110 protein-coding genes, 2 tRNA genes and 3 pseudogenes (2 of these 115 running past the window's edge) are annotated in these 110,518 nt (G+C 70.1%); 63 read left to right on the forward strand and 52 right to left on the reverse strand.

What is annotated here, in order from left to right; translation table 11 throughout:
* Both mmsA and chvE read right to left on the reverse strand, forming a co-directional pair.
* Positions 1–1,133: the 5' portion of a multiple monosaccharide ABC transporter ATP-binding protein gene (gene mmsA / locus QM699_RS06075; RefSeq protein WP_415010277.1), read on the reverse strand. 388 nt of this gene lie to the left of the window's left edge; 1,133 of the gene's 1,521 nt are visible here — the first part of the coding sequence; its start codon is at positions 1,131–1,133; its stop codon lies off the left edge, out of view.
* 56 nt (positions 1,134–1,189) lie between these two features.
* Positions 1,190–2,257: a multiple monosaccharide ABC transporter substrate-binding protein gene (chvE, locus tag QM699_RS06080; RefSeq protein WP_415010278.1), complete on the reverse strand. Its 1,068-nt coding sequence runs from the start codon at positions 2,255–2,257 to the stop codon at positions 1,190–1,192.
* A gap of 179 nt (positions 2,258–2,436) precedes the next feature.
* On the opposite strand from chvE, the gene QM699_RS06085 reads away from it, so the two are divergent.
* Both QM699_RS06085 and QM699_RS06090 read left to right on the forward strand, forming a co-directional pair.
* Positions 2,437–3,411: a LysR family transcriptional regulator gene (locus QM699_RS06085; protein ID WP_415010279.1), complete on the forward strand. Its 975-nt coding sequence runs from the start codon at positions 2,437–2,439 to the stop codon at positions 3,409–3,411.
* Positions 3,412–3,471: 60 nt separating this feature from the next.
* The gene (locus QM699_RS06090) at positions 3,472–3,963 is read left to right on the forward strand and encodes a VOC family protein (protein WP_415010280.1); all 492 of its coding nucleotides are present in this window, start codon (positions 3,472–3,474) and stop codon (positions 3,961–3,963) included.
* Between the two features lie 121 nt (positions 3,964–4,084).
* Here QM699_RS06090 and efeO (QM699_RS06095) read toward each other — a convergent pair whose 3' ends face one another.
* The 4 genes from efeO (QM699_RS06095) to efeU are packed head-to-tail and all read right to left on the reverse strand — an operon-like array spanning position 4,085 to position 8,307.
* Positions 4,085–4,894, reverse strand: a complete 810-nt coding sequence (gene efeO, locus QM699_RS06095) for an iron uptake system protein EfeO (protein WP_415010281.1) — start codon at positions 4,892–4,894, stop codon at positions 4,085–4,087.
* Positions 4,895–4,904: 10 nt separating this feature from the next.
* A complete protein-coding gene (gene efeB / locus QM699_RS06100; protein WP_415010282.1) occupies positions 4,905–6,299 on the reverse strand; it encodes an iron uptake transporter deferrochelatase/peroxidase subunit in 1,395 nt (464 codons plus the stop codon).
* 4 nt (positions 6,300–6,303) lie between these two features.
* Entirely contained in the window at positions 6,304–7,473 is a 1,170-nt protein-coding gene (gene efeO, locus QM699_RS06105) for an iron uptake system protein EfeO (RefSeq protein ID WP_415010283.1), read from the reverse strand.
* 3 nt (positions 7,474–7,476) lie between these two features.
* Positions 7,477–8,307 (reverse strand): iron uptake transporter permease EfeU, encoded by an 831-nt coding sequence (gene efeU / locus QM699_RS06110; RefSeq protein ID WP_415010284.1) that lies wholly within the window; start codon positions 8,305–8,307, stop codon positions 7,477–7,479.
* 211 nt (positions 8,308–8,518) lie between these two features.
* Between efeU and QM699_RS06115 the strand changes: the two genes are divergently transcribed.
* The 3 genes from QM699_RS06115 (at position 8,519) to QM699_RS06125 (ending at position 11,277) form a co-directional block, all read left to right on the forward strand.
* Positions 8,519–9,232: an SURF1 family protein gene (locus tag QM699_RS06115; RefSeq protein ID WP_415010285.1), complete on the forward strand. Its 714-nt coding sequence runs from the start codon at positions 8,519–8,521 to the stop codon at positions 9,230–9,232.
* Between the two features lie 159 nt (positions 9,233–9,391).
* Positions 9,392–10,198: a PfkB family carbohydrate kinase gene (locus QM699_RS06120; RefSeq protein ID WP_415010286.1), complete on the forward strand. Its 807-nt coding sequence runs from the start codon at positions 9,392–9,394 to the stop codon at positions 10,196–10,198.
* Between the two features lie 5 nt (positions 10,199–10,203).
* Positions 10,204–11,277, forward strand: coding sequence for a methylglyoxal synthase (locus QM699_RS06125; protein WP_415010287.1), 1,074 nt, complete (start codon positions 10,204–10,206; stop codon positions 11,275–11,277).
* Between the two features lie 6 nt (positions 11,278–11,283).
* On the opposite strand, the gene QM699_RS06130 is transcribed toward QM699_RS06125, so the two are convergent.
* The 4 genes from QM699_RS06130 to QM699_RS06145 form a co-directional block, all read right to left on the reverse strand.
* Complete coding sequence (locus QM699_RS06130) at positions 11,284–11,622, reverse strand: hypothetical protein (protein WP_415010288.1); 339 nt, start codon at positions 11,620–11,622, stop codon at positions 11,284–11,286.
* Positions 11,623–11,778: 156 nt separating this feature from the next.
* Complete coding sequence (locus tag QM699_RS06135) at positions 11,779–12,108, reverse strand: TIGR01244 family sulfur transferase (RefSeq protein WP_415010289.1); 330 nt, start codon at positions 12,106–12,108, stop codon at positions 11,779–11,781.
* Between the two features lie 86 nt (positions 12,109–12,194).
* Positions 12,195–12,596: a hypothetical protein gene (locus tag QM699_RS06140; RefSeq protein WP_415010290.1), complete on the reverse strand. Its 402-nt coding sequence runs from the start codon at positions 12,594–12,596 to the stop codon at positions 12,195–12,197.
* 57 nt (positions 12,597–12,653) lie between these two features.
* The gene (locus tag QM699_RS06145) at positions 12,654–13,130 is read right to left on the reverse strand and encodes an Lrp/AsnC family transcriptional regulator (protein WP_415010291.1); all 477 of its coding nucleotides are present in this window, start codon (positions 13,128–13,130) and stop codon (positions 12,654–12,656) included.
* 140 nt (positions 13,131–13,270) lie between these two features.
* Here QM699_RS06145 and cysG point away from each other — a divergent pair, with 140 nt between their 5' ends.
* From cysG to arfB, 7 genes are all read left to right on the forward strand, one after another.
* Complete coding sequence (gene cysG, locus QM699_RS06150) at positions 13,271–14,650, forward strand: siroheme synthase CysG (RefSeq protein ID WP_415010292.1); 1,380 nt, start codon at positions 13,271–13,273, stop codon at positions 14,648–14,650.
* Positions 14,650–16,614, forward strand: a complete 1,965-nt coding sequence (locus QM699_RS06155; RefSeq protein WP_415010293.1) for a DUF2849 domain-containing protein — start codon at positions 14,650–14,652, stop codon at positions 16,612–16,614. Before cysG ends, QM699_RS06155 begins: the two co-directional genes overlap by 1 nt.
* 272 nt (positions 16,615–16,886) lie before the next feature.
* Positions 16,887–17,348: a phosphoadenylyl-sulfate reductase gene (locus QM699_RS06160; RefSeq protein WP_415012708.1), complete on the forward strand. Its 462-nt coding sequence runs from the start codon at positions 16,887–16,889 to the stop codon at positions 17,346–17,348.
* Between the two features lie 11 nt (positions 17,349–17,359).
* Positions 17,360–17,776 (forward strand): DUF934 domain-containing protein, encoded by a 417-nt coding sequence (locus QM699_RS06165; protein WP_415010294.1) that lies wholly within the window; start codon positions 17,360–17,362, stop codon positions 17,774–17,776.
* Between the two features lie 90 nt (positions 17,777–17,866).
* Positions 17,867–18,514 carry a hypothetical protein gene (locus tag QM699_RS06170; protein WP_415010295.1) on the forward strand — a complete coding sequence of 216 codons (648 nt, stop codon included), beginning with the start codon at positions 17,867–17,869 and terminating at the stop codon, positions 18,512–18,514.
* A gap of 145 nt (positions 18,515–18,659) precedes the next feature.
* On the forward strand, positions 18,660–19,280 hold the full coding sequence (locus QM699_RS06175; RefSeq protein WP_415010296.1) for a queuosine precursor transporter: 621 nt from the start codon (positions 18,660–18,662) through the stop codon (positions 19,278–19,280).
* 271 nt (positions 19,281–19,551) lie between these two features.
* The gene (arfB, locus tag QM699_RS06180; RefSeq protein ID WP_415010297.1) at positions 19,552–19,974 is read left to right on the forward strand and encodes an alternative ribosome rescue aminoacyl-tRNA hydrolase ArfB; all 423 of its coding nucleotides are present in this window, start codon (positions 19,552–19,554) and stop codon (positions 19,972–19,974) included.
* A gap of 62 nt (positions 19,975–20,036) precedes the next feature.
* Here arfB and QM699_RS06185 read toward each other — a convergent pair whose 3' ends face one another.
* Positions 20,037–20,426 (reverse strand): response regulator, encoded by a 390-nt coding sequence (locus tag QM699_RS06185; RefSeq protein ID WP_415010298.1) that lies wholly within the window; start codon positions 20,424–20,426, stop codon positions 20,037–20,039.
* Positions 20,427–20,703: 277 nt separating this feature from the next.
* Between QM699_RS06185 and QM699_RS06190 the strand changes: the two genes are divergently transcribed.
* Positions 20,704–20,910 carry a hypothetical protein gene (locus QM699_RS06190; RefSeq protein ID WP_415010299.1) on the forward strand — a complete coding sequence of 69 codons (207 nt, stop codon included), beginning with the start codon at positions 20,704–20,706 and terminating at the stop codon, positions 20,908–20,910.
* An 8-nt stretch (positions 20,911–20,918) separates the two neighbouring features.
* On the opposite strand, the gene QM699_RS06195 is transcribed toward QM699_RS06190, so the two are convergent.
* From QM699_RS06195 to QM699_RS06210, 4 genes are all read right to left on the reverse strand, one after another.
* Positions 20,919–22,568 (reverse strand): sensor histidine kinase, encoded by a 1,650-nt coding sequence (locus tag QM699_RS06195; RefSeq protein WP_415010300.1) that lies wholly within the window; start codon positions 22,566–22,568, stop codon positions 20,919–20,921.
* A 186-nt stretch (positions 22,569–22,754) separates the two neighbouring features.
* Positions 22,755–23,240, reverse strand: coding sequence for a copper chaperone PCu(A)C (locus tag QM699_RS06200; RefSeq protein ID WP_415010301.1), 486 nt, complete (start codon positions 23,238–23,240; stop codon positions 22,755–22,757).
* A 4-nt stretch (positions 23,241–23,244) separates the two neighbouring features.
* Complete coding sequence (locus QM699_RS06205; RefSeq protein ID WP_415010302.1) at positions 23,245–23,616, reverse strand: hypothetical protein; 372 nt, start codon at positions 23,614–23,616, stop codon at positions 23,245–23,247.
* 60 nt (positions 23,617–23,676) lie between these two features.
* A complete protein-coding gene (locus QM699_RS06210) occupies positions 23,677–24,477 on the reverse strand; it encodes a response regulator (RefSeq protein WP_415010303.1) in 801 nt (266 codons plus the stop codon).
* Positions 24,478–24,749: 272 nt separating this feature from the next.
* Here QM699_RS06210 and QM699_RS06215 point away from each other — a divergent pair, with 272 nt between their 5' ends.
* Together QM699_RS06215 and QM699_RS06220 are read left to right on the forward strand one after the other, a co-directional pair.
* The gene (locus QM699_RS06215) at positions 24,750–24,887 is read left to right on the forward strand and encodes a NepR family anti-sigma factor (protein WP_415010304.1); all 138 of its coding nucleotides are present in this window, start codon (positions 24,750–24,752) and stop codon (positions 24,885–24,887) included.
* A complete protein-coding gene (locus QM699_RS06220) occupies positions 24,884–25,438 on the forward strand; it encodes a sigma-70 family RNA polymerase sigma factor (protein WP_415010305.1) in 555 nt (184 codons plus the stop codon). The genes QM699_RS06215 and QM699_RS06220 overlap by 4 nt, the downstream gene beginning before the upstream one ends.
* A 14-nt stretch (positions 25,439–25,452) precedes the next feature.
* Here the strand turns inward: QM699_RS06220 and QM699_RS06225 are convergent, their stop codons facing one another.
* The gene (locus tag QM699_RS06225; RefSeq protein WP_415010306.1) at positions 25,453–26,106 is read right to left on the reverse strand and encodes a PAS domain-containing protein; all 654 of its coding nucleotides are present in this window, start codon (positions 26,104–26,106) and stop codon (positions 25,453–25,455) included.
* A gap of 185 nt (positions 26,107–26,291) precedes the next feature.
* Between QM699_RS06225 and QM699_RS06230 the strand changes: the two genes are divergently transcribed.
* From QM699_RS06230 to QM699_RS06240, 3 genes are read left to right on the forward strand one after another with little or no spacing between them, the layout of a single operon-like run.
* On the forward strand, positions 26,292–27,206 hold the full coding sequence (locus QM699_RS06230; RefSeq protein WP_415010307.1) for a YicC/YloC family endoribonuclease: 915 nt from the start codon (positions 26,292–26,294) through the stop codon (positions 27,204–27,206).
* Positions 27,207–27,209: 3 nt separating this feature from the next.
* Positions 27,210–27,860 (forward strand): guanylate kinase, encoded by a 651-nt coding sequence (gmk, locus tag QM699_RS06235; RefSeq protein ID WP_415010308.1) that lies wholly within the window; start codon positions 27,210–27,212, stop codon positions 27,858–27,860.
* Positions 27,857–28,387, forward strand: coding sequence for a gamma carbonic anhydrase family protein (locus QM699_RS06240; RefSeq protein WP_415010309.1), 531 nt, complete (start codon positions 27,857–27,859; stop codon positions 28,385–28,387). The genes gmk and QM699_RS06240 overlap by 4 nt, the downstream gene beginning before the upstream one ends.
* Here the strand turns inward: QM699_RS06240 and QM699_RS06245 are convergent.
* On the reverse strand, positions 28,368–29,000 hold the full coding sequence (locus QM699_RS06245) for a histidine phosphotransferase family protein (RefSeq protein WP_415010310.1): 633 nt from the start codon (positions 28,998–29,000) through the stop codon (positions 28,368–28,370). The genes QM699_RS06240 and QM699_RS06245 overlap by 20 nt on opposite strands.
* A gap of 30 nt (positions 29,001–29,030) precedes the next feature.
* On the opposite strand from QM699_RS06245, the gene QM699_RS06250 reads away from it, so the two are divergent.
* The gene (locus tag QM699_RS06250; protein ID WP_415010311.1) at positions 29,031–29,219 is read left to right on the forward strand and encodes a DUF3553 domain-containing protein; all 189 of its coding nucleotides are present in this window, start codon (positions 29,031–29,033) and stop codon (positions 29,217–29,219) included.
* Positions 29,220–29,247: 28 nt separating this feature from the next.
* Here QM699_RS06250 and QM699_RS06255 read toward each other — a convergent pair whose 3' ends face one another.
* The 13 genes and pseudogenes from QM699_RS06255 to ppa all read right to left on the reverse strand — a co-directional run bounded on the left by QM699_RS06255 (position 29,248) and on the right by ppa (position 42,861).
* Positions 29,248–30,825: an FGGY-family carbohydrate kinase gene (locus QM699_RS06255; protein WP_415010312.1), complete on the reverse strand. Its 1,578-nt coding sequence runs from the start codon at positions 30,823–30,825 to the stop codon at positions 29,248–29,250.
* A 28-nt stretch (positions 30,826–30,853) separates the two neighbouring features.
* Positions 30,854–32,104, reverse strand: a complete 1,251-nt coding sequence (locus QM699_RS06260; RefSeq protein ID WP_415010313.1) for a sugar ABC transporter permease — start codon at positions 32,102–32,104, stop codon at positions 30,854–30,856.
* Positions 32,101–32,898 (reverse strand): ATP-binding cassette domain-containing protein, encoded by a 798-nt coding sequence (locus QM699_RS06265; RefSeq protein WP_415010314.1) that lies wholly within the window; start codon positions 32,896–32,898, stop codon positions 32,101–32,103. Before QM699_RS06265 ends, QM699_RS06260 begins: the two co-directional genes overlap by 4 nt.
* 58 nt (positions 32,899–32,956) lie before the next feature.
* Positions 32,957–33,673 carry a substrate-binding domain-containing protein gene (locus QM699_RS06270; protein ID WP_415010315.1) on the reverse strand — a complete coding sequence of 239 codons (717 nt, stop codon included), beginning with the start codon at positions 33,671–33,673 and terminating at the stop codon, positions 32,957–32,959.
* A 106-nt stretch (positions 33,674–33,779) separates the two neighbouring features.
* A pseudogene (locus tag QM699_RS06275) lies at positions 33,780–34,022 on the reverse strand (ABC transporter substrate-binding protein); the annotation flags it as partial.
* 288 nt (positions 34,023–34,310) lie between these two features.
* The gene (mnhG, locus tag QM699_RS06280) at positions 34,311–34,622 is read right to left on the reverse strand and encodes a monovalent cation/H(+) antiporter subunit G (protein WP_415010316.1); all 312 of its coding nucleotides are present in this window, start codon (positions 34,620–34,622) and stop codon (positions 34,311–34,313) included.
* Positions 34,619–34,900 (reverse strand): K+/H+ antiporter subunit F, encoded by a 282-nt coding sequence (locus QM699_RS06285; protein WP_415010317.1) that lies wholly within the window; start codon positions 34,898–34,900, stop codon positions 34,619–34,621. The genes mnhG and QM699_RS06285 overlap by 4 nt, the downstream gene beginning before the upstream one ends.
* On the reverse strand, positions 34,897–35,379 hold the full coding sequence (locus QM699_RS06290; RefSeq protein ID WP_415010318.1) for a Na+/H+ antiporter subunit E: 483 nt from the start codon (positions 35,377–35,379) through the stop codon (positions 34,897–34,899). The genes QM699_RS06285 and QM699_RS06290 overlap by 4 nt, the downstream gene beginning before the upstream one ends.
* A complete protein-coding gene (locus tag QM699_RS06295; RefSeq protein WP_415010319.1) occupies positions 35,376–37,007 on the reverse strand; it encodes a monovalent cation/H+ antiporter subunit D in 1,632 nt (543 codons plus the stop codon). Before QM699_RS06295 ends, QM699_RS06290 begins: the two co-directional genes overlap by 4 nt.
* Entirely contained in the window at positions 37,004–37,348 is a 345-nt protein-coding gene (locus QM699_RS06300) for a Na+/H+ antiporter subunit C (RefSeq protein WP_415010320.1), read from the reverse strand. The genes QM699_RS06295 and QM699_RS06300 overlap by 4 nt, the downstream gene beginning before the upstream one ends.
* Entirely contained in the window at positions 37,348–40,242 is a 2,895-nt protein-coding gene (locus tag QM699_RS06305; protein WP_415010321.1) for a monovalent cation/H+ antiporter subunit A, read from the reverse strand. Before QM699_RS06305 ends, QM699_RS06300 begins: the two co-directional genes overlap by 1 nt.
* 266 nt (positions 40,243–40,508) lie before the next feature.
* Positions 40,509–41,672 carry an OmpP1/FadL family transporter gene (locus QM699_RS06310; protein WP_415010322.1) on the reverse strand — a complete coding sequence of 388 codons (1,164 nt, stop codon included), beginning with the start codon at positions 41,670–41,672 and terminating at the stop codon, positions 40,509–40,511.
* A 649-nt stretch (positions 41,673–42,321) separates the two neighbouring features.
* A complete protein-coding gene (ppa, locus tag QM699_RS06315) occupies positions 42,322–42,861 on the reverse strand; it encodes an inorganic diphosphatase (protein ID WP_415010323.1) in 540 nt (179 codons plus the stop codon).
* 178 nt (positions 42,862–43,039) lie between these two features.
* Here ppa and fabD point away from each other — a divergent pair, with 178 nt between their 5' ends.
* From fabD to QM699_RS06330, 3 genes are all read left to right on the forward strand, one after another.
* Positions 43,040–43,990, forward strand: a complete 951-nt coding sequence (fabD, locus tag QM699_RS06320) for an ACP S-malonyltransferase (RefSeq protein ID WP_415010324.1) — start codon at positions 43,040–43,042, stop codon at positions 43,988–43,990.
* A gap of 14 nt (positions 43,991–44,004) precedes the next feature.
* On the forward strand, positions 44,005–44,742 hold the full coding sequence (fabG, locus tag QM699_RS06325) for a 3-oxoacyl-[acyl-carrier-protein] reductase (protein ID WP_415010325.1): 738 nt from the start codon (positions 44,005–44,007) through the stop codon (positions 44,740–44,742).
* A 199-nt stretch (positions 44,743–44,941) separates the two neighbouring features.
* Positions 44,942–45,181 carry an acyl carrier protein gene (locus QM699_RS06330; protein WP_415010326.1) on the forward strand — a complete coding sequence of 80 codons (240 nt, stop codon included), beginning with the start codon at positions 44,942–44,944 and terminating at the stop codon, positions 45,179–45,181.
* A gap of 301 nt (positions 45,182–45,482) precedes the next feature.
* Here the strand turns inward: QM699_RS06330 and QM699_RS06335 are convergent, their stop codons facing one another.
* Entirely contained in the window at positions 45,483–46,070 is a 588-nt protein-coding gene (locus tag QM699_RS06335) for a TlpA family protein disulfide reductase (protein WP_415010327.1), read from the reverse strand.
* Here QM699_RS06335 and argH point away from each other — a divergent pair.
* The 7 genes from argH to QM699_RS06370 all read left to right on the forward strand — a co-directional run bounded on the left by argH (position 46,069) and on the right by QM699_RS06370 (position 52,853).
* Positions 46,069–47,463, forward strand: a complete 1,395-nt coding sequence (gene argH / locus QM699_RS06340; RefSeq protein ID WP_415010328.1) for an argininosuccinate lyase — start codon at positions 46,069–46,071, stop codon at positions 47,461–47,463. The two genes, QM699_RS06335 and argH, sit on opposite strands and share 2 nt — an antisense overlap.
* Before the next feature lie 5 nt (positions 47,464–47,468).
* The gene (locus QM699_RS06345; RefSeq protein ID WP_415010329.1) at positions 47,469–47,594 is read left to right on the forward strand and encodes a hypothetical protein; all 126 of its coding nucleotides are present in this window, start codon (positions 47,469–47,471) and stop codon (positions 47,592–47,594) included.
* 16 nt (positions 47,595–47,610) lie between these two features.
* On the forward strand, positions 47,611–48,150 hold the full coding sequence (locus QM699_RS06350) for a molybdopterin-dependent oxidoreductase (protein ID WP_415010330.1): 540 nt from the start codon (positions 47,611–47,613) through the stop codon (positions 48,148–48,150).
* Positions 48,151–48,312: 162 nt separating this feature from the next.
* Positions 48,313–49,209 (forward strand): prolipoprotein diacylglyceryl transferase, encoded by an 897-nt coding sequence (gene lgt, locus QM699_RS06355; protein ID WP_415010331.1) that lies wholly within the window; start codon positions 48,313–48,315, stop codon positions 49,207–49,209.
* Positions 49,206–50,255, forward strand: a complete 1,050-nt coding sequence (locus QM699_RS06360; protein WP_415010332.1) for a class I SAM-dependent methyltransferase — start codon at positions 49,206–49,208, stop codon at positions 50,253–50,255. The genes lgt and QM699_RS06360 overlap by 4 nt, the downstream gene beginning before the upstream one ends.
* The gene (gene pgeF / locus QM699_RS06365; protein ID WP_415010333.1) at positions 50,252–51,010 is read left to right on the forward strand and encodes a peptidoglycan editing factor PgeF; all 759 of its coding nucleotides are present in this window, start codon (positions 50,252–50,254) and stop codon (positions 51,008–51,010) included. The genes QM699_RS06360 and pgeF overlap by 4 nt, the downstream gene beginning before the upstream one ends.
* A gap of 127 nt (positions 51,011–51,137) precedes the next feature.
* On the forward strand, positions 51,138–52,853 hold the full coding sequence (locus QM699_RS06370) for an ATP-binding protein (RefSeq protein ID WP_415010334.1): 1,716 nt from the start codon (positions 51,138–51,140) through the stop codon (positions 52,851–52,853).
* A 101-nt stretch (positions 52,854–52,954) separates the two neighbouring features.
* Here QM699_RS06370 and QM699_RS06375 read toward each other — a convergent pair whose 3' ends face one another.
* Positions 52,955–53,455 carry an Lrp/AsnC family transcriptional regulator gene (locus tag QM699_RS06375; protein WP_415010335.1) on the reverse strand — a complete coding sequence of 167 codons (501 nt, stop codon included), beginning with the start codon at positions 53,453–53,455 and terminating at the stop codon, positions 52,955–52,957.
* 177 nt (positions 53,456–53,632) lie between these two features.
* Between QM699_RS06375 and QM699_RS06380 the strand changes: the two genes are divergently transcribed.
* Both QM699_RS06380 and ndk read left to right on the forward strand, forming a co-directional pair.
* Positions 53,633–54,874 carry a multidrug effflux MFS transporter gene (locus QM699_RS06380; RefSeq protein ID WP_415010336.1) on the forward strand — a complete coding sequence of 414 codons (1,242 nt, stop codon included), beginning with the start codon at positions 53,633–53,635 and terminating at the stop codon, positions 54,872–54,874.
* Positions 54,875–54,953: 79 nt separating this feature from the next.
* Positions 54,954–55,376: a nucleoside-diphosphate kinase gene (gene ndk / locus QM699_RS06385; RefSeq protein WP_415010337.1), complete on the forward strand. Its 423-nt coding sequence runs from the start codon at positions 54,954–54,956 to the stop codon at positions 55,374–55,376.
* 146 nt (positions 55,377–55,522) lie between these two features.
* On the opposite strand, the gene QM699_RS06390 is transcribed toward ndk, so the two are convergent.
* Positions 55,523–56,182, reverse strand: coding sequence for a TorF family putative porin (locus QM699_RS06390; protein ID WP_415010338.1), 660 nt, complete (start codon positions 56,180–56,182; stop codon positions 55,523–55,525).
* A 196-nt stretch (positions 56,183–56,378) separates the two neighbouring features.
* On the opposite strand from QM699_RS06390, the pseudogene QM699_RS06395 reads away from it, so the two are divergent.
* A pseudogene (locus tag QM699_RS06395) lies at positions 56,379–56,549 on the forward strand (DUF1801 domain-containing protein); the annotation flags it as partial.
* Positions 56,550–56,643: 94 nt separating this feature from the next.
* Here QM699_RS06395 and QM699_RS06400 read toward each other — a convergent pair.
* Genes QM699_RS06400 through cysS form a run of 3 tightly spaced genes read right to left on the reverse strand, consistent with a single transcriptional unit; the run spans position 56,644 to position 60,565 of the window.
* Positions 56,644–57,435 (reverse strand): squalene/phytoene synthase family protein, encoded by a 792-nt coding sequence (locus tag QM699_RS06400; protein WP_415010339.1) that lies wholly within the window; start codon positions 57,433–57,435, stop codon positions 56,644–56,646.
* A complete protein-coding gene (gene cimA / locus QM699_RS06405) occupies positions 57,432–59,120 on the reverse strand; it encodes a citramalate synthase (RefSeq protein ID WP_415010340.1) in 1,689 nt (562 codons plus the stop codon). The genes QM699_RS06400 and cimA overlap by 4 nt, the downstream gene beginning before the upstream one ends.
* The gene (gene cysS / locus QM699_RS06410; RefSeq protein WP_415010341.1) at positions 59,117–60,565 is read right to left on the reverse strand and encodes a cysteine--tRNA ligase; all 1,449 of its coding nucleotides are present in this window, start codon (positions 60,563–60,565) and stop codon (positions 59,117–59,119) included. The genes cimA and cysS overlap by 4 nt, the downstream gene beginning before the upstream one ends.
* A 262-nt stretch (positions 60,566–60,827) precedes the next feature.
* Between cysS and QM699_RS06415 the strand changes: the two genes are divergently transcribed.
* The 4 genes from QM699_RS06415 to QM699_RS06430 all read left to right on the forward strand — a co-directional run bounded on the left by QM699_RS06415 (position 60,828) and on the right by QM699_RS06430 (position 63,161).
* Positions 60,828–62,042 carry a pyridoxal-phosphate-dependent aminotransferase family protein gene (locus tag QM699_RS06415; RefSeq protein ID WP_415010342.1) on the forward strand — a complete coding sequence of 405 codons (1,215 nt, stop codon included), beginning with the start codon at positions 60,828–60,830 and terminating at the stop codon, positions 62,040–62,042.
* Positions 62,043–62,057: 15 nt separating this feature from the next.
* Positions 62,058–62,186 (forward strand): hypothetical protein, encoded by a 129-nt coding sequence (locus QM699_RS06420; protein WP_415012709.1) that lies wholly within the window; start codon positions 62,058–62,060, stop codon positions 62,184–62,186.
* 110 nt (positions 62,187–62,296) lie between these two features.
* Positions 62,297–62,524, forward strand: coding sequence for a glycine zipper 2TM domain-containing protein (locus QM699_RS06425; RefSeq protein ID WP_415010343.1), 228 nt, complete (start codon positions 62,297–62,299; stop codon positions 62,522–62,524).
* A gap of 130 nt (positions 62,525–62,654) precedes the next feature.
* Complete coding sequence (locus QM699_RS06430; protein ID WP_415010344.1) at positions 62,655–63,161, forward strand: DUF1269 domain-containing protein; 507 nt, start codon at positions 62,655–62,657, stop codon at positions 63,159–63,161.
* An 86-nt stretch (positions 63,162–63,247) separates the two neighbouring features.
* Here the strand turns inward: QM699_RS06430 and rpmG are convergent, their stop codons facing one another.
* The gene (rpmG, locus tag QM699_RS06435; RefSeq protein WP_184152437.1) at positions 63,248–63,415 is read right to left on the reverse strand and encodes a 50S ribosomal protein L33; all 168 of its coding nucleotides are present in this window, start codon (positions 63,413–63,415) and stop codon (positions 63,248–63,250) included.
* Positions 63,416–63,702: 287 nt separating this feature from the next.
* On the opposite strand from rpmG, the gene QM699_RS06440 reads away from it, so the two are divergent.
* Positions 63,703–64,179, forward strand: coding sequence for a hypothetical protein (locus tag QM699_RS06440; RefSeq protein WP_415010345.1), 477 nt, complete (start codon positions 63,703–63,705; stop codon positions 64,177–64,179).
* 40 nt (positions 64,180–64,219) lie between these two features.
* On the opposite strand, the gene clpX is transcribed toward QM699_RS06440, so the two are convergent.
* The 4 genes from clpX to QM699_RS06460 all read right to left on the reverse strand — a co-directional run bounded on the left by clpX (position 64,220) and on the right by QM699_RS06460 (position 67,856).
* Positions 64,220–65,488 carry an ATP-dependent Clp protease ATP-binding subunit ClpX gene (clpX, locus tag QM699_RS06445; RefSeq protein ID WP_415010346.1) on the reverse strand — a complete coding sequence of 423 codons (1,269 nt, stop codon included), beginning with the start codon at positions 65,486–65,488 and terminating at the stop codon, positions 64,220–64,222.
* Positions 65,489–65,632: 144 nt separating this feature from the next.
* On the reverse strand, positions 65,633–66,259 hold the full coding sequence (locus QM699_RS06450) for an ATP-dependent Clp protease proteolytic subunit (RefSeq protein ID WP_415010347.1): 627 nt from the start codon (positions 66,257–66,259) through the stop codon (positions 65,633–65,635).
* A 128-nt stretch (positions 66,260–66,387) separates the two neighbouring features.
* Positions 66,388–67,749: a trigger factor gene (gene tig / locus QM699_RS06455; protein ID WP_415010348.1), complete on the reverse strand. Its 1,362-nt coding sequence runs from the start codon at positions 67,747–67,749 to the stop codon at positions 66,388–66,390.
* A gap of 22 nt (positions 67,750–67,771) precedes the next feature.
* Positions 67,772–67,856 (reverse strand) — tRNA-Leu (locus tag QM699_RS06460).
* A gap of 294 nt (positions 67,857–68,150) precedes the next feature.
* Between QM699_RS06460 and QM699_RS06465 the strand changes: the two genes are divergently transcribed.
* The 6 genes from QM699_RS06465 to QM699_RS06490 all read left to right on the forward strand — a co-directional run bounded on the left by QM699_RS06465 (position 68,151) and on the right by QM699_RS06490 (position 74,055).
* Complete coding sequence (locus QM699_RS06465) at positions 68,151–68,489, forward strand: P-II family nitrogen regulator (RefSeq protein WP_415010349.1); 339 nt, start codon at positions 68,151–68,153, stop codon at positions 68,487–68,489.
* A 47-nt stretch (positions 68,490–68,536) separates the two neighbouring features.
* The gene (glnA, locus tag QM699_RS06470) at positions 68,537–69,946 is read left to right on the forward strand and encodes a type I glutamate--ammonia ligase (protein WP_415010350.1); all 1,410 of its coding nucleotides are present in this window, start codon (positions 68,537–68,539) and stop codon (positions 69,944–69,946) included.
* A 216-nt stretch (positions 69,947–70,162) separates the two neighbouring features.
* On the forward strand, positions 70,163–71,083 hold the full coding sequence (ltnD, locus tag QM699_RS06475) for an L-threonate dehydrogenase (protein WP_415010351.1): 921 nt from the start codon (positions 70,163–70,165) through the stop codon (positions 71,081–71,083).
* Positions 71,083–71,859 (forward strand): 2-oxo-tetronate isomerase, encoded by a 777-nt coding sequence (gene otnI / locus QM699_RS06480; protein ID WP_415010352.1) that lies wholly within the window; start codon positions 71,083–71,085, stop codon positions 71,857–71,859. Before ltnD ends, otnI begins: the two co-directional genes overlap by 1 nt.
* Entirely contained in the window at positions 71,856–73,118 is a 1,263-nt protein-coding gene (otnK, locus tag QM699_RS06485) for a 3-oxo-tetronate kinase (RefSeq protein WP_415010353.1), read from the forward strand. The genes otnI and otnK overlap by 4 nt, the downstream gene beginning before the upstream one ends.
* Before the next feature lie 28 nt (positions 73,119–73,146).
* On the forward strand, positions 73,147–74,055 hold the full coding sequence (locus tag QM699_RS06490) for an SMP-30/gluconolactonase/LRE family protein (protein ID WP_415010354.1): 909 nt from the start codon (positions 73,147–73,149) through the stop codon (positions 74,053–74,055).
* A gap of 72 nt (positions 74,056–74,127) precedes the next feature.
* On the opposite strand, the gene QM699_RS06495 is transcribed toward QM699_RS06490, so the two are convergent.
* On the reverse strand, positions 74,128–75,879 hold the full coding sequence (locus QM699_RS06495) for a PHA/PHB synthase family protein (protein ID WP_415010355.1): 1,752 nt from the start codon (positions 75,877–75,879) through the stop codon (positions 74,128–74,130).
* A 344-nt stretch (positions 75,880–76,223) separates the two neighbouring features.
* Between QM699_RS06495 and accD the strand changes: the two genes are divergently transcribed.
* The 13 genes and pseudogenes from accD (at position 76,224) to clpS (ending at position 90,076) form a co-directional block, all read left to right on the forward strand.
* Positions 76,224–77,144: an acetyl-CoA carboxylase, carboxyltransferase subunit beta gene (gene accD, locus QM699_RS06500; RefSeq protein ID WP_415010356.1), complete on the forward strand. Its 921-nt coding sequence runs from the start codon at positions 76,224–76,226 to the stop codon at positions 77,142–77,144.
* Positions 77,145–77,151: 7 nt separating this feature from the next.
* Positions 77,152–78,439, forward strand: a pseudogene (locus QM699_RS06505) (bifunctional folylpolyglutamate synthase/dihydrofolate synthase).
* A 116-nt stretch (positions 78,440–78,555) separates the two neighbouring features.
* Complete coding sequence (gene uppS, locus QM699_RS06510) at positions 78,556–79,293, forward strand: polyprenyl diphosphate synthase (RefSeq protein ID WP_415010357.1); 738 nt, start codon at positions 78,556–78,558, stop codon at positions 79,291–79,293.
* Between the two features lie 90 nt (positions 79,294–79,383).
* Positions 79,384–81,039: an alpha-amylase family glycosyl hydrolase gene (locus QM699_RS06515; RefSeq protein ID WP_415010358.1), complete on the forward strand. Its 1,656-nt coding sequence runs from the start codon at positions 79,384–79,386 to the stop codon at positions 81,037–81,039.
* Between the two features lie 167 nt (positions 81,040–81,206).
* On the forward strand, positions 81,207–81,350 hold the full coding sequence (locus QM699_RS06520) for a hypothetical protein (protein WP_415010359.1): 144 nt from the start codon (positions 81,207–81,209) through the stop codon (positions 81,348–81,350).
* Between the two features lie 208 nt (positions 81,351–81,558).
* On the forward strand, positions 81,559–82,485 hold the full coding sequence (locus QM699_RS06525; protein WP_415010360.1) for a carbohydrate kinase family protein: 927 nt from the start codon (positions 81,559–81,561) through the stop codon (positions 82,483–82,485).
* Positions 82,486–82,495: 10 nt separating this feature from the next.
* Positions 82,496–83,953 carry a glucose-6-phosphate dehydrogenase gene (gene zwf, locus QM699_RS06530; protein WP_415010361.1) on the forward strand — a complete coding sequence of 486 codons (1,458 nt, stop codon included), beginning with the start codon at positions 82,496–82,498 and terminating at the stop codon, positions 83,951–83,953.
* A gap of 13 nt (positions 83,954–83,966) precedes the next feature.
* Complete coding sequence (pgl, locus tag QM699_RS06535) at positions 83,967–84,641, forward strand: 6-phosphogluconolactonase (protein WP_415010362.1); 675 nt, start codon at positions 83,967–83,969, stop codon at positions 84,639–84,641.
* 13 nt (positions 84,642–84,654) lie between these two features.
* A complete protein-coding gene (gene edd, locus QM699_RS06540) occupies positions 84,655–86,466 on the forward strand; it encodes a phosphogluconate dehydratase (RefSeq protein WP_415010363.1) in 1,812 nt (603 codons plus the stop codon).
* Positions 86,467–86,483: 17 nt separating this feature from the next.
* Positions 86,484–87,125: a bifunctional 4-hydroxy-2-oxoglutarate aldolase/2-dehydro-3-deoxy-phosphogluconate aldolase gene (gene eda / locus QM699_RS06545; protein WP_415010364.1), complete on the forward strand. Its 642-nt coding sequence runs from the start codon at positions 86,484–86,486 to the stop codon at positions 87,123–87,125.
* A gap of 290 nt (positions 87,126–87,415) precedes the next feature.
* Complete coding sequence (pgi, locus tag QM699_RS06550; RefSeq protein WP_415010365.1) at positions 87,416–89,011, forward strand: glucose-6-phosphate isomerase; 1,596 nt, start codon at positions 87,416–87,418, stop codon at positions 89,009–89,011.
* Positions 89,011–89,676: an RluA family pseudouridine synthase gene (locus QM699_RS06555; protein WP_415010366.1), complete on the forward strand. Its 666-nt coding sequence runs from the start codon at positions 89,011–89,013 to the stop codon at positions 89,674–89,676. The genes pgi and QM699_RS06555 overlap by 1 nt, the downstream gene beginning before the upstream one ends.
* 94 nt (positions 89,677–89,770) lie before the next feature.
* Positions 89,771–90,076, forward strand: a complete 306-nt coding sequence (clpS, locus tag QM699_RS06560) for an ATP-dependent Clp protease adapter ClpS (protein ID WP_415010367.1) — start codon at positions 89,771–89,773, stop codon at positions 90,074–90,076.
* 13 nt (positions 90,077–90,089) lie between these two features.
* On the opposite strand, the gene QM699_RS06565 is transcribed toward clpS, so the two are convergent.
* Positions 90,090–90,944: a protein-disulfide reductase DsbD domain-containing protein gene (locus QM699_RS06565; RefSeq protein WP_415010368.1), complete on the reverse strand. Its 855-nt coding sequence runs from the start codon at positions 90,942–90,944 to the stop codon at positions 90,090–90,092.
* A 243-nt stretch (positions 90,945–91,187) separates the two neighbouring features.
* Between QM699_RS06565 and ispH the strand changes: the two genes are divergently transcribed.
* Together ispH and rnhA are read left to right on the forward strand one after the other, a co-directional pair.
* Positions 91,188–92,138, forward strand: a complete 951-nt coding sequence (ispH, locus tag QM699_RS06570) for a 4-hydroxy-3-methylbut-2-enyl diphosphate reductase (RefSeq protein WP_415010369.1) — start codon at positions 91,188–91,190, stop codon at positions 92,136–92,138.
* A 59-nt stretch (positions 92,139–92,197) separates the two neighbouring features.
* Complete coding sequence (gene rnhA / locus QM699_RS06575; protein WP_415012710.1) at positions 92,198–92,647, forward strand: ribonuclease HI; 450 nt, start codon at positions 92,198–92,200, stop codon at positions 92,645–92,647.
* 58 nt (positions 92,648–92,705) lie between these two features.
* On the opposite strand, the gene QM699_RS06580 is transcribed toward rnhA, so the two are convergent.
* Positions 92,706–92,780, reverse strand: a tRNA-Asn gene (locus QM699_RS06580).
* Positions 92,781–93,070: 290 nt separating this feature from the next.
* On the opposite strand from QM699_RS06580, the gene QM699_RS06585 reads away from it, so the two are divergent.
* Positions 93,071–93,757, forward strand: coding sequence for a cysteine hydrolase family protein (locus tag QM699_RS06585; protein WP_415010370.1), 687 nt, complete (start codon positions 93,071–93,073; stop codon positions 93,755–93,757).
* A gap of 98 nt (positions 93,758–93,855) precedes the next feature.
* Positions 93,856–95,937, forward strand: coding sequence for a glycogen debranching protein GlgX (glgX, locus tag QM699_RS06590; RefSeq protein WP_415010371.1), 2,082 nt, complete (start codon positions 93,856–93,858; stop codon positions 95,935–95,937).
* A gap of 25 nt (positions 95,938–95,962) precedes the next feature.
* On the opposite strand, the gene QM699_RS06595 is transcribed toward glgX, so the two are convergent.
* The 7 genes from QM699_RS06595 to QM699_RS06625 all read right to left on the reverse strand — a co-directional run bounded on the left by QM699_RS06595 (position 95,963) and on the right by QM699_RS06625 (position 104,731).
* A complete protein-coding gene (locus QM699_RS06595; protein ID WP_415010372.1) occupies positions 95,963–97,414 on the reverse strand; it encodes a lipopolysaccharide biosynthesis protein in 1,452 nt (483 codons plus the stop codon).
* 55 nt (positions 97,415–97,469) lie between these two features.
* Entirely contained in the window at positions 97,470–98,960 is a 1,491-nt protein-coding gene (locus QM699_RS06600) for a hypothetical protein (protein WP_415010373.1), read from the reverse strand.
* Between the two features lie 257 nt (positions 98,961–99,217).
* A complete protein-coding gene (locus tag QM699_RS06605) occupies positions 99,218–100,063 on the reverse strand; it encodes a glycosyltransferase (RefSeq protein ID WP_415010374.1) in 846 nt (281 codons plus the stop codon).
* A gap of 46 nt (positions 100,064–100,109) precedes the next feature.
* Positions 100,110–101,006 (reverse strand): WecB/TagA/CpsF family glycosyltransferase, encoded by an 897-nt coding sequence (locus QM699_RS06610; RefSeq protein WP_415010375.1) that lies wholly within the window; start codon positions 101,004–101,006, stop codon positions 100,110–100,112.
* A gap of 249 nt (positions 101,007–101,255) precedes the next feature.
* Entirely contained in the window at positions 101,256–101,954 is a 699-nt protein-coding gene (locus QM699_RS06615; RefSeq protein ID WP_415010376.1) for a hypothetical protein, read from the reverse strand.
* Positions 101,845–103,464, reverse strand: coding sequence for a right-handed parallel beta-helix repeat-containing protein (locus QM699_RS06620; protein ID WP_415010377.1), 1,620 nt, complete (start codon positions 103,462–103,464; stop codon positions 101,845–101,847). The genes QM699_RS06615 and QM699_RS06620 overlap by 110 nt, the downstream gene beginning before the upstream one ends.
* On the reverse strand, positions 103,457–104,731 hold the full coding sequence (locus QM699_RS06625; RefSeq protein ID WP_415010378.1) for an O-antigen ligase family protein: 1,275 nt from the start codon (positions 104,729–104,731) through the stop codon (positions 103,457–103,459). The genes QM699_RS06620 and QM699_RS06625 overlap by 8 nt, the downstream gene beginning before the upstream one ends.
* Positions 104,732–105,041: 310 nt before the next feature.
* Between QM699_RS06625 and QM699_RS06630 the strand changes: the two genes are divergently transcribed.
* Genes QM699_RS06630 through QM699_RS06640 form a run of 3 tightly spaced genes read left to right on the forward strand, consistent with a single transcriptional unit; the run spans position 105,042 to position 109,413 of the window.
* Positions 105,042–107,210, forward strand: a complete 2,169-nt coding sequence (locus tag QM699_RS06630; protein WP_415010379.1) for a glycosyltransferase — start codon at positions 105,042–105,044, stop codon at positions 107,208–107,210.
* Between the two features lie 5 nt (positions 107,211–107,215).
* A complete protein-coding gene (locus tag QM699_RS06635; RefSeq protein WP_415010380.1) occupies positions 107,216–108,319 on the forward strand; it encodes a glycosyltransferase family 4 protein in 1,104 nt (367 codons plus the stop codon).
* On the forward strand, positions 108,316–109,413 hold the full coding sequence (locus tag QM699_RS06640; protein ID WP_415010381.1) for a glycosyltransferase family 4 protein: 1,098 nt from the start codon (positions 108,316–108,318) through the stop codon (positions 109,411–109,413). Before QM699_RS06635 ends, QM699_RS06640 begins: the two co-directional genes overlap by 4 nt.
* Here the strand turns inward: QM699_RS06640 and QM699_RS06645 are convergent.
* Positions 109,368–110,518, reverse strand: the 3' portion of a protein-coding gene (locus tag QM699_RS06645) for a hypothetical protein (protein WP_415010382.1). Its footprint extends 388 nt past the window's final position; 1,151 of the gene's 1,539 nt are visible here — the last part of the coding sequence; the start codon falls outside the window, past its right edge; it ends in the stop codon at positions 109,368–109,370. The genes QM699_RS06640 and QM699_RS06645 overlap by 46 nt on opposite strands.

The raw sequence follows: 110,518 nt of genomic DNA on the forward strand, positions 1-110,518 counted from the left end.
ATCACCCCGTACCGCGACACGCCGGCGAGGTTGGCGAGCGTGATGTTGTGGACGATGTGGTCCTCGAGGATGAGGCCGAGGCTCTTGCGGTCCTCGGTCACGTAGGCGAGGCCGGCGTCGACCGCGCGGCCGACGGTCGAGACGTCGATCTCGCGTCCGCGCAACCGGGCGGTGCCGGTGATGCCGTGGCCCCACGACCGGCCGAACAGGCTCATGGCAAGCTCCGTCCGGCCGGAGCCCATCAGGCCGGCGATGCCGACGATCTCGCCCGCGCGCACGTCGAGGCTGGCGTCGCGGATCGCCTGCCGGTCGGGGTGGATCTGGTCGAACACCGACCAGCCCTCCAGCTCGAAGAGCATCTCGCCGATCTTGGGCTCGCGCGGGGGATAGCGGTCGGACATCGGCCGGCCGACCATGTCGCGGATGATGCGGTCCTCGCTCACCTCGCCGGCGCGGGCGTCGAGCGTCGAGACGGTGGCGCCGTCGCGCAGCACGGTGATGCGGTCGGCGACGCGGCCGATCTCGTTCAGCTTGTGGCTGATGAGGATCGAGGTGATGCCCTGCGCCTTGAACTCGAGCAGCAGGTCGAGGAGCTTGGCGCTGTCGGTTTCCTGCAGGCTCGCGGTCGGCTCGTCGAGGATGAGCAGCTTCACCTTCTTCGCCAGCGCCTTGGCGATCTCGACGAGCTGCTGCTTGCCGACGCCGAGGTTGGTGACGAGGGTCGTGGGCCGCTCGGTGAGGCCGACCTTCTTCAAGAGGCCGTCGGTCCGGGAGAAGGTCTCCTCCCAGTCGATGACGCCCCCGCGCGCCACCTCGTTGCCGAGAAAGATGTTCTCGGCGATCGAGAGCAGCGGCACCAGCGCCAGCTCCTGGTGGATGATGACGATCCCCGCCGCCTCGCTGTCGCCGAGGTCGCGGAACGCGCGGACCTCGCCCTCGAACAGGATGTCGCCCTCGTAGCTGCCCGCCGGGTAGACGCCGGACAGCACCTTCATCAGCGTCGACTTGCCCGCGCCGTTCTCGCCGACGAGCGCATGGATCTCGCCGGGCAGCACCGTGAGATTGACGTCCGAGAGCGCGCGCACGCCCGGGAACGTCTTCACGATGCCCCGCATCTCGAGGATGGGTTGCATGGAGTCCCCCCGTTGGCCCTGGCGGGGCGTGTGTGACGCCCCGCCGGCCGGACCGATCAGTTGGTGATCTGGTCTTTCTTGTAGTAGCCGGAGCCGATGAGGATGTTCTCCCAGTTCGACTTGTCGACCTCGACCGGCTTCAGCAGGTAGGAGGGCACGACCTTGACGCCGTTGTCGTAGGTCTTGGTGTCGTTCACCTCGGGCTTGCCGCCGGAGAGCACCGCGTCGACCATCTTCACCGTGACGCCGGCCAGCTCGCGGGTGTCCTTGAAAATCGTCGAATACTGTTCGTCCGCGAGGATCGACTTCACGGACGGGACTTCGGCGTCCTGGCCGGTGACGATCGGCATCGGCAGGTCCGCCGAGCCGTAGCCCACGCCCTTCAGCGACGACAGGATGCCGATGGAGAGGCCGTCGTAGGGCGACAGCACGCCGTTGACGTGCGCGTCGGTGTAGTTGGCGGAGAGCAGGTTATCCATGCGCGCCTGTGCCACCGCGCCGTCCCAGCGCAGGGTGCCGACCACGTCCATGCCGGTCTGGCCGGACGGGATCTTGATCTCGCCCGCGTCGATCATCGGCTGCAGCACCGACATGGCGCCGTTGTAGAAGAAGAAGGCGTTGTTGTCGTCCGGGCTGCCGCCGAACAGCTCGACGTTCCACGGCTTCACGTCCGGGAAGCGGGCCTTCAGGCCCTTCACCAGGCTTTCGGCCTGCAGCACGCCGACCTGGAAGTTGTCGAAGGTGGCGTAGTAGTCGACGTTCTCGCTGTCGCGGATCAGCCGGTCGTAGGCGATGACCGGGATGCCGGCCGCGTGGGCGTTCTCCAGCGCGTTCGACAGGGTGGTGCCGTCGATGGCGGCGATGACCAGCGCCTTGACGCCCTTCGTCACCATGTTCTCGATCTGCGCGAGCTGGTTCGGGATGTCGTCCTCGGCATACTGCAGGTCGGTGGCGTAGCCGGCGGCCTTGAACTGGTCGACCATGCTGTGGCCGTCCGAGATCCAGCGGGCGGAGGACTGCGTCGGCATGGCGATGCCGATCGTCCCCTTGTCCTGCGCCAGTGCAGGAATCGCCAGCGCCGCGGCGAGCGTCGCCCCCGCCAGGATGCGCGTCAGAAGCTTCATTGCGGTCTCCCCGTTGCGGGGGTGCCTGCCGGCCGTCCCGGAAGCCCCCCGTCGTTTCCTCCGGCCAACGGTGGTGCCGGCGTCTCCGGCATCTCGGTCCCGCGACCGGCTTGCACCTTAGGCCGGCTTTGACATATCAATCAATTCGGTTTCCGGGTGCTTCACATGACGAAATTCGCATGAGGTTAACCACGCTGTCCGATCAGGAGGTGGCCCGCGGCGCCGAGCGGCTGATCGGCCGCGGCCTGAAGCTCGCGCATCTCCGGCTGATCGCCGCGCTCGACGACGCGGGACAGCTCACCGCCGCGGGGCGCAGCCTGCGGCTGACCCAGCCGGCGGCCTCGCGGCTGCTGGCCGAGGCCGAGGCGATCGCCGGGCACCGCCTGTGCGAGCGCCAGCCCAAGGGCATCGCGCTCACCCCCGCGGGCGAGGCGCTGGCGCGGCGGGCCCGGCGCATCCTCGCCGAGATCGCCGAGGCTGGCCGCGAGATCGGCGACGTGGCGGAGGGCCGGCTCGGCATGGTGCGGGTCGGTGCCGTCACCGCGCCGGCGATCGACCTGGTGGTGCCGAGCCTGCAGCGGCTGCAACGGCAGCACCCGGGCCTGACCGCGCAGGTGGACGTGACCACGAGCGACGTGCTGGTCCCCGACCTGCTGCGCAGCCGGCATGACTTCGTCATCGGCCGGGTGCCGGTGGGCTTCGACCCGCGGCCGCTCGACATCCGCTGGCTGGCGGCGGAGCGGGTGGCGCTGCTGGTGCGGGCGAACCACCCGCTGGCCCAGCGGCCGCGGGTCGGCGTGGCCGATCTCGCCCCCTACGACTGGGTGATGCAGCCGCCGGGTTCGCTGCTGCGGAGCACGGTGGAGGAGGTGCTGCTGGCGCTCGGCGCCGAGGCGCCGAACTGCCGGCTCAGCACCGCCTCGCTCATCGTCACGCTGACCCGGCTGACCCGATCCAACACCATCGCCCCGGTGTCGACTCAGGTGGCGCGGTTGCTGGCCGGGGACGGTGGCATCGCCCGCGCCGTGACCCCGCTCGCGATCGACTTCTCGGTCGAAGTGAAGCCGTTCGGGCTGATCCGCCTGCGCGGCCTGAAGCTGCCGCGTTCTGCGGGATTGCTGTATGATGCGATCGTCGAAGCCGCGGGAAGCTGAACCGGCCGGCTGGAACGCCACGGCGGGCGCGCGCATTCCGCAGGGAGGGAGGAAACTGCCATGACGCGGATGAGCCTGACCCCGAAGAACACCATCTGCATCTGGTACGACAGAGACGCCGACGCCGCGGCGCGCTTCTACGCCGAGACCTTTCCGGACAGCACGGTCGGCGAGATCTTCCGCGCGCCGACCGACTTCCCCTCCGGCAAGGCCGGCGATGTCCTGACCGTGCTTTTCACCGTCGCAGGCATCCCGTGCCTCGGGCTGAACGGCGGCCCGATATTCAAGCACAGCGAGGCGTTCTCGTTCCAGATCGCGACCGACGATCAGTCGGAGACCGATCGCTACTGGAACGCGATCGTCGGGAACGGCGGCCAGGAGAGCGAATGCGGCTGGTGCAAGGACCGCTGGGGCGTATCGTGGCAGATCACCCCGCGTGTCCTGACCGAAGCGCTTGTCGCCGGCGGCGACGAGGCGCGCCGGGCGTTTGCCGCCATGATGACGATGAAGAAGATCGACGTGGCCGCGATCGAGGCGGCGCGCCGAGGATAGACGGACCCAGCGTCATCGCGGGCTGAGCGGCTGATGCGGACGGGCCTGGCGCGTGACAGCCCGTCCGATCCGGCCCGACAGGGCGGCCACGTCTCCGCGGCCGCCCCGAACGAGCCTTTCGTCAGTCGAGCCCGAGCTTGCCGCGCAGGGTCGAGAGGTCTTCCGCCAGCGTGTTGACCGCGCTCGCGAGCGTCACACGGTCGGCTTCGGTCAGCTTGTCGTAGGTGACGTAGCCGTCGCCCGCCTGATACTTCGACAGGATCGTGTCGATGGTGGCGAAGTTCTCGTCCACCGTCTTGATGAACGCCGGGTCCTGCTCGATCACCAGCGGCCGCACCAGCTCGACAATCTTCTGCGAGCCGTCGAAGTTGCCGCGGAAGTCCCACAGGTCGGTGTGGGAATAGCGGTCTTCCTCGCCGGAGATCTTCGTCGCGGCGACCTCTTCCATCAGCGCCGCGGCGCCGCCGACCACCACCTCGGGCGGGAAGGTCAGGCTCTCGATGCGGCCCTGCAGATCCTTCACGTCGGCGAGCAGCTTGTCGGCGATCGGGCCCAGACCCTCGGTCGAGTTCTTCTCCCACAGGCCGTATTCGATGCGGTGGAAGCCCGGGAACGCCGGATCGGCCTCGGCCTTCTCGTAGTCGTCGGCGCGGCTGTCGATCGAAACGTCGAGGTCGGAGAACAGCTCGGCGATCGGCTCCACCGCCTCGTAGTTGATGCGGGTCGGGGCGAAGAGCGACTTGGCCTTCTCCACGTCGCCGGCGTTGACCGCTGCGACGAAGGCGGTGGTGTTCTTCACCAGCGTGTCGACCTGCTCGGAGACGTAGATCTTGTACTCGCTGATCGGCGTGACCAGATCGAGCGTCGCCTCTGCATGGGCGGCGTGCCCGGCGAAAAGCGCGCCGACGGCGGCAAGGGTCAGAAAGCGCATCTTTGCACTCCTATGGGTTTGACGCGCGGTTCGGGACCGGCGCGGAGGGGACCGGCTGGCTTGACGGCGTCGGGCCCGACGGTGCGGGGCCCGAGGCGGTCTGGCTGGTCGGAGAGATCGCGGCGATGAGGCTCGACCCGAGATAGTCGCCCTCGGCAAAGCCGGGCAGGGCGAAGAAGTATCCGCCGCCCACCGGCTTGATGTATTCCTCGAGCGGCTCGGTATCGAGCCGGTTCTGCACGGTGATGAACGACTTCTCCAGGTCGGCCTGCCAGGCGATGAACAGCAGGCCCTGGTCGAGCTGGCCGTTCTTCAGCACGCCGTTCACGTAGTTGAACGGCCGGCGCAGCATGAGGTTCGACTGGGTTTCGGGCGTGCGCGGGTTGGCGAGGCGGATGTGGGAGTTGAGCGGCGTCTTCGCGCCATCCGGGTCGGCGGCGAAGTCGGGCACGGCGGCCTCGGTCGCGTCGGGCTGGTCGAGGGGAGCGCCGGACATCTTCATCCGGCCCATGATGCGCTCCTGCTCGCCGAGCGGCGTGCGGTCCCAGCGCTCGACCAGGTTGCGGATGATCCGGACTGCCACATACGAGCCGTTCGTCGCCCACGCCGGCTCCCGGTTCTCCGGCCCGACCCAGACGACGCGGCTCATCGTGGCTGCATCGGCGCTGTCGGGGTTGGCGGAGCCGTCGCGGAAGCCGAGCAGATTGCGCGCGCTCTCCGGCGCCGCCCCCGGGTGCGGTGGCAGCACCGGCACGTTGCCGGCCTGCGCCCATTTCAGCACCATCTGGTCGGGGAGGTTCTTAACGATGTCACGCAGCGCGTGAACGCAGGTGTCCTGCGTGTGGGCGCAGACCTGCAGCATCAGGTCGCCGTGGCAGAGATCGGCATTCAGCGCGTCGTTGTGGAACTTGACCATGCGCTGCAGCACGCGCGGCTTCAGCGGCGCGAGCCACGGGCGCTCGTCGAAGGCCGAGGCGCCGAGCGCTGCGGTGATCGTCAGGGCGTCGGGCGGCACCACCGGCCCGAGGATGCCGCTGTCGGGAGGCGGCAGCTTCGGATCCACCTCGGGCAGCGCCCCGCCGGCGGTGAGGATCTCGATCCGCTCCGTCAGCCGGCGGAACAGCCGCTCGAGCGATGCCGGGTCGTCGGCGAGCAGGTGAAACGACGCGACGAGGCCGTTCGCCGGGCGCGGCGTGACGATGCCGGCCTGATGGTCGCCGTGCGGCGACACCTTGTCCTGGCTGCTGGTGCCGCCGCCGACCGGCGCGTCGGCGACGTGGCGCTGTCTGGCGTCGAGGTCGGTCGTCTGCTCGGCCGCGGCCTGTACAAGCCCCGGGGCGGCCGCGAGCGCCGCGGCGCCCGCGAGCAGCCCGCGGCGTGTGGTGGAAAACGGGTCACGCGTCATCAACTTATTCCAGTCCGATCGCCGGGTTGAGCGCCCCGGCCGTGTCGGCAACCTTGGTGAAGGCGTCGGCGATGCGCTTGCGCCCGTCCGCATCCACCGAGTCGTACGGCGGGAACGCGCCGTCTACCTTGAAGCCGTCGAGCGTCGCCCGTGCGCCGTCGAGCGCGGTGTCGAGCGCCGCGGCCGACTGTGGTGCGGCGTCGGCGACCAGCGGCTGCACCAGCCGGGCCGATTTGGCGATGCCATCGAGGTCGGCAGAGAACTCCGCGAGGTCGCTGTGGGAATAGGGCGCCTGCGAGGCGGTCGCCTGGTCCACCACGCGGCCCGCGAGCGCCGCGGCGTTGGCGGCGAGATCGCCGGGTGCGAGCTTCACCTGCTTCAGCCGGTCCTTGAGCGTACTGGCCTCCGCCGCCAGCGTCGCGGCGACCGGCGCGAGCCCGTCGGTCGAGCCCTGCGCCCAGAGGCCGTATTCGATGCGGTGGAAGCCGGTGAAGCCGGGATCGGCCTCGCGCTTCTCCAGATAGTCCGCGAGCGGGTCCATGCTGTTCACCACGTCGCCGAGCCGGCCGATCACCGGCGCCATCTGCCGCCAGGGCTGGCGCGCGTCGAGCCAGGCGGCCCTGGCGCCGTCGAGATCGCCCGCGGCAACGGCCTGAGACAGCGTGGCGGTCGCCTCGATCAGCTCGCCCGCCCGGCGGTTGAGGTAGACCTGATATTCCGACAGCGGACCGATGAAGGACCGCAGCTCCGGCGCCGCCTTGGCCGCCTCGGACGCCGCCGTCGCCACCACGGTCAGCTTGCCGCGCGGATTGGAGAGCAGGCCGCAGGTGATGTCGTAGGTGCCGGCCTTCAGCCGCTCGGTCAGCGTGGCGTTGAGACCGGGGGTGATGTTCTCGCGCTCGGCCACCACCATCACGCCGTCGAGAATTTCCCACTCCAGAGGACGTTGCGAGGCGTTGTGAATGTGGAACGTCGACTTGCCCGCCGGCACCGTCAGGTCGGCCGGATCACAGGTGTCGTCGTTCACCGTGACCATGATGGCGCCGTCCAGCGGCTCCGGCGTGCTGGTCCTGGCCGCAAACCAGAAGGCGCCGAGGCCGGCGACGACGAGCAGCGCCGCCGCGCCGATCGCGAGGCTGGCACGGTTGCGCGACATGGGACGAGGTCCGGCCATCGGTCAGGCCTCCTGCTTGGCCGGCTGCGTCATGGGCGCCGGCCGGAGGAAAAAGTAAAGGGTGACGAAGAGCACCAGCGCCCAGGCGATCACCTCGCCCAGGACCGGCGCGTCGTGGTAGCCGAGCAGGCCGGAAAGCACGGTGCCCGTCACCGACGAGATCGGCAGCGTCCGGGTCATGTCCCAGACCGGCTGCTGCAGGTAGTTCCAGATGCCCGCCTCGTGCAGGCTGCGCAGCACGCTCGAGGCGAGGCCCGCGGCGACGAAGATGATGAACACCCCGGTCCAGAGGAAGAACCGCCGGAGATCGAGCCGCACGCCGCCGCGATAGATGCCGTAGCCGAGCAGCGCCGCGGCCAGCACCCCGAGCAGCGCGCCGATCGGCGCCGCCGGCCCCGGGCTCTGCTGGAACAGCGCGAGCAGGAAGAACACCGACTCGAGCCCCTCGCGCGCCACGGCGAAGAAGCTCATGCCGATCAGCGCCCACGTCGGCCCGCGCGCGTCGGCCATCGCCGCGTCGATGTCGTGCTCCATGGTCTTCTTGATCGAGCGCGCCGCCTTGCGCATCCAGAACACCATGGAGATCAGCACCACGACGGCAACCGCGCCGACGATCGCCTCGAACAGCTCCTGGGTCTTCTGCGGGAACTGCGCCCCGAGGATCAGCACGCCGGCACCGACGAACAGCGACAGCGCCACCGCGAGCAGCACGCCGATCCAGACGGTCGGCAGCCAGTCCGTCCGGCCGGTGCGCGCGAGATAGCTGGCGATGATGCCGACGATCAGCGCCGCTTCGAGGCCCTCTCGCAGCATGATGAGGAAGGACGGCAGCATCCGGGATTGGTCGCCTCTTGCTCGCGATGCAGCCGGAAGTTGTAGTAGCCGACTTAACCGCTCAGGAATGCTCTTGCCTAGTCCAGCCTCGCCGCCAGTGCAAGAGCACGAGACATTGCTGTGAACGAGGCGGCGCCGGACGATCCCGCCCGAGGATTTCCCTCCCCCGGCCCCCGTGCTAGGCCGGCGCCGGGCTGGCGGAGCGACGGGAATGCCGGACGGTCGGGAAGAGGATGCGCCGCCGCGGCGCCGCCGGACGGTGGCGCTGGCCGCCCTCGTCGTGGCGATCGCGATCCTGCTGGGGCTCGGCGTCTGGCAGGTCGAGCGCCGGGCATGGAAGCTCGATCTCATCGCCCGCACCGACGCCCGCCTCGCCGCCGCGCCGGTTGCCGCCCCCGGCCCGGCGGACTGGGCCGGCATCGGCAAGGCGGACGAGTACACCCGCGTCACCGCGACTGGACATTTCCTGAGCGACCGCGAGACCCCGGTTCTTGCCGTCACCGTCCACGGGTCGGGGGCGTGGATCCTGACCCCGCTCGTCACGCCGGAGTTCACCGTACTGGTGAACCGCGGCTTCGTACCGCCCGACCGGCGCGACCCCGCGACGCGCACGCCTCCCGCGGGCGAGGTGACAGTCACCGGCCTGCTGCGCGTCTCCGAGCCCGGTGGCGGCTTCCTCCGGTCGAACGACCCGGGCGCCGGCCGCTGGTACTCCCGCGACGTGGCGGCCATCGCCGCGGCGCAGGGGCTCGGCGAGGTCGCGCCCTACTTCATCGACGCCGACGCCACCCCCAACCCCGGCGGCTGGCCGATCGGCGGCCTGACGGTCGTCACCTTCCGCAACGCGCACCTGAGCTACGCGCTCACGTGGTTCGGCCTCGCCGCCGGCCTCGCCGTCCTCGCGTGGCGGGCGCGCCGGGGGTGACGCGCCGGCGATGGCCCGCCTCGGTCTGCGCGGATTTTTCTTGGAGAGAAATACTCCCGCCGGAGGCTCCCGCCCTCGGGATCCGTCCAGGACCCGCCCCCTTTCGCCCGCCCGGCGGCGCGGGGTAGGCTCGGCCCCGACCAAAGGGGGAGCCCGCGCATGGCCCGCATTCTCGCGTTGTCGAGCTGGACCTCGGCCGGCCACGTCGGCCTTTCAGCCGCCGTGCCCGCCCTGCAGGCGCTCGGCCATGACGTGACCCAGCTGCCGAGCGTCGTGCTCAGCAACCAGCCCGGCTTCGCGCATATCGCCGGCGACCGGATTCCGCCCGGGCAGCTCGCGGCGATGATCGAGGCGCTCGACGGCAACGGCTGGCTTGCCGGCCACGACGCGGTTCTGACCGGCTATCTTCCCGGCGCCGCGCATGTCGCCGTCGCCGTCGGCCTCGTCGCCCGCCTCCGCCGCCTGACGGTGCCGCCCCGGGTGGTGGTCGACCCGATCCTCGGCGACACCGACGGCGGGCTCTACCTCGATCCCGCGGCGGCGGCGGCGATCCGCGACGATCTCGTGCCGCTTGCCGACGTGCTGACGCCGAACGCCTTCGAGCTCGGCTGGCTCACCCGCGCCCCGGTCGCGACGCTGGCCGACGCTGTCGCGGCGGCGCGGCGGCTCGGGGCACGCGTGCTCGTCACGTCGCCGCCGATCGAGGGTGGCACGGGTGTCCTCGACGTGGGGCAGGGGCCGCCCGTGCTCTACCGCGCCGAGCTGGTCCCGGATGTGCCGCACGGCGTCGGCGACGTCTTCTCGGCGCTCGTCGCGGCCGGGCTGCCGACCGGCGCCGCGGTCGGCCACCTCGCGGCGCTCGCCGCCGCCAGCGCCGGGCGCCCGCACCTTTCCCTCATCCCCTCGGCCACCTGGACCGCCGCGCCGGCCGTCTCCGGCCGCCCCCTCGCACCGGCGGAGGCCTGAAGCCCATGGCGTTCGACTTCATCCTGATGCTGACCGAGAACGACCGGACCATCCCCGATGCCGCGCGGCGGCTCGACGAGGCGCTGGCCGGCGGGGTGCGGCACATCGGCTTCAAGGACGTGGGCCTGCCGGTGCCGGAGCTGAAGCGCCTCGCCGACACGATCCGCGCCGCCGGCGGACGGTCGTACCTCGAGGTGGTGAGCCTCGACGCGGCGCAGGAGCTGGCCTCGGCCCGCGCGGCGGTGGCGCTCGACGTCGACTGCCTGCTCGGCGGCACCCGGGCCGAGGCGGTGACGGAGGTGATCCGCGCGCACCCGATCCGCTACTACCCGTTCCCCGGCCACATCGTCGGCCACCCGAGCGTACTCGCCGGCACGGCGGACGAGATCGTCGCCTCGGCCCGCCGCCTCGCCGCGCTCGAGCATGTCCACGGCCTCGACCTGCTCGCCTATCGCTTCGAGGGCGATGTCCCGGAGCTGATGGCGCGGGTCTGCGCCGCGGTGGGAAAGCCGGTCATCATGGCGGGCAGCATCGACCGCGAGGCGCGCGTGCTGGCCGCCGCCACGGCCGGCGCGGCCGGGTTCACCGTCGGCACTGCGGCGCTCGGCGGCGTCTTTCCTGCCGAGGGCCCCGGCTTCACCGGCCAGGTGCGGGCGATCCTCGAGCTCACGGCCCGCGGCCGCGCGCGCTCATCGGCTCCGCGCCGCCTCGCCCTTGTCGCCCATGACAGCAGGAAGGCGCAGCTCCGGGCCTGGGTGCTGCGCCACGCCCGCGTCCTCGCCGGCCACCGCCTGATCTGCACCGGCGGCACCGGCACGATGATCGCCGAGGCGGCGCCTCTGCTCGCGGTCGAGCGATTGCAGCGCGGCGGCCGTGGGGGCGACCAGCAGCTCGGGGCGCTCGTCGCCACCGGCGATCTCGACGGCGTGGTCTTCTTCGCTGACCCGACGGTGCCGCACGGCGGCGACGTCGACCTGCAGGCGCTGACCCGCCTCGCCATCGTGCACGACATCCCGATCGCGCTCAGCCCGTCGGCGGCGGACATGCTGGCGACGGCGCTGCTGACACGGCAGGAATAGCGGGCGCTACTGCCGGGGTTGTGCGAGCAGCGCCTTCAGCCGCTCGAGCGCCCGGTCGCCGCAGCGCATCTTGCGGCTCATCCGGTCGCAGCAGAGCGTTCCGGCCATCAGCCGCTCGCCCAATTCAACGGCGAGGATCATGTCGAAAAGCGATGGCGGCGTGCCGCGCGGCATGCCCGATTGCTCGTGCAGGTGGTCGAGAAGCAATCGCTGGAATTCGTCCGGCGTGCGCACCGGCCAGCCCCGCGCCGCTGCCGCCCGGGGCAGGTCGTCGGTGGTCAGCCGTGTGAAGGCGCGCCGCACCGAGACCTCGAAGTCAGGCCCTTTGCCACAGTCCGCGCTCATTCTCGCGCTCCGAGACGTTTCCATGACGCCGAGGTAGCGCGAATTCCCGCCCCGACCATGGTCGCATGTCGTGCGGCCTCGACCGCAAAGCTGCGCCGACGGTCGGCAATCCGGGCCAGCGCCCCCATCGGACGCCCCAGCCGGGCCGGCCTGCGCCTAGCGCCGGGACAGCATCCAGAGGTTCTGGCAGCGCGTGCCGGAGCGGCAGTAGGCAAGCACCGGCCCGTCCAGCCGGTCGAGCGCGGCGCGGAAGTCGGCGACGTTCTGTGCCTCGATCTGTCCCGAGACGACGGGGACGTAGGCGAAGCCGAGGCCGAGGCGCTTCGCCTCGGCCTCGACGGCCGCGACCGGGGTCTGGTCGGCGCTTTCGCCATCGGGACGGTTGCACATGATCGAGCGGAAGCCCTGCGCGGCGATCCCCGCCACGTCCTCGGGCAGGATCTGCGGCGACACGCTGTAGTCGGGGGTGATCTCGGTGATGCTCATCTCGTGCCTCTGCCTCCACGGGCCTCGCCCGGCGCTCTAGCACGCCGGCGCGCGCGCTGCCAGCGGCGGGGTTCGGAAGGGCGGACTCAGGCGAAAACGCGGAACAGCGCGAGCAGGACGCCGATGGCGCCGATGATGGTGAGCGCCTGCTGGCGCAAGGCACTGTGCATTTCCGCGCGCAGGTCCGAGATGGCAAGCCGGAGGCCGGCCTGGTCCTCGCGAAACTCGCTGCGCAAAGCGACCTGATCCTCGCGCAGCTCGCTGCGGAGCGAGGCGTGGTCTGCCTTGAGTTCGGCGCGCAGATCGAGCAGATCCTGCCTCGTCGAGAACTGCGAGAGGTCTACTGTTCCCGCCGCTTCGAGCAGGGCGTGGATCTGGCCGGAAGAGACCCCCCGCTTGCGAGGACTTCCTGCGCCTTGATGATGTCGATCTTCATCGGGCGTCTCCTCGACCGGCGGCCCGAGTATCCCCCGAGTATCCTTGGCCACTTCGTGTCCGTCAAGCGCACGCCGTGCGAGAAGCCACCCGGGCGTTAACGCCCGCCGTCACCCCGCGGGCGGGTTCAGGGGCAGGGCGGTGGTGTTCTTGATCTCTTCCATCGAGAGCGAGGAGGTGACGTTGAAGATCGAGACCTCCTTGATGAGCGAGCGATAGAATGTGTCGTAGGCGCGGGCGTTTGGCACCCGTACCTTCAGGATATAGTCGATGTCCCCGGCGAGGCGGTGGGCCTCCAGCACCTCGGGCCGGGAGCGCACCGCCTGCAGGAACCGCTCGAGCCAGCCGGCATCGTGCTGCGACGTGCGGATCAGCACGAAGAAGCAGCTCTCCAGCCCGAGCTTGTCCGGATTGAGCAGCGCCACCTCTGCGCGGATGAGGCCGGAGGCGCGCATCTTGCGAATTCGGTTCCACACCGGGGTCTTCGAAGCGCCCACGCGGCGGGCGATCTCGTCGAGCGCCAGGGTCGCATCCTCCTGAAGGAGGGCGAGGATGTTCCTGTCGAGATCGTCCAACGCGTCGGCCATCCCGTTCCTCCCGCAGTTTCCGCGACGATTTTTTCCTCGCGCCGACCATACCGGACGGAAATCCTTATTTGAAGCGTACCATTGAGCAAAACAGGGATTTTGTTCTATCTATGAGGCCACGATCGTCCCGAGGCCATGGCATGCGACACTACCCGGTTTTTCTCGATCTGCGCGACCGCGCCGTCCTCGTGGCCGGCGGCGGCGAGATTGCCGTGTCGAAGCTGCGCCTGCTGCTGAAGACCGAAGCCAGGCTGCGGGTCTTTGCCGCCGCAGCGGACGTGACGATCCGGACATGGGCGGCCGAAGGCCGTCTCGATCTGGTCGGCCGCGACATCGACGCGGGCGACATTCCCGGCGCCGCGTTGGTCTACGGCGCCACCGGCGATGACGCCGCCGACGCCCGCGTGGGCGCGCTCGCCCGGGCTGCCGGTGTGCCGGTGAACCTCGTCGACAACCTCGAGGGCAGCGACTTCATCACGCCCGCGATCGTCGACCGCGATCCGGTGACGGTGGCGATCGGCACCGAGGGCGCGGCGCCGGTGCTCGCCCGCAAGATCAAGGCCGAGGTCGAGGCGATGCTGCCGGCGTCGCTCGGCCTGCTCACCCGCATCGGCCAGCGCTTTCGCGCCCGCGTCGAGCATCTCGACGGCAAGGCCCGCCGCAGCTTCTGGACCCGCTTCTACTTCCTGCGCGGCCCGCGCGCGCTTGCCGACGGCCCTGCCGCGGCCGAGGCGGAGCTGGAGCGGATGCTCGCTGCGGGCGAGCAGGCGGCCGAGGGCTTCGTCCACATCGTCGGCGCCGGCCCGGGTGACCCGGAGCTGCTGACGCTGAAGGCGCGCCGGCTGCTGCACGAGGCCGACGTGGTGATCCATGACCGGCTGGTGTCGCCCGGCATCCTCGACCTCGCCCGCCGCGAGGCGACGATCATCGCGGCCGGCAAGTCCGGCTATGGCCCGTCGTGGAAGCAGGAAGCGATCAACGAGCTCATCGTGCGCCATGCCGCCGCCGGTGCCACCGTCGTGCGGCTGAAGGGCGGTGATCCAGTGGTGTTCGGCCGGCTCGATGACGAGATCGAGGCGCTGGAGGCCGCGGGCATCCGCTACGCGATCACGCCGGGCATCACCTCCGCCTCCGCCGCCGCCGCCGCCATCGGCCAGTCGCTGACCCGGCGCGGGCGCAACTCGGCATTCCGCATCCTCACGGGGCGCGAGGCCGAGGGCTTTGCCGAGCACGAGTGGCGTGAGCTGGCCCGGCCCGGCGCCACGGCGGCGATCTATATGGGCGCTCGCGCGGCCGCCTTCCTGCGCGGCCGGCTGTTGATGCACGGCGCGGATGCCGATGGTCCTGTCACGGTGGTCGAGAACGCCAGCCTGCCGACGCAGCGGCTCATCGCGACAACGCTCCTCGACCTGCCGACCGCGCTGGAAGACACCACGCCCGGCGCGCCGGTCCTCCTCCTCTTCGGGCTCGCGCCGCGTGCGGCCGCGCTCGCCCTCGCCGACATGAAGGAAGCACTCTGATGGCGCGCAAGTTTCAGCCCCGGATGGCCACCGGCAACGATCTCTTCGAGGGCGATGTCGTCTACTTCACGTCGGCAGGCTGTTGGTCGCGCGACATCGCGGATGCCGCGCTCGCCCTGAACCAGGAAGCTGCGGACGACCTGCTGACGCGGGCGTCGGCCTTCCCGAACCAGGTGGTCGGGGTCTACGTCGTCGAGGCGGCGATCGACGACCGTGGCCGCGCCGCCCCCGCCCATTTCCGCGAGGAGTTCCGCACCCGCGGCCCCTCCAACTATCCCGAGCACGGCCGCCAGGCGGAGAAGATTCTGATGTACAGGTACAATGAATTCGACCAGGCCTTTGTCCGCGAGCGGGTTGCCGAGTTCCGCGATCAGGTGGAGCGTCGCATCGACGGTTCGCTGACCGAGGGAGAATTCCTGCCGCTGCGCCTGCGCAATGGCCTCTACCTGCAGCTGCACGCCTACATGCTGCGCATCGCCATCCCGTACGGCACGCTCGACAGCCGCAAGATGCGCCAGCTCGCGATGATCGCCGACCGCTGGGACAAGGGCTATGGCCACTTCACCACGCGGCAGAACATCCAGTTCAACTGGCCGAAGCTGCGCGACGTGCCCGACATCCTCGATGCGCTGGCCGATGTCGGGATGCACGCGATCCAGACCAGCGGCAACACGATCCGCAACGTGACCGCCGACCACTTCGCCGGCGCCGCCGCCGACGAGATCGCCGATCCGCGTGCCACGGCCGAGCTGCTGCGCCAGTGGTCGACCGACCACCCGGAATTCCAGTACCTCGGGCGCAAGTTCAAGATCGGCGTCACCGGCTCGGCGCACGACCGCGCGGCGACCAAGACCCACGACATCGGCCTGCGCCTCGTGCGCAGCTCCGACGGCCTGCCCGGCTACGAAGTGTCGGTCGGCGGCGGGCTCGGGCGGACGCCGATCCTCGCCAAGGTGATCCGCGAGTTCCTGCCGAAGGCGGACCTCATCCCGTACTGCGAGGCGATCCTGCAGGTCTACAACCTGACCGGCCGGCGCGACAACAAGTACAAGGCCCGCATCAAGATCCTGGTACACGAGATCGGCCTCGACGCGTTCCGCGAGCAGGTCGAGGCCCGCTTCGCCGAGAAGCGCGCGGCGTGGCCGGGGGTGAACCCCGCGCTGCTCGCCGAGATCGAGGCGTCGTTCGCGCCGCCGGCGTTCGAGGCGCCGGGCGAGGGCGCGCCGGTGCTCTCCGCCGGCCTGCGCTCGTTCGTCGACACCAACGTCACGGCGCACAAGCTGCCGCACTACGCCATCGTCACCGTGTCGCTGAAGGCGATCGGCGCGACGCCGGGCGATGCGACCGCGGCGCAGATGCGGGTGCTGGCCGACCTCGCCGAGGAGTTCGCCCATGACGAGCTGCGCATCAGCCACGAGCAGAACGTGGTGCTGCCGCATGTGCCGCGCCGGCACCTCGCGGCGATCTATGCGCGGCTGAAGGAGGCGGGGCTCGCCACGGCGAACGTCGGGCTCGTCTCCGACATCATCGCGTGCCCGGGCATGGACTACTGCGCGCTCGCGACCGCCCGGTCGATCCCGGTGGCGCAGCAGATCGCCGAGACCTTTGCCGACCTCGACCGTCAGCGCGACATCGGGCCGCTGAAGATCAAGATCTCCGGCTGCATCAACGCCTGCGGCCACCATCACGTCGGCCACATCGGCATTCTCGGCCTGGATCGGGCAGGGGTGGAGAACTACCAGATCACCCTCGGCGGCGATGCGACCGAGCTGGCTGCGATCGGCGACAAGACCGGCCCGGGATTTGCCTACGACGAAGTGGTGCCGGCGGTGGAGCGGCTGATCGAGGCGTACCTCGACCTGCGCACCGAGCCGGGCGAGACGTTCATCGAGACCTTCCGCCGCGTCGGGATGGCGCCGTTCAAGGCCGCGCTCTACGAGGAGGCCCGTTCCGATGCGGCTTGATTGCACCAGCGCGGCCGTTTCGCAGCCGCTCGACCGGGTGGACGCGCTGCGTTTCGCCTACAGCGATGCGCCGGCCGAGGTGGCCCTCGAGGCGACGCTGGCGGCGTTTCCGGGCGAAGTCGCCATGGTCTCGTCCTTTGGCGCCGAGGCTGCCGTGCTGCTCAAGATGGTGGCCGACCTCGACCGCGACCTGCCGGTCCTGATGATCGAACTCGCTGCTGCTCTTCGAGGAGACGCTGGAGTACCAGCGCACGCTGGCGGCGCACCTCGGGCTGCGCAACGTGCGGATCGTGCGGCCGACGCCGGAGGATCTGGCGCGCGTCGATCCCGACGACACGCTGCACCAGCGCGACGCCGACGCCTGCTGCGACGTGCGCAAGGTGGTGCCGCTCGACCGGGCGCTGCGCCGCTATCCGGTGTCGATCACCGGCCGCAAGCGGTTCCAGGCGTCGACCCGCGCCGCGCTCGACCTGTTCGAGCAGGACGGCGAGCGGCTGAAGGTCAACCCGCTCGCCCACTGGAACGCGCAGGATCTGAAGGCGTACATGGATGTCCACGCGCTGCCGCGGCACCCGCTGGTGGCGAAGGGCTTCCGCTCCATCGGCTGCCGGCCGTGCACCACGGCGGTCAAGGACGGCGAGGATGACCGGGCGGGCCGCTGGCGCGGCACGGAAAAGGTCGAGTGCGGCATTCATTTCGGCGCGGACGGTCGCATCCTCCGCGTGGCGAGCTGAGGAGACTGGCGATGAATGTCATCGTGACCGAGGCGGGCTTTGCCGCCGACGACTGGGCCCATGAGGTGCTGCCGTTCGACGTGTTCTGGTCGGGGCAGGATCTGCCGGAGCAGGGGTTGTCCGTCGACTTTCCGAATGACCGGGAGGCGGCGGACCTGCTGCCCTGGCTCGACCGGGTGGAGCTGATCCGGGTCGCGTTCCCGGCCTATTCCGACGGGCGCGGGTTCTCGATCGGGCGGCGGCTGCGGGAGCTTGGCTATACCGGCCGGCTGCGTGCCGCCGGTCCGCTGATCGCCGACCAGTTCCGCATGGCCCGCCGCGTCGGCTTCGACGAGGTTGAGATCCCCGACGCGCTGGCCGGGCGCCAGCCGGAGGCGCAGTGGCAGCTCCGGGTGCAGGGGTCGTACCTGCAGCGCGTGAGCGCCTGAATCCTGCCGCCGGTCAGGGATCGGCGGAGGGTTCCCGCCCGGGTTCCACCCGTGCTAGACGGCGCGGAGGGAACCCGGGGGATCATGCGGTTGGAACGTATTCGGCAGTGGCTGCACCGGCGTGCTCTCGCAGCCGCGCTGCTCATCTTCGCGTCGCCCGCGGCGGCGTGGTCGCCGGCGGACCTCTTTGCGCCATGCGAAGGCGACTGTGCGGTCAGCCTGTACGGCGGCAGCTACGTCGAGAACTCCATGGCGAAGATCCTCGTCACCCGCCCGGAGTTCCCGAGCAACTGGGACTATGTTACCGACGACCACCTGATCGCCACGGCGATCTCGCGTCAGGCCGGCTGGCTCTGGGACCGCCGGCTGTCGCTGGAGCCGGAGGCGGGCATCGGCCAGCGGTTCGGACGGCAGAAGGCGACGGAGGTCTGGGGGGCGCTGTTCCTGCGCTATCACGGGTTTCCCTGGGACGGAGTGGTGCGCACCACGGTGGCCTTGTCGACCGGGCTCAACTACGCCAGCGACAAGACCGCCATCGAGCGGGACCGCAACCAGAACGATGGCGAGGGGGCGCACGTGCTGCATTTCCTCGCGCCGGAGATCACCTTCGCGCTGCCGAGCCACCCGGATACCGAGCTGCTGTTCCGGTTGCACCATCGCTCGGGCATCTTCGGCCTCATCAACGGCGCCCACGGCGGGGCGCAGTACGCGACGGTCGGTATCCGGGTTCGATTCTGACGAAGAGTATCTATTAAAACCAATGGGATGCGTCTTCGGGCGCACGGGCCGGCCCGATCTGTCCCTTGTGTTTTCGGCCCGACGGCGCTACAGGCCGGGCGCCGCTCGCGGCCAAGTCTCCGCCACCTTGTCAAAACGGACCCGCATGACCCGCGCCCATTTTCCCGGCATCGCCGCCATGGCGGCCGTCGTCGTCACCTCGAACATCCTCGTCCAGTTCCTCGTCGGCGACTGGCTGACCTGGGGGGCGTTCACCTATCCGTTCGCATTCCTCGTCACAGACCTGATGAACCGCCTGCACGGTCCGAGGGCCGCGCGGCAGGTGATCCTGGCCGGCTTCGTGGTGGGACTCGTCTGCTCGTTCGTGGGCAGCCAGATCGAGGGTCCGTTCGGCCCGATCGTCAGCCTGCGCGTGGCCATCGCCTCGGCGACCGCGTTTCTCGTCGGGCAGCTGCTCGACGTGGCGGTCTTCAACCGCCTGCGGCAGGGCAGCTGGTGGCGGGCGCCGTTCGTCGCGAGCGTCGCGGGCAGCATTCTCGACACGGTGATCTTCTTCAGCCTCGCCTTCTCGGCCACGTTCAGCTTCATCGCGCCGCACGTGGACGTGGCCTGGGCGAACGAGATCGTGCCGCTGCTCGGCCGCGGTCCGGCCGCGCCGCTCTGGCAGTCGCTGGCGATTGCCGACTTCAGCGTCAAGTTTGCCATCGCCGTGTTCGCTCTCGCGCCATTCCGTGTGGCGATTGGCCGGTATCTCAATCGTGTCTGAGGAATCGCTTGCGTTTTGCGCAGGCGGTGGCACGCTTGGATCAACCGAAACCAGCGGAAGGAGGTGATCCAATGTCGAGTGGGACTTTGGAGAACGTGGTGAGGTCTACGCGGGCAGAGAAGGCCTAGGGGACAGCTCCCCGGCCGGATCGCCGCCGGATCGTCATGATCCAGCCGACCAGCCTCCAAGCTCATGAATCGTGTCGAGGGGTCGCACGGCGAGTGCGGCCCCTCACTGCTTTGCCACCCCCGGTCTGCCAGTTTCGAGCCTCATGCTGCACGTCACCGACTCGCTTGCGATCCAGGACTGGGAGCTGACGGAAGCCTTCGTGCGCGCCTCCGGTCCCGGCGGGCAGAACGTCAACAAGGTCGCGACGGCGGTCGAGCTGCGTTTCGAGGCGGCCCGCTCGCCCAGCCTGCCGCCGGAGGTGAAGGCGCGGCTGCGCCGCCTCGCCGGCCGGCGCTGGACGCTCGAAGGCGCCATCGTGCTGCGCGCCGAGCGCCACCGCACCCAGGCGCTGAACCGGACGGAAGCCCGGGAGAAGCTGCGCGACCTGATCCTGGCGGCGCTGGAGGCGCCGAAACCGCGCCGGCCGACGCGGCCGACCGCCGGATCGGTGCGGCGCCGTCTCGACGCAAAGGCTCACCGCGGGGCCCTGAAGGCGGGCCGCAGCGCGGTGGAGGACGAGAGCTGAAGCGCCTGCCCGGCTCGCGGGAGACTCTGCGCGCGGACGATACGGTGGGACCGCGGGCGGCTTCAGCCGGGCCGATGTCCGAGGAGCGCGGTTGCGAGCGCACGCTCGAGCGCCTGCGCGGAGTAGGGCTTGCGCACCGTCGGGACATGCTCGAGCCCCTCGGCAATGGCACCGACGTCGTCATAGCCGCTGGCAAAGATCACCGGCATCGACCGTTCGACCAGACGCCGCGCCAATTCCTCACTATGGCGAGAGCCGATCACGAGATCGAGAACCGCCGCGTCGAGCTTCTGTCGCGAGACAATCACCTCGGCCTCGTCAAGGCTGTGGGCGACATGCACGCGGGTCGCCCCCAGCGACAGCAGCATGTCTTCGGTGTCGAGCGAAATCAGGGCGTCATCCTCAAGGAGGAGGATATCCCCGAGCGCAGGCAGGCTGGTCGTCACGGTCATCTCGGTCAGGACTCCGATCCATCGCGTTCAACGCGGGCAGTCCGATTTTGGGCGGGCCCCTGGTGCCCCGAACGGCAGCCTCCGAGGGTCGATCGGAGCCTCGACCGTCGCACACGTCGGACTGAAGCGCATTAACATTTGTCCCAAAGTGCAGGCCGCTGGCCGCCGATCCTGCCTGCACGAGGAACAATCGTGCGATCTCGGTGGTTTAAATCCCGTGTCGGACGGCGCAACCGTCGACATTCGAGAACTGAACTGGCTGAGAAGGGAGGGAGCCGTGGCCGACCTCTACAGATTTGCAGGCTTCACTTCGCCGTCACGCCTCGAGCGTGATCCGTTCCTGTCGCGCGAGGACAAGATCAGCGGGCTCGCCACATGGCGCAGCATGGTGGAGCGGCTCGCAGACAAGCGCGACGCCGACGAGCATGAGCAGCTCATGCAGGAAATCGACCGCGCTTTTGCGCGGCTCGGGCGCTCGTCATGACCAGCGGGTCATGAGGGGTGGGCGGTCTCCAGGGCAGGGTCCGGTGGCGAGGTCATCCCGCCATCGGCGAAGCGGATCTGGCAGACCAGCCCCTCGGGCCTGAAATCGAGCCGAACCGATCCGCCCAGCGTCACGCCGACCAGCCGCTCCAGCAGGACCCGGCCAAAGCCTTGGCGTTCGGGCTGGGCGACCGCCGGGCCGCCCGATTCCGACCAGAGGATCTGCACTTCGCCCGGCAGGCGCATCCAGTCGACGTGGAGATGGCCGCCCGGCACCGAGAGCGCGCCGTACTTGCTCGCATTCGTCGCCAGCTCGTGAAAGGCGAGCCCGAGGTTCTGCGCCGCGTCCGGCGTCAGCATCGTCGGCTCGCCACGGAGCGTCACCTGCGGCGAGTGCGCCTCGATCGTCGGCCCGAGGCTGGCGACGAGAAGGTCGCGCAGGTCGGCGCCATGCCATGACTGCGACACCAGCAGGTCATGCGCAGCCGCGATGGCCCGGAGGCGCAGGGAGAAATCGGAGACGAAGCTGTCGAGATCGCCCGAAAGGCTCGCCGTCTTGCGCGCCATGGCCTGAATGACGGCCAGCAGGTTCTTCGAGCGGTGGGTCAGCTCGCGCAGCATCAGGCGGATGCGCTGCTCGTCGCGCCGCCGCTCGGTCAGATCGAGCGTGGTGCCGACGAGGCCGACGACAGCGCCGGCGGAATCGCGCTTCGCCTCGACGGTCAACTCGTAGTAGCGCAGCGACCCTTCGACATCGACCTCGACCTCGACCGACTCGCGCCCCCCCGAGGCGAGCACCCGCTCCTTCGGTCCGGCCAGCCGGCGGGCGTCGCGCTCGGAGAAGATGTCTGCATCGGTGCGGTCGAGAAAGTCGCCGGTCGCGAGGCCGGGCGGGGGGTTGTAGACGAAGGTGTAGCGCAGGTCGGCGCCCTGTTCGAAGACGGTGATCGGCGAGTTGTCGAGCGCCAGCTCGAACCGCTGGTACGCGGCGGCGAGCTGGGCGGCCATCGCGGTCAGCCGCACCTCGAACAGCCGCATCTCGGTCACGTCGAAGGCCGAGCAGAGGATGCCGTCGACCCTGCCGGCTGCGTCGAAGGTGGGCGCCACCGTCATGTCGAAGTAGAGACGCCCGTCGCCGGTCGTGTGCAGGGCCACGGTGTCGTTCACCATCTGGCCGGCCTCGATCGCCTTGAGCTTCAGCGCGTCGGCCTCGTCAAGCAGATCCGGCGCCACCACCTCGCCGGCGCGGCGGCCGAGCAGCGCCTCGCCGGCGACGCCGACCCGGGGGTTGTAGACCCACGTGTAGCGCAGATCGGTGTCCTGGGCGAAGACGCTGATGTTCGAGCGCGAAAGCGCCTCGCGAAACCGCCGCTCCGACAGCTCGGTCTCACGTCGTGCGGTTTCGAAGTCGCGCAGGTCCGGCAGGCGCCAGAGCGTCCGTCCCCAGAGCGCGAGGGCCGCCGCGGACACGAGTGCGGCGCAGGCCGCGGCGGGGAGCATCGGGCGGGTGAGCAGCGCCAGAGCGGCGGCGGTCGAGATCCCGGCGATCGGGACGGATGCGGCAGCGAGCCCTTGCCGGCCGCGCGGATGGGCGAGGCTCGCCGCGAAGGCGAGCGCCGAGAGCCCGACGAACGCGCGTGCCAGCTCAGCCGACGTCATCGGCCGATACTCGCACCGCGTCGCATCGCCCAAAAGGCTCCACCACGCCGGTTGCTGCTCATTTCGCCCTCCCGGTCAGCCTTCAGAAGGGCAACTGCCTGAGGGGCAGGGCGTTCCGCCCGCCCCCGCCGCGACGACGACGGTGCGATGACGGCCGTGTCCGTGGCGGGTGACGAGCGCCGCACGTCAGTGCGTCATGCCGGGCATGGCGGACATTCCGCCGCTGGTGCCGGCATCGCGCGCCTCGACGTGAAAGTCGACCGCGATCTCCCCGGCATGCTGGAACACCAGGGTCGCCGGCAGGTGGCCGCCCGCGGCGAGCGGTGCGGCGAGGCCCATGAACATCACGTGCAAGCCGCCCGGCTCGAGCGTCACCGTGCCACCCGGCGGGATGGCGAGGTCCTTGACGGGCGTCATCCGGGTGACTCCGCTGGCATCTGTCTCGGTGCCATGCACCTCGGCGCGTGGCACGTCGGCGCGGATCGCGACGAGGGTGTCCGGAAGCGTGCCGTGGTTCGTCACGGAGAAATAACCGGCAGCGGTCTTGCCGCCGCTCGCGAGGGCATAGGGGTGGCCGATCTCGAGATCGCCGAGCTTGTACTCGTGGCCAGAGGCCGGCGTGGTCAGGAGCGCCGCGGCAAGGCCGGCGGCGAGGATCAGGGGCGCGCGCATGTCGTCATCCTGCAAGGGAAAGGGGAGGGCCGTCGTCGACCGCTCCCGGCGGCCCGCGCGGTGCCGCCGCAACGACGCACCCGACTGCCTCTGCCTCTTGCGACAGGACGACCGTCGCATCCCGGAAGACCAATGCCACATCTGGCAGTGGGCCGGCGCCGGACGCGAGCGCCGGTGTCGCCCCGCTGCAGGCGTCGCAGTGCAGGTGCCCGGGGCCATGGCCGCAGAGATCCGCCGCGTCTCCGCCCAGCAGCAGGTAGACCTGGAACGCGGCCTCCGCCGACGACGGGCGTCCGGCATAGCCGATCCCGACCATGGCCACGACGACGAGCGGCACGGCGAGCAGGACGAGCAGTCGGGAAAGACGACGGCGCATGGCCCCGTCTAGCCCAACTCTCCCGTCACGCCAACCCGCGGGCACGCCAACCCGGGGGCCTCAGGCGTCGAGCGAGGCCGCCGTGCGGAAGAACAGCGCCTGGCTGATCGCGGCCTTTACCGCGTTCGGATCGTAGGGCTTGGTGATGAGGAACGTCGGCTCCGGCCGCTTGCCGGTCAGCAGGCGCTCGGGGAACGAGGTGATGAAGATCACCGGAACCTCGAACATCGTCAGGATCTCGCGCACGGCGTCGAGGCCCGACGATCCGTCGGCGAGCTGGATGTCGGCGAGCACCAGCCCGGGCGTCTCCGCGCCGGCCGCCTGCACCGCCTGCCCGGCGGTGCGGGCAATCGTCGACACCTCGTGTCCGAGGCTCTCGACGATCTCGGCGAGGTCGAGCGAGATCAGCGGCTCGTCCTCGATGATGAGCACCCGCGTGGCAATCTGGCGGTCGATCTCGTCCGCCGCGGCGGCAATCAGTTCGTGCACGTCCGCCTCGCTCCGCCCGGTGATCGCCGCGGCATCCTCCGGGCGAAAGCCTTCGAGCGTGGTCAGGAGCAGCACCTGCCGGCTCTCGGGCGCCATCCGCGCAAGACGCTCGCGCGCCGTGCGCTCGCCGGCGCCAAGCCCGCTCGTCTCGCCGGGCTCGATGCCGAGGCCGTGCCAGAGCTCCTGAAAGAGGCGGAAGAGCGCGACCTTCGTGCCGAGACGCAGCTCCAGGATCGACGGATCGGCGACGATCGCCTCGAGGCACGCCGTGACGTGCGCGTCGCCGCTCTGCTGCGAGCCGGTCAGCGCGCGCGCGTAGCGGCGCAGGTAGGGAAGGTGCGGCGCGATTTCCTGGGACAGGCTGGCGGGCATCGGGTTCAGTCCTCTCGAAATGGGCGCGACCGGCCGGCCTCCGCACCATGTCAGACGCTTGTCGCGCCGATCTCTTGAGACAACAAGGCGCGCGCCCGCGAAAAGTTCCATCTCTCCGGGAACCCCGACCGCTCGGCGCGCATTCTGGTGACAGTCGGCTCGCTTTTCCGAAGAGCCGCGGCGAATTGAAAGCGGGTTGGTGAATGGTGATGGCAGGCAGCGATTCACAAGAACCATCGACAGGCAGGCCCGCCCGGCTTGGCAATGCGGGCGTGCGAAAGCACGACTGGATCGCCCGACAGCTGCGGCGGGTCTACGACGAGGCGCTCGACGAGGAAGTGCCGGCCGACATGCTGGCGATCCTCGCGAAGCTGGATGAGCCTCCGTCAGGGCGGGAGGGCGGCGCATGAGCGGCAAGTCCTTTCGCGACGATCTCGTCGCGGCAATTCCGATGCTGCGCGGCTTTGCCCGCTCGTTGAGCGGCAACCGCGACCGGGCCGACGATCTGGTACAGGAGACGCTGGCCAAGGCGATTTCCAATCGGGACAAGTACCGGGAAGGCACCAACCTGCACGCCTGGCTGGTGACGATCCTGCGCAACCAGTACTATTCCGAGGGTCGCCGCCGCTGGCGGGAGATCTCCGATGCCGAGGGCACGTACGCCGCGAAGCTGACCGAGACGCCGGGCCACGACAGCCAGCTCGAGATGCGCGAGTTCCTGGCGGCGATGCAGGTTCTGCCCGCCGACCAGCGCGAGGCGCTGATCCTCGTCGGCGCCAGCGGGATGTCCTACGAGGCCGCGGCAGAGGTGCTCGGCACGCGGGTCGGCACGGTCAAGAGCCGGGTGTCCCGGGCGCGTGCGCGGCTCGACACGCTGCTGAATGGTGGCGAGGGGTTCTCTCGCGACGAGGATGCAGTGCGCCGCTCCATGGCGCAGCTGAGCCGGGCGATGTCCGGCTGAGGCAGACCGCCTCGCTACTTTCCGTCGATCACGCGAAACTTGGTGGTGCCACGCGGCTTTGACGGCGCGTTCGGATTGCCGTCGATGCTGCGCAGCTTGGGGGCGCCGGCAAACCCCTGGGCCGGCTCGGCAAAGCCCGGCATCGGCGTGCGCGTGGGTTCCGGCGTCAGGTTGGGCGCGGCCGGCCCGGCCTCGACCGGGCTCACCGCGACATCCTCGATCGCGAAGGCGAGCGGCGGGGCGAAGAATTCTCCATCACCGGAGGTGCAGCCGATCACCCGGTTGATATCGCCGAAGTCGCTGCGCAGCGGCATCATCAGCATACTGGCGCGATAGGTGCCGGCACGATTCGGCGCAGCAAGGGTCAGCTCGACCACCGCCGGCTCGGCCATCACCAGATTGAGCAGCCGGTCGAAGCGGACGCGATCGGGCTCGTCGATCAGGCACGACGGCTGCATGCCGCGCACCTCCATGCCCATCATCTCGCAGATCTTCATTCCGGCCAGCCGGATACGCAGGTTGTCCGGCGCCAGCTTCTCGATGATGAACATGTTCTCGAGCGCCTGCTCGAACTGCCGGGGGTCGATCTCGGCCCGATAGGGCGCGATCCGGCCCGCCCGGAGGCGGTCCCAGTAGGTCCTGAGCGACGAGAGCATAAGATCGTTCATGGAAACTTGACCGCGTGGACCCTGCCTGCTTTACCTCGGGACCGGCGTCGGCCTCGGGTAAACGATTTCTTGACATGTTAGCGCAGCAGACCAGCAAAGTCGCCACCTTTGCGGCGCGTACCTTAATTTGCATATAAATTGGCGAAAAGATCAATGGTCTTTCGCCTCTGGGGTGAGTGAGGGCGATGGCGATCGCATCGATGACGGGATACGCGGACGTCTCCGACGGCGCGGGCGGCGCGAGCTGGACCTGGGAGGCGCGCAGCGTCAACGGGCGCGGGCTCGACCTGCGGTTGCGGCTGCCGGATGGCTTCGAGGCGCTCGACGCCGTGGCGCGGGCGGCGGCGGCCAAGGCGCTGGCGCGCGGCTCGGTGACGGTCGGCCTGCGGCTGGAGCGGGGCGGGTCGCAATCGGCGCCGCGATTGAACCGGGAGGTGCTCGACGCAGTGGTCGCGGCGGCGCTTGCGGCGGGAGAGGCGGCGGCGGCGCGCGGGCTCGACCTGGCGCCGATGACCGCGGCCGACCTCCTCGCGGCGCGCGGGGTGCTGGAGGCGGGGCCGGCGGGGCCGGCGGGGGCGGCGGGGGCGGGCGAGGACGGCGATCTGGCGGCGCTGATCGGCGCCGGCCTTGACCGGCTGTTCGCGGCGCTGGCGCTGGCCCGGGCGTCCGAGGGCCGGGCGCTTGCCGACGTGATCGACGGTCAGCTCGACCGGGTGACCGGACTGGTCGCCGCGGCGCGTGACACGGCGGCGGCGCGTGCCGCCCGCTCGGGCGAGCTGCTGCGCACGCGCGTGGCGGCGGTGCTGGCGGGTACGACCGTCGTCGACGAGGCGCGTCTGGCGCAGGAGCTGGCGCTTCTCGCGGTCAAGGCCGACGTCACCGAGGAGCTGGACCGGCTGGACGCGCATGTGGCCGCGGCGCGCGACCTGCTCGCGGCGGGCGGGCCGGTCGGCCGGCGGCTCGACTTCCTGATGCAGGAGTTCAACCGCGAGGCCAACACGCTCTGCTCGAAGGCCGGGGCAAGCGATCTCACGGCGATCGGGCTCGACCTCAAGGTCGTGGTCGATCAGATGCGCGAGCAGGTGCAGAATGTGGAGTGAGCCATGAGTGAGCCGCGCCGACGCGGGATCCTCGTCATCCTGTCGTCGCCCTCCGGCGCGGGCAAGTCGACGCTGTCGCGGCGGCTGCTCGAAGTCGACCCGGAGGTCAGCTTCTCGATCTCGGCGACCACCCGGCCGCCGCGGCGGGGCGAGGTGGAGGGGCGCGACTATCTCTTCCGTAGCCGGCGGGAATTCGAGGCGATGGTCGAGGCCGGCGAGATGCTGGAGCACGCCGAGGTGTTCGGCAACCGCTACGGCACCCCGCGCCCGCCGGTCGAGGCGGCGATCGGCGCAGGGCGCGACGTGCTGTTCGACGTCGACTGGCAGGGGGGGCAGCAGATCCGCAACTCGGCGCTCGGCGAGTCGGTGGTCTCGATCTTCATCCTGCCGCCGTCGATCGCCGAACTGGAGGCGCGGCTGCGGGCGAGGGGGCAGGATTCGGCCGAGGTGGTTGAGAGCCGCATGGAGAAATCGCGCGACGAGATCAGCCACTGGGCGGAATACGACTATGTGCTGGTCAACGAGAACCTCGCGCAGGCCGAGGCCGAGCTGCGGGCGATCATTGCCGCCGAACGGCTGCGCCGCGAACGGCGGCCGGAGCTGGTCGGGCTGGTGCGGCGGCTGAACCGGGAATTCGAGGAGGGAACGTCTTGACGACCTGCTACAGTCTGGACGGCATCGCGCCGGAGATCGCGGCGGATGCCTGGGTGGCGCCGGGCGCGCGGCTCGTCGGGCGCGTCGTGCTGGCCGCGCGCGCCTCGGTCTGGTTCAACGCGGTGCTGCGCGGAGACAACGAGACGATCACCGTCGGCGAGGGGTCGAACGTGCAGGACGGCGCGGTCTGCCACACCGACATGGGCTATCCGCTGACCATCGCGCCGGGCTGCACCATCGGCCACATGGCGATCCTGCACGGCTGCACCATCGGCGCGGGCAGCCTGATCGGCATGGGGGCGACGGTGCTGAACGGCGCGCGCATCGGCTCGCGCGTGCTGATCGGCGCGGGTGCGCTCGTCACCGAGGGCAAGGAAATCCCTGACGGCACGCTGGCGGTGGGACGGCCGGCCAAGGTGGTGCGCGACCTGACACCGGCGGAGCTCGACGGGCTTGCGGGCTCGGCCGCGCGCTACGCCGACAACGCCGCGCGCTTCACGCTGGGGCTCAGGCCGGCAGCGGGCTGACCACGGGCGCCGGCACCGCGATCCGCACTTCGGCCGACGTCTCCCCGAACTGCACGTCGAGATGGGCGCCGAGATCGGCGAGGGCGCGGGCGAGCAGCGCGAACTGCACCGCGTCCGGGCGCACCTGCGCCAGCGGCGCGCGCCCTTCCGCGTGGGCCCAGAGGTCCGCCGGCGGGGCCGTGCGCCGGACCTCGGCGCGGATCTCGATCGCCTCCGGGCCCGGGGACCGCACGTCGAGCTTGCCGCCCATGGGCAGGCTCTTTTCGAGGCAGAGGATCGCGAGGCAGGCGAGGCGCGCCACGGGCCGCGGCAGATCGCCGGCGGTGTTCCAGGCCACCGACAGCCGGGCGTTGAACATCGCCGCGCAGATCTGCGACGCCTCCTCGCGGGGCGTCGTCGCCTCGGGGTCGGCGGGGCCGAAGGCGATGCGGAAGAAGCGCAGCTTGGCGAGCGCGGTGGCGAGGCTGTCGCTCACCAGCGCCAGCTCGGGCGAGGGCGCCTCGCCGGCCAGCTCCAGCAGCTCGAGGCCGTTGCCGATGGCGCCGATGGGGCTTATCAGATCGTGACAGAGGCGGGCGCTGACCAGGGCCGCGAGATCGGTTTCGGTCGTCATGCGAGGCACACTCCGCCGCGGGGACCGCGGATGAACCAGTTCCTCGAGCCGGGAATGCTCGTCACCCACCCCGAGTGCCCGGAATGGGGGCTCGGACAGGTGCAGTCGGTGATCAACGGCCGGATCACCGTCAATTTCGAGCATGCCGGCAAGGTCGTCATGGATGGCTCCCGCGTCGTGCTCACCCCGGAGTTCGATCCTCGCGAGGCAGGGGACTGATCGCTCGCACGGGTGGGTTAATGCAACGTTAAGCGTTGCCGGCCCGGATGTCGCGCGCCGTCGCCTGCAGGCGCTCGAAGGCGGCAAACCGCTCAGCGTGCAGCGACGCGGTCTCCGGCGCCGGGACGTAGGTCCGGGCCGGCGCCGACATCGCCGCCATCGCCGCGGGGATGTCCGCGTGCGCGCCGCCTGCCACGGCCCCGAGGATCGCCGCGCCGAGCAGCACCGGCTCGGGCGCCGTGACGGTGACGAGCGGCTTGGCGGAGGCGTCGGCGAGCAGCTGTCGCACCACATCCGACTGCGCCGCGCCGCCGGAGAGCACCGTGCGCTCGACCTCCGCGCCGCGCGCCGCCTGCGCCTCGAGGATCTGGCGCAGACCATAGCCGATGCCGCAGAGCCCGGCGACATAGAGCGCGACGAGGCTGTCCGGGTCGGTTTCCATCCCGAGCCCTGCGATCACCGCACGCGCGTGCGGATCGGCAAACGGCGCGCGGTTGCCGAGGAACTCCGGCACCACGTGCACCCCCTTTGCCAGCGCGACACCGGCCGCCGCGCGGTCCGAGAGCAGCGCGAGCAGCGAGCGACCCTCGGCCGCCGCCTGCGCGGTCAGCGACGGCGCGGCCGGGTGCAGGTGGACGAGCCGGTCGATCGCCGCGCCGGCGGCCGACTGCCCGCCCTCGCTCAGCCACATGCCCGGCACCATCGCCGAGAAGTACGGCCCCCAGATCCCGGGCACGAACACAGGCTCGGCGGTCGTCGTCATGGTGCACGACGAGGTGCCGAAGACATAGCCCATCGACCGAGCCGGATCGCCGAGCGCGCCCACGGTGCCGATCCCGCCCGCGTGCGCGTCGATCAGCCCCGCCGCCACCGGCGTCCCCGCCGCGAGCCCGAGGTCGGCCGCCGCGGCCGCGGTCAGCCCGCCGAGCCGCGTGCCGGGATCGACCACCTCCGAGCCGATCCGCGCAAAGCCTTCGTCGGCCAGCTCCCCGAGACCGATGGCGCGGAAATAGCCGGCATCCCAGCGCCGTTCATGCGCGAGATACGTCCACTTGCAGGTGACGGTGCAGGACGACCGGGCGAGGCTGCCCGACAGCCGCCAGGTCAGCCAGTCGGCGAGGTCGAAGAACCCCCAGGCCGCCGCGAACACCTCCGGCCGGTTCTCGCGCAGCCAGAGCAGCTTCGGCGTCTCCATCTCCGGCGAGATCACGCCGCCGACGTAGGCCAGCACCTCGGCCCCGGTCGCGTTGATCCGCTCGGCCTGCCCGACGGCGCGATGGTCCATCCAGACGATGATGTCGCGCGCCGGATCCTCCGACGGCCCGACCGGCAGCGGCGCGCCGCCCGCGCCCACCACGACGAGCGAGCAGGTGGCGTCGACGCCGATGCCGCCCACCGTCTCCGGCGCCACGCCGGCCTCGGCCATGGCGCCGCGCACCGCGGCCGAGACCGCGGCCCAGATGTCGGCGCTCGACTGCTCGACGATCGAGCCCGCCTCGCGCCACATCGCGATGTCGCGCTTCGCGGTGCCGAGCATCTTGCCCGTCGCATCGAACACGCCCGCCCGGGCGCTGCCGGTGCCGATGTCGATCCCGATGAGGTGCATGGCTTTCCTCACGCCTGTCCGTCCTTATTTATGCCCGTCCGTGCGCCGCCCGGCTCTGCCGCGCGAGGCTGTCGACGATCACCGCGATCGCCAGGACCGCGCCGGTGATCATGTAGCGCAGGCTCGATGACAGGTTGAGCAGGGTCAGGCCGTTGGCGATCGACTGGATGACGATGATGCCGAGCAGCGCCGAATAGGCGCTGCCCCGTCCGCCGAACAGCGACGTGCCGCCGATCACCGCCGCGGCGATGGCGTTGAGGTTGACGTCGCCGGTGCCCGCCTGCTGGCTCGACGAGGCGAGCCGGGCCGCCGCCATCGTGCCGCCGAGGGCTGCGAGCATCGAGCAGAGCATGAAGGCGCTGAGGTAGATCCGCCGCACGTTGATGCCGGCGCGGCGGGCCGCCTCGCGGTTGCCGCCGACGGCGAACATCGAGCGGCCCCATTTGGTGCGGGTGAGCGCATAGTCCATCGCGACGACCAGCGCGACGAAGAGGCCGAACATCCACGGCACCCCGCGGCCGAGGTTGAGATAGTGGACGGCGAGCACGAGGATCACGGTGATGGCCCCGGCCTTGGCAAGCAGCCGCACCGTCGAGGGCGCCGAGAGGTTTGCGGCCCGCCGCCGGGCCGCAGCGCGGCTGCCGAACCAGAGGATCGCGATCCCGGGCAGCACCGAGAGCAGGTAGGAAAACCAGCGCGGCATGATGAGCAGCTGGCCGAACGCCACCACCCACGAGCCGTAGGGCAGGTTGATCGAGCCCGACGAGCCGAGCAGGTAGAGCTGCAGGCCCAGCAGCGCGAGCAGGCCCGAGAGCGTCGAGACGAAGCTCGGCATCCCGAGGCGGTTGAGCAGGGTCGCATAGATCGCCCCGGTCAGCGCGCCGATCGCGAGCACCGCGACGAGCGCCACCGGCACCGGCATCCCCTGGCTCACCCAGAGCACGCCCAGCACCGCCGAGGCGAGCCCGCTCATCGACCCGACCGACAGGTCGATCTCGCCCAGGACCAGCACGCAGACGATCCCGAGCGCGATGACGCCGGTGGTCGAGCAGTCGAACAGCAGGTTCACGAGGTTGTTCGGCGTGACGAACACCGGATTCAGCGAGGTGAACACCGTCCAGATCACCACCAGCCCGACGATCACCGGCAGCGAGCCGAGATCGCCGGAGCGCACCCGGTCGAAGAAGGCGCGCACGGTGCCGCCGAGGCTGTCGTCGGCGCGCACCCGCACGTCGGCGCGGTCGAGCCGCGGCTGGGAGGGGGGGCGGGGCTCGCTCATACATTCGATCCTTCGGCGCGGCGGCGCTCCGCCCGGCGGGTGACGGCGTTGTCGGTGGCGCCGGTGATGGCGCCGACCAGATCCGCGTTGGAGGCATCGGGCGTGAAGACGCCGTTGTTCCGGCCGAGGCGCAGGACGACGATCCGGTCGGCCACCGCGCGCACATCCTCCATGTTGTGCGAGATCATGATGACGCCGAGGCCGCGCGCCTTCAGGCGTTCAATCAGGTTCAGCACCTCCGCCGTCTGGGCGACGCCGAGCGCGGCGGTCGGCTCGTCGAGCATGACGATGCGGGGTTCGAGCAGCAGCGAGCGGGCGATGGCGACGGTCTGGCGCTGGCCGCCGGAGAGCGAGGCGATGGGCTCGCGCACACTGGGGATGCGGGCGGCGAGTTCGCCGAGCAGTGTCCAGGAGCGCACCTCCATCGCCACCTCGTCGAGGTGATAGGGGGCGAGTTCGCGGCCGAGGAAGATGTTCGCCACCACGTCGAGGTTCTCGCAGAGCGCGAGGTCCTGGAACACCGTGGCGATGCCGAGGTCGAGCGCGGCGCCCGGGCTCGCCATCGTCACCGGCTGGCCGGCGAAGGCGATGGTGCCCTCGGTCGGCTGGTGGACGCCCGCGAGCACCTTGACGAGCGTCGACTTGCCCGCGCCGTTGTCGCCGACGAGCGCCACCACCTCGCCGGCATGGACGTCGAGGTCGATCCCGGTCAGCGCCGAGACCGCGCCGAAATTCTTCGAGATGCCGCGCAGGCTCAGGATCAGTTCGCCGGGCGGCTCGGTCGGGTCGGTCATGGGGCGCGCCTTCACTCCCGGAGGGGACGCGCGCCGGATCGCTCCGGCGCGCGACGGGTCACTCGATGCCGAGCGCCTTGCAGCCGTCGGCATAGACGCCGGTGCAGACTTCGGCCGCCGTCGCGAGCTTCTTGTCGAAGATCTCGGCCTTGATGTTGTCGCGCGTGACGACCACCGGCACGAACAGCTCGGAGGGCGTGTTGTAGAGCGTCGTCTTCGGCTCGGGCTTCTCCCCGGCGAGGAACTTCGCTGCCGCCTGTGCCGCGGCGGCGCCGACGATCTCGGAGGGCTTCGAGATGGTGTTGAACTGGTCGCCCGACACGATGAGCTGCAGCGCCGCGAGCGTCGCGTCGTTGCCCGTGACCGGCGGCAGCGGATCGACGCCCGCGGCCTTCAGCGCGGCGATCGCGCCGCCGCCGGTGCCGTCGTTCGCCGCGACGATGCCGACGATCTGGTCGCCGAAGCGCTGGACCTGGCCGCTCGTCCACTCCTGCGCCTTGGGCGGCGCCCAGTTCGGCGTGTCGAACTCGGCCAGCGTCTTGTAGCCGGAGGACGCGAGCCCTTCATGCACGCCGTCGCGGATCAGCCCCGCCGCCGCGTCGGTCGGCGAACCGTTGATCTGCAGCACGCCGCCCTTGTCCTTGGCGACGCCCTTGGCTTCCAGCGCCTTCACCAGCGACTCGGCGATCGACTTGCCGATCGCCTTGTTGTCGAAGGACACGTAGAAATCGGCCGGCGTGTCGGGGATCGGCCGGTCGTAGGCGATCACCTTCACGTCCTGGCTCTGCGCGAGCTTGACGAGCGAGGCCGCGGCCGCCGAGTTCGACCGGATCGAGCACGATCACCTTTGCGCCCTGCGAGATCGCCGAGTTGAACTGCTGCTGCTGCAGCGAGGCGTCGGTGGTGGCGTTCTGGTAGATCAGCGTGCAGTCGGGGCAGAGCTTCGCCATCTCGGCCTTGAAGCCGGGGAAGTCGTGCTCCTCGTAGCGCGTTGAGCCCTGGTCGGGCATCAGGAACGCGACGGTGCCGGACGCGGCCATTGCGGTGCCGGCCACGAGGATCGCCACCGCGGAGACAGCTCCGGCGAGGCTGAGGCGGAAAGGCGTCATCAGGTATCCTCCCATAGGTATCGGCGCGGGGTGGTCTCCGCCCTCCGGCCGGCGCCGTTCACCGGGGGCAGCAGTGCGGGGCGCGGAGTCTCTCCCCGGCGCGGGCACGCCGCCTGGGGTCGTGGTGGTATCCTCCCCGTCGGCCGCAGCCGTCGCATGGGCCGGTTGCTCTGGTCCTCGCCGTCGAGACTATGCCGAGGAGGCGACCGCCTGCCAGACGGATTTGTGTCCCGCCGCAAGACTTTTCGACCGACAGGTGGACCCGCTGCGCGCCGCCGCCGCCGCGCCTGTGCGCGCCCGGCGCTACTTGTCGCGGTAGAGCGCGGCGCGGCCCAGCAGCATGAGCGTGACCGGCGTCGTGACCGTGACGAAGCCGCCGATCAGCAGCTCGTGCAGCACCGGCCGCCCCTCGCTGACCGAAAAGACGATGATCGAGGCCAGCACGATCCCCGCCGTCCCCCAGCTGGTGCCCAGCGTCGGGGCGTGGATGCGCTCGTAGAATGTCGGCAGCTTGAGCAGGCCGAACGAGCCGATGAGCGCGAGGCTTGCGCCCAGCACGAGGAGCGCCGCCGCCGGGATCACCGCCCAGAGGGGCAGGGCGTCGAGATGGGTCATTCGATCACCTCGCCGCGCATCAGGAACTTGGCCAGCGCCACCGTCGCCACGAAGCCCAGCATGGCGATCACGATGGCCGCCTCGAAGAAGAACGCGGTGCCGTTGCGGATGCCGAGCGTCAGGAACAGCAGCATGGTGTTGACGTAGAGCGTATCGAGGCCCAGCACCCGGTCCTGTGCCCGCGGCCCGCGCACGATCCGGACGGTGGCAAACACCATGGCCAGCGCCAGCGCCCCGAGCGCGAAGGCGATGGCAACGGACAGGATGGTCGCGCTCATTCGAAGATCTCCTTCAGCAGCCGCCCGTAGCGCTCGTTGACCGTGACGCGCCATTCCTCCGGATCCCGGAGGTCGAAGACGTGCAGCAGCAGCCGGCCCCGCGCCGCGTCGTAGTCGATCCAGGCGGTTCCTGGGGTGGCGGTCAGAACGACGGCGAGGACCGCGAGCGCCGACGGATCGCGGACCTCGAGGTCGATCTCGACGAAGCCGGTGCGCCGGTCGGCGCCCCCGCCGAGGATGATGCGGGCGACGGCGACGTTGGAGCGAATGATGTCGAGGATCACACGCGCGGCCAGCACCACGACCTTGTCCCAATGCCGGATGCGCGGGCGCGCCGGCTCCAGCGCGGCCATCGCCTGCCCGGCCACCAGCGCCACGGCGGCGCCGAGCAGCAGGTGCCCCGGCGACACGTGGTTCAGCAGGAGCCACATCGCCACCACGCCGAGGCTGAGCAGCGGGTGGGGCAGGATGCGGCTCATTCTCCCGCCTCCGGCATGGTCGCGGCGCCGAGCACGCCGCGCACGTAGACATGCGGATGGTGCAGCGAGATCGCCGTCGCCTCCATGTAGTGCATGATCGGCCCGGCCTTGACCGTCATCCCCAGCGTGAGCGCGAGCAGGACGAGGACCGGCACCAGCTCGATCAGCGGCACGGACGGCAGCTCCTCGTGTTCCGCCGCCCAGAAGGTGCGGATGCCCTCGCGGACCAGCGCGATCAGCGCCGCGAGGCCCGAGACGATCACCGCCGCCGTGAAGCCGATGCCGATCGCCGGGATCCCCGGACCGCCGAGCCCGCGGAAGGAGAGGACCGCCGACAGCATGGCGAACTTGCCGAGGAAGCCCGCGAGCGGCGGCACCCCGGCGAGCAGCAGCGCGCAGACGAGAAAGCAGAAGCCGAGGACGGTGGTGGCGCCGGGCACGCCCGGGCCGCTGCCGGCGCTGCGCGGGGCGTCTTCCTCCACGTCGTCGTCGCCCAGGCCATAGGCTTCGGCCGTGACGGTGAGGATGGCGGCCAGCGCGCCCTCGCCCCGCTCGATGAGCTCGACCATGAGGAACAGCGCGCTGATCGCGATGGTCGAGATGACGAGGTAGAACAGGGCGCCGGCCACCATGGTGCTGCCGCCGCCGAGCCCGGAGATGCCGATGACCGCGAGCAGGGTGCCGGACGAGACCAGCACCGAGCAGCCGGCGAGCCGGCCGAGCCCCTGCGAGGCGAGCACCCCCACCGTGCCGAAGACCAGCGTGGTAAAGCCGCCCCAGATCAGCAGCTCGGATCCGAGCCCCGTCATCTGCGCCGCGGCAGTGCCGAAGGCCAGCGACGAGACGCGCAGCACGACGTAGATCCCGACCTTGCTCAGCACCGCGAAGATCGCCGCCGCCGGCGGTGGCGCCGCCATGTAGGTGATCGGCAGCCAGAAGCAGAGCGGCCACATGGCAGCCTTGACCAGGAAGGCGATGCCGAGGATCGCGGCGCCCGCGGCGAGCAGCGGCCGGTGCTCGGCCGCGACCAGCGGCACCCGCACCGCGAGGTCGGCCATGTTGAGCGTGCCGGTCACGCCATAGATCAGGCTGACCCCGATCAGGAACAGCAGCGAGGCCGCGAGGTTGATCGCGATGTAGTGCAGCCCCGCCCGCACCCGGAGCGTGCCGGAGCCGTGCAGCGCCAGACCGTAGGACGCGGCGAGGAGCACCTCGAAGAAGACGAAGAGGTTGAACAGGTCGCCCGTCAGGAACGCGCCGTTCAGGCCCATCAGCAGGAACTGGAACAGGCTGTGGAAGTGCTGCCCCCGCCGGTCCCAGCGCGCCATGGCGAACACGACCGCCGAGAGCGCGAGGATCGAGGTGAGGAGCACCATGAGCGCCGACAGCCGGTCGAGCACCAGCACGATGGCGAAGGGCGGTGGCCAGTCGCCGAGCAGGTAGAGGCCGACCGAGGTGGAGCCATGCGCGGCCTTGTCGACCAGCTCGAGCGCCACGACGACGAGGCTGACGGTCGAGATCACGGCGATCACCCGGCGCTGCGCCTCGCCGTAGAACAGCATCAGCGCACCCGCGACCAGCGGGATCAGGATCGGCGCGATGAGGATATGGTCGGGCCCCAGGTTCACCGGTCGGGCTCCTTGCCGTCGACGTGGTCGGTTCCGGTCAGCCCGCGCAGCGCGATCATCACCACGAGGAACAGCGCCGTGGTGGCAAAGCTGATGACGATGGCGGTCAGCACCAGCGCCTGCGGCACCGGATCGGCGTAGAGGCTCGGGTCGACCACGCCGCTCTTCTCGAGCAGCGGCACCGCGCCGGTGCGCGGCCGCCCCATGGCGAAGATGAAGAGGTTCACCCCGTAGGACAGCAGCGCCAGCCCGATGATGACCTGAAACGTCCGCGGCCGCAGCAGCAGCCAGACGCCCGAGGCGACCAGGATGCCGATGGCGATGGCGAGCACGGCCTCCATCAGCCTTCCTCCTCGGTCTCTGCCGACCGCTGGGCGCGCAGCGACTGGTGCGCGATCGCGACGAGGATCAGCACCGTCGCGCCCACAACGAGCAGGTAGACGCCGACGTCGAAGAACAGTGCCGTGGCGAACGGCACCTTGCCGATCCACGGAAACTCCAGGTACTGCGCCCGGCTCGTGAGGAACGGATAGCCGAACAGCCACGATCCGAACCCGGTCAGCGCCGCGATGATGAGCCCGAGCCCGATCCAGCGCACCGGCAGGATGCGCAGCCGGTCCTCGACCTCGCGCACGTTGGAGCCGAGGTATTGCAGCAGGAAGGCGATGGCGAGGGTGATGCCCGCGGCAAAGCCGCCGCCGGGCAGGTCGTGCCCGCGCAGGAACAGGTACGCCGAGAGCGTGATGATCGCCGGGAACATCCAGCGCATGATGACCGACGGCACCGCGAGATAGTCGCGCAGCGTGTCGCCGACGTTGCGATCCTCGCGCTCGGTGTCAGACGCGTCCTGCAGCAGCTGCTGCTCCGGCCGGTCGACGCTCTCCTGCGCCGGGCGGAAGCGGCGCAGCAGCGCGAAGATCGTCAGCGCGACGATCCCGAGCACGGTGATCTCGCCGAAGGTGTCGAAGCCGCGGAAGTCGACGAGGATCACGTTCACCACGTTGGTCCCGCCGCCCTCGGCATAGGCGTTGCGCAGGAACCAGTCGGCGGTGCCGCGGTCGGGCGGCGAGGTCATCACTGCGTAGGCGATCCCCGCAATCCCGACGCCGCAGGCGACGGCGATCACCAGGTCGGACCCGCGCCGCAGCCGCGCGATCAGCCGCCGGTCGCCGGCGATCTCCTCACGCCGCTTCGGCAGCCAGCGCAGCCCGAGCAGCAGCAGCACCGTGGTGACGATCTCGACGAGCAGCTGCGTCACCGCGAGGTCGGGCGCCGAAAGCCACACGAACGAGGCGCAGGTCATCAGGCCGGCGCCTCCGACCAGCAGCAGCGCGGCGAAGCGGTGGTACTTCGCCTGCCACGCGGCGGTCACGGCACAGGCGGCACCGACCGCCCAGACCACGGTGAACAGCGGGTCGAAGCTGCGCGGGCTGATCGGTTGCAGCTGCTTTGCCCCCCAGAGCTTCCATGTCGCCGCCGTCAGCGCGACCAGCACCAGGATGCGCAGCTGGGTCTGGAGCCGCTCGGTCCCGAGCAGGTTGAACGCCCGCCGCGCCCAGATCCACGAGACGTTGACGAGCAGCCGATCGAAGATCCGCTGGCCCTTGAGGTTGCGCAGCACCGGCGGCCCCTCCGGCGCCGCGGCGATGTGCCCGGCCAGCAGCGCATAGACCAGCAGCCCGCCCGCCAGTGCCGCGGCGCTCATGACGAGCGGCAGGTTCAGGCCGTGCCAGATCGCGAGGCTGTAGTACGGGATTTCCGGCCCGAGCACCGCGATCGCCGCCGAGCGCAGGAACGGCGCGATCGTGAGGCCGGGCACGATGCCGACGAGCAGGCAGATCACCACCAGCACCTCGACCGGCAGCCGCATGAGGAACGGCGGCTCGTGCGGCGCCTTCGGCAGGTCGGTCGCAACCGGCCCGAAGAACACGCTGTGCACGAAGCGGATCGAGTAGGCGACCGACAGGATACCCGCGGCCAGTGCCATCCAGGTCATCGACCGATCGAGCAGGGAACTGTCGTAGGTTTCAGTGGCTTGCGCGAAGAACATCTCCTTCGAGATGAACCCGTTCAGCAGCGGCACCCCGGCCATGGCCGCCGAGGCGACGATGGCGAGCGTCCCGGTGATCGGCATCGCGCGCCAGAGCCCGCCCAGCCGCCGCATGTCGCGCGTGCCGGTCTCGTGGTCGATGGTCCCGGCGGCCATGAACAGCGACGCCTTGAACACCGCATGGTTCACCGTATGAAAGATCGCCGCGACGATGGCGAGCGGCGTGTCCATGCCGATGAGCGCGACGATGAGGCCGAGGTGGCTGATCGTCGAGTAGGCGAGCAACCCCTTCAGGTCGTGCTGGAACAGCGCGACGAACGCGCCGAGGAGCAGGGTGATGAGCCCGGCGGCGCTGACGATGGTGAACCACTGCTCCGTCCCGCCGAGCGCGGGCGAGAGCCGGATCAGCAGGAAGACGCCCGCCTTCACCAGCGTCGCCGAATGCAGGAACGACGACACCGGCGTCGGCGCGGCCATGGCGTTCGGCAGCCAGAAGTGGAACGGAAACTGCGCCGACTTGGTGAACGCGCCGAGCAGCACGAGGATCAGGATCGGCAGGTAGAGCGGATGCGCCCGCAGCACGTCGCCGGAGGCGAGCACCCTGTCGAGGTCATAGGACCCGACGATGGCGCCGATCAGCAGCACGCCCGCGAGCAGCGACAGCCCGCCGAACGCGGTGACGACCAGCGCCATGCGCGCGCCGTCCCGCGCGGCCGGGCTGCGGTGCCAGAAGCCGATCAGCATGAACGAGAAGACGCTGGTCATCTCCCAGAAGACCACCAGCATCACCAGGTTGCCGGAGAGCAGGATCCCGCCCATGGCGCCCATGAACGCCAGCAGCCAGGCAAAGAGCCGCGCCGCCGGCTCCTTCGGCGAGAGGTAGTAGCGGGCGTAGAGGAAGACGAGCAGGCCGATCCCGTTCAGCAGCACGAGGAACAGCCACGCCAGTCCGTCGATGCGGATGGTGAGGTTCAGCCCGAAGCTCGGCAGCCAGGCGATGTCGAAGCGGGCCACGCCGCCGTTCGCCACCACGGGGTAGAGCGCGAAGGTGACGGCGAGCCCGAGGACCGCCACGCACCCCGCCAGCCACGCCTCGGCGTTGCGGCTCGCCGGCAGGAGCGCGGCGGCAACGCTGCCCACGAAGGGCAGGACCAGCAGGAGGGTCAGGAAGTTCTGCAGAATCATGCGCGGAGCGTGTCAGGTTCCCGGCCGACATGCCACCGCCCGCGCGCCTGTCCGCGTGCCTGTCCGCGCGCCTGTCTGCGAGAGTTGCCGCCGGTCTCACGCCATCCGCGCGCGGCCTGCAAAGGCATCGTCGCAGAGGGGGCTTCCCGCCCCGTCCTGGCCTTCGGCCAGTTCACCCCGGCGGAGTATTTCGGGCAAGAGAAAGGCCGAAGGCGGCGCGGCCCGGGGGGGTGACGAGATGCCGTGCGGAGTGCCGCCTCGTCCGGTCAGAAAGTATAGCCCACGCGCAGGCCGGCGCCCCAGAAATACCCGTCGTCGAAGTCGGTCTGCAGCACGTTGTGGGTGTCGCCGAGCCGGCCATAGGTGAGGCCGCCCGTGATCGTCATCTGGCCGATGTCGTAGCTCAGCGACGCGGTGGCCGAGGTGCGGCCGTCGTAGGGCCCGAGCGAGGTCATCTCGCCGCCGACGCTCGGCTCGTAGGTGACGGAGAACGAGGCCGCCAGGCTGTCGGTGAGCTGCCGCCCCATGCCGAGGGTGTAGGTCCACCAGTCGTCATCATAGTCGACCAGCGGCCTCGGGGTGCCGATCAGCCCGACCACCGCCTGCTCGTAGAGCGGCGGGTCGATGCGGAACTCCGACCAGTCGACCCAGCGGATCGAGCCGAAGACCAGCGTCTTCGGCGCCACGCCGGTCTGGAAGTCGAGGCTGACCGACTGTGGCGTGTCCACATCGGTCGAGGTCGGCACCACGCCGGTCGTCTCGGTCAACTCGTTGGTGTCGAGCGAATGGCCGATCCTGGAGTAGTAGGTGAGCGACACCCGGAGGGCGATGTCCGGCCGTTCGTAGGCCGCGCCGAGCAGCCAGCCATAGCCCCAGTCCTTGCCGGCATCGACGCGGTAGTCGTCGACGAAGCTGACCGAGGCGCTGGCGTCCAGCCGCTGCGCCCGGACGCCGCCGAAGACCTTGACGCCGGGGGTGACGTCGTAGGCCATCGCGGCCGTGACCTGATAGGTCTTCAGCTTCGCCGAACTGCCCTGATAGATCGGCAGGGCGAAGGTGCCCGCACCATACATCGTGTCGGCGACATAGGGCTGGTCGAAGGTGATGGCGTAGGAGATCCGGTCGGTCAGGTCCGCCTTGTAGGCGCCGCTGACGTTCCAGCGCCCTTCGAACACGTCGCCGGTGTTGCCGGGCAGCGTGCCGCCGGAGGGCAGCGCCGGGTTCGGCGGCAGCGTCATGCCGTCGCCGCTCTGGTGCGGGTCGGTGTAGGCGAGGCCGAACTCGACGTAGCGCCCTTCCTGGTAGAGCAGCCGGATCGTCGCCGGCACGACCTGCTCCAGCGCCGCCGCCTGTGCTGAGCCCGCCGCCGCGACGGCGAGGAGAGATGCGCCACAGAGGCTGCGGCCGAGGGTGTGGGTCACGGTGCGCATGACATCTTCTCCAGGATCGCGAGCCGAAATCGCGTGCGAACTCATGTCGTCAACCGAAGGCTGCGCCCGATGTTCCGATCATCCTAAGGAAAACGATAGTTGGCCGGAGTCGGCCCGCCGCAGCCGTTGCCGTCCTGCAACAGGGGCGTCTCGCCAGCACCGCCGGCGATGGTCAGGAGTTGGCTCCCCAGGTGCCAGCTCCGCAGCCTCACGGATCGCGTGGGTGGCTCAAATCCGGCTGACAAAGATCATATGCTGCCGATGCCGAGATTATTCTAGATGATAAACGCGTACGTAACGAGCATATAGATTAGAATTCCCGCTGTAAATATTATCCACCTCCACTTGATAAATACATCTGGCACAAAACTTGGAAGAGGCTTGAAAAAATTTGCTATTAAGAAGTCCCACAAAAAGACCCCAAATAAAATCCTGTATACTGTTATCTCTATTGGATATAATCGTAACAATTAATAAGGCTGGTATCAGAAAAGATATATTTATTATAGGATAAATGCGACTATGCATCTTTCACCAGCCGATTCGCACCTGATATGTATATTCTACATATCATTAGTGCCGACTGGAAGCTAAATTGCCTTGGCGAGCGACGCGATTACGATCAATGCGCCGCTCGCAGCTACCTGCTCTACTTTTTCCCGTACCGCGTGATCGAGGCCATCAGGATCTCTTCCGCCTTGGCCTTGTCGCCCCAGCCGGAGATCTTCGCCCACTTGCCTTTTTCGAGGCTCTTGTAGTTCTCGAAAAAGTACCAGAGCCGGTCGCGGAACCGCTGCGGCAGGTCGTCGAGCGACTTGATCTCGGCCTGGAACGGGTCGACCTTTTCGATCGGTACGGCGATGAGCTTGTCGTCGAGACCGCCGTCGTCCTCCATGTGCAGCACGCCGATCAGGCGGCAGCGGATGACCGAGCCGGGCTGCAGCTCGACCTCGGTGCGGACGATCACGTCCACCGGGTCGCCGTCCTCGTGCAGCGTGTTTGGCACGAAGCCGTAGTTGCCCGGGTAGAACATCGGCACGTTGACGATCCGGTCGACGAACAGCGCGCCCGAGTCCTTGTCGAACTCGTACTTCACCGGCGAGCCGCCGGCGGCCCCGCCCGGAATCTCGATGACGACATTGATGTCGTCCGGCGGGTTCTTTCCCGGCGGGATCTTGTCGAGCAGCATGGGGAAGTCCCCTCCACAAATCAGGTATTGAACGCGCGCCGCCTATCACAGTCGCCAGCGCATCAAAAGGGGTTGCCTCGGGTCCGGCACCAAGGTCGCTGCGGTCCGCCGGGGTGGACGCAGCCGGGGCCCCCGGCTAAGGGTCGCGGAACCGGAGACTACGGGGGAGGAGAGGGAGATGCGCGCATTCGTCTTTCCGGGCCAGGGCGCCCAGGTCATCGGCATGGGTCGCGACCTCGCCGAGGCCTATCCCGCGGCGCGGGCCGTCTTCGATGAGGTGGACGCCGCGCTCGGAGAGGCGCTCTCGGCCCTGATCTGGGACGGCGACATCGCCGAGCTGACGCTTACCGCCAACGCACAGCCGGCGCTGATGGCGACCTCGCTCGCCGCCGTGCGCGCGCTCGAGGCCGAGGGCGTCCCCCTGAGCGGTGCCGCGTTCGTCGCCGGTCACTCGCTCGGCGAATATTCCGCGCTCTGCGCCGCCGGTGCGCTCAGCCTCGCGGACACCGCGCGCCTCCTGCGCCTGCGCGGGCGGGCGATGCAGGAGGCGGTGCCGGTCGGCGAGGGCGCGATGGCCGCGCTCCTCGGGCTCGACCTCACCGCCGCCGAGGAAATCGCCGCCGAGGCCGCCGCGACGGGTGGCGTCTGTCAGGCGGCCAACGACAACGACCCCGCGCAGGTCGTCGTCTCCGGCAGCCGCGAGGCCGTCGAGCGGGCCGTCGAGATCGCGAAGGGCCGGGGGGCGAAGCGCGCCCTGCTGCTGCCGGTGAGCGCCCCCTTCCACTGCGCCCTGATGCAGCCCGCCGCCGATCGCATGGCCGAGGCACTGGCCACCACGGTGATCACGGCGCCGTCCGTGCCGCTCGTCGCCAACGTCAAGGCGGAGGCGACATCCGATGCCGAGGAGATCCGCCGCCTGCTGGTCGAGCAGGTGACGGGCCGGGTCCGCTGGCGCGAGAGCGTGCTCTGGATGGCGGAGCAGGGCGTGACCGAATTCGTCGAGGTCGGCGCCGGCAAGGCGCTGTCCGGGATGGTGAAGCGCATCGCCAAGGGCGCCGAGACCCGCGCCGTCGGCACGCCCGCCGACGTGGCGGCACTCGCCGCCGAGGGTCCAGGGGCCGCGGGCTGAGGGGAGAGAGAAACATGTTCGATCTGACTGGCAAGGGCGCGCTCGTCACTGGTGCCTCGGGCGGCATCGGCGGCGCCATCGCCCGGGCGCTGCACGCGCAGGGCGCGACCGTCGCGCTGTCCGGCACCCGCACCGCGCCGCTCGAGGCGCTGGCGGCCGAGCTGGGCGAGCGGGCGCACGTCTGCCCCTGCGACCTGTCCGACGCTGCCGCGGTCGAGGCGCTGCCCAAGGCCGCCGCCGCCGCGCTCGGCCAGGTCGACATCCTGGTCAACAACGCCGGCATCACCCGCGACCAGCTGTTCATGCGGATGTCCGACGACGACTGGTCGAAGGTGCTCGAGGTGAACCTCACCTCGGTCATGCGGCTGTCCCGTGGCGTGCTCCGCGCGATGATGAAGGCGCGCTGGGGCCGCATCGTCAACGTCAGCTCGGTGGTCGGCGTCACCGGCAACCCGGGGCAGGCGAACTATGCCGCGTCCAAGGCCGCGGTCATCGGCATGTCGAAGTCGCTTGCCGCCGAGGTGGCGAGCCGGGGCATCACCGTCAACTGCGTCGCGCCGGGCTTCATCGCCACCGCGATGACCGAGGTGCTGACCGACGAGCAGAAGGCGAAGATCTCCGTGTCGATTCCCGCCGGCCGCATGGGCACGGCCGACGAGATCGCCGCCGCGGCGGTCTATCTCGCGTCGCCGGAAGCGGCCTACGTTACCGGCCAGACCCTGCATGTGAACGGCGGAATGGCGATGATCTGACCCGGCCGGACGGGCTTCGGGGGAGCCCGGAGGGCTTGCGCGCATTAGCATTTGCCAGCACCGTCCGGTGTGCTATAGCGCCGCGAAGTCGATCCGCGGTCACTTGCTGAAGTGTGCTGACAAACCCGCCGCTTGCGGCTCGGAAACAAGGAATAGCCGGACGATACTCCGGCGCTGAAGCAGAAACGAGGAAGACGCAATGAGCGACATCGCAGAACGCGTGAAGAAGATCGTGGTCGAGCACCTGAGCGTGGACGAATCCAAGGTGACCGAGAGCGCCTCCTTCATCGACGATCTGGGCGCCGACAGCCTCGACACCGTCGAGCTGGTGATGGCCTTCGAGGAGGAGTTCGGCATCGAGATTCCGGACGACGCCGCCGAGACGATCCAGACCTACGGTGACGCGGTGAAGTTCATCGAGGCGAACTCCAACGCCTGATCCCTGCGTTCGCGGGAGATCGAGACACCGCAAGGCTCCGTCGCGCCACCCGGCCGGCGGAGCCTTCGCTTTTCAGAGCAATGCGGGAGAGGCGGCGTCGAAAGCGGCACGCCACGACATCCCGGCGCGTCCTCGCCCGCTCCGGTTCGCATCCGGCGCCTCCCGCGCCGCCGAAGTCTTCAGGACGCCGCCGAGGACCGACATCTGCCGCGCGCCCCGGCCTTCCTCTTGCTGAAAATACTCCCGCCGGAGGCACCCGGCCCGTGAGCCCTTCCGCGCGTTCCGCCTGCGCGGGCGGCTCCTAACCCGCCTCTGCCAGATGCCCGAGCAGCGCCCGTGCCTCCGGGCTGTTCCAGTTCGCGCCGCCGAGCAGCCGGCCCACCTCGATCCCGTCCCGGTCGAGGATCACCGTCACCGGCAGCCCCGGCACGTCCATCGCCCGCGCCAGCGCCCCCTTGGGGTCGAGCGCGTTCGGCAGCGCGGTGATGCCCTGCTCATCGCGGAAGCGGTCGATCCCGTCGGGCGTGTTGCGGCCGGTGGCGATGGTGATGACCTCGACGTCGGCCGGCGGGTCGCGGGCCAGCGCCTCGAGCTCCGGCATCTCGGTCCGGCACGGCACGCACCACGTCGCCCAGAAGTTGACGAGCCGCACCCGACCGTTCGATGCCGCGAGTGTGGTCTCCTGTCCGTCGCCGCCGGTGAAGCCCACGTCCGGCACCGGCGCCGGCGCGCTGGCCAGCACCAGCCCGCGCATCTCTCCCACCCGATACGCCTCGAGCGTCTCGGCCCCGACAGGGGTGGCGAGTGCCGCGGCAGCAACGTATAGAAGCGCAGCCGCCGGGGAGGGCGAGCGCGCGAAGTTCAGGATCGAGGGCAGGCGGAGCGACATGGCCGACAAATCGGGTTCCAACACGATGTGGGGCGGTCGCTTCGCCACCGGCCCGGACGCCCTCATGCAGGCGATCAACGCCTCGATCGACTTCGACAAGCGGCTCGCGGCGGAGGACATCGCCGCGAGCCGGGCCCATGCCGCCATGCTTGGCGCCACCGGCATCGTCAACGATACCGACGTCGCCGCGATCCGGGAAGGACTGCTCACGGTCTTGTCAGAGATCGAGGCCGGCGACTTCGCGTTCTCGACCGAACTCGAGGACATCCACATGAACGTGGAGTCCCGTCTGCGCGAGCTGATCGGTGCCGCAGCCGGCCGGCTGCACACCGCCCGGTCGCGCAACGATCAGGTGGCGACCGATTTCCGCCTCTGGGTGCGCTGTCAGTGCGACGCCGCGGTCGAGGCGATCACCCACCTGATGCGCGTCCTCGTCACGCAGGCCGAAGCCGGCGCCGATATGGTGATGCCGGGCTTCACCCACCTTCAGGTGGCGCAGCCCGTGACATGGGGCCACCACATGCTCGCCTATGTCGAGATGCTCGACCGCGACCGCGGCCGCTTTCGCGACGCGCGCGCCCGGATGAACGAGAGCCCGCTCGGCGCCGCGGCGCTGGCGGGCACCAGCTTTCCGACCGACCGCGAGATGACGGCCCACGCCCTCGGCTTCGACCGGCCGATGGCGAACTCGCTCGATGCGGTCAGCGACCGGGACTTCGCGCTGGAGTTCCTCGCCGCCGCGTCGATCACCGCCACCCACCTCAGCCGCTTCGCCGAGGAGCTGGTGATCTGGTCCACGGCGCAGTTCCGCTTCATCGCTATGTCCGACCGGTTTTCCACCGGCTCGTCGATCATGCCGCAGAAGAAGAACCCGGACGCGGCCGAGCTGATCCGGGCCAAGCCCGGGCGGATCAACGGGGCGCTCGTCGCGCTGCTCACCGTCATGAAGGGCCTGCCGCTCGCCTATTCCAAGGACATGCAGGAGGACAAGGAGCAGGTCTTCGACGCCGCCGACAGCCTGATGATCGCGCTCGCCGCCATGGCGGGCATGGCCGCCGACGTGGTGCCGCAGGCGGAGCGGATGCGCGCGGCGGCGGCGGCGGGATTCTCGACCGCGACCGATCTGGCCGACTGGCTGGTGCGCCGGCTGAACCTGCCGTTCCGCGAGGCGCACCACGTCACCGGCGCGCTGGTGAAGCGGGCGGAAGCGAAAGGCATCGACCTGCCCGACCTCAGCCTGGGCGAAATGCAGGCCGAGCACCCGGGGATCACCGCCGAGGTCTACGACGTGCTCGGCGTCGAGAACTCGGTGGCGAGCCGGATGAGCTATGGCGGCACGGCGCCGGAGCAGGTGCGGGCGCAGGTGGCGCGTTGGCGGGCGTCGCTCGCATGAGATGTGTGGCGCTGCTGCTGGTGGTACTGGTCGGCCTCTCCGCGTGTGGTATCAAGGGGGAACCCGTCACGCCGGCGCAGGACACCCCGCCGATCCCGACCGCTGGCAATGACGGTGGACTCGATCTCTGAACCGAGAGGCTCGCTGATGAAACTGACCGCCCGCCCCATTTTCCTGTCGCTCCTGCTGCTCGCGGCCATGCCCGCGGCGGCGGAGGGTCCGGTGTTCCTGACCGTGACCGGCGACGTGACCGCGCCGAACCGGGGGCCGGTGGATCCCGACTACGACAAGCTGTTCATCTTCAACGAGGTGAAGTTCGACAAGGCGCACGAGTTCGACCTCGCCGACCTCGAGAAGCTGCCGCAGCAGTCGGTGAAGGCGGACTTTCCCAAGGGCGGCGCGGAGACGGAGTTCTCCGGCCCGCTGCTCTCGGACGTGCTCGCCGCCGCCGGCGCGACCGGCGAGACGGTGACGGTGCAGGCGATGGATGGATACGCCGTCGAGGTGCCGCTGAGCGAGCTGGTGAGCAAGGGGGCCGTGGTGGCGATCGCGCGGGACGGCCGGCCGTTCGGCATCGGCAACTTCGGCCCGACCCAGATCGTGTTTCCGCGCTCGGAGCGGGCCGACCTCAAGGACATGCCGGACGATTGGTGGATCTGGCAGATCTACCGTATCGATGTGAAGTAGGCCGGCACCGGCGCGGGAGCGGCCTCGCGCCCGCGCCGTTCCTGCGGATCCGATCTGTCCCGCTGCGGGCCACGGAGCCGCATCCGTGGCCCGTGCGCCGCCCGGCCTTGACACCCCCGCGCCCCCGCGAAAGGAAAGGCGGGCGCCGCCGCCGGAGACCCGATGCCGCTCGTCCTTCAGTTCCCGAACATCGACCCGGTGCTCGTATCGGTCACTTTCCTCGGCGTGCATCTGGCCATCCGCTGGTACGCGCTCGCCTACATCGTCGGGCTGGTGCTCGGGTGGCGCTATGTGGTGGCGCTGGTGCGCCGGCCGGCGCTCTGGGGACGCACGCCGCCGATGCGCGAGGAGCAGGTCGACGACCTGCTCACCTGGATGATCCTCGGGGTGATCCTGGGGGGGCGCCTCGGCTATGTGCTGTTCTACCAGCCGGCCTATTTCGCGACCAACCCCGGCCAGATCCTCGCGGTGTGGCAGGGGGGCATGTCGTTTCACGGCGGCCTTCTCGGGGTCGCGACCGGGATCCTGCTCTTCAGCCTCAGGAACGGCCTGAGCCCGCTGCCGGTCGGCGATGCGGTGGCGGCCGCGGCCCCGATCGGGCTCTGTCTCGGGCGGATCGCCAACTTCATCAACGGCGAGCTCTGGGGGCGGCCGTCCACCGCGCCGTGGGCCGTGGTCTTCCCCGGCGAGGCGGCGCTGTCCTGTCCGGTGGACTGGGTCGGGCCCTGCGCCCGCCACCCCTCGCAGCTCTACGAGGCCGCGCTCGAAGGCGTCGTGCTGTTTCTCGTGCTGTTTTTCGCCATCCGCCGCGGGGCGCTGGCGCGCCCGGGCCTGGTGTTCGGCCTGTTCCTCGTCGGCTATTCCGCGGCGCGGGTGGCGCTCGAGGGCTTTCGGCAGGCGGACCAGCAGTTCGTGACGGCGGCCAATCCGCACGGCCACGTCCTCTCGTTCGGTGGCGGCCTCGGCCTGACCATGGGGCAGATCCTGTCGCTGCCCATGGCGCTCGTCGGCGCCTTTCTCATCGTGCGCGCGCTGCGGCTGCGCGTGAGCCGGGCGTGAGCCTCGACGCCGAGCTGCGCTTCAGGATCGCCGCCGGGGGACCGATGCGGCTCGACGCCTGGATGGCGGCCTGCCTCAGCCGCTACTACGGCCGCCGCGATCCGCTGGGCGCCTCCGGCGATTTCACCACCGCGCCCGAGATCAGCCAGATGTTCGGCGAAATGCTCGGCGGCTGGCTCGCCCACGTCTGGCTGGCCGCGGGGCGGCCGGCCCCGTTCATCCTCGCCGAGCTTGGTCCCGGGCGCGGCACGCTGATGGCCGACATCCTGCGGGTTGCGACCCGCCTGCCGGGCTTCGCCGAGGCGGCGCGGCTCTGGCTTGTCGAGACGAGCCCGGCGCTGCGGGCGCGACAGGCGCAGGTGCTCGCGGCTCATCGCCCGTCCTGGGCGGGGCGGCTCGACGACCTGCCCGAGGGGCCGCTCTTCGTCGTCGCGAACGAATTCCTCGACGCCCTGCCGATCCGCCAGTTCCAGCGCGCCGATGTGCTCTGGCGCGAGCGCCACGTCGGTCTGGAGAACGATGCTTTCTGTTTCGTCTGGGGCGCGGCCCGGGCCGACGCCGGGCTCGACGGGCGGTTTCCGGGCGCGGCCGACGGCACGATCGTCGAGACGTCGCCGACGGCCGAGTCGGTGGCGGCGGGCCTCGGGGCGCGGATTGCCTCGGGAGGAGGGGCGGCGATCCTGATCGACTATGGCGCGTGGGACGGCACCGGCGACACGCTGCAGGCGCTCCGCCGCCATGCGCCCGCGGATCCGCTGGCCGATCCGGGCGATGCCGACCTGACCGCCCACGTCAATTTCCGTGCGCTCGCCGCGGCCGCCCGGCCGGCGACGTCGTTCGGCGACGTCGGGCAGGGCGCCTTCCTCGAGCGGCTCGGGATCACCGAGCGGGCGCGGGCGCTGGCGCGCGGACGGCCGTCGTCGGAGGTCGAGGCGATCACGGCAGCGCATCGCCGCTTGACCCACCCCGAAGAAATGGGACACCTGTTCCGGGTGCTTTGCCTCCTGCCGGAAACAGCCGAGACGCCGCCCGGATTCACCGCATGACCCTCGAGAGCCTCACCTCGCCCACGCTCGCCCGGATTCGCCACGGCTTCTTCACCCGTCGCGGCGGCGCATCGTCGGGGATCTACGAGGGCCTGAACTGCGGCCCCGGCTCGAACGACCAGCGCGAGGCGGTGGCGATGAACCGCGCCCGCGTCGCGGGCGCGCTCGGCGTGGCACCGGCGTGCCTTCTGTCGCTGCATCAGGTGCATTCCGCCGACGTCGTGGTCGCGGAGACCGGCGGCTGGACCGAACGGCCGCGGGCCGATGGTGTCGTCACTCGCGTTCCCGGCCTCGCGCTCGGGATCCTCACGGCGGACTGCGCGCCTGTCCTGTTCGCGGACCCCGAGGCCGGGGTGATCGGCGCGGCCCATGCCGGATGGCGGGGCGCGATCGACGGCGTGCTCGAGGCGACGGTCGCGGCGATGGTCGGACTGGGGGCGCGGCGCGCGGCGATCGTGGCGGCGGTCGGTCCTGCGATCAGCCAGGCTGCCTACGAGGTCGGGCCGGAGTTCCTCGATCGCTTTCGCGACGAGGATGCGGGGTTCGAGCGGTTCTTTGTGTCCGGCGCGGGCGACCGTCTGCGCTTTGACCTGCCCGGGTTCGTCCTGCACCGCCTGCGCGAGGCGGGCGTGGCCGAGGCCGAGTGGGTCGGACGGTGTACGTACTCCGATCCCGACCGCTTCTTTTCCTATCGCCGCGCGACGCACGCCGGCGAACCCGACTATGGCCGGCTGATCTCGTCGATCCGGCTCTGATTCTCTCAATAGTTGAATTTATCCTCAACGTTGTCCGCAAAGTGCGCACAACGTCCGCAAGGTTAACCGAACGTTAAGCTTCACGGCGGAGATTTGCTGGCGGCAGGCGCGGGAGAGGACGGGCTTCGTGGCAGGCTGGATCTGGGACTTTCTATCAATCGCCGGATTTCAGCCGCACGGATTCTGCCTGCTCTGGCGACCCGATGTGCTCTGGCTGCACGTCGTTTCGGATGCGGTGATCGCAGTCGCATTCTTCTCGATCCCCGCGGCGATCCTGACCTACGCGTGGCGGCGGCCGGATGTGCTGCGCGGTCCCGTTCCGTTCCTGTTCGCGACCTTCATCGTTGCCTGCGGATTGACGCATCTCATGTCGATCTGGACCCTCTGGATGCCCGACCACGGCGTGGAGGGCCTGCTCAAGGCCGCAACGGCGGTGATCTCGATCCTGACGGCTGTCCTGCTCTGGCCGGCGATGCCCGGCCTGCGCGCGATCCCGAGCCCGCGACAGTTGGCAGACGGCAACCGCCTTCTCGCTGCCGAGATCGCCGAGCGCCGCCGTGCGGAGCACCGCATGGCCGAGCTGAACGACGAGCTGGAGCGGCGGGTATCGGAGCGGACGGCCTGCCTCGCGCATGCCAACAAGGAGCTGCGCGAGGCGCGGGCGCGCGCCGACGAGGCGAACCGCGCCAAGTCGGCCTTTCTCGCCGCGATGAGCCATGAAATCCGCACGCCGATGAACGGCGTCCTCGGGATGCTCGGACTGGTGCAGCGCGACGGGCTCGACGAGGACCAGCGGCACTACCTGGCGGTGGCCGAGGAATCCGCGCACGGGCTTCTCTCCATCATCAACGACATCCTCGACTATTCCCGGCTCGATGCCGGAGCGGTCGTGCTCGAGGAAACGACGTTCTCTCCGGCGACGGTGGTGCAGAAGGTGGCCGATCTGCTGCGCGAGGGCGCCGAGCGCAAGGGCCTCGTCCTCGACGTCGAGCTGGCGCCGGACTTGCCCGACGAGGTGATCGGCGACCCGCACCGGCTGCGTCAGGTGCTCATCAATCTCGTCGGCAATGCGATCAAGTTCACCGAGGAGGGCGGGATCCGCGTGCGCCTCGAACGCGGCGGGGCCGGGACGCTTGCCTGCATGGTGCAGGACAGCGGTCTCGGCATCGCGCCGGAGCTGCAGGGCTGCCTGTTCGACCGCTTCACCCAGGGGCGGGATATCGCCCGGCGGCATGGCGGCTCGGGTCTCGGGCTCGCCATCTCGCGGGCGCTGGTCGAGCTGATGGGGGGCGAACTGATGGTCGAAAGCACGCCGGGCGTGGGCAGCACGTTCCGCTTCACCATCGCCTGCCGTGATAGCTCCGATGCGCTGGTCGCGCCGGTCGCCGATCCGGTCCTGCTCGTCGTGCCGGAGACGGCGCCGGCCGGCCCGCGGATGGGGCCGGCCCGCGTCCTTGTCGTCGAGGACAACGCGGTCAACCAGCTCCTGGTCTCGAAGCTGCTCACCCGCGCGGGGCACGAGGCGACGATCGCGGCGGATGGCGAGGCCGCGCTGGCGCATCTGCGCAGCCGGCCGTTCGATGTGGTGTTGATGGATGTGCAGCTGCCCGGGATGGACGGGATCACGGTAACCCGGGCGCTCCGCGAGCTGGCGAGCCCGGCCTGCAATCTGCCGGTGATCGCGCTGACCGCGAACGCAATGGCCGGCGATCGCGATCGCTACCTCGCGGCCGGAATGGACGACTACGTCTCCAAGCCGATCGTCGCCGCGGACCTGTTCGCCGCGATCGCCCGCCAGCTCGATCGCAGCAGCGCCGAGGAGCCTCGCCTGCGTATCGCCTGAACCGCAGAGGCGGCCCGGAAACGCCGTGCCCCGGTCCGACAGAGCTGTTCGCGCCCGAGGTCGCCGGTCGATCCGGGCGGCAGGCGTTCCCGGCCGGTCTCTCAGTCCCGCGCCCGGGCCCGCGCCTCATAGACGTCGAACGGCACCGCGGGCTCGTCCTTGGCGCAGCGGATCACCAGGCTGGTCTTCACGCTCGCCACGTTCGGCGCCGCGGTCAGCTCTTCGGTCAGGAACGTCTGGAACGTCGAGAGATCGGGCGCCACGCACTTCAGGATGAAGTCGATCTCGCCGTTCAGCATGTGGCACTCGCGCACCAGCGACCACGCCCGGCACTTTGCCTCGAAGGCCGAGAGATCGCGCTCCGCCTGGCTCGACAGGCCGACCATGGCGAAGACCTGAACCTCGAAGCCGAGTTCCCTGGCGTTGATCTTGGCATGGTAGCCTTCGATCAGCCCGGTCTCCTCCAGCGTGCGCACCCGGCGCAGGCAGGGGGGGGCGGAGATGCCGACCCGTCGGGACAGCTCGACGTTGGTCATCCGCCCGTCCCCCTGCAGCTCGGCGAGGATGTGGCGGTCGATCGGGTCAAGCTTGCTGACGGCCATGGGCTCTTTTTTCTCCGGGAACGTCCCGCTAGTAAACGTTTGCCCGCGCGATTGGCAATAATCTTTCGTGGTTGCGAAACTTTGCCCAAGGCGGTGGCGGCTTCGTGGTGTCGGCTGGTCACTGCCCGGCAGCGCCCTATACTGGCAGGCGAGCATTCCCATACAGGCAGCGTCCCGATGACTGATCCTCGCCCCAGCGCGCTGGCGCGGCCGATGCCCCGCTTCGGCGAGTTCGTGGCGATGATGGCCGCGCTGATGGCGATGACCGCGCTGTCGGTCGACATCATGCTGCCGGCGCTGCCGCAGATCCGCGAGGATTTCGGCATCGCCGACGCCAACGCGCAGCAGCTCGTCATCACCGCCTATGTGGTCGGGTTCGCGATCGGCCAGCTGTTCCACGGGCCGCTCAGCGACGGCCTCGGGCGGCGGGCGGTGCTGTTCGGCGGGCTGGCCGCCTATACGCTCGCCTCGATCGGCTGCTTCGTGGCCGGCAGCTTCGAGCTTCTGCTGGTCGCCCGCGTGGTGCAGGGGCTGGCCAATGCGGCGCCGCGCATCGTCGCCGTGGCCGTGGTGCGCGACATCTATGGCGGGCGCCGCATGGCCGAGGTCATGTCGTTCGTGATGATGATCTTCATCATCGCCCCGGTCGTCGCGCCGTCGCTCGGCGGCGCCTTCCTGCTGCTCGGCAGCTGGCACCTGATCTTCGTGTTCCTGACGCTGCTCGGGGCGGCGAACTTCGTCTGGATGCTGCTGCGCCTGCCGGAGACACGCCCGGCGGAGGCCCGAGAGCCGATCTCGATCGGCTGGGTCGCGAGCGCGTTCGGCCAGGCGATCGCCAACCGGCAGACCCTCGGCTACACGCTGGCGACGGGCATCATCTTCGGTTCGCTCATGGGCTACATCAACAGCGCCCAGCAGATCTATGTGGAGATCTACGGTCTCGGCGCGCTGTTCCCCATCGTGTTCGGGGCCTGTGCCGCGGCGCTCGCCATCGCGTCGTTCGTCAACAGCCGTCTGGTCGGGCGCCTCGGGATGCGGCGCGTGTCCCATGCGGCGATCATCGGCTTCGTCGTCTCGGGCGTCGTCCACGCGGCGCTGGCGCTCACGGTCGGGGTGCCGCTCGGGCTCTTCGTCTGCCTGCTCTCGCTCAGCCTGTTCTGCTTCGGGCTGATGATGCCGAACTTCAATGCGCTGGCGATGGAGCCGATGGGCCGCATCGCCGGCACGGCGTCCTCGTTCGTCGGGGCCGTGACCACCGCGCTCGGCGCCGGCCTCGGCCTGTGGATCGGCCAGAGCTACGACGGCACGATCGTGCCGCTCACGCTCGGCTTCGCCGGGCTCGGCGTCGGCGGTCTGCTCGTCGCGCTTGTGACGGAGGGCGGACGGCTCTTCCAGGTTGCGCCGCCGCGTGCGCGGTAACGATCGCCGTGAATTCGGCCTTTGCCCGCGACGGTCGCCCATGCTAACCGACCCGCGGAAACTGAGGGATGTCTGACCCATGGCCATTCAACGCACCTTTTCGATCATCAAGCCGGACGCCACCCGGCGCAACCTGACCGGCGCGATCAACGCCAAGCTGGAGGAAGCGGGCCTGCGCATCGTCGCGCAGAAGCGCATCCATCTGACGCTCGCCCAGGCGCAGGCGTTCTATGGCGTCCACAAGGACCGGCCGTTCTTTGGCGAGCTGACCGAGTTCATGAGCTCGGCGCCGATCGTGGCGCAGGTGCTCGAGGGCGAGGACGCCATCGCGAAGAATCGTGAGGTCATGGGCGCGACCAACCCGGCCGATGCCGCCGCCGGCACGATCCGCAAGGAGTTCGCCCTGTCGATCGGCGAGAACTCGGTCCACGGCTCCGACGGTGCCGACACCGCCGCGACCGAGATCGCCTATTTCTTCTCGGGCCTCGAAATCGTCGGCTGACGCCGACGCGGCCCCGCCCGGCGATCGGGCGGGGCCGGTGCTGCCGGGCATCTCACGCGTGAGACGCCGGGCAGCTTTCTGAATCCGAAGGGATTCGTCTTCACCAGTTTCGGTCGCATCCCGCGAGGCCCCGCGAAGCGGCGGCCTCAGAAGTCCATGCCGATCGCGACCACCACATGGCCGGGATCGAGGTTGGAGTCGTAGTAGCGCAGATCGACGTTGGCGTTTCCGCCGAGCTTTCGATTGACGCCGACGTCGTAGGCGACCTTGCGCTCGTCCAGGTCGTCGCTGCCGAAGTCGGTGCCGACCGTGCCTCCGACGGACCACACCTGGGCAAAGTACAACTCCGTCCCCACTTCGCCCCACCTGGACCTAGCCGACGGGTCATAGTCGAACTCGGCGTTCAGCGCGCCCAGATCCGCCATGGGATAGCTGGCCGCGAGCTTGAACTCACCGCAGCAATCGCCACTCCGGTCATAGAGATAGCGATAGTAGCTCGCATCGAGGGTGAGCAGGTCGAAGGTCTTGCGCACGCCCGCGTAGAGATCGAACTCGAAGCGGTCGCGGCCGAAGTCGTCGTCGCCGGGAAAATCCACCGTCGAGGACCAGAGGCCGGCATAGAAGATGTCGAGCGACCCTTCGACGTAGCCCTGGACCGCGGGGTTGTCGTTCGACTGGGTGGCGCCGTCGTCGATGTAGTTCGAGGTGATGGCAAAGCCATAGCTGAGCTCGGGGCGCTGCTGCGCCGCCGCGCCGCCGGCACAGAGGCCCGCCAAGGCAAGTCCGCCAAGTATCCGCCCGATCATCCGTCCTGTCCTTCTGCCTCGTGCGTTTTCTGGTAGTCTTACCGTGCGCCGTGGCCGCTTGGAAAGGTCGGCAGGGGAGCGCCCGCCATGGAACCATCGCCTTCCAATCATATCGACGCGCGGATCCGGGAGCTTGCGGACTGGCGCGACGCTGGCCGACGTCCGGCGGCTGATCCGCGCCGCGGGCCCGGAGGTGGTGGAGGAGTGGAAGTGGCGGGGTGTGCCGGTCTGGTCGCACGCGGGCATCCTCTGCACCGGCGAGACCTACAAGTCGGTGGTGAAGCTGACGTTCACCCGCGGCGCGGCGCTCGCCGATCCGGCGGGCCTGTTCAACGCCAGCCTCGAGGGCAACACCCGGAGGGCCATCGACATCCGCGAGGGGGAGCGGGTCGACGGTGCGGCGCTGCAGGCATTGGTCCGTGCGGCGGCGGCGCTGAACGCGGCGCGGCTGAGGCCGCGTGTCAGGTCCACCAGCGGCCGGTGGCGGCCCGCCAGAGCAGCCCGCCGCGCGCGACGATCGGCGCCGGCTCGAGCCACGTCTCGCCGGCAGCGGCGCGGCGCAGGGTGCGCGCGGCGAGCCAGCCGGGCAGCAAGGCGGGCAGGGCGGTCCGCGGCACGCGGTCGCGATGCGCGCGGGCCCGGTCGAGCGCGGCGAGCCCGTCGCGGGCCAGCGCGGCGGGGTCGAGGCCGGGGGGCAGCGGCGCGCGGCCGCGGGCGGCCAGCTCGGGCAGGGCGCGGAGCAGCGCGGCGATGCCGGCGGCCCGGCCGAAGTCGCGCACGACCGGCAGCGCGCCGCCCTCGGCGCCCAGGTGCCGGGCGGCCAGCTCCATCAGATTGCCGGCGGTGTGGTCGACGTATCCCGTCACGTCGGCGAGCGGCGACTCGGCATCGAGGCGGCGGGCCGCGATCATCTCGTCGAACAGCCGTCGCGGCAGGTCGGCGCGCGCGATGGTTGCGGCCAGCGGCTCGACCACCTCGTGCCGCCGCGGTGCCCGGCCGTCGTAGATTTCGGCCACCGCGTCCGCCCACCACTGCAGCCGGATCTCGGCGAGCAGCGGCTCGGACGCCACCCACGACGCGCGGGCAAGCTCGAGGTTGAAGGCGTAGAGCGTGAGCAGCCCCGGGCGCGCGTCGGGGGGCGCGGCCATGGCCGTGCGCCAGCGGTCGGGGTCGCCCCGCTCGACCAGCCCGGCGACCGCGCCGCTCGCCGCCCCGTCGCTCGCTGTCGTGCCGGTCTCGGGTGCCTCGGTCACGGCAGCAGCGTGGCGGCGTGGGCGGGCTCGCCCGGCACCGGCGCTCCGTCGGACAGCAGCTTCCAGACGATCGCGTCGTGCAGGGCCTGAAAGCTCGCGTCGACGATGTTGGCGGAGACCCCGACGGTGGACCACCGCCGGCCGCGACCGTCGGCGCTCTCGATCAGCACGCGCGTCACCGCCTCGGTGCCGCCGGACGTGATGCGCACGCGGAAGTCCACGAGCTTCATGTCGGCGATGTAGGACTGGTATGGCCCGAGGTCCTTGGCGAGCGCGCGCGACAGGGCGTTGACCGGGCCCTGGTCGGCGTGGGTCAGCGGATCGTGGCTCTCGCTGACGCTCATCACCCGTTCGGGGCCGAAGCGCGCGACGACGACCGCCTCGGAGACGGTGACGGTCGCGCCCTTCGGGCCGAGGCGGCGCTCGACGGTGACGCGGTAACGCTCGACCTCGAAGAACTTCGGCAGGCGGTCGAGGATCGCCCGGGCCAGCAGCTCGAAGCTCGCCGAGGCGCCGTCGTAGGCGAAGCCGCGGTCCTCGCGCGCCTTCACCTCGGCGAGGATCTCGCCGAGGCGCGGATCCCCCGGCGCCACCTCGATCCCCGCCTTGGCGAGCCGCTCGCGCAGGTTCGACAGCCCCGCCTGGTTCGACATGGGGATCACGCGCGCGTTGCCGACCGCCTCGGGCGGCACGTGCTCGTAGGTGGACGGGTCCTTCAGGATCGCGCTGGCGTGCAGCCCGGCCTTGTGGGTGAAGGCAGAGGTGCCGACGTAGGGCGCCGCGCGGTTCGGCACCCGGTTCAGGATGTCGTCGAGCAGCCGGCTCAGCCGCGCGAGATCGGGCAGGCGATCGCGCGGGATGCCGGTCTCGAAGCGGCTGGCGTAGGGCTCCTTCAGGAGCAGCGTCGGGATCAGCGTGACGAGGTTGGCGTTGCCGCAGCGTTCGCCGAGGCCGTTCAGCGTGCCCTGGATCTGCCGCGCGCCGGCGTCGATGGCGGCGAGCGTGTTCGCCACCGCGTTGCCGGTGTCGTCGTGGGTGTGGATGCCGAGCCGCTCGCCGGGAATGCCCGCGGCGATCACCTCGCCGACGATCCGGCCGACCTCGGCGGGCAAGGTGCCGCCATTGGTGTCGCAGAGGACCACCCACCTGGCGCCGGCCTTGAGCGCGGCGTGCAGGCACTCCAGCGCATAGGCGGGATTGGCCTTGTAGCCGTCGAAGAAGTGCTCCGCGTCGAACAGCGCCTCGCGGCCCCTGGCCTTGAGGAAACGGATCGAGGTGGCGATGTTCTCGACGTTTTCCTCGAGCGGGATGCCGAGGGCGGTGCCGACGTGGAAGTCGTGGGTCTTGCCGACGAGGCAGACCGCCGGGGTGCCGGCGTTGACGACGCCCGCCAGCACCTCGTCGTTCGAGGCGGAGCGGCCCGACCGCTTGGTCATGCCGAAGGCGGTGAGGGTGGCGTGGCGCAGCCTCGGCGCGGCGGCGAAGAATGCGCTGTCCGTCGGGTTCGCGCCGGGCCAGCCGCCCTCCACGTAGTCGATCCCGAGTGCGTCGAGCCCTTCGGCGATGCGGATCTTGTCGTCGACGGAAAAGTCGACGCCCTGGCTCTGCTGGCCGTCACGCAGCGTGGTGTCGAAGAGGGTGAGCCGGGTGCGGGTCATGCTGGCATCTGGCTGGCGGGGGGTCATGCGTCGATCCCTTCGAGTTTCGCAGGGTCGAAGTCGGGGCCGATCTCCCATTCCGAGGCGGCGCCGGTGCGGTCCATCACCTTGATGCCCGCCGCGGTCAGCGCATGGCGGATCCTGTCGGCGCGGGCGAAGTCGCGGGCGGCGCGGGCGGCCTCGCGGGCGCGGAGCAGCGTGGCGATGCGGCTTTCGAGCGCCCCCTCGTCGGCGAAGGCGCGACCGAGCGACGCCTGGATCGCGGCGTCGCGAAAGCCGTCCGGGCTGATGCCCATGAGGTCGAGCGAGGCGGTGAACTGCTGGAACGCCGCGGCCGCGCGCGGCCCCCCCTGGCGGATCTCGGAGGCGAGATCGCGCAGCACCTTCAGCGCAAGCGGCGTGTTGAGGTCGTCGGCGAGCGCCGCCAGCGCCTCCGGCGCGGCGCTCGCGTCGGGATCGGGCACGAGGCCGGCGGCGCGGGACTCGCGCAGCAGCTTTTCCCAGAGCGTGAGGAGCACGGTGGCGTCATGCACCTTCGACTCGGTGTAGTCGATCGGCTGGCGGTAGTGCGTCGAGAGCAGGACGAAGCGGATCACCTCGCCCGGAATGCCGCGGTCGAGCAGGTCGCGCACCGTGAAGAAGTTGCCGAGCGACTTCGACATCTTCTCGCCCTCGACGTTCAGGAAACCGTTGTGCATCCAGACGTTGGCGAAATGGCCCTCCGGGTGGGCGCAGGTCGACTGCGCCACCTCGTTCTCGTGGTGCGGGAAGACGAGGTCGATGCCGCCGCCGTGGATGTCGAAGCTCGGTCCCAGCAGCTCGTGGCTCATCGCCGAGCACTCGATGTGCCAGCCGGGGCGGCCGCGGCCCCACGGGCTCGGCCAGCCGGGCTGCTCGGGCGTAGAGGGCTTCCACAGCACGAAGTCCATCGGGTCGCGCTTGTAGGGGGCAACCTCGACGCGGGCGCCGGCCTGCATGTCCTCGAGCGAGCGGCGCGCGAGCTGGCCGTACGACGGATCGCTCGCCACGGCGAAGAGGACATGGCCCTCGGCGGCATAGGCATGCCCGCGGGCGATCAGCGTCTCGATCATCGCCACCATGGCCGGCACGTACTGCGTCGCGCGGGGCTCGTGCGTCGGACGCAGGGCGCCGAGCGCATCCATGTCGGCGTGATACCACTCGGTCGTCTCGATGGTGATCGTCTCGATCGGGCGCCCGCTCTGGGTCGCCCGCGCGATGATCTTGTCGTCGATGTCGGTGAGGTTGCGCACGTAGGTGACGTGCCCCTCGCCATAGACGTGGCGGAGCAGGCGGAAGAGCGTGTCGAATACCACCACCGGCCGGGCGTTGCCGATGTGGGCGCGGTCGTAGACGGTGGGGCCGCAGACGTACATCCGCACGTTCCGCGGGTCGATGGGCGCGAACGGCGCCTTGGAGCGGGTGCGGGTGTTGTAGAGGCTGATCTCGGTCATGCCTTTGGGCCTCGGCGTTTTCTGCCGCGGCGGCTATCACGTTGGACCGGGTTTGGAAACGGGACGCGCGCCGCGACGAGGGTGTCAGCGGCGAATGCAGGTGATGCGTATCGGGCGCGTCGTCATGGCGGCCTTATGCGCCAGCGGCGGGATGGGATCAAGCCGCCCGAGGCGGCGTACCGCGCGGGCGCGGTCGGGCGAGGGGTTCCCCTGCGCCGCGGCAGCCGGTAGCGTCGGGACCGATCATCCTTGGAGCAGGCTCATGACGCTATCCCGCGGCCGCGACATTCTCGCGATCCCCGGCCCGTCGATCGTCCCCGACCGGGTGCTGAATGCCATGCACCGGGCGGCGCCGAACATCTACGAGGGCGAGCTGATCGAGATGACCCGCGGCGTCCTCGCGGATCTGGAGCGCGTCGCGGGCACGTCGGGCGATGCGGTGATCTACATCGGCAACGGCCATTCGGTGTGGGAGGCGGCGATCGCCAATATCCTGCGCTCGGGCGACAAGGTTCTGGTTCTTGCCACCGGGCGCTTCGCCCTCGGCTGGGCGGCGACCGCGCGGCAGATGGGGATGGACGTCGAGGTGATGGATTTCGGCTTCGGCTTCGCGATCGACCCGGCGCGGGTCGAGGCGCGGCTGCGGGCCGATTCGGCGCACGCGATCCGCGCCGTCCTCGCCGTGCAGACCGACACCGCGTCCTCGGCGCGGAGCGAGATCGCGCCGGTCCGCGCGGCGCTCGATGCGGCCGGGCACCCGGCGCTGCTGGCCGTGGACTGCATCGCGAGCCTCGCGTGCGACCGCTACGAGATGGACGCCTGGGGCGCCGACGTGACGGTGGCGGCCTGCCAGAAGGGACTGATGACGCCGCCGGGGGTCGCCTTCGTCTTCGTCGGGCCGCGCGCGGCGACCGCGGCGGCCGAGGTGGCCTGTCCCAGCCCGTACTGGGACTGGAAACCACGGCTGTCGCCCGAAGTCTTCTATCAGCTCTTTGCCGGCACGCCGCCGACCCATCACCTCTACGGGCTGCGCTGCGCCCTCGACATGATCCTGGTCGAGGAGGGGCTGGAGGCGGTCTGGCGGCGGCATGCCGTTCAGGCGCGGGCGGTCTGGGCGGCGGTCGAGGCCTGGGGGGCGGGGGGCGAGCTGCGGCTCAACGTCGCCGACCCCGCGCTGAGGAGCCATGCCGTGACGACGATCCGCGCCCGGCCCGGCGACGGCACCCGGTTGCGCCGGTGGTGCGCCGACGCCGCGGGACTGACGCTCGGGATCGGGCTGTCCGCGCCGGGCGTCGACCCCGAGGGCCTGTTTCGGATCGGTCACATGGGCCACCTCAATCCGCACATGCTGCTCGGCACCATCGCCAGCATCGAGGCGGGCCTCGGCGCGCTCGGGATCGCGCATGGACGGGGCGCGGTCGAAGCGGCGGCGCGGGAAATCGCTTCGGCCGGGGTCGGCACGGCCGTCCCCGGATGACAGCGCCGCAGAGCGCTGACGCCGGAGCCGTGCGCTGCCGCCGACACGAACGGCGACGGCAAGCTCCGCAAGCGCGAATTCAAGGTCGCGGCGCAGAAGGACTTCGTTGCGGCCGACAGTAATAGCGACGGCGTTCTCAACTGACGGTGGTACGGGGCGCGTCCGCAATGAAACCAGTGGCGCGTGCCGTGCGTTGCTCCTAGAACTCGTTGCAGTCCCGAGGCTTCGGGGCACGATGAGGTGAGGATACAATGATGAAGCCCCTCCTGATGATTGCCGCGCTGGCGCTCGCGCTGGCCGGCTGTACCCAGAACCCGCAGACCAACCGTGAACTGATGTGCGCCGGCGGCGTGCTGGGCGGCGCGGCCGTTGGTGGCCTTCTCGGCAACCAGATCGGCGGCGGCGGCGGCAAGCAGCTCGCGACGGCGGCGGGCGCGGGCCTCGGCGCCGCGGCTGGCACACAGATCGATTCCTGCCAGTAACCTGCGCGTGTCCGGTCGGCGGAACGTAAAATCCGGCGGCCGGACAGAGATTGACATGCCTTGCGTGACGGGGACTATGCGCCTCGTCCGCCGCTTTGCGGTGCGGCATGGCATATCAGAAGAGGCATCCATGGCTGATCTCATCGCAGTCGTCTTCCCGTCCGAGGAGAAGGCGGAAGAGGTCCGGAACAAGGTTCTGGAGCTGCAGAAGGACTATCTGATCGACATCGGCGATGCCGTGATCGCGGTGAAGAGCGCGGGCGGCAAGGTGAAGCTGAACCAGCTGATGAACACCACCGCGGCCGGCGCGGCGGGTGGCAGCTTCTGGGGGCTGCTGATCGGCGTCCTGTTCATGAACCCGCTGCTCGGTGTCGCGGCCGGTGCGGCCAGCGGTGCGATCGCCGGCGCGCTGACCGACGTCGGCGTGAACGACCGCTTCATGAAGGGCCTCGCGGCGGACTCGCTGCAGGATGGCGAGGCGGTGCTGTTCGTGCTGGTGAAGAGCGTCACCGGCGACAAGGTTCTGGCGGCGCTGCAGGGCGTGGGCGGCCGGGTGCTGCAGACCTCGCTCGACCACACCCGCGAGGATGCGCTGCGCAAGGCGCTCGAAGCGGCGCCGGCGCCGGCTGGCGCCTGACGCCAACGGCTGATCCTGTAGAAACAAGAAGGGGGCGGCGCCGAAAGGCCCGCCCCCGATCTTTTTCGCCAGTCGCGTTCGACTGGTTACTTGATCTTGCCTTCCTTGAATTCGACGTGCTTGCGCGCAACGGGGTCGTACTTCTTGACCGACATCTTCTCGGTCATGGTGCGCGAGTTCTTCTTGGTCACGTAGAAATAGCCGGTGTCGGCCGTGGAGTTCAGCCGGATCTTGATCGTGGTCGGCTTTGCCATTTCGAGTCCCTTTCCGCGGCGCCCCGCGATGCCCTGGGCCGCTGGGCCCGAAATTTCAGAGCGCCCTTCTACCCGATCCACTCCGACTGTCAACGGGGTGCCCGTGGTAACGGAGCTGAATCGGGGAATACGCCCTTGCGCCAAGGGGGTAACGCGGTGAACGGCGACCCCGCGGGGATGCTGCACCGCACCTTCGCGCGAGCGGCCGGGTTCGAGAGGGGCGCGCGGGTTTCGTCCCGGTGGCCATTCGCCTATGCTCGCCTTGGGATTGAAACGGAGGGGAACCGATGAGGCAGGCTGCGGCGGCCGCATCGCTGGCACTGTCGATCGCTGCGCCGGCGGTGGCGGCGTCGCGTTTGCCGGTCGACGGGGTGGCGAGCGGCACCGACGGGTTCGTGGTGCATCCGGTCCATGCCGATCTCGCGTCGCTGGTCGGGGACTTCACCGTGGCAGGCTTCGAGCCGAAGGGCCCGGTGGATCCGTTCGCCGGCGTGCAGGGGTCGTGCTTTGGTGCGATGGATCTGGAGAAAAACCGCATGTCGGGTGGCGGCTATTGCACGCTGACCGACGTGCGGGGCGAGGGGCTGGTGCTGCGCTGGACGGCGATCGCGCCGGTGGCGCGCGGCTATCGCGAGGTGTGGGAGCTGGTCGGCGGCAGCGGCTGGTGGGGCGATGCCGGCGGCAAGGGGACGTTCGTCTACCTGATGGATCCCGAAACCCGGCGCTTCAACGCCGGGTTCAAGGGTGAGGTCGTGAAACCCTGACGGGAGGGAAGGGTGGGTGACACACCCACCCCAAGGGCCCTCAGTACGCCGAGGCCGAGGAGCCTTCCTTGCGGTCGGCGTAGATGAGCAGCGGCTCGCCCTTGCGGGTGATGCACTCCTCGTTGACCACCACCTCCTCCACGCCCTGCATCGAGGGCAGCTCGAACATGGTGTCGAGCAGAACCTCTTCCAGGATGGAGCGCAGGCCGCGGGCGCCAGTCTTGCGGTCGATCGCCCGCTTGGCAACGGCGCGGAGCGCGTCTTCGGTGAAGGTGAGGGCGACGTCTTCCATCTCGAACAGGCGCTGGTACTGCTTGATGAGCGCGTTCTTCGGCTCGGTCAGGATGATGATGAGCGCCGCCTCGTCGAGGTCGGTCAGCGTCGCGAGCACGGGCAGGCGGCCGACGAACTCGGGGATCAGGCCGAACTTCAGCAGATCCTCGGGCTCAAGCTCCTGAAAGATCTCGCCGACCCGGCGGTCGTCGGTGTCCTTCACGTCGGCGCCGAAGCCCATGGCCGAACCACGGCCGCGCTGCGCGATGATCTTGTCGAGGCCGGCAAAGGCACCACCGCAGATGAACAGGATGTTGGTCGTGTCGACCTGCAGGAACTCCTGCTGCGGATGCTTGCGACCGCCCTGCGGGGGAACGCTCGCGACCGTGCCCTCCATGATCTTCAGCAGCGCCTGCTGCACGCCCTCGCCCGAAACGTCGCGGGTGATCGAGGGGTTGTCGGACTTACGGCTGATCTTGTCGACCTCGTCGATGTAGACGATGCCGCGCTGCGCCCGCTCGACATTGTATTCGGCGGCCTGCAACAGCTTGAGGATGATGTTCTCGACATCCTCGCCGACATAGCCCGCCTCGGTCAGCGTCGTCGCATCGGCCATGGTGAAGGGTACGTCGAGGATGCGGGCCAGCGTCTGCGCGAGCAGCGTCTTGCCGCAGCCCGTGGGGCCGATCAGCATGATGTTCGACTTCTGCAACTCGACGTCGGTGTTCTTCGTCGCGTGGTTCAGCCGCTTGTAGTGGTTGTGGACCGCGACCGACAGGACGCGCTTCGCCACCTGCTGGCCGATCACGTAGTCGTCCAGCACCTTGCAGATCTCGTGCGGCGTCGGCACCCCGTCCGAGGACTTGACGAGATTGCTCTTCGTCTCCTCGCGGATGATATCCATGCACAGCTCGACGCATTCATCGCAGATGAACACGGTCGGCCCCGCGATGAGCTTGCGCACCTCGTGCTGGCTCTTGCCGCAGAACGAGCAATAAAGGGTGTTCTTCGCGTCGCCGCCGCCCGACTTGCTCATCTTCTGCCTCCGGCTTTCGCCATCCATTCCTGTCTCAAACGTCCACCCCGCCCACGGTCTCGGGAGGCATCTCCCATTGGAGCATGCCTCCACGCGGAATTACAAGGGCAAAGGTTTCGGGCGAACGCCGTGACGCCGCACCGCTCACGCAGCCGGTACCGGCAGGTCGCGCCGCTCGACGATCTCGTCGATGAGGCCCCAGTCCTTGGCATCCTGGGCCGTCATGAAGCGGTCGCGCTCCAGCGCGGCCTCCACCACCTCGACCGGCTGGCCGGTGTGGTGGTGGTAGATCTGGTTGAGCCGGTCCTTGAGCGCCTGGGTCTCGCGGGCGTGGATCATGATGTCCGTCGCCTGGCCCTGGAAGCCGCCGGACGGCTGGTGGACCATGATCCGGCTGTTCGGCAGCGAGAACCGCATGTCCTTGGCGCCGGCGGTCAGGAGGAGCGAGCCCATCGACGCGGCCTGGCCGACGCAGAGCGTCGAGACCGGCGGGCGGATGTACTGCATCGTGTCGTAGATCGACAGGCCGGAGGTGACGACACCGCCCGGGCTGTTGATGTACATGGAGATTTCCTTCTTCGGGTTTTCGGCCTCGAGGAAGAGCAGCTGCGCCACGATGAGCGTCGACATGCCGTCGTGGACCGGGCCCGCGACGAAAATGATGCGCTCCTTCAGGAGGCGCGAGAAGATGTCGTAGGCGCGTTCGCCCCGGGCGGTCTGTTCGACCACCATCGGCACGAGGTTCATGTAGGTCTCTACCGGGTCTTTCATCGAATTCCGCCTTCCTGTCCCCGACGCCCTCGCTCACGCGCGTCATGGTTGTGCTGAGGAATAGTGGCCCGGCCGGAGCTTCGCAAGGGCCCCCCGGCCGGAAGGACAGGGGGCCCCGGCGGATGTCGTCAGGCGTCGGCCGGCGCGGCCTCGGGCGTGGCGGCGTCGTCGAGCGCCTCGATCTCCTTCTGGAGCTCGTCCTTGGTGACCGGCTTGTCGGTCACGTTCGCGAGACCGATGATGTGGTCGACCACCTTTTCCTCGAAGAGGGGCGCGCGGATCTGCTGCAGGGCCTGCGGGTTCTTCTGCACGAATTCGAAGAACTGCCGCTCCTGCCCGCGATACTGCCGGGCCTGCTCGAAGACGGCGCGCTGCAGCTCCTGCTCGCTCACCTCGACCTCGGCGGCGTTGCCGATCTCGGCGAGCAGGAGCCCGAGGCGCACGCGGCGCTCGGCGAGCTTGCGGTGCTCGTCGGTCGGCTCGATGTTGCCGTGATCGTGGCCGTGGTGGTCGTGGTGCTCCTCGTGCCACAGCTGGTGCGCGATCTGGCTGGCCTCGATGTTCACCAGCGAGGGCGGCAGGTCGAAGCTGACCAGCCCGTCGAGCGCGTCCATCAGCCGGCGCTTGGTCACCTGCCGCGCGGCATCGGCGAACTCGTCGGAGAGGCGGGTGCGGATCTGGGCCTTCAGATCGTCGAGCGACTCGAGGCCGAAGCGGGTGGCGAGCGCGTCGTCGACCTCGGCCGGCTTCGGCGCCTTCACCGCCTTCGCGGTGACGGCAAAGCTCGCGTCCTTGCCGGCGAGATTCGGGGCGCCGTAGTCGGCGGGGAAGTTCACCTTCACCTCGCGCTCCTCGCCGGCGGTCACGCCGACGAGCTGGTCCTCGAAGCCGGGAATGAAGCTGCCCGAGCCGAGCACCAGGGGGAAGTCCTCGGCGGTGCCGCCCTCGAACAGCTCGCCGTCGACCGAGCCCTTGAAGTCGATGACCACCTGATCGCCGTCCTCGGCAGCCGCCCCCGCATCGCGGTCGTCGAAGCTCTGGGCCGACTTCGCGAGATTCTGCAGCGCGTCGTCGACCGCCGCGTCGTCGACCTCGACCACGAGCCGCTCGAGCGCGATGTTGCCGAGAGCCACCTCGGGCACCTTCGGCAGCGCCTCGTAGGTCATCGAGACCTGCACGTCCTGGCCTTCCTGCCAGTCCTCGTTGGTCATCTTGACCTCGGGCTGCAGCGCCGGGCGATCGCCGGATGCCTCGAAGTGATCGCGCATCGCCTGGTCGATCGTCTCCTGCATGGCTTCGCCGAGCACCGACTTGCCGAACATCTTCTTCATCAGCGCGGCGGGGGCCTTGCCCTTGCGGAAGCCCTTCATCTGGAAGTCCTTGCGGGCTTCCTCGAGCTTCTCGGTGACTTTCGCCTCGAGCTCGCCCGCGGGCACCGTGATGGCGTAGCCGCGCTTCAGGCCTTCGTTCAGGGTCTCGGTGACCTGCATCCTCGTCCTCGTCTGTTCCATCTGGTGCGGGCGGAGGGACTTGAACCCCCACGCCTTGCGGCGCCAGAACCTAAATCTGGTGCGTCTGCCAATTCCGCCACGCCCGCGAGCCGCGGCATCCCACGCCGGCGCCGGCCCGCAAGGGGCCCTCGATCGCGTGAGAGGCCGCTCTCTAGCAGAGCCGCCGGACCCGCGCGAGCGAAAAATCCACCCCCCGTCCGGCTTCTCCGCTTGCCCAAAGGTTGGGCAATCTGGTCAATTCCGTGGCACAGGCGCCGGATTCTTCCGGGAGGGTTCCACGCGACGGGCCTAGTCGCATTGAATCCCCCCGGCCAAGCTGATTTCCCGGGCGCCGATCTTGGCGACGTGTCGCCGCGAGGCATAACGGTCGGGGGCCCCGGATGAAGAAGATCGAAGCCATCATCAAGCCATTCAAGCTCGATGAGGTGAAGGAGGCGCTGCAGGAAGTGGGCATCCAGGGCCTGAGCGTCATCGAGGCGAAGGGCTTCGGCCGGCAGAAGGGCCATACCGAGCTCTATCGCGGCGCGGAGTATGTGGTCGATTTCCTGCCCAAGGTGAAGATCGAGGTCGTTCTCGCGGACGACCAGGTGGACGCCGCGGTGGAGGCGATCATCAACGCCGCGAAGACCGGCAAGATCGGCGACGGCAAGATTTTCATCAGCCATGTCGAGCAGGCGATCCGCATTCGCACCGGCGAGGAAGGCAACGACGCGCTCTGAGGCGCGCCGCTCGTGACACACGTCAGTCTCTCAACCAAGGAATCGAGATGAGCGACCAGAAATCCGTTCTGAAGTCCCTGAAGGACGACGACATCCCGTATGTCGACCTTCGCTTCTGTGATCCGAAGGGCAAGCTGCAGCACGTCACGGTGGACGCGGATCTCGTCGACGAAGATCTCTTCGACGAAGGCATGATGTTCGACGGCTCGTCGATCGCCGGCTGGAAGGGCATCGACAAGTCGGACATGAAGCTGATGCTCGACCCGAGCTCGGCCTACGTCGATCCGTTCTACGCCGAGAAGACGCTCTGCATCCACTGCACCGTGCTCGAGCCCGACACCAACGAGCCCTACGAGCGTGACCCGCGCGGCACCGCGCAGAAGGCCGAGGCCTACCTGAAGCAGACCGGCATCGGCGACGCGTTCTACTGCGGGCCGGAGGCGGAGTTCTTCCTGTTCGACGACGTGCGCTTCTCGAACGTGCCGAACAAGGTCAGCTTCCAGATCGACGCGATGGACGCCGCCTGGAACACCGATACCGTCTACGAGATGGGCAACTCCGGCCACCGGCCGGGCGTCAAGGGCGGCTACTTCCCGCTGCCGCCGGTCGATGCGGCGCAGGACATCCGCGGCGAGATGCTCTCGACGATGAAGCGGATGGGCATGAAGGTCGACAAGCACCACCACGAGGTGGCGTCGGCCCAGCACGAGCTCGGCATCATCTTCGGCAAGCTGACCGCGCAGGCCGACAACATCCTGAAGTACAAGTACGTCGTGCAGCAGGTCGCCGCCGCCTATGGCAAGACCGCGACGTTCATGCCGAAGCCGTACTACGGCGACAACGGCTCGGGCATGCACGTCAACATGTCGATCTTCAAGGACGGCAAGCCGGTCTTCGCCGGCGACAAGTATGCCGACCTGTCGAACGAGGCGCTGTGGTTCATCGGCGGCATCCTGAAGCACGCCAAGACCATCAACGCCTTCTCGAACCCGACGACGAACAGCTACAAGCGGCTGATCCCGGGCTTCGAGGCGCCGGTCCTGCTCGCCTACTCCGCGCGCAACCGCTCCGCCTCGATCCGCATCCCGTGGTCTGAGAGCCCGAAGGCGAAGCGCGTCGAGGCCCGTTTCCCCGATCCGTGCGCGAACCCCTACCTCGCGTTCTCGGCGCTGCTGATGGCCGGCATCGACGGCATCAAGAACAAGATGGATCCGGGCGCCGCGGCCGACAAGGATCTGTACGACCTGCCCCCCGAGGAGCTGGCCGAGATCCCGACCGTGTGCGGTTCGCTCCGCGAGGCGCTGACCACGCTCGAGAACGACCACGAGTTCCTGCTGCACGGCGACGTGTTCACCAAGGACCAGATCGAGGCGTTCATCGCGCTGAAGTGGCCCGAAGTGTACATGATGGAGCACACGCCCCATCCGGTCGAATACCAGATGTACTACTCGCTCTGAGCGAGCTTCGGGGGGCCTTTTCGGGCCCCTCGATCGTTTCAGGAGGCGCCTTCGCGTCCCGGCCGCTGCCGGATCGCCCGGGGCTCCTGCCACCGCCGCCTCCGGTCCTGATCCCGTCCTAAACCTGTTGCAGACGCCGCGCGGCCGTGGAACGTGTGGCGCAAGATCGTGCGCGCCCGAAGGGTCGACGCGTGGCAGCAACGGGAGGGTGACTCAATGAGCGACGCCGGCACACCGCCCGCCACTGCGGTGGCCGTGATCGGGCTCGGCTCCATGGGACTCGGGATGGCCCTGTCGCTGCGCAAGGCGGGCTTTGCCGTCGCGGGTTGCGACCTGGCGCAGCCGGCGCTCGAGCGGCTGGCGGCGGCGGGGGGGCGCGCCTGCACCACCCCTGCGGAGGCGGCCGAGGGGGCGGGCGCGATCCTGACCGTGGTGGTGAACGCGGCGCAGACCTCGGACGTGCTGTTCGGCCGGGATGGTGCCGCCGCTGTGGCGCCGGCCGGGGCCGTTGTTGTCTCGTCGGCCACCATGTCGCCCGGCGATGCCGAGGCGCTGGCCCGGCGCTGCGAGGATGCGGGCCTCGTCTACCTCGACGCGCCGATCTCCGGCGGGGCCGCCCGGGCGGCGCAGGGCGAGCTGACCGTCATGGCCTCCGGCTCGGCAGCGGCGTTCGCCAGGGCGGCGGCGGTGCTCGATGCCGTGGCGGTCAAGGTGCATCGCCTCGGCGATCGGGCCGGTGTCGGCGCCTCGATGAAGATGGTGAACCAGCTGCTCGCCGGCGTGCACATCGCCGCCGCCTGCGAGGCGATCACGCTGGCGGGCAAGCTCGGCCTCGACCTCGCCACGGTCTACGAGGTCATCACCGGCTCGGCCGGCAACTCGTGGATGTTCGAGAACCGCGTGCCGCACGTGCTGGCGGGCGACTATGCGCCGCTGAGCTCAGTGGAGATTTTCGTCAAGGATCTCGGCATCGTGCAGGACATGGCGCGGACGGAGCGCTATCCCGCGCCGCTGGCCGCCGCCGCGCTGCAGATGTATCTCGCCGCCGCGGGGGCGGGGATGGGCCGCGACGACGACTCCTCGCTCGCACGGGTCTATGCCCGCCTTTCGGGCGTGACGCTGCCGGGAGGCGCGTGATGCCGCGCTTTGCCGCCAACCTGACGATGATGTTCAACGAGGTGGCGTTTCCCGATCGCTTCGCCGCCGCCGCGGCCGCGGGCTTCAAGGCGGTGGAGTGCCTGTTTCCCTATGCGCTGACGCCCGAGCGGCTGGCGCAGACGCTGGAACGCGACGGGCTGACGCTCGCGCTCTTCAATCTCGCGCCGGGAGACTGGGAGGCGGGCGACCGCGGGCTCGCCAGCGATCCCGCGCGCTTCGATGCGCTGAAGGCGAGCGTCGGGCAGGGGATCGAGTATGCCCTGGCGAGCGGCGCGACCCGGCTGCACATGATGGCGGGCTTTGCCGACAGCCGCGACCCGGTGGCGCTGTCGGCCTATGCCCGCGCGATCGAGCACGCGGCGGGGCGCCTCGCCGACCACGGGCTCGACCTGCTGCTGGAGCCGATCAACGGCCGCAACATGCCGGGCTATTTCCTGAACGACTTCGCGCTGGCGGAGCGGCTGATCCTCCAGTCGGGCGCGCCGAACGTGCGGTTGCAGTACGACGTCTATCACCAGCAGATCCTGCACGGCGACGTGGCGATGTCGTTTCGCCGGCTGCTGCCGCTGGTCGGCCATGTGCAGGTCGCGAGCGTGCCGTCGCGCCATGAGCCCGATGGCGAGGAGCTGAACTGGCCGTTCGTCTTCGAGATGATCGACGCAACGGGCTACGACGGCTTCGTCGGCTGCGAGTACGTGCCTCGGACGACGACCGAGGCGGGGCTCGGCTGGTTCCAGCCGTGGAGAACGCGATGAGGCTCGCGGCGATCGCCGACGACTATACCGGCGCATCCGACCTGGCGAACACCTGGGCGAAGGCGGGCCTGGCGACGGTTCAGACCATCGGGGTGCCGGACGGGCTCGACGTGAGCGGGGCCGAGGCGCTGGTCGTGTCGCTGAAGATCCGCTCCGTCCCCGCGGCGGAAGCGGTCGAAGCGGCGACGCAGGCATGGGACTGGCTGCAGGCCCGCGGCTTCGGCCATGTGATGTACAAGATTTGCTCGACGTTCGATTCGACCGACGCGGGCAACATCGGTCCGGTGACGGCGGCGTTGTGCGCGCGGGCCGGGGCCGCGCTGGCGCCGGTGACGCCGGCGTTCCCGGAGACCGGGCGCACGGTCTACAAGGGGCATCTCTTCGTCGAGGACGTGCTCCTGAGCGAAAGCTCGCTCCGCACGCACCCGCTCAATCCGATGCACGACGCGAATCTCGTGCGCGTGCTGGCCCGGCAGATGGCCGACCCCGTGGCGCTGCTCGATCTGGCGACGATCCGGACGGGAGACGCGGCGATCGCGCGGCGGCTGGCGGCGCTGGCGGGGCAGGGGGCGCGCGCGGTGATCGCCGACGCGGTGGCCGAGCCCGACCTCGAGGCGCTGGGCCGGGCGGCGCTGGCGATGCCGGTCTCCATCGGCGCCTCGGGCCTCGGCCTCGGACTGGCGCGAGGCGTGGTGGCCGGGGGGGCGCTCGAGGCCGCCGCGCCGGTGGGATCTCCGACGGGGCCGACGACGGGACCGAGCGCGATCCTCGTCGGCAGCTGCTCTGCCCGCTCGCTGGAGCAGGTGGCCGTGGCGGCGCGGGGGATGCCGGTGCTGCGGCTCGACGCGGATGCGCTGGTGACGAGCGGCGGGGACACGCGGGAGGCGCTGGCCTGGGCGCTGGCGCGGCTCGACGCCGGGCCGGTGCTGGTCGCGGCGAGCGGCGATCCGGCGGCGGTGGCCGCGGTGCAGGCGCGCCACGGCCGCGCGGCCGCGAGCGCCGCGATCGAGGCGGGCCTTGCGGCGCTGGCCGAGGGGCTGGTGGCGGCGGGGGTGACGCGGCTGGTGGTCGCGGGCGGCGAGACCTCGGGCGCGGTGGTCGACCGGCTCGGGATCGCCGGCTTTCGCGTCGGGCCGGAAATCGCGCCCGGCGTCCCGGCGCTCACGACGCTGGGGCGCGCGCGGCCGCTCGCCATGGCGCTGAAGTCCGGCAACTTCGGCGGCGCCGACTTCTTCGAGCGCGCGCTCGGCCAACTCTGACAAACCACCTTGGGGAGACACCTGCATGATGACCGACTGGTTCGAGATCCTCGACCCGCGCTTCAAGGCGCTCGTCCTCGGCAACGTCCACGTGGAAAAGCTCTGGACCGGCGCCCGCTGGACCGAGGGGCCGGTCTACGTGCCGGCGGGCAAGTACCTGCTGTTTTCCGACATCCCGAACGACCGGGTGCTGCGCTATGACGAGACCGACGGGGGCGTCTCGATCTTCGACAGCCCGTGCGGCTTTCAGAACGGGCACACCCTCGATCGGGAGGGGCGGGTGATCGCCTGCGAGCACGGCGGGCGGCGGGTGTCGCGGCGCGAGCATGACGGCTCGGTCAGCGTGATTGCCGACCGGGTGGAGGGCAAGCGGCTGAATTCGCCGAACGACGCGGTGGTGCGCTCGGACGGCTCGGTGTGGTTCACCGATCCGGCCTATGGCATCGACTGCGACTACGAAGGGCACATGTCGGAGCCGGAGGCGGGCGGCTGCCACGTCTATCGGGTCGGGACCGACGGGACGGTGACGGCGGTGGCGACCGACTTCGTGCGGCCGAACGGCATCGCCTTCAGCCTCGACGAGCGGCAGCTCTACATTGCCGACACCGGGGCGACGCACGCCGAGGACGGGCCGCGGCATATCCGGGTGTTCGACGTGCAGGGCGATCGCCTGGCGAACGGGCGGGTGTTTGCCACCTGCGAGGCGGGGCTGTTCGACGGCTTCCGGCTCGACCGGCTGGGCAACATCTGGACCAGCGCGGCGGACGGGGTGCATTGCTACGCGCCGGACGGGACGCTGCTCGGCAAGATCCGGGTGCCGGAAGTGGTGTCGAACGTGGAGTTCGGCGGCCCGAAGCGCAACCGGCTCTACATCACCGCGACGCAGAGCCTCTATTCGGTCTACCTGCAGGTGAACGGGGCGCGGCGGTTCGGCTGAGCGCGGGCGCGCGCCTTCGCCGACCGCGAGGGAGCGCCGGCCTCGCGCGCGACGCGAGGCCGGCGCCGCACGTCAGCCGCGGATGAGGACGTAGGAGCCCGGGGCGTCCTCGATCGGCTTCAGCTTGCCGCCGCCGGGCTTGCGCGCGGGCACGCGCTCGGCGGTGTCCTTGGACTCGAGCCAGTCGGCCCACAGCGGCCACCACGAGCCTTCCGTGGCGCTCGCCCCCGCAAGCCATTCGTTCGGGTCGGCGGGATGGTCCTCGCGCGTCCAGTAGCCGTATTTCGGTTTTTCCGCCGGTGGGTTGACCACGCCGGCAATGTGACCCGAGCCGCCGAGCACGAAATGCACCTCGCCGCCGAAGAGCTGGGTCGCGGGATAGACCGACCGCCACGGCGCGATGTGGTCCTCCTTGGTGGCGAGGATGAAGCAAGGCGTCTTGATCTTGCCGATGTCGATCGGCGTGCCGTCGAGCGAGAGATAGCCGGGGCGGCGCAGGCCGTTCTCGATATAGACCTTCTCGAGATACCACAGCAGCATCTGCGCGGGCAGGCGGGTGGAATCGGAATTCCAGTACAGCAGATCGAAGGCCGGCGGCCGTCGGCCCATCAGGTAGTTCATCACGTGGAACGACCAGACGAGATCGTTCTCGCGGATCATCGAGAACATGTCCTGCAGGTGGTGGTTCTCGAGGTAGCCGGTGCCCTCCATGTGCTCGGCGAGCGCCTTCAGCCGGTCGCGGTCGACGAAGACGCCGACCTCGCCCACGTCGGCGAAGTCGACCATGGTGGCGAGCGTCGTCGCCGCGGCGATGCGGTCGTCGCCCTTGGCCGCGAGGTAGGCGAGGGTGCAGGTGACGAGGATGCCGCCGATGCAGAAGCCGAGGACATTGGCGCGCCGCTCGCCCGTGACCTTCGCCATGACGTCGAGCGCGGCGAGCGGGCCGCGGTGCATGTAGTCCTGGAACGACATGTCGGCATGCGTCTTGGTCGGGTTGATCCACGAGATGACGAAGACGGAGTGGCCGCGGTCGAGCATGTAACGCACGAGGCTGTTCTTCGGGCGCATGTCGAGGATGTAGTACTTGTTGATCCAGGCCGGCACGAAGAGGATCGGCGTCGCCCGCTGGGTCTCGGTGCGCGGCTCGTACTGGATGAGCTGCATCAGCTCGTTCTGGTAGATCACCTTGCCCGGCGTGGTGGCGAGATCGCGGCCGACCTCGAAGGCGGCGCGGTCGTTCGTCGAGATGTCGAGGCGGCCGTCGCCCGCTTCGAGGTCGTCGAGCAGGTTCTCGAAGCCGTCAAGCAGACTGCGCCCCTCGGTCTCGACGAAGCGGTCGCGGGCGGCGGGATTCAGCATCAGGAAGTTGGCGGGCGAGAGCGCGCTCAGGAACTGCCGGGTATAGAATTCGACCCGGAGCGCTTCCTTCGAGCCCTTGGGCAGGGTCGCGACCAGACCGTCGACCGCGTCCTCGATGGCGAGATAGGCGTCGCGCATGCCGCGGCTGACCGGATCCTCGTCCCAGCGCCGGTCGCGGAAGCGCCGGTCCTTGGTCGGCTTGCTCTCGCCGGCGAAGGCGCCGAGCCAGGCGCGGGTGGCGCCGGTCCAGGCTTCCTGCTGCGCGGTGGCGATCGCCATCGGCCGCTCGGCAAGCTCCTGGCCCGCCTTGAGGAACGCCTCGCTCACGCTCTTGGCGTCGACGATCGAGAAATCGCGGCCGCTCGCCCAGGCGAGGGATGTGGTCTGGGCGCGCAGGGCGATCCGCTGGGCGCGAAGCACGAGCTCCCAAGGATTCGGCGTGCGGTCGGTGTCGTCGGCGGCCATGGCGTCTCCTCCGGACCCCGTCCCGTGCGGGGGGTCTCTCGACAAAGCCTTAAAGCAGGCAGCGGCGGGAGCGCCAGAGGCTCTGCGGCAGGCGCCGCCTGTGCGGCCTCGCGCCCGGGCGCGGCCGTCGGTGCGCCTTGGCCGGCGTCGCGAGGGGGCTTTCCGCCCCCTCCTGGCCTGCGGCCAGTTCACCCCGAGAGTATTTTCAGCAAGAGGAAGGCGGAAGGCTGCGTCCCGCGGGTCGTCGGCCGAGCGGTCCCGGCGGCGCTGGCCGGCGGATTGCAATCGGAGGGGGCGGGTTCTATCTAGGCCCGACGCTTGCGCCTCCAGGAGCCCGGCCCCGCATGAACTGGATCTCCAACTACGTCCGCCCGAAGATCAACTCGCTGTTCTCGCGGCGGGAGGTTCCGGAGAACCTGTGGGTCAAGTGCGACGCCTGCGGCACCATGCTGTTCCACCGCGAGCTGGCCGACAACCTCAACGTCTGCACCAACTGCGGCCACCATCTCGCGATCAGCCCGCGCGACAGGTTTGCCGCGCTGTTCGACGGCGGGGTCTTCGTCGAGGTGCCGGTGCCGAAGCCGCTGGCCGATCCGCTGGGCTTCAAGGACCAGAAGAAGTATCCCGACCGGCTGCGCGAGGCCCGCAAGAAGACCGGCGAGGCCGAGGCGATGCTGGTGGCCGAGGGCGACATCGGCCGGCTGAAGACGGTCTGCGCCGCGCAGGACTTTGCCTTCATGGCGGGCTCGATGGGCATGTACGTCGGCAACGCGCTGGTCGCCGCCGCCGAGCGGGCGGTGAAGCGCAAGTGCCCGCTCGTGGTGTTCGCCGCCGCCGGCGGCGCGCGGATGCAGGAGGGCATCCTCAGCCTGATGCAGATGCCGCGCACCACCGTGGCGGTCGAGATGCTGAAGGAGGCGGGGCTGCCCTATGTCGTGGTGCTGACGCATCCGACGACCGGCGGGGTGACGGCGAGCTATGCCATGCTCGGGGACGTGCAGTTCGCCGAGCCGGGCGCGCTGATCTGCTTTGCCGGGCCGCGGGTGATCGAGCAGACGATCCGCGAGACCCTGCCCGAGGGCTTCCAGCGGGCGGAGTACCTGCTCGAGCACGGGATGATCGACAAGGTGGTGCCGCGGCAGGCGCTGCGCGACGAGATCGCGACGGTGCTGCGGCTGCTGACCGCGAGCCCGCCCTACGTCCGCGGGGATCTTGCGCCGCCGTCGCCGGACGAGGCGACCTTCGACGCGCCCGCCGCACCCTGAGCCGATCTTGAGCGTCCACAGCGACCGGGTGCTCGAGCGGCTGACGCGGCTGCACCCCAAGGTGATCGACCTGGAGCTCGGGCGGATCGAGCGGCTGCTCGCCGCCCTCGGGCACCCGGAGCGGCGGCTGCCGCCGGTGATCCATGTCGCGGGCACCAACGGCAAGGGTTCGACCGTGGCGATGATCCGCGCCGGGCTCGAGTTCGACCGGGGCGAAGGTGCACGTCTATACCTCGCCGCATCTGGCGCGGTTTCACGAGCGCATCCGCATTGCCGGGGAGCTGATCCCGGAGGAGCGCCTGCTCGACGCGCTGGAGCGCTGCGAGGCGGCGAACGGGGGCGCGCCGATCACCTTCTTCGAGGTGACGACGGCGGCGGCCTTCCTCGCCATGGCCGAGACGCCGGCGGACTGGACGCTGCTCGAGGTGGGGCTGGGCGGCGAGTTCGACGCGACGAACGTCATCGAGCGGCCGCGCCTTGCGGTCATCACGCCGATCTCGATCGACCACCAGCAATATCTCGGCGAGACGCTGGCCGAGATCGCCCGCGCCAAGGCGGGAATTCTCAAGCGCGGCTGTCTCGGCATCGTGGCGCGGCAGCCGGCGGAGGCGCTGGCGGTGATCGAGGCGCGCGCTGCGCGGATGCTGGCGCCGCTGATGGTCGAGGGGCAGGATTGGCAGGTCTGGGAGGAGCACGGGCGCGTGGCGTTCCTCGACGTGCAGGGGCTGCTCGACCTGCCGCCGCCGCGCCTGATCGGGGCGCATCAGGTGGAGAACGCCGGCACGGCGCTCGCGGCGCTGCGCGCACTCGGGATGGGCGAGGCCGCCTGTGCCGCGGCACTCGCCAACGCCGACTGGCCCGCGCGGATGCAACGCCTGCGCGACGGGCCGCTGGTCGAGGCGGCGGGGGGCGCGGAGGTCTGGCTCGACGGCGGGCACAACCCGGCCGCGGGGGCGGCTCTGGCCGAGGCGCTCGGCCGGCTGCCGCGCCGGCCGGCGCATCTGGTGGTCGGGATGCTGCGGACCAAGGACGCGGCCGGCTTCCTGCGGCACCTTGCTCCGGTAGCCGACTCGCTCCACGGGGTGACGATCGAGGGCGAGCCGGCGACGCTTACCGCCGCCGAGACGGTTGCCGCGGCCCGGTCTGTCGGCTTCGCCGACGCGCGGGAGGCGACGGATCCGGCGGCGGCGATTCGCGACATCGTGGCGCGGGCGCCGGATGGCCGCCCAGATTGTCGCATCGTGATTTGCGGATCGCTCTACCTGGCGGGCCGGGTACTTCGCGAGAACGGGTGAAACATTCCGTAACATCCGCGTGCCTCGCCAAGTTTTGACACACACGGGCGAACTGCGCTGTTGCCGCGTTCGCGCTTCCGGCATACTGAGCGCCAATCGGGCAGGTGAATGACGCAATGCAGCACGCGGCCGCCCCGGCGTTTCATGTCGGGGTCATCATGGATGGGAACGGCCGATGGGCCGAGGCTCGGGGCCTCGCCCGCGTTGCCGGGCATGCCCGCGGCGCGCGGCGGGTCAGCGAGATCGTCAAGGTCTGCCCCTCGCTCGGGGTGACGCATCTGACTCTCTATGCGTTCTCCACCGAGAACTGGCGCCGGCCGCTCGCCGAGGTGGAGGGGCTCATGCGCATCTTCCACACCTATATCCAGGGCAAGATGGCGGGGCTGCGCCGCAACGAGGTGCGGGTGCGGTTTCTCGGGATGCGGCACCGCCTGCCGGCGCCGCTGCGCGAGCTGATGGCACGGCTGGAGGAGGAGACGCGGCAGTGCCACGGGCTCAACCTCTCGATCGCCATCGACTACGGCGGCCGCGACGAGCTGACGCGCGCGGTGCGGGCGCTGTCGCAGCAGGTGGCCGACGGCACGCTGCCGCCCTCGGCGATCTGCGAGAGCCGCCTCGCGGAGGCGCTCGACACGCGCGACCTGCCGGACCCGGACCTGATCATCCGCACGTCGGGCGAGGTCCGCATCTCGAACTTCCTGCTGTGGCAGGGGGCCCATGCGGAGTACGACTTTCCGTCGATTTCGTGGCCGGACTTCACCGTGCGGCATTTCGCCGACCTGATCGAGGCGCACCGCGCCCGGCGCTTCACGGCCGACACGCCACCGCCGCCGGCCGCCGTCGCACGCCCCTGACGCGCGCCTGAAGCGATCGCGCGCGGCGGTGCTGGCGCTTCGCTCCGGCGCTCGCTAGCTTGGCGGCCGGATCACCGCCGGGGGCAGAAGATGGTCGCACCGCATATCGTCACCCATGAGAACAGGCCGCTCCCCACCGATCACGACTGGTGGCGGGGGGCCGTCATCTATCAGATCTACCCCCGGTCGTTCCAGGACTCGAACGGCGACGGGGTCGGCGACCTGACCGGCATCATCCACCGGCTGCCCTACGTGGCGCAGCTCGGGGTGGATGCGATCTGGATCTCGCCGTTCTTCCCGTCGCCCATGCTGGATTTCGGCTACGACGTGATGAACTATCGCGACGTCGACCCGATGTTCGGCACGCTCGCCGACTTCGACGCGCTGATCGAGCGGGCGCACAGCCTCGGGCTCCGGGTGATGATCGACCTCGTGCTCAGCCACACCTCCGACCAGCACCGCTGGTTCCGCGAGAGCCGGGGCAGCCGCGACAACGCCAAGGCCAACTGGTACGTCTGGGCCGACGCGAAGGAGGACGGTACGCCGCCGAACAACTGGCTGTCGATCTTCGGCGGTTCCGCCTGGGAGTGGGACAGCGAGCGGATGCAGTATTACCTGCACAACTTCCTGAAGGAGCAGCCGGACCTCAACTTCCACGAGCCGGAGGTGCAGGACGAGCTGCTCGCCGTCGCGCGCTTCTGGCTGGAGCGGGGCGTCGACGGCTTCCGGCTCGATACGATCAACTTCTATTTTGCCGACAAGGAGCTGCGGGACAATCCGCCCCTGCCGGAGGACCGGCGCGACTATTCCACCGCGCCGAAGGTCAACCCCTACAACTGGCAGGAACATCTCTACGACAAGAGCCGGCCGGAGATGATCGGGTTTCTCCAGCGGCTGCGCGCGCTGATGGGCGAGTTCGGCGACACCGCCTGCGTCGGCGAGGTGGGCGATGCGCAGCGCGGCATGGAGATCATGGGCGAGTACACCCGCGGCGACGATCTCATGCAGATGTGCTATGCCTTCGAGTTCCTGTCGGTGGAGCCGCCCTCGGGGCGCCGGGTCGGGCAGGTGCTGCGCAAGTTCATGACGGTCGCGGCCGACGGCTGGGCGTGCTGGGCGTTCTCGAACCACGACGTGGAGCGGCATGCGACGCGCTGGTCGCTCGATGCGGCGCAGCTGCACGTCTATCTCGGGATCCTGCTCAGCCTGCGCGGCTCGGTCTGCCTCTACCAGGGCGAGGAACTGGGCCTGACCGAGGCCTACGTGCCGTACGAGGAGCTGCAGGACCCCTACGGCAAGCGCTTCTGGCCGAAGTACCGCGGCCGCGACGGCTGCCGCACGCCGATGCCGTGGCTGTCGGACAACATGCACGCGGGCTTCAGCGATGCAAAGCCGTGGCTGCCGGTGGCGCTCGAGCACCTGCGGATGTCGGTGGCGATGCAGGAGGGCGATCCGGAGTCGATGCTCTCGACCTATCGCCGGATGCTGGCGTGGCGAAAGGCGCATCCGGTTCTCGCCAAGGGCAGCTTCGCGCTGCACCGGACCACGGACACGCTGGTGTCCTACGTGCGCGGCGACGGCGACGAGGCGATCTTCTGCGCGTTCAACCTCGGCCCGGATCCGGTGAGCATCGAACTGCCGGCGGGAGACTGGCGGCCGATCGAGGACAGCGGCTTCGCCGGCGCGATCGTCGGCGGCAATGCCGAACTGCCGCCGGTACAGGCGCTGTTCGCACGGCGAGGGTAAGGAGGAGGTCAGCGGATTGGCACGGGTGACAGCCTCTTCTGCGCAGCGCCCCTCGCTGATCCTTTCGGCGTGCCGCCCGGCTGTTCATGCGGCGGCGGCACGCTACGGATCGACCGCACGCGGGATGGATACCGCCGGCAGCGATCTCGGCCTTCTCGTTGATCCGAATGCCTGAGACGACTCTGTTCGAACTCGGGGGCTTTCAGGACGAACTGGAGGAGTTGCCGGGGATTCGAGTGGATGTGCCGACAGTACGTGATTTGCCGCAGCACATTGCCGAGCGCGTTCTCGCCGAAGCACGCCAGATATGAGCGGCCAAGCGTGCAAAAGGCATACCCATACGATAAAGCCAGTTGAATTCTTCAGCGAGAGTGATTAATTACGCGGCATGAACCGACTCCGACGGTGCGGTCGCCGACGCGTCCGACGCGTGTGGGCCTTGCGCCGGATACGAGGGTCGGGTGAAGTCTGTCGGGGCGCCCGTGAGGGAGCGTCTCTGGCCGAGGGGAGAGACGGTCGATGTTCCTGGTCTGCGGCGACACCCTGTTCGATTTCTTCCTCGAGAGCGAGGCGGGGCCGGGGGCGGCCACCTATGCGGCGCGCGCCGGCGGCTCGCCGTTCAACGTGGCGATCGGCCTTGCCCGGCTCGGCCGTCCCGTCGCCATGCTGTCCGGCCTGTCGCGCGACATGCTCGGCCAGCGTCTGGGCGCGGTGCTCGAGGCCGAAGGCGTCGCCGGCACCTACATGATCCCGACCGACCGGCCGACGACGATCAGCCTCGTCGGCCTCGACGACAAGGGCGTGCCGGCCTACCAGTTTTACGACAGCTCCGACACCGGCGTCACGCCCGTCGACCTGCCCGAGCTCGGGCCGGAGATCACCGGCCTGCACTTCGGCTCGTATTCGATCGCGGCGAGCCCGGTCGGGGACGCGATGGCGGCGCTCGCGCTGGCGAACCGCCGCCGCTTCATCTCGATCGACCCGAACGTGCGCCCGACGGTGGTGCCGGACATGGACATCTGGCGGGCGCGCCTCGACGTGCTCTTCCCCTGCGCCGACCTCGTGAAGATTTCCGCCGAGGATCTGGAGCTGCTCTGGCCCGGCCGCAGCGCCGACAGCTTTGCCGACGACGTGCTGCGCCGCGGCGCGAAGCTCGTGGTCGTCACCGACGGCGGCGAGGCGGCGCATGGCTGGACCGCCCGCGGGGCACATGCCAGCGCGACGCCGCCGACGGTGACGGTGATCGACACGGTTGGCGCCGGCGACACGTTCCAGGCGTCGCTCATCGCCCAGCTCGACCGCCATCCTGAGGGGCCGGTGGCGGCGCTCGACGCGCTCGACCGTGACGGGCTGGCGCGGGTCCTCGACTACGCCGCGCGGGCCGCGGCCATCACCTGCTCCCGCCGCGGCGCCGATCTGCCGCGGGCCTCCGATCTCTCCGACTGAAGGACAGCGCATGGTTTCGACCGTCATCCCCGTCCAGCCGTTCGACCTGGTGATCTTCGGCGCCACGGGCGATCTCTCGCACCGAAAGATCCTGCCGAGCCTCTATCGCCGGATGCTGGTCGGCCAGATGCCCGCCGGCAGCCGGGTGATCGGCGCGGCGCGCTCCAAGATGAACAAGGCCGAGTTCCGCAAGTCCGTCCGGGACGCGCTGGAGCAGTTCGTCGAGCCGAAGCACAAGAAGCCCGAGACCCTCGACGAATTCATCAACGCCATCGACTATGTGGCGGTCGACGCCACCGGCGAGGCCGGCTGGGCGGCGCTGGGCAAGAAGCTCGAGGAAAAGCCGGCGAGCGTCCGGGCGTTCTATCTCTCGGTCGCGCCGTCGCTGTTCGGGCCGATCGCCGCGCGCCTGGCGCAGAGCGGCATCGCCACGCCGGAGAGCCGCATCGTGGTCGAGAAGCCGCTCGGCCATGACCTCGCCTCGGCAAAGGCGCTGAACGTCGAGCTGAAGCAGCATTTCGACGAGCATCAGATTTATCGCATCGACCACTATCTCGGCAAGGAGACGGTGCAGAACCTGATGGCGATCCGCTTCGCCAACGCGCTGTTCGAGCCGCTGTGGAACTCGCACTACGTCGAGCAGGTGCAGATCACCGTGGCGGAATCGATCGGGGTCGCCGGTCGCGGCGCCTACTACGACAAGTCGGGCGCCATGCGGGACATGGTGCAGAACCACATGATGCAGCTCCTGTGCCTGACCGCCATGGAGCCGCCGTCGAAGTTCGACCCCGACGCCGTGCGCGACGAGAAGCTGAAGGTGATCCGCGCGCTCGATCCGCTGAAGATCTCCGACACGGTGCGCGGCCAGTATCGCGCCGGCGGTGGCGATGCCAGCTATCTCGAGCATGTGGGCGACCCGAACAGCCGGACGGAGAGCTTCGTGGCGCTGCGCGTGCACGTCTCGAACTGGCGCTGGTCCGGGACGCCGTTCTACCTGCGCACCGGCAAGAAGCTCTCGGCGCGGATGAGCGAGATCTGCGTCGTGTTCAAGCATCCGCCGCACACGATCTTCCCGCAGGTGGATGCGCTGCGCGGCAACGCGCTCATCATCCGGCTGCAGCCGAACGAGGGCATCACCCTGCGCGTCGCGATCAAGGAGCCGGGGCCGGGCGGCATGCGGCTGGTCGAGGTGCCGCTCGACATGACCTTTGCCAACACGCTCGGGGCCGACGGCGACCTGCCCGAGGCGTACGAGCGGCTGATCATGGACGTGATCCGCGGCAACCAGACGCTGTTCATGCGCGGCGACGAGGTGGAAGCGGCCTGGGCCTGGGCCGACCCGATCCTGAATGCCTGGGACGAGTCGGGCTCGCGGCCGCTGCCCTACGATCCGGGCAGCGCCGGGCCGATCGACGTCTACAAGCTGACGGGGACGGACGGGCACCTGTGGCGGGAGATCGCGGCGTGAGAGGGAAGCTCGCATGATCGAGGTCGCGCGCCAGGAGTATCCCGACCGTGACACGCTGATGCGTGATCTCGCCGCTCTGGTCGCGGACCAGTTGCGCGCGGCGCACGCGACGCATGGCAAGGCGACGCTCGCCGTGCCGGGCGGCACCACGCCGGGGCCGTTCCTGTCGGCGCTGTCGGAGGCGGACCTGCCGTGGCCGGACGTGCGCGTCCTGCCGACCGACGAGCGGCGGGTGTCGGAGTTCAGCGCGCGTTCGAACCACCGGCTCATCGCCGAGACGCTGATCCGGAACGCCGCCGCGGGCGCCGAGCTGATCGCGCTGCACGAGCCGATGGTCGGCTCGCTGGAAAAGCGCGTGCAGGCGGTGCTGCCCCTCGACGTGCTGGTGCTCGGTATGGGGGCGGACATGCACACCGCCTCGCTGTTTCCCGGCGCGCCGGAGCTTGCCGCCGCGCTGGCGCCCGACGCGCCGGTCGTGCTGGAGATCACGCCGCCGAGCCAGCCGGAGGCGCGATTGACCCTGACCGCGCCGGTGCTACGTGCCGCGTCAGTGATCCACATCCTCATCACCGGACCCGACAAGCTCGCCGCGCTCGAGACCGCCCTTGCCGACGGCCCCGCCGAGGCGGCGCCCGTGCGCGCCGTCCTGACCGCGCCTTGCCCCGTCACCGTCCACTACGCCGCGTAAGGGAAGGGTAGCCATGACGCTCCACGCCACCGTCGCCCACGTCACCGACCGCATCGTGGAGCGCTCGAAGCCGCTCCGCCGCCGTTACCTCGACCGCATGGCCCGCGCCCGCGACGAGGGCACGGCGCGCGCGCACCTCACCTGCGGCAATCAGGCGCACGCCTACGCGGCGATGCCCGGCGACGACAAGGCGCGCCTCGCGGCCGGGACGGCGGGCAACCTCGGGATCGTCACCGCCTTCAACGACATGCTCTCGGCGCATCAGCCCTACGAGGTCTATCCGGCGCTGATCCGGCGTGCGGCGCACGAGGTCGGCGGCACCGCGCAGGTGGCGGGCGGGGTGCCCGCCATGTGCGACGGCGTGACCCAGGGACAGGCGGGGATGGAGCTGTCGCTCTTCTCGCGCGACGTGATCGCCATGGCGGCGGGCATCTCGCTCAGCCACAACGTCTTCGACGCGGCGGTCTTCCTCGGGGTCTGCGACAAGATCGTGCCCGGCCTCGTCATCGCCGCGGCGACGTTCGGGCATATCCCGACCGTGTTCCTGCCCGCCGGCCCGATGACGAGCGGCATCCCGAACGACCAGAAGGCCAAGGTGCGCCAGCAGTTCGCCACGGGCGAGGTCGGCCGCGACAAGCTGATGGAGGCCGAGATGGCCTCCTACCACGGGCCGGGCACCTGCACCTTCTACGGCACTGCGAACACCAACCAGATGCTGATGGAGTTCATGGGCCTGCACCTGCCGGGCTCGTCGTTCATCAACCCGAACACGCCCCTGCGCGACGCGCTGACCATCGAGGGGGCGAAGCGGGCGCTGGCGATCTCGGCGCTCGGCAACGAGTACACGCCGGTCTGCGACATCCTCGACGAGCGGGCGTTCGTGAACGGCATCGTCGGGCTGAACGCCACCGGCGGGTCGACCAACCTGCTCATCCACCTGATCGCCATGGCGAAGGCGGCGGGCATCGTGCTCGACTGGGAGGACTTTGCCGATCTCTCCGACGCCACGCCGCTGATGGCGCGGGTCTATCCGAACGGCCTCGCCGACGTGAACCACTTCCACGCCGCGGGCGGGCTCGGCTACATGATCGGCGAGCTGCTCGGCGCCGGCCTGCTGCACCCGGACGTGCGCACCGTCGCGGGCGACGGGCTGTCGCGCTACACGCAGGAGCCGAAGCTGATCGACGGCGCGCTGGTCTGGGGCGAGGGGTCCGGCGAAACGCTGAACGACAAGATCCTGCGCCCCGCGTCCGATCCGTTCCAGCCGACCGGCGGGGTGAAGCGGTTGCGCGGCAACCTCGGCACCGGGGTGATGAAGGTCTCGGCCGTCGCGCCGGAGCGGCACATCATCGAGGCGCCGGTACGGGTCTTCGCCGACCAGGGCGACGTGAAGGCGGCGTTCAAGGCGGGCGAGTTCGTCTCGGACACCGTGGTCGTCGTCCGCTTCCAGGGTCCGAAGGCGAACGGCATGCCGGAGCTGCACAGCCTGACGCCGGTGCTCGCCGTGCTGCAGGACCGCGGATTGAAGGTGGCGCTCGTCACCGACGGTCGGATGTCCGGCGCCTCCGGCAAGGTGCCCTCGGCGATCCACGTCAGCCCCGAGGCGCTGGACGGCGGGCCGCTGGCCCGGCTGCATGACGGCGACGTCGTACGGGTCGACGCGGTGAAGGGCACGCTCGACGTGCTGACGCCCGGAGCGCTCGACCGGCCGAACGTGCGGCCCGATCTCGTGGAGAACGGCTTCGGCACCGGCCGCGAGCTGTTCGACGTCTTCCGCAACCACGTCGGGCCGGCCGAAGCCGGCGCGACGCCGCTTTTCGCCTGATCCGGGAAGGAGCCCGCATGACCCCCGAGGACGCTTCGGCCTACGCCCGCGAGATTCGCGGCCTTGCGCCGGTGATCCCGGTCATCGTCGTCAAGGAGGTGGCCCACGCCCAGCCGCTCGCCAAGGCGCTGGTGGCCGGCGGCCTGCCGGTGCTGGAGGTGACGCTGCGCACCCCCGCCGCGCTCGACTCGATCCGTGCCATGGCCGACGTCGAGGGCGGTGTCGTCGGCGCCGGCACGCTGCTGACGCCGGCCGACGTGCGGGCGGCAAAGGCGGCGGGCGCGCTCTTCGGCGTCTCGCCGGGGCTGACCGATTCGCTGCTCAAGGCCTGCGAGGACGAGGAGCTGCCGCTGCTCGCCGGCACCGCCACGGTCTCGGAGGCGATGCGCCTGCTCGAACGCGGCTACAGCGTGGCGAAGTTCTTCCCCGCCGAGGCGAACGGCGGTGCGCCGGCGCTGAAGTCCTACGCCGGGCCGCTGCCGCAGATGAGCTATTGCCCGACCGGCGGCATCACCGTGAAGTCGGCGCCGACCTACCTCGCGCTGCCCAACGTGCTCTGCGTCGGCGGCTCCTGGGTCTGCGAGGCGAGCCTGCTCGCCGACGGCCGCTGGGACGAGGTGGAGCGGCTGGCCCGCGAGGCGAGCCAGCTCAGGGGATGACCTTGAGCGACCGAGGCGGGCTCTGCCTGCGAGTTCCGGCCCGACTGGAAAACTCTCCGGTGGACAGTTCTCCGGGCCGGACGGCCTCAGACCCGTCGAAAGCCGCGAGGGGTGGAGATTTCGGCGGCAGGGCGCCATCCGACCGTTGCTGCCCCGGCTGGCGCCGACACGCGCCTGCTGTCCGCAGGGGCAATCGCGGACAGATTTGTCACCCGCCAGATTCCGTCCTTCTCCGCCGACCTGGCTGGCATCCCGGCCAAGACTGTTCCCGTGACCCGGAGACCTCACCCATGACCATCTGGACCCAGCTCGCCGAGGCCGGCAAGGCCGCCGGCTCGACCCGCATCCTCGACCGCTTCGCCGAGAACCCGAACCGCTTCGCCGAGTTCTCCGTCTCCCTCGGGGACATGACGCTCGACTTTTCCAAGACCTCGCTCGACGCCGCGGCGCTCGGCCTGCTGCTGCAGCTCGCCGAGGAGAAGGGCGTGGCCGAGCGGCGCGACGTGATGTTCACCGGCGGCCGGATCAACCTGACCGAGGACCGCGCCGTGCTGCACACCGCGCTCCGCAACCGCACCGGCAAGCCGGTGCTGGTCGAGGGCGCCGACGTGATGCCCGACGTGCTCGATGTGCTCGCCCGCATGGCCGCCTTCGCCGAGGGCATCCGCACCGGCAAGATCGCCGCCACCGACGGCAAGCCGTTCACCGACGTCGTCAACATCGGCATCGGCGGCAGCGACCTCGGGCCGGTGATGGCGACGCTGGCGCTCGCGCCGTATCACGACGGCCCGCACCTGCACTATGTCTCGAACGTCGACGGCGCCGACATCCACGACAAGCTGCTCGGCCTCGATCCGGCGCGGACGCTGGTCATCGTCGCCTCGAAGACCTTCACCACCATCGAGACCATGACCAACGCCCGCACCGCGAAGGCGTGGATGGAGGCGGCGCTCGGCGCGAACGCGGGCCAGCACTTCGCGGCGGTCTCCACCGCGCTCGACAAGACGGCGGCCTTCGGCATCGACGCATCCCGCGTCTTCGGCTTCTGGGACTGGGTCGGCGGGCGCTACTCCGTCTGGGGCGCCATCGGCCTGCCGGTGATGATCGCGATCGGCCCGGACGACTTTGCCGAGTTCCTGACCGGCGCGAACGAGATGGACCGGCATTTCTGCGAGGCTCCGCTCGCCCGGAACATGCCGGTGCTGCTGGCGCTCATCGGCATCTGGCACCGCAACGCGCTCGGCTATGCCACCCGCGCGATCCTGCCCTACGACAACCGCTTGTCGCGCCTGCCGGCCTACCTGCAGCAGCTCGACATGGAATCGAACGGCAAGAGCGTGACGCTCGACGGCGCGCCGGTGACGACGGCGACCGGCCCGATCGTCTGGGGCGAGCCGGGCACCAACGGGCAGCATGCGTTCTACCAGCTGATCCACCAGGGGACGAACGTCATCCCCTGCGAGTTCATGGTCGCGGCCGTCGGTCACGAGCCGGCGCTGGAGCACCACCACCTGCTGCTCATCGCCAACTGCCTCGCGCAGTCCGAGGCGCTGATGCGCGGCCGGACGCTGGCCGAGGCGGAGAAGACGGTGAAGGATCCGGCGCTCGCGCCGCACAAGGTGTTCCCCGGCAACCGCCCGTCGACGACGCTGGTCTACACCGAGCTGACCCCGCGCACCCTCGGCCGGATCGTGGCGCTCTACGAGCACCGGGTGTTCGTCGAGGGCGTGATCTGGGGGATCAACAGCTTCGACCAGTGGGGCGTCGAGCTCGGCAAGGAGCTCGCCACCGCGCTGCTCCCCCTCGTCGAGTCCGGCAGCGGCTTCGGCGGCAAGGACGGCTCTACCGCCGGTCTGCTCGGCACGATCACCGGGCTGCGGGGCTGATGCTCGACGCGCGCGGCGAGGGCGCGCCCCGGCTCGTCCACGCCGACGTGCACCTGCTCGTCTGGGACAAGCCCTCCGGCCTGCACAGCGTGCCGGCAAAGCCGCCGGCGACGCAGGACTGCCTGATGGCGCGGGCAGAGCTGGCGTATCCCGGCGCGCTGCTGGTGCACCGGCTCGACCGCGACACCTCGGGCCTTGTCGTCATGGCGCGGACCCGGCTGGCGCAGCGGCATCTCGGCTGGCAGTTCGAGCGGCGGCAGGTCGAGAAGACCTATGTCGCGCGCGTCGCCGGCACGCTGACGGGGGAGGGGGGCGAGGTCGACCTGCCGCTCCGCGTCGACTGGCCGAACCGGCCGCGGCAGATGGTCGCCGAGGACGGCAAGCCCAGCAGGACGCTCTGGCGCGTGCTGGATCGCGAGTCGGGGGACGGGGGCGAGTCGGGGGGCGGGGGCGCGACCCGCGTCGAGCTGACGCCGCTCACCGGCCGCTCGCACCAGCTGCGGGTTCACATGCTGTCGCTCGGGCACCCGATCCTCGGCGACACGCTCTATGGCGATCCCAGCGCCGATGCGACGGCGCGGCTGCAGCTGCATGCGGCGCGGCTCGCCTTCCGCCACCCCGACGGCGGCGCGATGGTCGAATTCCACTCCGCGCCCCCATTCTGACTCGGGAGTTCCGGCGCCGGAGTTTTGGTGGACATTTGCCGGCAACGATGGTAGGAGCGCGGCTCTCGCCACCAAGCCATGAATCGCCACATCCATGTCCGAGACCGTCACCCGTCCGCGCGTGGAGGCCAAGCCGCAGACCGAGCGGCCGAAGGTCTTCAAGGTCCTGCTGCTGAATGACGACTACACCCCGCGGGAGTTCGTCGTCTCGATCCTGCGCGCGGTGTTCCGCATGAGCACCGACCAGGCCAACGGCGTGATGCTGGCGGCGCATCAGCGAGGCCTGTGCGTGGTCGCGGTCTATACCCGCGAGATCGCCGAGACCAAGGCGACGCGCGCCACCGACATGGCCCAGCGCGAAGGCTATCCGCTGCTCTTCACCATCGAGCCCGAGGACTGAGAAGCCCGGCTCCTCAGCTCGGGGCGTCGCAGCCGCGGATGTCGATCGCGCGTTCTGCCCCGAGCAAGGTCAGGCGCACGGCATCGCGGGCGATCATCGAGCCGCCCGTCCCCAACGCTTCCATCGGCGCGCTGGCGGTCAGCGTGCGTCCTTCCACGCGCGTGTCGGGCGATCCGACCCAGATGTCCGGGCGACCGGGCTCGATGATCGCGATCTGTCCGGGATCGGTGGCGCTGGCGAAGGTGACGGTCGCGACGATCTCGTCGCCGTCGGCGCCGCTTGCGAGCGTGCAGGTGGTGCGCACGACGCCGGCCTCTGCCGGGCTCTGCAGACGGTCGGCGAGCGCGGCCTCGATCTCGCCACGGCTGTCCTCCGGGGTGTCCGGGCCGAGCTGCAGCGCCGCGGTCGCCTGCGCGGCCATGCAGATGTCGGAACAGACCCCGATGTCGGCGTCGAGTGCCACCTGCATCGGCGCGCCCGGGTCTGCGGGATGCAGCCGCACCGGCAGCACCAGCCGCCGTTCGTAGCCGAAGGTCTGCATCCCCTCGGTGTCGAACACCTCCGGCCGCGGCCACTCGTAGGACACCGCCGCGAGGTTTCGCGACCCGGACCAGTCGAAGCTCGGCGGAATGCCGGCCTCGCCGGGCACGCGCCAGTAGGTATGCCAGCCGGGCGCGAGGGCGATCTCGATCGCCGCGACCCGGGTGCCGTCCGGCGCGCGCCATCCGGCGAGAAGCCGCATCGACGGCGCCGCCGCGGGGGCGGACGGCGCTGAGAAGCTGGCGCCGGCGACCTCCGCCCCGGCGTCTTCGGAGAAGGCGGGTGTGGCGAGCGCGAGACCGGCGAGAACGAGGGCGAGGGGGCGCATTCGGGGAGGCAGCCTCGGGCGCGGGGTGGAACGGGATCGCCTCCGGGTGTGCCGCGAAACCGGCGGCACCGACAGTCACAACTCGGCGAGGCGCACGTCTCGCCCGGCGACCGTTGCACCGAAGCCGCGGGCGCCCAGCGGCTGCGCCCCAGCGCAGTCGCGGCGCGCGGCCAGCGCCGGGGTTGACCATGCGGCCGAAACTCGGTCTTGTCGCGGCGCCCCAGTCGCCCCCCGGAATCCGCCATGGCCGAGCCGCTCACCCTCTATCTCGCTGCGCCGCGCGGCTTCTGCGCTGGCGTCGACCGGGCGATCAAGATCGTCGAGATGGCGCTGGAGAAGTGGGGGGCGCCAGTCTACGTCCGCCACGAGATCGTGCACAACCGCTATGTGGTCGAGGGGCTGCGGGCCAAGGGCGCGGTCTTCGTCGAGGAGCTGGCCGACTGCCCGCCCGACCGGCCGGTGGTGTTCTCGGCCCACGGCGTGCCCAAGGCGGTGCCGGCCGAGGCCGAGGCGCGGCGGATGCTCTACGTCGACGCCACCTGCCCGCTGGTCTCGAAGGTGCATCTCGAGGCCGAGCGTCATCATCAGGGCGGCCTGCAGATGGTGATGATCGGCCACGCCGGCCACCCGGAGGTGATCGGCACCATGGGCCAGCTGCCCGACGGCGCCGTGCTCCTGGTCGAGACGGTGGCCGACGTGGCGGGCCTCGCGCCCGCCGATCCCGGCCGGCTCGCCTACATCACCCAGACCACGCTGTCGATCGACGACACCGCCGAGATCGTCGCCGCGCTGCGGGCGCGGTTTCCGGCGATCGTCGGGCCGCACAAGGAAGACATCTGCTACGCCACCACCAACCGGCAGGAAGCGGTGAAGGCGATGGCGCCGAAGATCGAGGCGCTGCTCGTCATCGGCGCGCCGAACTCCTCGAACTCGCAGCGGCTGGTCGAAGTCGGCCGCCGCTCCGGCTGCGCCTATGCGCAGCTGGTGCAGCGGGCGGACGACATCGACTGGCGGGCGATCGCCGGGGTGCGGGCGATCGGCATCACCGCCGGCGCCTCGGCGCCCGAGGTGCTGGTCGAGGAGGTGATCGCCGCGTTCCGCGCCCGCTACGACGTGACCGAGCGGCTGGTCGAGACCGCGCAGGAGAACGTCGAGTTCAAGGTGCCGCGGGTGTTCCGGGCCCGGGTGGCGTGAGCGGCCCTGTGGACGGTTCGGCGAGCGAAGGCGGGCCGGCAAGCGAAGGCGGGCCGGCGATCTTCGCCTTCACCGACGGCGCCTGCTCCGGCAACCCCGGGCCCGGCGGCTGGGGCGTGGTGCTGCAGGCGCGCGACGGCGACCGGGTGGTGCGCGCCCGCGAGCTTTCGGGCGGCGAGCCGGCGACCACCAACAACCGCATGGAGCTGATGGCCGCGATCTCGGCGCTCGAGGCGCTGAGCCGCCCGACGGCGCTCTCCGTCGTCACCGACAGCGTCTATGTCCGCGACGGCGTGACCAAGTGGATCCACGGCTGGCGCCGCAACGGCTGGCGCACCGCCCAGGCGAAGCCGGTGAAGAACGAGGATCTTTGGAAGCGCCTCGACGCCGCCGCGGCGCCGCACGCCGTCACCTGGGAGTGGATCAAGGGCCATGCCGGCCACGTCGAGAACGAGCGCGCCGACGAACTCGCCCGCGAGGGAATGGCGCCGTTCAAGCGCCGCCCGTAGCCCGTTTTGTCCAGAAGAGAAATCAGGGGCCGGTCTGGCCGTTAACCCCTTGATTTGTTGGCTCCGGCGGTAGGGATCGAACCTACGACCAATTGATTAACAGTCAACTGCTCTACCGCTGAGCTACGCCGGAATGCCGTCCCCCTGCGGGGATGCGTGCCTATAGCAAGGGCGACTCGGGCCGTCCAGCGGGAATCTCCGGGTGCCGGCGAAGAGGTTGGGCGTGATGCGCAGGCGCCCTTGCGCCGCGCGCCGATCTCCGGATCATGCGGGGACATGGCGCCGCTGGCGAGGCCAGCAAGGGCCGGGGCACCCTCGGGCGGGGAGACGGGAAATCGGCCGCATGACAGCGCAACGCGAGACGGCTGGCCGAGGTCCGCACGCCGGCCGACGCGGAAGCGCGGGTGACGGGACGGGGGCCGCGTGAGCTGGAAGCGGCGGCATCGCTCGTTCTATACCCGCGACTTCCCCGAGCCGGACGAGCCGGAGCTGGCGCGCGGACGCGTCGCGCTGCTCGTCGTCGATGTGCAGAACGCCTACGTCGACCGCCCTCACGCCGGCCAGTGCGACGACGCGGTGCAGGCGCAGCTTGGGGCGTGGGAGCCGTTCCATGCGCGGATGCGCGCGGTGGTGCTGCCGAACATCGTGCGGCTGCTCGGGCGTTTTCGCGGGGCCGATCTCGAGGTCGCGTTCGTGCGGCTGGGCGGGCGGCGCGAGGACGGGCGGGACCGGCCGCGGATGCGGCGGCTGGCCGGCCATCCGCTGCTGCTCGCCGACGATCCGGCGGCGCAGGTCGTCGCCGAGATCGCGCCGCTGCCCGGCGAGTTCGTCGCGAGCAAGACCGGCGACAGCGCGCTCGCCGGCACCGGGCTGGGGCTGGCGCTGCGCACCCTCGGGATCACCGACGTCGTGGTGGCGGGCGTGTTGACCGACCAGTGCATCTCGTCGACGGTGCGGGCGCTGGCCGATGCCGACTTTGCCGTGGTGCTGGCCGAGGACGCCTGCGCCGCGGGCACCGACGCGGTGCATGCCGCGGAGCTTGCGACGCTGAACCTGCTCTACTGTCTGGTGATGACGACCGACGAGGTTCTCTCGCTCCTGCCGCGATGACCGGCCTTCTCGCGGGCGCGAACTTTGCCGCAGTGCGGAACGAAGCCCGGCGTGGAATCTTGGATCCCCAGAGTTTTCCCCTGCAAGCGAGGTTTCCCATGGCGTCCAGGCTCCGCGTCTCGTCCGGCCTGCCGTTTCCCCTTGGCGCGACCTGGGACGGGTCTGGCGTCAATGTCGCGGTGTTCTCGGCGAACGCCACCAGAATCGAGCTGTGCCTGTTCGATTCCGATGGCCGGCGGGAGACCGATCGCATCGCGCTGCCGGAGTTCACCCACGAGGTCTGGCACGGCTACTTTCCCGATCTGCGGCCGGGCCAGCTTTACGGCCTGCGGGCGTACGGGCCGTACGAGCCGGACGCCGGACACCGCTTCAATCCCAACAAGCTGCTGCTCGACCCCTACGCCCGGGCCTATGCCGGCGAGGTGCGCTGGCACGATTCGCTCTACGGCTATCGCATCGGTCATCGCAACGCCGACCTGTCGTTCGACCGGCGCGACAGCGCGCGGGCGATGCCGAAGTGCCGGATCATCGACGCGGCGCACACCTGGGGGGCGGAGCGGCCGCGCAACCGGGCGTGGTGGGAGACGGTGATCTACGAGGCGCACGTCAAGGGCATGACGATGAGCCATCCCGCCCTGAAGCCGCCGCTTGCCGGCACCTTCGAGGGACTGGGATCGCCGGCGGTCGTCGAGCACCTGTCGCGGCTCGGGGTGACGGCGATCGAGCTGATGCCGATCCAGGCGTTCTTCGACGACCGCTACCTCGTCGAGAAGGGCCTGTCGAACTACTGGGGCTACAACACCATCGGCTTCTTCGCGCCCGCGCCGCGCTACCTGATGCCCGGCAACGACATCTCCGAATTCAAGACCATGGTGCAGCGCCTGCACGAGGCGGATATCGAGGTGATCCTCGATGTGGTCTACAACCACACCGCGGAGGGCAACCAGCTCGGGCCGACGCTCTCGTTCCGCGGGCTCGACAATGCGAGCTACTACGTGCTGGGCGACGAGCCGCGCTATTACTTCGACACCACCGGCTGCGGCAACAACGTGAACCTGCGGCACCCGCGGGTGGTGCAGATGGTGATGGATTCGCTGCGCTACTGGGTCGAGGAATGCCATGTGGACGGCTTCCGGTTCGATCTCGCGGTGACGCTCACGCGCGATCGCGCCAACGTCGACTTCAACTCTCCGTTCCTCGATGCGGTGGCGCAGGACCCGGTGCTCGCCAAGGTGAAGATGATCTCCGAGAGCTGGGACCTCGGCGACTATGGCTATCAGGTGGGTTCGTTCCCGCCGGGGTGGGCGGAGTGGAACGGGCGGTTTCGCGACGACATCCGCGCCTACGCCAAGGGAGACCAGGGCACGGTGGACAGCTTTGCCCGCAACGTGCTCGGGTCCGGCGACATCTTCGACAAGCGCGGGCGCCGGCCGTGGGCCAGCATCAACTTCATCACTGCGCATGACGGATTCACGCTCGCCGACCTCTACGGCTACAACGAGAAGCACAACGACGCGAACGGCGAGGAGAACCGCGACGGTCACGACGACAACCGCTCGTGGAACTGCGGCGCCGAGGGCGCGACGGACGACGCGGGCGTGCTCGACCTGCGCGATCGGATGCGGCGCTTTGCAATCACCACGCTGCTGGTCAGCCAGGGCGTGCCGATGATCCTGATGGGCGATGAGAACGGGCGCACGCAGCAGGGCAACAACAACGCCTATTGCCAGGACAACCAGCTCGCCTGGATGGACTGGAGCCCGGCGGAGCGCGAGGAGGCGTTCCGCGGCTACGTCGCCGGGGCGCTGGCGCTGCGCCGCGAGCTGCGGCTGCTCACTTCGCCGCACTGGCTGCGCGGCGAGCCGGTCGCGGAGGGCGGGCCGGCCGGCGTGCGGTGGCTCCGCACCGACGGCGAGCCGATGACCGAGGCGGAGTGGACCGACGGCAACGTGCTGGCGGTGTCGGTGGCGTTGGCCGACGGGCTGGGCGGCGGCGTCCTGCTGTTGTCGAATGCCGCCTACGACGACGTGCCGTTCGTGCTGCCGCCGGCGGGCGATGATCGGGCCTGGCGGCTGCGGCTGGACAGCGGGACCGGGGCGGTGGACCCCGACGGCGATCCGCTGCACCCCGGCGCGGAGGTGACGGTGGGCGGACGCAGCCTGCAGGTCTATTCGCTGTGACCGCCCGGGGGGCCGCGCCCGCGTCTCAGGCGCGGGCGCGGGCCCGCACGACAAACTCGGTGAGCTTTGCCACCACGAGGCGAACCTCGGGATCGAGCGGATGGCGTCCGAGCCGGAGCGCCATCAGCCAGCCGACGGCGGAGCCGAGGATCGCGAACGCCATGGCGACGAGGCCCAGCCGGCCGCTGGAGGCGACGAGCAGCGCCGCCGGCATCGCGGCAGCGCCGATGGTCGCCACCAGGCTCGGCCGCAGCGCCAGGGCGAACTCTGCCCAGGTGAAGCGCACATGCCGGCGCACGAAGTGCAGCCCGACGCCCACCTGCAGCGGCGCGGTGATAAAGACGCTGAGCGCCACCGCCGTCAGGCCGAAGTGCGCCGCCCCGAGCATGATCGCCATCGAGGGCGGCAGCGCGATCAGGCTCGCCGTCGCGAGGTCGCGCACCCGGCCGACCGCCACCAGCACCGGGTAGGTGAGGTAGGACGGGAACAGGCTGAGCGAGGCCAGCGCGAGGATGCGGATCAGCGGCACCGTTTCGGTCCACTGCGGCCCGAGGAGCAGCCGCACGATCGGCTCGGCCAGCAGCGCGAGACAGAGCAGCGCCGGCCACTGCAGCGCGGTGATGCTGGCGAGGCCGAGGAAATACGGCTCGCGCATGTCGCCGCCGTCGCGCGCCCGGGCCGAGAGCGCCGGCAGCACGACGGGCTGCACCGCCTGCAGCAGCGCCCGGTCGGGCAGCTGGCAGAGCGACAGCGCGCGCGAGTAGATCCCGACCGCGGCGATCGAGATCACCCGCCCGAGAATGAAGCGCGGCATGTAGTCGAAGAGCAGGCCGAGCAGCGTGACGACGCTCGACCACGCGCCGAACGGCAGCACGTGGCGCCACTCGCGCAACGTCGGGCGGAACACCCAGAACTCCCGCCGAACGGCGAGCGCACCCGTCGCCATCACGCCGGCGGCCGCGACCGAGGCCCAGACGAAGCTGGCGGCGCCGAAGCCCAGGAGGGCGAGGCCGATCGTCACTGCGGCGTTGGCGGTCGCCGCCGCGATGCTGACCGCCGCCACCTTGCTGAAGGCAAGGTCACGGCGCAGCAGCGAGAGCAGCGGGTTGCTGATCGGCGCGGCGATGAAGCCGAGGGTTGCGATGTGGATCATGCCGGTGAGCCGCGGGTCGCCGTAGAACGACGCGAGCGGCTGGGCGGCGAGCCAGAGCAGCGCCGCGAAGACGACGGAGAGCAGCGCCATGACGGTGAAGGCGGTGCGGACCAGCTCGGGCGTGAGCCGCGCCGCCTGGATGATGCAGGCCCCGACGCCGAAGTCGCGGAACGCCTCGATCAGGATCACCGAGGCGCTGGCCACCATGAAGAGGCCGACGTCCTCGGGCGTCAGGATGCGCGAGACGATCGCCATGGTGGCGAGGCCGAGGATGATCCCGGCGTACTTGTCGACGAGGGAGAAGGCGATCGAGCGGCGGATCATGTCTTTGGCCTGAAGTCGGTTGAGAGCAAGCCGCCGCAGCGGTCGGAGCGCGTCATCACGTGTGCCGCCGCAGGATATCCCGGACCCGGCAGGTCAGCCATTCGGGGATCGCCCATCTGCCGATCTGCCCCGCGCTCAGCCGGCGGCGCCGCAGCTCCACGAGCGTGCGCAGGCGCCAGACCAGCGGGCCGGCCTTGATGGCCGGCTCGACCGACGCGAAGAAGCGGGAGTCGCGCGTGGCGCCGCGCTGCTGGTCGGCATAGACGAACGGCAGGAAGCGATCGAGGTCGGACACCGGGCCGAGCGCCTGGGCGCCGGCGATCCGGGCGGGCGGCGTCGCGAGCGCGCGGCGGTAGAGGGCCTTCAGCTCCGCCTGCCAGGCGTTGCCGAGGTTGTGGCCCTCGATCTCGGCACGGGCCGCGTCACCGAGCCGCCGTCGCAGGCCGTGATCGTCGATCAGGCCCTGCAGGATGCTGACGGCCTCGCCGGTGGAGCGGCAGCGCACGATGCTGTCGTCAAAGCCGATCGTGTCGGCGCCCATCACCCGGCAGTCGGGGCCGAAGGGATCGCGCGTCACCAGCGGAAGCCCGGCCCGCCCGGCCTCGAGCAGCGAGGTGATCGACACGAACGGGAAGGAGTCGAGGTAGATGTCCGCAGCCGCATAGAACGGCGCGGTGTCGGGCGTGGCGTGGATGGCCCGGACGCGCCCGCCCGTCGCCGCCTCGGCGCCCGACCAGTCGACATCGCCGCCCGGCCCGACCGCGTAGAGCTTCACGCGCGGATTGCGCTGCAACAGCGATACGAACGGATCGGGGAATGCCTGCGACCCGACGGGCGAGAACTTCGACCCGCGCGCGACCGACAGGATCAGCACGTCGTCCGGCTCCAGGCCGAGCTGCGCCCGCGCCGCCGCCCGGTCGACCTGCCAGCCATGTTCCGAGAGGCAGAGCGGAAATGTCGCCAGGCGCTCGCGGGGAATTCCGCGCCGCCGCAGGCTCAGCGCGTTGCCGGAGTGCCGGCTGGAGACGACGAGGTCGGCGAAGCGGGCGCCGACCCAGAACAGGTGATCGGTGTGGTTGACGAACAGGATGGGGGGGCGCCGCTGCATCCCCGCGCACGCCAGGAACGGCAGGATGTCCATGCTGTGCACATGCAGGACGACGACATCCGCGTCGGCCATGAGGCGCTGCAGGCTCGCCGCCCAGTGCAGCATGTTGCCGCGCTCGCAGTTCAGGCGGACGACCGTGCCGCCGGTCGACCGGAACGCCTCCGCGATCGCGGGCGGCACCGGGCTGTGCTGCCGCGTCAGGGCAAGGGCGTGCCGATTGCCGGTGTCGAGACGGACCCATTCCCCCGCCATCCGCGAGTGGCCGCCGATCTGGTGGAACTCGGTCGCGACGTGCAGCACCTTCAGGGTGTCGCCCGCGGGCGGGCGCGGCGCGCCCGGATACATCACGGCCGCCTCGCCGATGCGGGCGATCAGGTCTTCGAGCTTCCGGGCAGGCGAATGCGCCGTGGTGCCAGAGGGCGGCGTGGTTGGCGGCAACCTGAGCCGCCACCGCTGCCGCGGCGAAGTCGCCGGCCGCGATGAGCGGGGCGACCTGTCCGAGCAGCTCGCGGTACTCCCCGAGGTGTTCGTCGAGCAGGCGGGGAGCCGCCTCGCGCCAGATGTCGAGCTGAGACGTCGCCGCATCGCGCGGGTCCGACGGCGTGACGGGGAGCGGCAGAGGGTCCCCTTCGACGACGCGATGAATGAGCACTTGGTACACCCTCGTAGATACTGATCGCCGCATCGCCTGCCCTTTACGCGGGGCGGTGTTGCGGCGTGCCTTCCACTCGCTTCGCAGGCTGCGAGCCGAACACTCGCTCCGCAACCCGCGTCCCGATCGCGCGCAACCGGCGTGCGATCTTGCCGGCGAGGCCCGGCGGCCAGCCGAGTTCCCGACGGATCCGGCGCCGCTCCGACCAGGAGAGGCTCTTGAGCCAGTCGTATGGCTGGTCCGTGAAGGCCAGCACCTTGGCATCGGGCGGAGGCACTTCGCCGATCCGCTCGAAATCCGACGCCCAGGTGCTGCGGTAGCACACCGAGATATGGGGATCGTGCGCGTGCGAAAGCCGCGCCCGCCTGATCGACTGAAGATAGACCGTGTCGGAAATCGGCGACAGCTCCTTCGGCATCGTCGCCCAGGCCAGCATCACGCTCATCGCCGGACGGACGAGGAAGTAGCAGTTGCTGTCCACGTGCGTTCTGCCGTCGTTCTTCTCGTCGATGAACATGAAGCTGCCGTCCGGCCGGTGCATCGACCGGCCGGCGGTGCAGACGACGGCGCCCGTGCGCCGCTGCAGCGCCAGCATGTTGGCGACGTGATCGGGCTTGTACCAGTTGTCGGCATCGAGAAACGACACGGCGTCGTAGCCGGCGCTGAACGCCGAGAGGGCGCCGATCACCCGCGGCGTGTTGCCCACGTCCCGATGCGACATCGGCAGGGTGATGTGCTCGACGGCCCAGCCGTCCACGGCGGGGTTCGGAAAGCCGTCGGCAATCATGAAGTGATCGCAGGCAACAGTCTGCGCCAGGACGCTGTCGTGGCACTCCCGGAGCACCGCTTCGCTTTCCTTGTAGTATGGCGTAATGACCGCAACCTTCACGATCAATTCTCCCTCAGGCGAACATGCCCGCTTCGACGGACCTGCCTCAAACCGGCCGCTCCGTCTGGCTGGCCGCGCGCGGCGGCACGTCCGCCGGCCGGCTCATCGGGAACTCCCGCAGGCCGGAGACCTGCAGCGCCACGAGGCCGAGGAAGCTTGGGACCACCACGGCGTAGCGGCCGAACAGGCGGCGCGGTTCGCTCGCGAGGCGGAAAAGCCATTCGAACCCCGACCGCTGGACGAAACGGGGCGCCTGTTTCTTGGAGCCCGCGTGGAAATCGAAGGCCGCGCCGACGCCCATCAGCATCCCGGCGTCGAGCGCCGGCCGCATCTCGGCCATCCAGAGCTCCTGCTTCGGCGTGCTGAGTCCGACCCAGACGATGTCGGCCTTCGTCGCGTTGATCCCCGCGGCGACCTCCTCGGTCTCGGCCTCGGTCAGCGGGCGGAACGGCGGCGCGTAGGTGCCGACGATCTCCGCGCCCGGATACGCCTCGGTCAGCCGTGCCGCGAGCTTTTCCAGCACCTCGGGCGTCGTGCCGTAGAGGAAGTGCCGCAGGCCGGCCTTGCGGCCCTGGTCGAAGAGCGCGAGCATGAGGTCGGGGCCATAGACCCGGTCGGCGGTCTTGTGGCCCGCGCCCTTCAGCGCCCAGACCAGCGGCATGCCGTCGGGCGTGACGAGGAAGGCGCGATTGTGCGCGCGCTGCAACTCCTCGTTGTTCTGGCAGCGGACGACGCCATGGACGTCGCGCAGGCAGACATACCCCTTGCGACCGGCGGCGATGGCATCGAGGATGCTCGAGACGGCGGAGCCCATGTTGACGGCCGAAACGCGGACGCCGAGCAGGTTGATCCAGGGCACAGGGTGCCGATTGAAGCCGGCAGGAACCGCGGGCGCAGCGTCCAGTTCCTCGGCCGCCTCGACGGAGATCGTGTTGTGTCGCACCGCTTTATCCGATCCGATTGACTTGGTATCACAGTCAGACTAGGGCCGCGCGCCGCTCGCGGGCAGTCGGCAAATCGACGTAGCACCGACCGTCGGGGATGACCCAAGGGCTGATCCGGGTGAACGTCCGAGTGCATCGGCGGGGCTGTACGGCGCGGCGAATTCGCGCGCTCAGGCCGGCGCGAACGCATGGAATGGTCCGGGGAGCGCGCATCGGGCGTGGCTGCTTCGTGTCGGCGGGCGGGCTGGTCAGCAGCCGCCGGCGGCGCAGCCGGCGGGCCCGACGCGGTCGAGGGGGAAGTCGCCGATGCCGATGGTACGGGCCGGGGCGTCGGCGCGCAGGCGGTAGTCGCCCTGGGCCGCATCGACGAATCCCGCCTCCGCCACCCGGCTGCCCGCGTCGAGCCCGGCGCGCTCGGCATCAGCCGGCGCGCCATAGCTGCCGTGGCCGAGGATTTCCGGCCAGACCTTGAAGCTGCGCTCGTCGATCGCGCCGGCGTAGATGTTGCCGGCAAAGCGGGCGTAGGCGGCGCCATGGCCGGGCGCGTAGAGATAGGTGAGCGGTGTGCCGGGCGTGTCGACGGACAGCAGGTTGCCGGAGACGAGGTTCGCCTCGCCCCACGCCGGCGTCCAGTCGCGGCCGGTGCCGTCGTCGATCCGGATGGCGGAGCCGGTGCCGCCCGCGACGACGTTGCCTCGGATCACGTTGGACCAGCCGCCGTTCACGCCGATCCCGGCGACGTTGCCGAGCACGAGGTTCGAGTCGATGGTCACGCCGCTCGCCTTGCCGTCGAGGTAGATCGCCCAGCTGATCGGCGTCGGCCACTCGTCGACGTTCTCATAGCGGTCGGGCCAGAAGGTGCCGTCGGGGTGGTTCATCAGTTCGCCCGTGCCGGTCACGAGGTTGTGGCGGATCACCGTGCGCAGCGGATCTGCCTGCGCGCCCATCATCTTGATCGCGCCGCCGTCGGCAGTGTCGCGATTCGCGTCGCGGACCTCGTTCAGCTCGATCACCGCATCGTAGACCGCATCCTGTGGCCCCCAGAGCGAGCCGCCGGCGATGCCGAACTGCGCCGCGCGCTCGATCAGGTTGTTCGCGATCCGTGTGCCGGTCGTGGCCTGGAACCAGAATCCCGGCGGTCTCGAAATAGACTTCGCCGACGTCGTTGATGCGGTTGCCGGCGATCAGCGCGCCGTCGGAGCGGCCGAAGCTGCCATAGTCGGTGCCGAGGTAGATCGCATTGCCGGCGACGTGGGCGATTCGATTGCCGGTGATCGTCGCGCGCGGGCTCTCGGTGACGTGGATCGCCACGCCGACGTTCTCGAAGGCGTCATCCTCGATCCGCACGTTGGCCGAATGTGCCACGCGGATCGCGCCGCCGCCGCGGGTGTCGGTGCCGAACTTGCCCGACCCGGCCGGTGAGCCGTCGCGCAGCGACAGGCCGCGCAGCACCATGCCGTCGGCGCCATCGAGCGACAGGAGCGTGGGCAGGGTGCCGGCCGCGAGCGTCGCGGGCGAGGCGCCCGGGGCCGCGACATAGCGCAGGCGGGCGTTCGGGCGGTCATACCACCACTCGCGCGGCGCATCGAGAAACTCGGGCCGGCCGGCGAGGAAGTAGCGGCTGCCGTTGCCGGTGAAGAAGTACGACGTCCCGAGCATGGTCGCGGCGTCAGCGTCCCGGTCGATCGCCGTCACCGGCAGGGTGTCGCTGCCCCACTGGCTCGACGGATCGAAGCCGCCGACGATGTGGACGACAAGGCCGTCGGTCCCGGAGAGTGGCGGGATGTCGCCGTCGTGGAAGTGAAAGCGCAGGTTGCCGCCCCACTCCTCGCCGGCGGGCGGCGCGGCGGCGAAGAGCCAGCCGTCGCGGGGACCGGCGCCGTCGGGCAGGTTCGGCCAGCGCGCTTCGACCTCCGGGCGGCCGTCGGCGAAGAGCGCGCCGGGCGCGATGTCGTCGGGCAGCGGCAGGGGGGCCGACCAGCGGCAGTCGGCGTCCTCGGTCCAGCCGGTGATCCGCGGCCCGCCGTGCAGCACCGGGATCTCGCCCGGCGCCGCGCGCAGGGTGAGCCCGCGGTCCTCCGGGCCGAAGGCGACGGGCGCCGCGAGCCAGTAGTCGCCGCCCCGCAGCACGATCGCGTGAACCCCGGCGTCGGCGCGGGCGAGGTCGCGCGCGCGTTCGAGCGTGGCCACGGGGCCGTCGGTGCCGGAGGGGGCCGGCGCATGCCCGCTCCACGCATCGCGGCCGTCCGGCGCCACGTAGATGGCATCGGCCTCGGCCGCCAGGCCTGGCAAAGCCGCCGTTGGCGCGGCGGCCGACAGGGCGGGAGCGGGCGGGACGCAGGCGAAGCGCGCACCCGGGGCCACCGTGGCCGTCTGGGCCCAAAGTGCGACGCCGGCCACGCCGGCAACCACCACGGCCGCAATCGAGACCAGGGCCGTGCGCCAGCGCCTAGCCATCATTGAAATCCGGCAGGCCGCCTTCCGGGCCGCGCAGGGAGATCATCAGGATGACGGCGGAGAACAGGGTCCAGAACAGATCGTTCGGGACGAGGAAGATCGCCTCCGTCAGGTTCATCACCAGGTACATCCCGATGAAGACGTTCAGCCACAGCCACCCCTCGTAGGGCCGGGCGCAGTAGAGCGCCGCCCCCTGCCAGAGCGCCCGGGCGAGCACCGTCGCGAGCGTCAGCAGGCCGACGACACCGAGGCCGAGCAGCATCTCGCGATACCCGTTGTGCGCGTGCGGCGCCTCCCAGCCGATCTCGGCCCAGATGCGCCAGGCGTCCGGGTTGCCATCGGACCAGAACGCCGCAAAGCCGTAGCCGAGCACGAGCTTCTGCGAAATCATCGCGTCGACCAGCTTCCAGAGCGGCACCCGTCCGGTCAGCGTCGCATCCTTGCCGAGCGCCTCGAGCAGCGGCACCAGGAACTCGCCGAGCGCGAGCAGGAGCAGCGCCACGAACTGCAGGAAGACGATGATGAGCACCAGCCGGCTGGTCCCGCGGCTGCGCCCGAGGGCAAGGTAGAACCACGCGAGGCCCGCGGCCGCGGTGGTGGAGAGCAGGCCGGTCATCGACTTCGATGCGAGCAGGCAGACGATGCTCGCCGGCAGCGCCAGGAGCCCGAGCAGCCGCAGGCCGTGCGCCCGGTCGAGCAGCATCATCCCCGACGCCACGGTCGAGAGCGCCGCGGCCCACCCCAGAACGTTCTTGTGGATGAAGACGCCGCGCGCCGAGCCGTCCATCATCCCGAGGTGCGGCACCGCGCCCATCAGCAGCACGCTCAGCACCATGCAGGGCGCAAGGACGGCCACGATGAGCAGCAGCAGCTGGCTCGGGGTGAAGCGCGTCGCCAGGACGTAGGAAAACAGCATGGTGCCGAGCAGGCCGATCCCGCGCCGCAGCGTCACCGACGGCCCGATCGACCACAGCACCGACAGGAAGGGCAGGGCGAAGAGCAGGAGCATCGGCAGGTTGCGCCGCATCGCCGCCAGAAGCTGCGACGGATGCCGCATCAGCAGCACGGCCGAAATGCCGTAGACCGGCAGCGGCAGCAGGCGGAGCAGCGGCCGGCTGGCATCGTCGACGGTGGTTCCGCCGCCGGTGAGCAGCAGGGGAAAGATCGCGCCGCTGAGAAGGAAAAGGCAGAGCCCGGCGCCCAGCCACTCGACGGTCCGCCAGCTCACGGCGGGGCCGTAGGCGCCGCTTTCTTCCATGACACTCATGCCCGGCGCCCCCGCCCGGGGCACGATCTGACGCAACAGCTCGACAACACCTGATACCCGCACGGCTCGACAGCACAGCCCGCAGGATCCTCCGACGGACGCCGGCCGGTCAAGCGGCCGCGTCGGCCCGCCGGCCTCATCCGAATGGTCAAGGTGATGGCGACCGATCGCCATGGTGTCGTTCGAAGGGGTGAGCTTTGGCGGCCGCTTTCCCCCAGTGGCCACGTTCCCGGGTCGCCGCCCCGACGCTAAGGTGCCACCAGTATCCGAACGAGTGGACGGGTTTAAACCAGTGCCAGGTCTGTCCCGAGTGAAATCGAGCCTGCGCCCGACGCGGCTCCTCGGTCCTGCGCTGCTGCTCGCCTCGGCGATGCCGGCCTGGGCCGACTATCTCGTGCAGCGTGGCGACGTGCTGTTCGTGTCGATCGCCGAGGACCGCGACGCGGGCCGCGACGCGAAGGTCAACGCCGACGGCCGGATCATGCTGCCGCACATCGGCGGCGTGATGGCCGCCGGCAGTGATCTCGACACGATCCGGGATCGGATCGAGTCGTCGCTGAGCGATCAGGGGATCATCCGAAAGCCGACGGTGGTCGTGGAGGTCTCGACCTATCGCCCGGTCTATGTCGGCGGCGCCGTGGCCCACCCGGGCGCGATCGGCTTCGACGTGGGACTGACCGTGCGGCAGGCGCTGGTGCTCGCCGGCGGCATCGACCGGTCGAACGACCCGAAGGTGCCGACGACCGAGGCGCTGCTCGAGCTGAAGGCGCGGTTCAAGACCAACGCGGCCGAGCTCGTCGACGTCGATGGCCAGATCGCGCGCCTGAACGCGGCCCTCGCAGAGACGCCGACGCTCGATGCCTCGACGGTGCACGAGCCCGGGATCTCCGCCGAGGACGCCGCGCCGATCCTGGCGCTCGACGGCGATCTCCTGCACGACCAGCTCGCGAGCCGGGCGGCGGATCAGGCGCATCTCACCGACCTCGTCGGCCTCGTCGACTTCGAGATCGACACCCTCACCCGGCAGGCGACCCTGCAGGAGGCGGAACGGCAATCGCAGCAGCTGGAGGTCGACACCGCGACCAAACTGCACGAGCAGGGGCTGCTGCCCCTGCCGCGGGTGCAGGAGCTGGAGCGCGAGCGCTCGCGGCTGCAACGCGACCTGCTGGAGAACCAGTCGTTCGCCGCCCGCGCCCGGCAGAACAAGGCGTCGAGCGAGTACGACCTCGAAATCGGCCGACGCGAAATGGCGCGCCGACCTGCGCGAGAAGCTGCGCGACGCGCTGCTGCAGCGGATGAAGCTCAAGGCCGAGTCCGAGGTGATCGCGGGCAGCCTCGTGTCCGTCGGGATCTCGCTCACCGACGACAGCACGCTGCAGGCGCCGGTGCCGGAGGTGGTCATCCACCGCACCGTCGACGGTCACGACCAGACCTTCGATGCCGACATGGACACCGAGACCCTTCCCGCCGACGTCCTCGACGTCGCAGTCGCGACCGGGAGCGCAGAATGAACCAGGCCGTCGTCCCCGCTCCGAAGGCGTCCGCGCCCCGGCTGAGCGTCATCATCAACAACTACAACTACGGCGGCTTCGTGGCGCGCGCGATCGACAGCGTGCTGGCCGAGCGTCACCCGCAAGCCGAGATCGTCGTGGTCGACGACGGATCGACCGACAACTCGCCCCGGGTGCTCGCCGGCTATGCCGACCGGATCACGCTGGTGCGGCAGGCGAACCAGGGCCAGGCCGCCGCGATCAACGCCGGCGTGCGCGCCGCGCGCGGCAGCATCCTGCTGTTTCTCGATGCCGACGACTGGGTGCTGCCCGGGCGGCTGGCGGCGGTGGATGCGGCGTTTGCCGCCGCCCCCGGGGCCGTTCTCGTCTATCATCGCCTGCAGCCGATGCGGTCCGACGGCACCCACCTGATGAAGACCATCCCGCGCACGCTCGGCCGCGGCGATCTCGCGCCGCAGATGACGCGCAGCGCCGGCTGGTGGGACTTTCCGCTCACCTCCGCGCTGGCGGTGCGGCGGGCGGCGTGGGACGCGGCCGGGGAGATCCCGCCGGAGTTCCGCATCTCGGCCGACGCCTGGATCGTGGGAATCGTGCCGTTTCTCGGCCGCGTCGTCGCGCTGCCCGACGCGCTCGGCGCCTATCGCATCCATCAGAACGCCTGGTTCCGCGCCGACGAGGACGCGCCGATGCTGCGCAAGCGCATGGCGCACTGGAAGGCGACGGTCGACGTGACGAACCGCTGGCTGATCGCCCAAGGCCGGCCTGAACGCCTGAGCCTCGCGGACCATCATCCCTACCACCTTGCGGCGGCGCGGCTCTCCGGGGTCGATGCGCGCGAGCGGCTCGGCCTGCTCCTCGCCGGCCTTGCGTTCGGCGGCGAGGCCAATCTCGCGCGCCGGGCGAAACGCGCCCTCGCCACCGCCCGCAGCCTCCCGTCCCGCGGCGCTGGTGCCGCGCTTACCGAGTGATCCGAATGAAGCCGCTCCTTCTCGTCTCGGAGATCGAGGACTACACGATCTCCTTTGCCAACGGGCTCGCGCAGCACGTGCCGGTGGTGCTCGGCGTGCCGGCCCGCCGCTACACGAGCTTTGCCAAATACTTCCATTCCGGCGTCGACCTGCGCCTGCTCGACTGGCCACGGCACTCGAGCGCGAAGAACCCCGCGTTCCTCCTGTCGCTCACCCGGCTGGTGCGGCGCGAGCGGCCGAGCATCGTCCACCTGCTCTCGAACAACGTGCTCTGGCTCAACTTCGCCGCTCCGCTCTGGCGGCCGATCCCGCTCGTGACGACCGTCCATGACGTCGAGATCCATCCCGGCGACAACGAGACCAACGTGCTGCCCGGATGGGCAACGACGCTGATCGCCCGCCAGTCGGACGGCATCGTCGTGCACGGCGAGAGCCTGCGCTCGCTCGCGGTCGATCGGTTCCGCAAGCCGTCGGATCGGGTTCACGTGCTGTCCCACCCGTCGATCCAGCACTACACCGCGCTCGCCGCGACCGAGGGGCTGACGCCTGCGGCCGATCGCCCGTTCACCGTGCTGCTGTTCGGCCGGATCATGGCCTACAAGGGGCTCGCCACGCTGCTTCGCGCCGAGAAGGCGCTGGCCGGGCGGGTGCCTGACCTGCGCATCACCATTGCAGGGCGCGGGGACGATCCGTGGTCGCTCCAGGCCGAGATGGGCGATCCGGCGCGCTATGACGTGCGCCGCGGCTGGATCGAGGACCGCGACGTCGCGCAGCTGTTCCTCGACGCCGACGTGGTGGTGCTGCCGTATTCCGAGGCGTCGCAGAGCGGCGTGCTGAACCTCGCCGCCGCCTTCGGCAAGCCGGTGATCGTGACCGACGTGGGCGAGCTGCGTGCCACCGTCGAGCCGAACGGCATCGGCCTCGTCGTGCCGCCGGACGATCCGGGCGCGCTGGCGCAGGCCATCGCCTCGCTGGCGGAGCAGCCGGAGCGGCTGGCGGCGCTGGGCCATGCCGCACGCATCTGGGCCGACGGTCCAAACGCTCCGGAAACTGTTGGCGGCCATGCTGTCGATCTCTATCGCCGCATCATCGAGGAGCGCGCCAGATGACCGCCACCGTGCGCCACTACGTGTCCGGCGGCCGCGAGCGCGGCGGCGGCATCGGCCGGCTGGTCGGCAACATCGTCGACGCCGCCGCGGCGGAGGGGATCGGCCACCTCGTGACCGACACCCGCGGCCCGCGCTGGTCGGTGCCGGGCTCGCCGCTGCGCCTGTCGGCGGCGCTCGCCGCGCTGTCGGCCGACCGGGTCGCGGCTCCCGGCCGGATCCAGCACATCCATGTCGCCGGCCGCGGCTCGACCGCGCGCAAGCTGGTGCTCTCCACCGCCGCCCGCGCCATGGGCATGCCCTACGTTCTGCACCTGCACGACTACGACTATGCCGCCGACTTCACCCGGCGCCCGAAGCGGCAGCGCGAGGCGATCCGCCGCATGTTCACCGCGGCCGAGCGGGTCATCGTCCTCGGCCAGCGCGACGCGGGCACGATGACCGACCTGCTCGGCGTGCCGGCGTCGCGGGTGGACATCCTGCACAACTGCGTGCTCGATCCCGGCACGCCGCCCGCGCGCCTGCCGCGGGCGGTCCCGGGCATCGTGTTCCTCGGCCAGCTCAGCGAGCGCAAGGGCGTGCCCGAGCTGCTGCGCGCGCTCGCGAGCCCGCTCCTCTCCGGTCTCGAGTGGCGCGCCGTCCTCGCCGGCGACGGCCCGGTCGCGCGCTACCGCGCCGACGCCGATGCACTCGGCCTCGGCAACCGGGTGTCGATGCCCGGCTGGCTCGGCGAGGCCGAGACCCGGGCGCTCTGCGCCAGCGGCGACATCCTGGTCCTGCCGTCGCACTCCGAGGGCATGGCGATGGCGGTGATCGAGGGGCTCGCCCACGGCCTCGCGGTGGTGACGACCCGGGTCGGCGCCCACGACGAGGCGATCACCGACGGCAAGACCGGGCGTTTCGTTCCCGTCGGCGACCCGCCGGCGCTTGCCGAGGCGCTGGCGCGCCTCGTCACTGACCCGGCGGAGCGCGTCCGCCTCGGCGTGCAGGGTCGCGCGCTCTTCCTGTCCAGTTTCAGCATGTCCGCCTACATGCGGCATCTCGAGGGCGTCTACGCCAGCCTCGTCGAGACGGCCCGCACGATCGCGGCGGAGTGAGTACCAGTATGACACACTTCGACAAGCTCTCCCGAACCATGATCCGCCCGGCGCCCGCTCCCGCGCAGCTCCGGGAGGACGAGCTCGACCTGCTCTCGGCGTTCCGGCTGGTGCGCCGGCGGATCTGGCTGATCCTGATCGTCGGCGCCGTGCTGACCGCGCTGGCGCTGCCGTCGATCCTGTCGATCCAGCGGCCCTTCTACGGCCAGTCGCGGCTCCTGATCCAGCAGCCGCTGACCGGCGCGGTCGGCACCGACACCGGCGGCAAGCCCGCGGTGCTCGACCCGAACACCGAGATCGAGCGCCTGCTCGCCCGGCCGATCGCCGTGCGCATGGTGCAGGAGTTCCATCTCGACCGGCTGGAGGAGTTCAATCCGACGCTGCAGCCGGTGCCGGTGCTCACGACGTGGATCGACGCGGCGAAGCGCTGGGTCAAGGGCGAGGCCGAGCCCCTGCCGCCGAGCCAGGCCGACATCATGGAAGCGGTCATCACCAACTACTACGACGGCCTGGAGGTGCGCCGCAGCGGGACGTCCGACGTCATCGAGATCGGATTCAGCTCGCTCGACCCGCAGCTCGCCGCGGACATCCCGAACGCGCTGGTCCGCGTCTACCTCGAGGCGCGCGAGAGCGGGGTCCGCGACCGGGTGGACGAGGCGGAGGCGTGGCTCGAGCCGCAGCTGAAAGCCCAGCAGGACCGGCGCGATTCGGCGCTCGCCGCGGTGAAGGCGTTCCGCGACTCGTCGGGCCTCGTGTCCGACGACGCGCGCATCGACGCCGCCCGCACGATCTCCACCCTGACCGCGCGGCAGGCGGGGCTCGCCACCGAGGCTGCCGATACGCAGGCGACGCTTGCTGGCCTGCAGGCGAAGCGCGGCACGCCCGACGCCGCGCAGGCCGTCGACAGCGACGCGATGGCCGCACTCCGCCGCACGCAGCAGCAGCAGCAGAGCCAGCTCCAGCGCCTGCTCGAGGTCTACGGCGAGAACTATGGCCAGGTGCTCGATGCCCGGAGCGCTCTGCGCGAGACGCAAGCGTCGATCTCGGGCGAAGTCGACCGGACGATCCAGGCGTTGCAGTCGAAGCTCGCCTCGATCGACCGCGA

It is taken from the genome of Amaricoccus sp. (genome assembly GCF_047602525.1).
Lineage (GTDB): Bacteria > Pseudomonadota > Alphaproteobacteria > Rhodobacterales > Rhodobacteraceae > Amaricoccus.

Excerpts from the sequence above, each read along its gene's own strand:
- QM699_RS06220 (WP_415010305.1), top strand. The coding sequence starts at position 24,884 with ATGAGCGGCAAGTCCTTTCGCGACGATCTCGTCGCGGCAATTCCGATG.
- QM699_RS06335 (WP_415010327.1), bottom strand. The coding sequence starts at position 46,070 with ATGTCGCTCCGCCTGCCCTCGATCCTGAACTTCGCGCGCTCGCCCTCC.
- QM699_RS06350 (WP_415010330.1), top strand. The coding sequence starts at position 47,611 with ATGAAACTGACCGCCCGCCCCATTTTCCTGTCGCTCCTGCTGCTCGCG.
- clpS (WP_415010367.1), top strand. The coding sequence starts at position 89,771 with ATGTCCGAGACCGTCACCCGTCCGCGCGTGGAGGCCAAGCCGCAGACC.
- QM699_RS06175 (WP_415010296.1), top strand. The coding sequence starts at position 18,660 with ATGACCCGCGCCCATTTTCCCGGCATCGCCGCCATGGCGGCCGTCGTC.
- QM699_RS06290 (WP_415010318.1), bottom strand. The coding sequence starts at position 35,379 with ATGAGCCGCATCCTGCCCCACCCGCTGCTCAGCCTCGGCGTGGTGGCG.
- QM699_RS06380 (WP_415010336.1), top strand. The coding sequence starts at position 53,633 with ATGACTGATCCTCGCCCCAGCGCGCTGGCGCGGCCGATGCCCCGCTTC.
- ltnD (WP_415010351.1), top strand. The coding sequence starts at position 70,163 with ATGAGCGACGCCGGCACACCGCCCGCCACTGCGGTGGCCGTGATCGGG.
- argH (WP_415010328.1), top strand. The coding sequence starts at position 46,069 with ATGGCCGACAAATCGGGTTCCAACACGATGTGGGGCGGTCGCTTCGCC.
- clpX (WP_415010346.1), bottom strand. The coding sequence starts at position 65,488 with ATGAGCAAGTCGGGCGGCGGCGACGCGAAGAACACCCTTTATTGCTCG.
- QM699_RS06230 (WP_415010307.1), top strand. The coding sequence starts at position 26,292 with ATGGCGATCGCATCGATGACGGGATACGCGGACGTCTCCGACGGCGCG.
- QM699_RS06300 (WP_415010320.1), bottom strand. The coding sequence starts at position 37,348 with ATGGAGGCCGTGCTCGCCATCGCCATCGGCATCCTGGTCGCCTCGGGC.
- glnA (WP_415010350.1), top strand. The coding sequence starts at position 68,537 with ATGAGCGACCAGAAATCCGTTCTGAAGTCCCTGAAGGACGACGACATC.
- zwf (WP_415010361.1), top strand. The coding sequence starts at position 82,496 with ATGGTTTCGACCGTCATCCCCGTCCAGCCGTTCGACCTGGTGATCTTC.
- QM699_RS06085 (WP_415010279.1), top strand. The coding sequence starts at position 2,437 with ATGAGGTTAACCACGCTGTCCGATCAGGAGGTGGCCCGCGGCGCCGAG.
- QM699_RS06130 (WP_415010288.1), bottom strand. The coding sequence starts at position 11,622 with ATGAGCGCGGACTGTGGCAAAGGGCCTGACTTCGAGGTCTCGGTGCGG.
- QM699_RS06265 (WP_415010314.1), bottom strand. The coding sequence starts at position 32,898 with ATGACCGACCCGACCGAGCCGCCCGGCGAACTGATCCTGAGCCTGCGC.
- QM699_RS06520 (WP_415010359.1), top strand. The coding sequence starts at position 81,207 with ATGCCTGAGACGACTCTGTTCGAACTCGGGGGCTTTCAGGACGAACTG.
- cysG (WP_415010292.1), top strand. The coding sequence starts at position 13,271 with ATGCGACACTACCCGGTTTTTCTCGATCTGCGCGACCGCGCCGTCCTC.
- QM699_RS06640 (WP_415010381.1), top strand. The coding sequence starts at position 108,316 with ATGACCGCCACCGTGCGCCACTACGTGTCCGGCGGCCGCGAGCGCGGC.
- QM699_RS06375 (WP_415010335.1), bottom strand. The coding sequence starts at position 53,455 with ATGGCCGTCAGCAAGCTTGACCCGATCGACCGCCACATCCTCGCCGAG.
- glgX (WP_415010371.1), top strand. The coding sequence starts at position 93,856 with ATGGCGTCCAGGCTCCGCGTCTCGTCCGGCCTGCCGTTTCCCCTTGGC.
- QM699_RS06260 (WP_415010313.1), bottom strand. The coding sequence starts at position 32,104 with ATGAGCGAGCCCCGCCCCCCCTCCCAGCCGCGGCTCGACCGCGCCGAC.
- QM699_RS06125 (WP_415010287.1), top strand. The coding sequence starts at position 10,204 with ATGGCGTTCGACTTCATCCTGATGCTGACCGAGAACGACCGGACCATC.
- eda (WP_415010364.1), top strand. The coding sequence starts at position 86,484 with ATGACCCCCGAGGACGCTTCGGCCTACGCCCGCGAGATTCGCGGCCTT.
- cimA (WP_415010340.1), bottom strand. The coding sequence starts at position 59,120 with ATGACCCCCCGCCAGCCAGATGCCAGCATGACCCGCACCCGGCTCACC.
- QM699_RS06615 (WP_415010376.1), bottom strand. The coding sequence starts at position 101,954 with ATGGGCGCGCAGGCAGATCCGCTGCGCACGGTGATCCGCCACAACCTC.
- efeB (WP_415010282.1), bottom strand. The coding sequence starts at position 6,299 with ATGACGCGTGACCCGTTTTCCACCACACGCCGCGGGCTGCTCGCGGGC.
- QM699_RS06450 (WP_415010347.1), bottom strand. The coding sequence starts at position 66,259 with ATGAAAGACCCGGTAGAGACCTACATGAACCTCGTGCCGATGGTGGTC.
- QM699_RS06255 (WP_415010312.1), bottom strand. The coding sequence starts at position 30,825 with ATGCACCTCATCGGGATCGACATCGGCACCGGCAGCGCCCGGGCGGGC.
- ndk (WP_415010337.1), top strand. The coding sequence starts at position 54,954 with ATGGCCATTCAACGCACCTTTTCGATCATCAAGCCGGACGCCACCCGG.
- arfB (WP_415010297.1), top strand. The coding sequence starts at position 19,552 with ATGCTGCACGTCACCGACTCGCTTGCGATCCAGGACTGGGAGCTGACG.
- QM699_RS06210 (WP_415010303.1), bottom strand. The coding sequence starts at position 24,477 with ATGCCCGCCAGCCTGTCCCAGGAAATCGCGCCGCACCTTCCCTACCTG.
- QM699_RS06415 (WP_415010342.1), top strand. The coding sequence starts at position 60,828 with ATGACGCTATCCCGCGGCCGCGACATTCTCGCGATCCCCGGCCCGTCG.
- QM699_RS06115 (WP_415010285.1), top strand. The coding sequence starts at position 8,519 with ATGCCGGACGGTCGGGAAGAGGATGCGCCGCCGCGGCGCCGCCGGACG.
- mnhG (WP_415010316.1), bottom strand. The coding sequence starts at position 34,622 with ATGACCCATCTCGACGCCCTGCCCCTCTGGGCGGTGATCCCGGCGGCG.
- QM699_RS06285 (WP_415010317.1), bottom strand. The coding sequence starts at position 34,900 with ATGAGCGCGACCATCCTGTCCGTTGCCATCGCCTTCGCGCTCGGGGCG.
- QM699_RS06525 (WP_415010360.1), top strand. The coding sequence starts at position 81,559 with ATGTTCCTGGTCTGCGGCGACACCCTGTTCGATTTCTTCCTCGAGAGC.
- QM699_RS06440 (WP_415010345.1), top strand. The coding sequence starts at position 63,703 with ATGAGGCAGGCTGCGGCGGCCGCATCGCTGGCACTGTCGATCGCTGCG.
- accD (WP_415010356.1), top strand. The coding sequence starts at position 76,224 with ATGAACTGGATCTCCAACTACGTCCGCCCGAAGATCAACTCGCTGTTC.
- efeO (WP_415010283.1), bottom strand. The coding sequence starts at position 7,473 with ATGGCCGGACCTCGTCCCATGTCGCGCAACCGTGCCAGCCTCGCGATC.
- ispH (WP_415010369.1), top strand. The coding sequence starts at position 91,188 with ATGGCCGAGCCGCTCACCCTCTATCTCGCTGCGCCGCGCGGCTTCTGC.
- ppa (WP_415010323.1), bottom strand. The coding sequence starts at position 42,861 with ATGCTGCTCGACAAGATCCCGCCGGGAAAGAACCCGCCGGACGACATC.
- edd (WP_415010363.1), top strand. The coding sequence starts at position 84,655 with ATGACGCTCCACGCCACCGTCGCCCACGTCACCGACCGCATCGTGGAG.
- otnI (WP_415010352.1), top strand. The coding sequence starts at position 71,083 with ATGCCGCGCTTTGCCGCCAACCTGACGATGATGTTCAACGAGGTGGCG.
- QM699_RS06465 (WP_415010349.1), top strand. The coding sequence starts at position 68,151 with ATGAAGAAGATCGAAGCCATCATCAAGCCATTCAAGCTCGATGAGGTG.
- QM699_RS06195 (WP_415010300.1), bottom strand. The coding sequence starts at position 22,568 with ATGACGTCGGCTGAGCTGGCACGCGCGTTCGTCGGGCTCTCGGCGCTC.
- QM699_RS06200 (WP_415010301.1), bottom strand. The coding sequence starts at position 23,240 with ATGCGCGCGCCCCTGATCCTCGCCGCCGGCCTTGCCGCGGCGCTCCTG.
- QM699_RS06425 (WP_415010343.1), top strand. The coding sequence starts at position 62,297 with ATGAAGCCCCTCCTGATGATTGCCGCGCTGGCGCTCGCGCTGGCCGGC.
- QM699_RS06155 (WP_415010293.1), top strand. The coding sequence starts at position 14,650 with ATGGCGCGCAAGTTTCAGCCCCGGATGGCCACCGGCAACGATCTCTTC.
- pgi (WP_415010365.1), top strand. The coding sequence starts at position 87,416 with ATGACCATCTGGACCCAGCTCGCCGAGGCCGGCAAGGCCGCCGGCTCG.
- QM699_RS06390 (WP_415010338.1), bottom strand. The coding sequence starts at position 56,182 with ATGATCGGGCGGATACTTGGCGGACTTGCCTTGGCGGGCCTCTGTGCC.
- QM699_RS06430 (WP_415010344.1), top strand. The coding sequence starts at position 62,655 with ATGGCTGATCTCATCGCAGTCGTCTTCCCGTCCGAGGAGAAGGCGGAA.
- QM699_RS06495 (WP_415010355.1), bottom strand. The coding sequence starts at position 75,879 with ATGGCCGCCGACGACACCGACCGCACGCCGAATCCTTGGGAGCTCGTG.
- lgt (WP_415010331.1), top strand. The coding sequence starts at position 48,313 with ATGCCGCTCGTCCTTCAGTTCCCGAACATCGACCCGGTGCTCGTATCG.
- QM699_RS06205 (WP_415010302.1), bottom strand. The coding sequence starts at position 23,616 with ATGCGCCGTCGTCTTTCCCGACTGCTCGTCCTGCTCGCCGTGCCGCTC.
- pgl (WP_415010362.1), top strand. The coding sequence starts at position 83,967 with ATGATCGAGGTCGCGCGCCAGGAGTATCCCGACCGTGACACGCTGATG.
- QM699_RS06305 (WP_415010321.1), bottom strand. The coding sequence starts at position 40,242 with ATGATTCTGCAGAACTTCCTGACCCTCCTGCTGGTCCTGCCCTTCGTG.
- QM699_RS06620 (WP_415010377.1), bottom strand. The coding sequence starts at position 103,464 with ATGGCTAGGCGCTGGCGCACGGCCCTGGTCTCGATTGCGGCCGTGGTG.
- QM699_RS06090 (WP_415010280.1), top strand. The coding sequence starts at position 3,472 with ATGACGCGGATGAGCCTGACCCCGAAGAACACCATCTGCATCTGGTAC.
- QM699_RS06185 (WP_415010298.1), bottom strand. The coding sequence starts at position 20,426 with ATGACCGTGACGACCAGCCTGCCTGCGCTCGGGGATATCCTCCTCCTT.
- otnK (WP_415010353.1), top strand. The coding sequence starts at position 71,856 with ATGAGGCTCGCGGCGATCGCCGACGACTATACCGGCGCATCCGACCTG.
- QM699_RS06225 (WP_415010306.1), bottom strand. The coding sequence starts at position 26,106 with ATGAACGATCTTATGCTCTCGTCGCTCAGGACCTACTGGGACCGCCTC.
- QM699_RS06635 (WP_415010380.1), top strand. The coding sequence starts at position 107,216 with ATGAAGCCGCTCCTTCTCGTCTCGGAGATCGAGGACTACACGATCTCC.
- efeU (WP_415010284.1), bottom strand. The coding sequence starts at position 8,307 with ATGCTGCCGTCCTTCCTCATCATGCTGCGAGAGGGCCTCGAAGCGGCG.
- tig (WP_415010348.1), bottom strand. The coding sequence starts at position 67,749 with ATGCAGGTCACCGAGACCCTGAACGAAGGCCTGAAGCGCGGCTACGCC.
- QM699_RS06135 (WP_415010289.1), bottom strand. The coding sequence starts at position 12,108 with ATGAGCATCACCGAGATCACCCCCGACTACAGCGTGTCGCCGCAGATC.
- fabG (WP_415010325.1), top strand. The coding sequence starts at position 44,005 with ATGTTCGATCTGACTGGCAAGGGCGCGCTCGTCACTGGTGCCTCGGGC.
- QM699_RS06310 (WP_415010322.1), bottom strand. The coding sequence starts at position 41,672 with ATGCGCACCGTGACCCACACCCTCGGCCGCAGCCTCTGTGGCGCATCT.
- uppS (WP_415010357.1), top strand. The coding sequence starts at position 78,556 with ATGCAGCACGCGGCCGCCCCGGCGTTTCATGTCGGGGTCATCATGGAT.
- rpmG (WP_184152437.1), bottom strand. The coding sequence starts at position 63,415 with ATGGCAAAGCCGACCACGATCAAGATCCGGCTGAACTCCACGGCCGAC.
- pgeF (WP_415010333.1), top strand. The coding sequence starts at position 50,252 with ATGACCCTCGAGAGCCTCACCTCGCCCACGCTCGCCCGGATTCGCCAC.
- fabD (WP_415010324.1), top strand. The coding sequence starts at position 43,040 with ATGCGCGCATTCGTCTTTCCGGGCCAGGGCGCCCAGGTCATCGGCATG.
- chvE (WP_415010278.1), bottom strand. The coding sequence starts at position 2,257 with ATGAAGCTTCTGACGCGCATCCTGGCGGGGGCGACGCTCGCCGCGGCG.
- cysS (WP_415010341.1), bottom strand. The coding sequence starts at position 60,565 with ATGACCGAGATCAGCCTCTACAACACCCGCACCCGCTCCAAGGCGCCG.
- QM699_RS06145 (WP_415010291.1), bottom strand. The coding sequence starts at position 13,130 with ATGGCCGACGCGTTGGACGATCTCGACAGGAACATCCTCGCCCTCCTT.
- QM699_RS06245 (WP_415010310.1), bottom strand. The coding sequence starts at position 29,000 with ATGACGACCGAAACCGATCTCGCGGCCCTGGTCAGCGCCCGCCTCTGT.
- QM699_RS06565 (WP_415010368.1), bottom strand. The coding sequence starts at position 90,944 with ATGCGCCCCCTCGCCCTCGTTCTCGCCGGTCTCGCGCTCGCCACACCC.
- QM699_RS06555 (WP_415010366.1), top strand. The coding sequence starts at position 89,011 with ATGCTCGACGCGCGCGGCGAGGGCGCGCCCCGGCTCGTCCACGCCGAC.
- efeO (WP_415010281.1), bottom strand. The coding sequence starts at position 4,894 with ATGCGCTTTCTGACCCTTGCCGCCGTCGGCGCGCTTTTCGCCGGGCAC.
- QM699_RS06490 (WP_415010354.1), top strand. The coding sequence starts at position 73,147 with ATGACCGACTGGTTCGAGATCCTCGACCCGCGCTTCAAGGCGCTCGTC.
- QM699_RS06595 (WP_415010372.1), bottom strand. The coding sequence starts at position 97,414 with ATGATCCGCCGCTCGATCGCCTTCTCCCTCGTCGACAAGTACGCCGGG.
- QM699_RS06330 (WP_415010326.1), top strand. The coding sequence starts at position 44,942 with ATGAGCGACATCGCAGAACGCGTGAAGAAGATCGTGGTCGAGCACCTG.
- gmk (WP_415010308.1), top strand. The coding sequence starts at position 27,210 with ATGAGTGAGCCGCGCCGACGCGGGATCCTCGTCATCCTGTCGTCGCCC.
- QM699_RS06120 (WP_415010286.1), top strand. The coding sequence starts at position 9,392 with ATGGCCCGCATTCTCGCGTTGTCGAGCTGGACCTCGGCCGGCCACGTC.
- QM699_RS06515 (WP_415010358.1), top strand. The coding sequence starts at position 79,384 with ATGGTCGCACCGCATATCGTCACCCATGAGAACAGGCCGCTCCCCACC.
- QM699_RS06165 (WP_415010294.1), top strand. The coding sequence starts at position 17,360 with ATGAATGTCATCGTGACCGAGGCGGGCTTTGCCGCCGACGACTGGGCC.
- QM699_RS06625 (WP_415010378.1), bottom strand. The coding sequence starts at position 104,731 with ATGAGTGTCATGGAAGAAAGCGGCGCCTACGGCCCCGCCGTGAGCTGG.
- QM699_RS06250 (WP_415010311.1), top strand. The coding sequence starts at position 29,031 with ATGAACCAGTTCCTCGAGCCGGGAATGCTCGTCACCCACCCCGAGTGC.